This is a genomic window from Lujinxingia litoralis (assembly GCF_003260125.1).
Lineage (GTDB): Bacteria > Myxococcota_A > Bradymonadia > Bradymonadales > Bradymonadaceae > Lujinxingia > Lujinxingia litoralis.
This window is the reverse complement of sequence record NZ_QHKO01000005.1, coordinates 318,142-433,167: the sequence shown is the minus strand read 5'-3', so window position 1 is coordinate 433,167 and position 115,026 is coordinate 318,142. Positions and strand designations below refer to the sequence as shown.

Genomic DNA, 115,026 nt, shown 5'->3' with positions numbered 1-115,026 from the left:
AGCATCGCCGAGGACATCGGTCGGCGCGAGAGCTGAGCGGCCAGCTCCAGACGCTCGCGTCGGGCGTCTTCGCTGAGCTCCACCTCCGAGGCTTCCGCCAGGCCTCCTTCCTCCAGGATAGGCAGGTCGTGGGGGAGCAGAACTTCATCGGTCTCGGCGGGCTGCTCTTGGTCGGCGGCCTCAGTGGGTTCCCCCGCTCTGCGTTCCGGTTTCACGGACGTCCTCATGGTGGAGGTTTAGCGCGCTGGTCTCTGGCCGGGCGTTTATAGTCGGGGCGGTCCTCCGGGGCAACCACCGGGGGGCCCCGCGGGAGAGCGTGGCCAAGACGAGGCGGGAGGCGGGGGATCTTCCTAAGGCGTGGCCAGGGGCCTGGTGTGGCGAGGGGCCCTTTTGTTGCGCCCCTTCGCCGGGCTATGCTAATCCCGAAGGCACCCGATCGTGGCAGTGCGTTGTCGCTGCCGCATCCGAGACCTGAACTGCAGTGCCACCTGTGACGGTGGCCTGGAAACGACTCCAACCCTCGCGAAGCAGAGAGCGCTCCATGAGAACCACGTCCAGCCTGCTTGCCAGCGCGATCGTCGCGCTCGCTGTGGGCCTTACCCTGACCCCTTCGGCCGCGTTCGCCCAGGGCATGACCTTCGATGAAGAAGATGTTGAGCCCATCGACGAAGAGGGCATGACCTTTGATGTCGAAGACGTCCAGAACGATCCGGCGCCTTCCGGTGAAACGCGTCCGGCCGTGGGCGTGATCGCGGTTCCCCTGGCCGGGCTCAGCGCCGGGGATCGGCAGACGCTGCAGGATGCCCTGCGCGACGCGGTCAACACCATTGAGGGCATCGATGTCTACGGGGACGCCGATCTTCTGCCGGCGCTCGAAGATCGCGATCCGTCCTACTGCTCGGCGGAGTCGCTCTGCCTGGCCAACGTGGGCCGCAGCGCTCAGGTCGATCGCATCGTTCAGGCCCGGGTCAGCCGCGCCGGGGGCAGCTACACCCTGAACATCGACTACTTCGATGTGCGCGACCGCCTCTTCTTGAACTACCATACCATCAGCGACCTGAGCTCCTTCTCGGCCGTGCTCGACGCGGTGCAGGGAGGCGTTAACGAGGTCTTCGGCGTGCGCGAGCTGCGTCCCGAAGATCCCGGCTACGTGGAGCGCGACGTCAACGTGCGCCGGATCATGGCCTTTGCCACCGCCGGGTTGTCGGCGGTGAGCCTGGGTACGGGGATCTTCTTCGGGTTGAAGGTCGATGAGGGCATGGCCGAGACCGAGCAGTTCAGCCGCAACGACGATGGCACCTATGTGGAGTTGACGCAGCGTCAGGCTCAGGCGCTCCAGCGCGACATTGAGAGCGATGCGCTCACGGCCAACGTCTTCTACGCGCTCTCGGGTGGTCTGGCCGTGACCAGCGTGCTGCTCTTTGTGCTCGATAGCGATCCGGCCGAGGAGATCGCCCTGGGCGATCGCGATCAGCCCTGGTACCGCGCGCTGCGCCTGACGCCCAGCGTGAGTCCGGAGGCGGTGGGCATGGGCGCGAAGCTGCGCTTCTGAGGTTCTGCGACTTTTGCGACGTCACCCGGCCATGGGCCGGAGAGACTTGAGATTGAGGACGATCATGCGACTTCGCCTTATGATAAGCGCGCTGGCTCTGCTGGCGCTGACCCTCCAGGCGGCGGCCTGCTCGGTGGCCTTCGACGCGACCGAGGAGGGCGTATACTACTGCGAGAGCGATGAGGACTGCCTGGCTCCCCAGTTCATCTGCTCGGTCGAGAACACCTGCGTGCGCCGCGGGGATATCAACGATCAGTATCCCTGCATCGATGAGGATGAGGACGGCTACGGGGCCCCGGGCACCGACCGCCGTAACTGCCCGAACGCTCAGGAAGACTGCGACGATACCAACCCGGACATCAACCCGGGCAAGGCCGAGGTCTGTGACGGGATCGATAACAACTGCAGCGGTGACACCGATGTCGTGACCTGCTCTCGGGACTCCGATTGCCCGACCGGCGTCAGCGACCCGGAGGGGAACTCGGTGAACTACACGTGCAACACCGAGAGCGGCGTCTGCGAGGCGCGGCCGGCCATTAGCTTCTGCCCGGGCAACACCTGCCCGGAGTGCGCGGTGGTACTGCAGTGCACGAGTGGGGCGCTCGATATCACGCCCGAGACCTGCCGCTGAGGTCGTAGAGCTCGCCAGGCGATGAGCCTAAAAAAGCCGCGCCCCCGATAAGGGGCGCGGCTTTTTTGTTTCCGCGAGACGACGCGCGCTCAATCCGGCCGATCGTTCAGGGCCTGCTGAATGCGGCGCAGCCCCTCCTGGATGAGCGATTCCCCGGTGGCGTAGCTCAGTCGCAGCCCGCCCGGGTGCCCGAAGGCCGAGCCCGGCACGACAGCCACGCGCGCCTCCTCCAGCAAAAACTCGCTGAGCGCAACATCGCTCTTAAACTGCCCGGGGGCATCGCCGATGTAGGCCGAGAAGTCCGCAAAGGCGTAGAACGCCCCGGTGGGCTCGGGGCAGATCACCCCCGGGATCTCCCGCAGCAGTCCCACGATCAGATCGCGACGCTTCATAAAGGCCTGGCGCCGTTCGGCCAGCAGGGAGTCATCCAGCTCAAAGCAGGCCAGCGCGCCATACTGGGCAAAGGAGGTCGCGTTGGAGGTGGACTGGCTCTGCAGGGTGCCCAGGGCGGCGATGACTTCTGCCGGACCAATCGCATAGCCCAGGCGCCAGCCGGTCATCGCAAAGGTTTTGCTAAACCCGTTAAAGGTAATCACTCGCCCCTCCAGCTCCGGGGCCGACGCCACCAGGTCCGGGGCGAGCGCTCCCTGGTAGTAGAGCTCGTCGTACATGGCATCGTAGAAGACCACCACTTCGGGGAAGTCCCTCAGGACGGTGGCCAACGCGCGCAGCTCGTCGGCGGTGTAGGTGGCGCCGGTGGGATTGGATGGCGAGCAGAGGATCAGGCCGCGGGTCGGCGCCTGCTCCAGCGCCGCGCGCAGCGCGGCGGCGGTGAGTTTGAAATCCTCCTCGCTGCGGGTGCTCAAGATCACGGGCTCAGCGCCCGCCAGACGAAGTTGCGCCGGATAACTCACCCAGTAGGGCGCCGGGATGAGCACGCGATCACCCTCGTTGAAGATCGCCTGCGTGGCATTGTAGAGGGCCTGCTTGCCGCCGACGGTCACGATGACCTGATTGGCGGCAACCTCGCGGCCGCGGCTCTTGTAGCGCTGCGCGATCGCCTGGCGAAGCTCGGGCAATCCAGAGGCAGCCGTGTAGCGGGTCTTACCCTCTTTCAGCGCCCGGATCGCCGCATCGACCACCGGTTGTGGCGTATCAAAGTCCGGTTCGCCGGCACCAAAGCTAATGATGTCGATGCCCTGAGCCTTCAGCTCTTTAGCGCGCGCGGTGATCGCGAGGGTCGGCGAGGGTTCCACCTGTCCGATACGATGGCTGAGTTTGATCACGTTGCGACCTCGTTGGTGCGTGTCGGCCCTCAGGCCGAAAGCCAGGTTCAGGGAATTCGGAAGCACATCAGTTACTAAACAACAAGCAGGCCCTGGCGAGTTCAGTCGGTGTTGAACTTTGCCTTCAGGGCTTCATGCACATGCGGAGGTACCTGTTCATGCACCGAGCCGCCGAAACGTGCGACTTCTTTTACGAGCCCCGAACTCACATAGAAGTGGGACTCTTCGGTCATTAAGAAGACGGTCTCAATGGACGCGTTGAGCTTACGGTTCATGTTGGCCATTTGCAGCTCGTACTCAAAGTCGCTGACCGCGCGCAGGCCGCGCAAGATCACCTCGCACCCGCGCCGAGAGGCGTAATCGACCAGAAGCCCCTCGAAGGTCTCCACCTTGAGGCGATCTTCGCCGGGAAATGACTGCTCAATGAGCGCGATGCGCTCCTCGGTGGAGAAGAGCGGGGTCTTGCGAATGTTGATAGCGATGCCTACCACCACTTCGTCAAAGATCTTCAGCCCCCGTTCGATGATGCTGATATGTCCGTAGGTCAGCGGATCAAAACTACCGGGATAGATGGCGGTACGACGCATAGGGAAGATCCTTGTGATCGGTACTGGGGTCGCAGCTTAAGGCGACCATGGTAAAGGTTGATGATTAAGGGAAATGCCCCCGGCCAGCAACCCGAGGGAAGTGGGGCAGCGCGCCGAGAGGCAGGCGTATCGACGTAGGGGCTGCGTCGCAGGGAGAGCACGCCAGACTCCATCTGCGATCCGCGGAGCGCGGTCCGTGGAGTTGGCCTCAGTCGGCCGAGGCCCCCGAGAGCTCCTCTGCGCGATCCTCGCGACGCCTTAAGAACTGGATGCGCACACGCCCGTAAATGCGTTCGTCCTCCAGTTCAAAAGCGTCGATCTGTGGAACCGTCTCCTCCACGTCCGACTCCCAGATCACCAGTGCTCCCGGCGTGACCCGCGGCGAGGTGGCCATCTGCTGGAGAGCCTTATGGGCAAGCGTGGTGTGGTAGGGGGGATCGATGAACCAGAGATCGGGGGTCTCCTGACCCAGATGTTCCTCGAGTCCCTGACGGAAGGTGCAGCGCTCTATGATCGCTCGCCGCCCGGCCCGCACGCGTTGGGCGTTGTCCTTTATAAGAGAGGTGGCGCGGGAGGAGCGATCGAAGAAGTAAGCGCGTCGGGCTCCCCGGCTGATAGCCTCCAGGCCCAGAGCGCCACTGCCTGCGAAGCCGTCGACCACCACCAGATCGTGCACATCACCCAGGATCGAGAAGAGCGACTCGCGTACACGATCGCTGGTGGGACGAATGGCGTCGGTCGGGAGGCTGGCGAGCTTTCGGCCACGGGCGGAGCCGGCAATGATGCGCATGAGGTCCTCATAGAGTGCGCCGAGGCGCAGTAGGAAAGTTAGCCCCTATATATAAGGGGGCGGGTGAAGTGTGTAGGGCGATCACCGGTGATCCCGATGGATGATCGCGACCGATACCCGGAAGATCCCGCATAAACACGGGCCGAACAAGGAGAGGGGCGCTTACCCAGCCCTTCGATTGGGCGGGAATCGGCCGGGCGGCGATCCGCGTGGCGATGGTCATCAAGAAATGGTCGTCGTTCAATTACCGTAGTAAATACAATGGCTTGCGCGCTTATTGAGCGGTGGGGAAAATAAATCCCGTAAAAGTCCTTGACGCTTTCGTCGCCATCCCTCATAAAGCGCATCCCTTCGGGGAGCGGCCCTCACCGGTTGCAAACTGAAAGGGAGTTAAGGATGCAAAACATCCTTGACGAGGAGGCTGGCACTAAGTAGAAAGCGCCTCCGCTCAACGCGACGCCAAANGTTTGTTGCTGTCAAGATGTTTTTTCAAACTTTCTCAACGTTGCTCGCTGCGGCCCGTTTTGGCGTCGCGTTGAGCGGAGGCGGACATTAAGTCCGGACCTCGTTGGCGTCAAGCCCGATTTCGAAAAGGTTCGAAATTCGTCAGTGGCTTTCGGCCGTGTCGTCGCTGCTGCTCCGAAGAGGTGTGCCGCGTCGACGAGATGGAAGGTATGTGGAGAGGCCCGGGGTGTCAACGACTTTTTCCACCCATTTCACAAATAATGTAATTTCGTCGCTTCAACTGGCCCAAATGAGATAGTTTTATCGTAATGCGATGTTTAAATCTTAATAGGGGGGACTCTGAATGAGTGTTGCGTGCATTTTGGGAGCGAATTTACGGATCGTCCGGGCCTGAAGCCCCTCTTCTTTCGGGGTGCGCGCAGGGGCCGTGGCGAAGGTAGAGCGAGGTAAGAAGGGGTAGAGGGGGGGCGCGGAACACACGTTGCCGGCGTTTCCCTCCTTATTATGTACCCGTGTATGTGGGGTGCCGATTCCGCCACCTGGCAGTGGCAGCGCGTCGGCTTCCCCCACACACGTGGCGCATCAGGCAGCGCCAAAGGCCAGCGAGTACTCCCCTCCCCGCGCGATCGCCCGCTGGTAGGCCGGACGCTCCCGGAAGGCATCGACCAGGGCGCGCACCCGGGGGTAACGCGCAGCGTCGGCGCGTTCGATGGCCGCTTCCAGCGGGAAGCTCATCTGAATGTCGGCCGCCGTCAGCGTATCGCCGACCAGATAGGCACTCTTGCCCAGTTCGGCCTCCCAGTAGTCCATGTGGCTGCGAATCTGCGGGGCGATCAACGCCTTATTCACCGCGCCGGCCACTCCCTTGAGCAGCGGACGCAGCAGCAGGGGCCCCTGACGCCCCAGTTCATGGAACACCACCTTTAAGAGGAGCGGGCTCATCGCCGAACCCTCGGCATAGTGCATCCAGTAGGTGTAGCGCAGGTGCTCCGGCGTATTCGGAGCCGGGCGCAACCGGCCTTCCCCGTAGCGATCGACCAGGTACTCCAGAATCGCGCCCGACTCCGCCAGGACCTGATCGCCATCGCTGACCACGGGGGCCTTGCCCAGGGGATGGATCTCGCGCAGCTCGGGCGGGGCGAGTTGGGTGAGGGGATCGCGCTGGTATCGCTTGATCTGGTAGTCGACGCCGAGTTCTTCGAGCAGCCAGATGATGCGGTGGGAGCGCGAGTTATTGAGGTGGTGCACGGTCAGCATGAAGGACCTCGATGGGGGCATTGGGGGAGTCCACGAATTCACATGTCCGCTTTAAGCGCCGCGCCCCGGAGCACGCCGGCACGCTTAAGGCGCTGTGGATGGCCCTACAACACACCGGCCCACTACGTATGCCCGCCGCCCGCCGCCCCTGCCTGCGCCACCCTCCCCTCCTCTTAGGTAAGGCTTGCGCCGGTGCCGCGGGTCATCACGACCACGCGATCCTCAGAGGAGACTTTCCAGCTGCGCCCGGGCAGCGGGTTGAGCTCGACCGCCGCGCCCCCCCGCACGCTGACGCGATCCACGCCCAAAAAGACATCCCCGTGGCGCGCGGCCTCCTCGCGGAGTTCTTCCACGCTCATAAAAGCGGCCTCCAGGGCGTACTCATCCAGGGTGCGAAACCCGATCTCGGCGCCGCCCACCGTGAAGAGTTCATCGAGAATCGCGCGCAACTCCCGGCGCAGCGCCACCTGGGCCAACACATGACTTAAAAGCACCGGGCTGATCATGACCTCGCCGGCGCGGGCACCCATCAGGCGTTTATTATGCGAGTCGGCCAGCTCCAGGAGCTGCTGCACCGGGGGCCGACCGCGCCGGGGTCGGGTCAGGGCCTCTTCCAGCGAGAGGTAGCCCATGATGGTGCGGGCGTCGGCCTCTTCTCCCGAGATCAGGCGATCGCTGCTCATAAAGACCACGTGATCGGCGCGCTCCACGGCCGCGGCCCCGGCGGCGCCCCAGTGGGTGTAGTCGGTCTGGATATGCTCGCAGAACGCGGCGTCAAAACTCATCCCCTGCTCCTGGAGGCGGCGCACGCGCTCGCTCACCGGCAGCGACGAGACCACCGTGACCTCAAAGGCGCGCTCGCCATAGGAGCGCAGCTCGCTGAGCAGCGCGGGCACCTTCTCGCTCCAGCCCAGCACGAGCACCCGGCGACATGAACGGCGCCGGACCTCGGCCAGGGGCTCCGCCTTGCGCATCTTGAGGGGGCGCTTCGTCCCGCGGGGCTCATCGCAGGGCGCGGCGTCGCGGTAGCTGCGGGCGATCAGCACCAGGGCGTCGCCGCGGCGCACTTCAAACTCGCGCTCCGGGCACAAGTAAGGCACCAGGCGCTCCTGCTCCTGGCGCACCACGCCGCACAGAAGGGCGCGCTCAAAGAAGCGCGCGGCCTCGCCAAAGCTCTTGCCGACCAGCTGCGGGTGATGACGCACAAAGATCTCGCTGCCGAGCTCCGGGCTCAACAGCTCGTTATAGACCCGGGAGAGCCCCGGATGGCGCATGTTCTGCGCCATCAATCGACCGATGAGCAGCCCCCCGCTGACCACCTCCAGCGGGCCGCGATAGGCTCGGCGGGCTACCGCTTCGTGGCGCGGCTCCCGCAACTCGACGACGACATAAGGGTGCTCCTCGTTCAGGGCGTCGACCTGACCGTCGAGGGAGAGCAGGATTTTGATCACCTCCACATCCGCGCTGACCTCCCCGGGCACATTCTCCTGTGGCGAGGGCACGATCACGGCGGCGGCGTGAACGGCGGCCACTCGCCAGAGGTGGTCGGCGTTAATGGCCGAGCCCGAGCGCAGCACCACCTCATCATGGCGAGGCCCGACGACCGGGTCCTGGCGAAGCTCTTCGAGGATCTCGTCGTCGAGCTCCTCGACCAGGGTCACGATGCCGGCCCGACGGCTGCGCCCCAGGCTGGCAAGAAAGTGGCGCACCCGAAAGGTCGAGAGCAAAAGCTCCTGGAGCAGCGGCAGGGTGCGGCTGGTCCAGCCCAGCACCACAAAATGGTCCTCCATGATCACCGGAGTCAGCCCGCGCTCCAGGGTGCGCATCCAGCGCAGCAGGCCCCCGGTCATGATCGCGACCAGGGTGCCCATGAAGAGCACGTAGCCTCCCAGGGTCAGCCCGGTGGAGACGATCCGGCGCCAGGCGCCGGCGTCATCGCCCAGATACCCCGGGTCGGTCAGGCGCAGAAAGGCCCACCATACCGACTGCTCCAGCCCCTCCTCGGGCCCGGCGATGGGGAGGATGGCGAGCCCCCCGAGCAGAGCGATGAGCGCCACGAGCGCGATGACCAGCAGCAGCTGCACGTGGGCGCCCCGGATCAACGCGCGCTCCACCCAGAACCTGAACCGGGCCAGGAGCCCGACACCAAACTTCATGACCGCTCCTTCTACCCCGGCCCCCGGCGCCCCGGCTCAGGGCCGGGGGAGGGACGGGGGCGATGGCGAGTTGCCTAACGCTTCGGGGATGATTGATGAGCGGCGCGGGCCGGAGCGCAAGTTTTTGGCCCCGGGCTCCCTCCCCCGCTACGAGACTCTCCGCGCCCCCCAACCCGGCCTGCCCCCCCCGGGANCGCAGCATTTTGGCCTCGCGTAGCACCCGATAAAAGGTCGATTCGGAGGCCAGATACACACCGCGGTCCGCCAGCAGGGGCACGATTTGGTGAGGCGATTTATCGCGAAACTCCGGGCTGTTCGCGGCCTTGAGAACCTGCGCGCGCTCGACCGCACTCAACTTATTGGCCGGGGAGGTGCGCGGGCCCTGACGTCGGTCAGAGCCCCCACCCCGGGCGCGCCAGCGCTCAAGGGTGCGCTTGTTCAACCCCAGTACTTTGCAGATGGACGAGAGTCTGGCGCCGTCGCGCTGCGCCTCCTCCGCCCAGCTCAGCACCGTTAACCTTTCGTCTTCGTCGTGTCGTCGTCCTCGTCCTCCGAGAAATACGCCTTGAGCTTTCCCTGCAAAACCAGCAACGCCGCCGCCTCCGCCAGGGCCTTCTCCTTACGGGCGAGCTCTTTTTTGACCCGTTTGAGTTCTTTGTTTTCAGGCTCCGCGGCCTTTTGTTTCTGCGGCGAAAGCCCTTTTTCGGCAGCCTCCAAAACCTCCTGCCGAAGGCGCACCAAATCAGCCTCATGAAGCCCTTCCCGGCGCAGAAACGCGCCGAGCTCCTCCTCCGAGAGGCCGGCGGCTTCCATCACAATACGAATCTTCTCTTTGGGTGGTTTGCTGCGCCTTCTCCCGGACTTTCCGCTCACACTACCTCCGTTTACCGCTTCTCTGCGCCACCGGCCCAGCGTCGCTCGTGCCACACCCGTCTCTTCCATCAACTCGGCGACAGAGCTGCGCTCCGGCCCGAACATCTTCTGCACCACACGTTCTCTAAATCCCGCTGAATACGCCATGATAACCTCACGTTGCCGCCCCCAAATGGTTTGGAAAGTTCATGCGGCAACTACGCTGACACAGGGGGGACCTCGACCTCGACCTCGACCTCGACCTCGACCTCGTGCTCGTGCTGGTGCTCGGACTCGTGCTCGGGTTCGTGTCCGTGGTTCTTGTCGGGAGTGAAGAGGGGGACAGATCAAAGGGGAGGGGGACCGGAGCGCGCCGGATGCCCTCGCGGGCATCCGGCGTGTGCTGTGGCCGGGGGGGTGCGGGTTGCGCTTAATTCTGTTGGAAGCTCAGCGTGGCGTACTTCTCGTAGAGGACCTCGCTCTCGGCGTGGCATGCCGGCTCGGCAAGGTCGGCGCAGGGGATGCCCGGGGAGACGGTGACCTGGGCCAGGTCCTCGTGCCAGTCGATGTATCCGGCGTACCAGGGGGTCTGGATATCTTTTTCGCCAATCTCCTGGGAGGCTTCCCAGATGAGCTCGCCGGCAAGGTAGACGCGGGCGTGGGCGCGAATGGCGTCGGTGTGATTGTGGCCCATGGCGACGATGTGGGTGCGTCCGGAGGGGAGCGCGTCGTGCACGATGTAGTTGGGGGGATCGGTGTAGCCGGCGGTGTTGACCATGGTGACGGGCACCGCGTCGGCGCCATCGGGCTGGAGGGAGGCCGGGCTGTTGTCCCAGAAGACGCAGTCGTTTTCGTCAATCGCCTGGGAGAACGAGGTCTGTTCGGAGTTGCAGTAGTAGAGGTCCAGGGCGCCCTGGAAGTCCGATGCCTCGTCGCCGGGGGTGAGTTTTTCCCAGGCGAGTTCGATGACGACCTCGTCTTCGGGGAGCGGGGGGGCGTCTGAGGGGGGGCCGTCGCAGGGGGCGTCGGGGCAGTCGGCGGTGTCAACGCTCTCGGAGGTGCAGGCGTTGGTGAGCAGGAGTAGGGCGCAGAGGGCGCTGATGGGGAGGGTAGGGCGCATGATGAGTGTCCTGTGGATGTTAAGTGTCTGAAATCATGGTTGAATGGGGGATACGCTCTGAGCTGCTTTTGATGTCACGTCGGTTGTCTCGAGAGCATCGCGTACAGTGTGGCGTGCGATGTCTCTCCGGCGAGGGTGGGATGATGGGCTCAAGCTACCCAGAAGGAGGGGGGTGTTTCAAATGTTAGTAGTGTGGTTTGCGCAGCGGCGGCGTGGCCGCTTGATTGCCCCGAAAGCGGTCAGCAGGAGCGGGGCGGTGGTGCCGGGGCCGCCGCCGCTGGAGGCAGCGGCGGCGGGAGGCATTGGCCTTCGTTGGAGGGGGCGGCTCCCCGAAAAGGTCAATCCCGGGTGCAGAGTGCCATGGAGTCGGGAGCGTCCGGGTCGAGGCAGGTCGGTGGCGAGATGATGATCGATTCGGCCGGGTCCAGGGCCCAGTCGATGGTGGCGACGTACCAGTGGGGAGTCGGGGCCTCGGATTGCTCGAAGTCGTGGGTGAAGGTCTGGATGAGTTCGTTATCGTGGTAGATGCTCAGGTTTGCGCGCACCCGGGGATGATAGAGGGAGTAGGGGTTGACCATCAGATGGCTGCGATTTTGGGGCGGTCCGCTCAGGGTAATGACCTCCGGGTAGGCGGCGAGGTAGGAGTCATAAAGCAGATCGACGTGGACGTCGGTGGGATTGCCCTCGGCGTCTGTGGCCAGTCCGGGGGTGCCAAACTGTCGGGACAGAAAGCTGACGCAGCTGTCGCTACGACTGCCAAATTGCCCCGCGTTGTCATCGCAGAAGTGGAGGTCCAGGTCTGATTGATTCTGTTCATGGAGGGTCAGGTCATCGGCGCTGTACTCCAGAGCCTCCCATGTCAGCTCGATAACGATGCCGGTTGTCGGGCGCTCCGGTCCGGGGTCGGGCTCCCAGTCGGCGTCGGGTTCGGCGTCGGGTTCGGCGTCTTCGGCGGCGTCGAGGCCGGTGTCAGCGGGCGTCTCCTGGCAGGCGTCGGAGGGGCAGTCCTGGGGGCTTTCTTCGTGGCAGGCGGTGAGCAGCGCGGGGAAAAGGGCAACAAGTAGGGCAAGGCGTCTCAGGCTCATGGTGTGGTCTCCGGGGGGAGGGGGTTAGCGTCAGTCATCGGCGAGTGGGACCGGGCCGAGGTAGAGTTGGGTGTTGGCGCACTCGGCGTCGGGGAGGGCGGCGCAGGGGGGGGCGGCCCGCAGGGCCGGTGAGATTGTGATGGCGTTCCAGGAGGCGATGAGGGCGTACCAGGTCTGGCCGCGCTCGCTTAAGATCTGCTCCTTCTGTTGGTAGAGCTCGCCATCGACGTAGACGCTCAGGGTGGCGCGGGCCTCGTAGCCGCCGCTGGCGTAGAGGACGCCCACGTGGGTGTCGTGTTGTTGCAGGGAGGGGTGGCCGATTTGCTCGGGAATGCCGTCGCGGGTGGCGTCGGGGCCGGTGCGAATCAGGACGCTGTTGCCGCCCTCTTCCCAGGTGACCTCCGGGGTGCTCCAGGCCACGCAGTGCTCGGGCTCGAGGCGGGTGAAGGTGGTCGCCGGCGGGGTGCGGCAGTAGACCAGATCGAGATCCACGGACTTGCTCACCAGCGGGCGCTCGTCGGTGAGGTGTTCCCACTCCAGATGGAAGACGATGGCGTCGTCGAAGCGCTCGACCTCAAAGCCCTCGGGAAGGGGGGCCAGGTAGCGACCTTCGTTCTCGGGGAGCTCCGGGGGGGCGTCGGTGTCGACATCGGGAGTGTCCGGAGTTTCGGAGAGGCCGGGCTCCTCAAACTCCCACTCCGAGTTGAGCTGATCGTAGGGGGCGCCGCCCTCACCACAGGCCGAGGGAAGCGGGCTCAACAGTCCCAGGGCGAAGCAGATGGGGAGTGGGAAGGCGGTCTGGCGAGTAGGGGCGCGGGGAACTACAGGTGACATCGAAAACCTCTGGCAATTCTGGCCCCCTTTAGCGGTGGCGAAGGGGGCGCGCCCCCGGGGCGCGGCGATGAATCAGCAATGGACTGATGAGCTTACGCCAAACGAGGTAGTTGTTCAAAGGTTATGATGCGCTGCGTCAAGGCTCACGTCATGCTCTCAAGGTCCCGGCGTGCTACACGGGGTGGGTTGAGCCTATCAAAGTGCAGCGAAGGAGGATGCATGCGCAGGTGGAGGCAAAGGCTGGTGATGCTGGTGCTGTCCGGGGCGGTGGCGTGTAGCAGTGAGCCGAGCGGGTCGGCGCAGCGGTGGGATGCGGGAGGGGGCGACGATGTGGGTGAGGATGCCGATGTAGCCGCGCCGGAGGACGTGGGCGACGACGCAGATGACGTGGACAATGGGGGGGAGAGGGACGCTGGCGAGTCGGAAAGCGGGGACATCGGCGACGACGCGCCGCACTGGGAGAGTCGGCAGGGCTATGAGGTGAGCGGCGTGTCGGAGGTGGGGGGGCCGGTGGTGATCGGGGTGGGGAGCGCCGCCGTGCGCTTTGGGGAGAAGCCCGGTGGGGGGCCGGCGCTTTTGTGGGACTTCGGCGATGAGGTCTACGTGCGCGGTCAGGCCGAGGGGTTTAACGCCGCGCTGGCGCATGGTCAGGAGGTGGAAGGCTCGCCGCTTTACGGCAGGGAGTCGCCGCGGGCCAACCCGGTGTATCAGCGGGAGGGAGAGGGCTTGCGTTACCCCGGAGGTCCGGCGCACTACCTGGGGCCGGCCGGCGGCGGTCAGGGGGATCGCAAGAGCGGGGCGTACTTTATGGGGGTGGCGGCCACCGGTGGAAAGACCGGCGAGCCGACGCCGTTTCGCGACGGGCGATATTATTACGCCTCGCGTGTCCGTTACCCCGGGGGGCAGAACGATAACTCGTTGAAAACGATGCGGGGCTCCCAGCGCGACAGCCTGCAGGAGGGCTGGGGGGGCTCGGCGGCAGGCAATATTGGTAAAAATCAGTGGCAGTACAGCGAGGGGGGCACGCTGGTGTTTCCGCCACCGCTGGAGAATGGCTACCGCGTGCCGGTATGGTCGTCGCTGCCCGAGGGGGACCTCACGCGCTGGCATCTGGAGGAGATGTTCATCGATCCCACTGGCGACACCGAGCCGGGTATGATCTTTAATCAGTGGCAGTACTGGTTTGCGGATACCGGCCGCCAGCTCTGGTTGCCGGCGATGAACCTGGGGCCTGGCGACGAGGAGCTGGGACGTTACACGCCCACCACCTACTGGGATGCGACGCGTGGGTTTTACCATCAGGTGGGGCCGGAGCCGGCGGGCTATGAGCAGTCGGACTACACCTTTGGGGAGGTGTACATCGACGACAGTTGGCGGCGCGTGGTGCTGACGGATGGGGCCGAGTACCTGGCGAGCACGCAGGTGGAGTTGCAGCGCATCGTAAGCTGGAGTGACACGCGCATCGAGGTGGTGCTTAACCCGGGGGCGTTTCGGAAGCAGGAGGGACCGCTCTATCTGCACTGGATCGACCCCAGCAACGTGGCCCACCTTGCTGGTGTCTGGGTGCGTTGAGGGGCGCCGGTTGGTGCGCCGGCGGGCGCTATGTTATGAGAGGTCCTCAGCCCGCGCATTGGAATGGTTGGCGGGGCCTCTCTAAGGGCCCGGCTTGACGAGAGGTTTGTATGAAGAGCTGGAAGATGATGGTGATGGCGTGCCTTCTCGGTGGGACGCTGGGGTGTGAGGGCGGTGACAACCGCCGGGCGGACGACCCGGACGCGGGCGACTCGCCAGACGTGTGCGTGGACGCGTGCGCGGACGTCGAGGGGGACCCGCAGGAGGAGCCCGAAGACCTGGGAGAGCCCTGCAACCTGATCTGCAATCTGGCGAGCTGTGCTGAGGAGGATGAGGGCTGCGAGGGCGGAATCTGCGTGTCGCATCAGGAGGTGGGGGCCTCGTACTGCAGCCGTCCCTGTGTGAGCAGCTGCGCCGAGGGGTACACCTGCACCGAGTTGGAGGATGGCTCGGGGATGGCGTGTCTGAGCAACTCGCCGGAGTGCGGCAACGGGCAGGTGGAATTTGGCGAGGCCTGCGACGGGGAGGAAGGCTGCTCTGAGGATTGCCAGCGCTACACCGACCCTGATGAGGTGCCGGAGCTCTCGGGTGGCACGATCACGGTGGGCTTTCATGGCAATGAGCCCACCACGGTGGAGGGGGAGGAGCCCACGGTGGAGGCTCATCGCATGGGCAACATGCTCTTTTTCTCGGGCGCGGGCACCGCGTTGACCTACGGGCTGACCCTGCCGGAGTCCGGCGCCGAGACGCCATCGCAGCTGCTGCTGGAGGTGGGGCTTGTGGAGACGGCGACCGGGAACACCTGCTCGTTTGTAGCGACGACGATGGCCGCGATCTCGCACTACGATGAGGCGGCCCGGGAGGTCGCTGGCGAGGCAAACTTGACGCTGGTGTGCCAGGGCTTCTGCGATCCCTGCGCGAGTGAAGTTCCGGTGGAGCTGGCCTTTGACCTGCGCTGGGTAGAGCGCGAGCTCTGAGGTGGGGGGGACTCCCCGGGGGTGACTCCCGGTCAGTGCAGGTGTCGGAAATAACAGGGGAAAAGATGACCGGGGGTCCCGTCTCAGGGTGACTCCCGGTCGCTTTTCGGGGTGACTCCCGGTCGCTTTTCGAGGCGACTCCCGGTCGCTTTTCGGGGTGACTCCCGGTCGCTTTTCGGGGTGACTCCCGGTCGCTTTTCGAGGCGACTCCCGGTCGTTGCAGGTTGTTGAAATTAAAGGGGAAAAGGTGGTCGTGGGTTATTTTCCGCCGTGCAGTCCGCCGCCCCGGAAACTGCGGTTCCCCACGCTGCCCAGGCGCCCGGAGCGGTGGAGGCCCGGGCGTCCCACGCCGTAGTAGCCCGCGCGGCCGTAGTACACGATCCGCTGGTCGTTACGGGTGCGGACGAGGTCGTTTTCGTGGTCGACCGGCGGGCTGTTATCCGGGCTGAAGACAAAGGCCAGGGCGGTAAAGGCCCCGAAGACCAGCACGCAGAAGACGCCGAGTACGAGGAGGTGTTTGAGCATGGGGGGAGTCCTGTTGCCTCGCCGGGGGGGGGCGGGGAGTCAGTTCCAGCTTCGCCAGTCGTCCTGAAAGTAGTCGATGATCACCGGGCGCATCAAGGTGTTGACCTCCACCGGATGTTGCGCGGTGAGATCGGGGGGGAAGTGGAAGAGCTCGGCGTCGTGGGCCGTGTCGTAGAAGCGGCCTCGGTGCTCTTTGAGCGGCGCCGGCGCCGGGGTGCCGTCGGTGGCCAGGGCAAAGCCCCACTCGCCAAAGCTGGGGACGTTGGCGTGATAGGGGTGCACGCTCCAGCCGGCGCGCTCCAGGGTTTGGACGGCCGACCAGTAGGAGCGGTTGGCAAAGAAGGGGCTGCCGAGCTGGGCGACCATCACGCCGCCGGGGCTCAGCAGTTCGTGCAGGCTCACGTAGAAGGTCAGCGAGTAGAGCTTGGCCAGGGATTCGTGGTGGGGGTCGGGCAGATCGACCACGATCAGGTCGTAGGGAGCGGTGCGCTGCGGGTCGAAGTCTCGCACAAAGTTGAACGCGTCGAGGTTGAGCACCTCGACCGGCAGGTGCTCAAAGGCCTCTTCGTTGAGCTGGTGCAGGAGCTCGTGGGAGCGGCCCAGCCGGGTCATCGCCGGGTCGAGATCGACCAGGGTGATTTGCTCAATGTCCGGGTAGTGGCCCAGCTCGCGCAGCGCCAGGCCGTCGCCGCCGCCCAGCACCATCACACGGCGCAGCGTGCGGAGCCGGCTGGCCGCCGGGTGGATCAGCGCCTCGTGGTAGCGGTATTCGTCGCGGGAGGAGAATTGCAGCGAGCCATCCAGATAAAGGCGCAGGTCGTCGCCGCGCCGGGTCATCACGATTTTCTGGTAGGGGGTCTGCTCGACGTACACCAGGGGGTCTTCGTAGAGCTCGCGCTCCACCACCCGCTCCAGGGGCCGGGCGTAGATGAGGGCGCCTCCCAGCACCAGCAGGGCGATGAGCGAGAGGGCCACCATCGCCCGTCCGCGGCGAAGCATCGGCCAGAAGACCCGGACCATGACCAGAGCCACCACCACGTTGAAGAGTCCGATCAAGAGCGAGGAGCCCATCAGCCCCCACACCGGCAGCAGCACCAGGGGGAAGGCCACCCCGCCCAGGAGGGCACCCAGGTAGTCGACGCCCATCATCTGGCCCACGGTCATGCGCAGGTCACGGCGCAGCTCCTCGCTGATGCGAATCAAGAGCGGCATCTCCAGGCCCACCAGGGTGCCCAGGCCCAGGATCAGGGCGACCCGGCCCAGCTCAAAGAGCGCGCCGAAGGCGTAGAGGTAGAAGAGCACAAAGGCCGAGAGCCCGCCGATGACCCCGACCAGGATCTCGGTGAGCACGAAGATATCGACCAGGCGCGCGCGGATGCGGGTGGAGAGGAACGCGCCCAGACCGTAGGCCGACATAAAGAGGCCGATGGTCATGGAGTACTGGAAGGTGCTGTTGCCCAGCAGGTAGGTGCTCACCGTGCCGACGATCAGCTGGTAGACGATCCCGCAGATGGAGACCGCGCCTACGCTCAACGCCAGGATGCTCAGCAGGAGGCGTTCGCGGCGAGTTGGCGGGCGCGGAGGGGATTTGGGGGGGCTCATAGCGCGGGCGGGGTCGGGGAGCAGGGGCGGCGGTGAGGCGTCAGAGCACGCCGTGAATGATCACGGCGAAGGCGATGAAGTAGGAGCCCTCGATCAATCCGACGGCCAGGTTGTCTTCGATGTGGATCTGCTTGTTGAAGTCGTAGGAGGTCAAAGCCACCAGCATCAGGCGCCCGACCCAGAGCATCATCAGCCCCAGCAGGTAGAGCCCGCCCACCAGCACGATGTCCATCCACAGCGAGCTGGCCATGCGCTCGCCAGCGACGAGTCCGTGCAGGATGATGCCGGCGGCGATCAGAAACATGCCCTTGCTGGCGCCCACCGCGGAGTTGCGGTCGCCGACCAGCTCTTTTTCTACATCAAAGGGCGCGATGACTTTGTAGGCATAGCGCGCCAACACCAGCGCAATCATCCCGCCGATGCTCCATCCCAGGATCTGGGTGATCATCTCGCCGAGCTGTGCAACGTCCATGGTAGTCCTCTCACAGGGGATAACAGGCCATCACCCTCGGGCGGGAGGCCGGGGTTTGATGTCGACGAATTCAAGGTCTTGCCAGGCCAGAATCTCGACCAGATTCCACTCCGACTCGTCGCGCTCTTTGTAGGTGATGTGTTCCAGGAGGTAGGTGCCCCGGGCCGACTCCTGGGGGAGGGATTCGGGGGTGTACATCCGGGCGTGGTAGGCGCTGGTGTAGAGCTGCCCGTGCAGGGTGGTCTTGAGCGTGCCCTCCCCGCTGTTGTTGGGGTCGTAATAGAGGGTCTGGCCACGGAGGCGCAGCTGATTGGGGCGCGGGTTTTGGGCAATCATCGCCTGTTCCCCCTCGCTGAGGGAGGCATCCAGGAGCATGTAGCGGCGCTTGCGGGTGTGATCGTTGCCCTCGGAGTCGGTCCACTCCTCTTCGTAGGTCTCCACGGCCAGGTAGCGCTCCCCGCCGTAGGCATTTTTGAGGCGCAGCTCGTAGCCGGGTTCTTCGCCGGCCTCGCCATGCTCGCGGACATCGACCACGGTGAAGGCTTCGCCTTTGACGTTGAGTGTGGAGTCCGGGCCCAGGGTCTTTAGGACCTTTCGGGTTACCCGGGTGCGCCGCATCGCGACCACGCCGGCGATGACGAGGAAGACCAGAAAGCCGATGAAAAAGGGCGCTGAGCCCACTTTGCGCGGCTGGCTGGCCAGCAGGCGCGCGCGCATCGGTACGGGGGATCCGAGGTTGGATTCGTAGAGGTCGATGACGACCTGGTAGCGCGCGGGTTCGGCGACCCGGAAGTTAAAGGTGCTCCGGGTGTACTGCTCATTCCAGGTGCCGCTCTGGCCCTCTTCGTGCCAGGTGCCCTGCTGGTGCCAGTAGGCGTCTTCGAGCTCAAAGACCGGGTTGCCTTCGGAGGTGAGGAGCGACGCGCCGAGGGCCACGGAGCCGTTCAGGGGAAAGCGTCCGGGGAACTCCAGGTCCAGGGTGTACATCGGCCCCGTCTCCAGCGTGACCGGGGCCATCCCCCGGGTCGGCGTGGTCGCATCGAGGTGGAAGCCCTCCTGGTGAACCGGGGTCTTGGTGAGCCCCAGGCGCCCGTAAAGGGCTCCGCCCAGGCAGAGCAGCGCGAAGAAGAGGGGGAGCAGCGGCCGATAGCGAATCATCATCGTGTCAGTCCGGCTGGGCCATCAGGTCAAGGGAGCCCTCGGAGACGGCGTGTCCCACCATCACTTCGTATTCGCCTTCGCCCCAGCGCTGAATGCTCAGGCGAGCGTCTGACGAGGCGCGGTAGTCCCAGGAGTAGGCGGTGGTGCGGGTCTGGCTGCCGCTTTCCCGGCTGATCGTGGCGTCGCTTTTGCCCTTTTCCCGGAGTCGAAAGAGCTGTCCCTGGTACTCGATCTCGGTCGGCGGTTCCTGGTGGATCGGCCATTCAACCGGGCGGTAGAGCGCGATGCTGAGTTCGTCGTCATCTTCGACCGAGAGCCAGAGGCGCTCATCGCTGCCCCCGTAGAGGAGGTAGTCGTGCCAGAAGAAGCCGTTGGCGTGATTTACGATCCGCTGGCTGACGATGTAGGTCTCATCCAGGTGCACCACCACGTCGCCGATCTCCAGCGAGCTCAGCGATACGGTGCGCCCCGGGGGCAGGGCGAGGGGGCGGGGGGAGCGCCCCAGGAGCTTGAAAATCCAGCGTTTGATCCAGTTCAGCACGGTTCACACGACCCTTTTTCGGTATCTCTCAACGTGCCGGACATCTAGCACGGAGCCAGGGGGAGTGTAAACGTGGGGGGATGCGTAAGGGCGGCGATTGGGAGGGAGAGGGTGGACATTCGGGGAGAGCAAGGCGTGCGTAGGCGCCGGGGGATCAGCTTGCTCCGAAGAAGCTTTTGAGGCCGCTTAAGCCGATTTGTATGCCCATCGCGATGATGATCAGTCCCATGAAGCGGGTCATGATGTCGCGATAGAAGGACTGGGAGTGTTCGCGCTCGTCGGCGCCCTCTTCGGCGTCATGGGCCGAGGCCCTGCGTGCCGAGACGTAGAGCACCACCCAGAGCACAAGCGCGGTCACGCCCACGGCGATCAGCGCCTCCCAGGGCAGATCTTTTTGGCTCTGGGCCGAGAGGGTGATCACCCCGGTGATGGGGCCAGGGCCCCCGGCAAAGAGGATCAGCGGGCCCAGGGCGGCCTGGTGTGCTGAGGGCTCCGATTGAGGGTTGGCCGCGTCGGGGGCGCCCGGGGAGGGGCCGGCCGGCTGCTGGCTGCCCATGAGCATGGCCGCGCCGATGCCCACCAGCACCGCCCCTCCGGTCACCGAGAAGGCGTCGACCGAGACTCCGAAGACGCCCAGGATTTTTATGCCCAGGAGCGCGGAGGTTCCCAGGATGATCAGGGTGGCCAGCGTGACCTGTGTGGCGTCTTTGCGCTGCACCTGGCCGGGCTGGCCGGCCTCAATGCTGGTGAACATCGCCAGACACACCGCCGGGTTGACCAGCGAGAGTATGGTGACAATGGCCTGCAGAGTGCTCTCCATGGTGCTCCCCCCGGGAGGTGTGATGCGGTGTGGGTGATGCGCGTGGTTTCGGGCACTCTTAAAGGTGGTCCGGGCCCGGGGGCCGACAAGGCGTGCGCGCTGGCGGGTAGGAGGGGATGGAAGGGGAGGAGGTCAGGGCGTGGCGCGCAGCTCCAGGAGTGCGTGGGTGTCGCCGTGAGGGCCCTGGCAGAAGAGCTCGGTCAGGGTGGTGGACTCTACGCGGACCGGCTCACAGCCCTGCGGGTTCACCGGGCCGAAGTCGCCCTCGCCACTGGCGTGGAGGATGGAGAGGGTGCAGGTCTCTACCGCGGTGGCGCTCCAGCACAGGCGCAGTATGTCGCCGGCGCGAAAGCCCTGCGTCGGGGTGGCTCGGAGCTCGGAGGTGGGTGTGGGGGAGGAGGGCGCGGTGTCTGGGGGCGCCGCTGGCGAGCGCGTGGTCTCGGTGTCGGGCGTGGGGGGAGGGACTGGCCCGGGAGGCGCCGGGCGTTGGCAGGCGCCCAGGAGCGTGGCAGCGGTCAAGAGGAGCGCAAGGAGAAGGGGCATGGAAAAAGATGGGGAAAAGGCTGTGGAAAAGCTCGGGAGAGCCCGTGCGGCAAGGGGGGCGTTGAGCCGGGGCGCGGGGTGGGGCATCGTCAAGACTGCGACGGGGGGAGCACGCGACCGGGAGGTTGAGGGTGCCTTTGGAGGCGTCGGGTTGACAAGAGCTGCGGCGGCGACGCGGGTGATGGGAGCGAAGGCCAGACGTGATGGGAGTGTGGGATGAGAGAGTTTGAGCGGATCATCGGGATCGACTGGGCCGGGGCCGGCCGCGACGACCAGCGGGTGGGGCTTCGCATCGTCGAGGCGGCGGCCGGACAGCCCGCGCGCGAGGTGCGACCGCCGGGCACCCGGGCCAGAAACTGGAAGCGGGTGGAGGTTTTTGATTACCTGCGCGAGCTTTTGCGACCCGATGCACCGCGCACTCTGGTGGGGATCGACGCCTCGCTGGGCTACCCGGTGGGAGCGGCCTCGGAGGTCTTTGGCGTGGAGAGCTGGCGCGCGCTGGTGGCGCGGATCGCCGCGATGCGCCGGGACGCGCCTACGCTCGATGCGTTTCTCGATCGGGTCAATATGCCTTTTGCCGAAGAGGTGGGCGTGCCGCTGTATTCGCGCGACCGGGAGGGGCGGGCGTGGGATCGGCCTCACCACAGCCCTGGCGAGTTCTACAGCGCGCGGGGCGTGGCGTACTGGCGGATGGTGGAGCTCTTTTTGCCGCAGTCTTTGAGCGCGTTTTATATGGGTCCGGGGCCGATGGTCGCCGGCCACACCCTCACGTGTCTGGCGATGCTCGACGCGCTCCTGACGTTGCGCGACGCCGGTGAACTCGATGTGAGCGTGTGGCCGCAGGAGGGGGGCTTGTCGGGCACGCATCACGTGATCGCGGAGTGCTATCCGTCGATGCTACCGCGAGATACGACGATTCAGGATAAGGATCTGCGCGACGCGCAGGCCATCGCAGTCTGGCTTCTGGAGCAGTCGCAGCGTGGCACGCTCGACGGGTTTTTGAAGGAGGTGGAGCGTGTGCCGAAAAAGGTGGCGCAGGTGATCGCCGAGGAGGGGTGGGTGCTGGGTGTGCGGCTTCCGAAACAAGCGCCAGCGCTGCTGGGATGTTGGCCACACACCGAGGACGGGGAGGTGTCCTGAGTTAAATCATTAAATCACAGCGGCGCGTGCCTTGGCCGAGACCCACTCCGAGAGCACGACGGTGCCCAGAATGACCAGAAAAATAACGCTGACCCGGCTCCAGGCCAGGGTGTCGATGGCCCCCTGCAGCGCCATGCCGATGCCGCCAGCACCGACGAGCCCCAGCACGGTGGCCTCGCGGATATTGATGTCCCAGCGGTAGACCGAGATGCCGGCAAAGGCCGGGGCGATCTGCGGGATCACGCCAAAGGTGAGCACCTGCAGGCGGCTCGCGCCGGTGGAGGCCACGGCCTCCACGGTGTGGGCGTCGATCTCTTCGATCGCCTCGTAGAGGAGTTTGCCGCAAAAACCCACCGAGCGCAGCGCGATGGCGATGATGCCGCTGAGCATGCCCGGGCCGAAGATCACCACCAGCATCAGCGCCCAGATGATGGAGTTGACCGAGCGCGAGGTTACCAGCAGGGCCAGGGCCACCGGGCGTACCAGGGCCCGGGAGGGCGTGGTGTTGTTGGCCGCCAGAAAGGCCAGTGGCGAGGCAATCATCACGCCCAGGATGGTGCCCAGGGTGGCGATGTGGATGGTGTCGATGACCGGACCCCACAACTCGGTGAGGTAGCTCAGCCGCGGCGGCCACATGCGCATGGCCAGGTCGGCGCCCTGGAGGGGGGCCGAGCCCACAAACTCCCAGGTGGTCTGGTCGCTGATGATCTTGGCGCAGAAGACCACCAGCGCGGCCACGGCCAGCGTCGCGCCAAAATGGCGAGCGCTGGCGGCGCGGTCGCGTCGCCGCCAGATACGTGTGTCGCCCTGAATCTCGACAGGCATCAGAGAACCCTTCGGCGGATGGCGCCGGCGAGGTACTCGGCGACAAAGACGGTGGTGATGATGAGGATGAGGATGGCCGAGACGGCCTCGAATTCGTAGCGATCAAAGGCCGTGGTCAGGGTGGCGCCGATGCCCCCGGCGCCGACGATGCCGATGACTGCCGATTCGCGGAAGTTGATGTCCAGGCGGTAGAGCGAGAGGCCGATAAAGCGGGGCATGATCTGGGGGAGCACCGCGTAGACGACCTTTTGCAGCCAGGAGGCGCCCACCGAGTCGATGGCCTCGACCGAGTTCCATTGAATGGCTTCGATATCTTCGGCGATCAGCTTGCCGAGAAAGCCAATGGTGGAGACCACCAGGGTGACCACGCCGGCAAAGGGCCCGAAGCCAAACATGGCCACGAGCATGATGGCCAAAATGATCTCGTGGAAGGCGCGGGTCACCGCCAGGATCGCGCGGCAGACCAGGTAGACCGGGCGAGTGGCCAGGTTGCGGGCCGCTCCCAGCCCCAGGGGCACCGAGAGGGCGATGCCGGCGGCGGTGGCCACAACCGTCATGGTCAGGCTCTCCAGGATGCCGGCGCGAATGTCGCTCCAGCGGGTGAAAAAGTCCGGGGTGAGCGCGGCGGCAAAGAACTCGGTGGCGCGGCTCAAGCCTTCGAGCAGGCGCGGCAGGTCGATATCCACCGAGGAGAGGGCCCAGATAAGATAGAGGGTCGCGCCCAGGTAGAGGGTCCAGCGCGTGCGGGGGTTGGCGATGCGCGGGGGGCGTCGCCAGGTGCGGGGCGTCTGGGAGGGAAGCGTTGCGCTCACGCGGCCACCCCCTCGCCGGCGGTGTCGAGGTGGGTTTGGTCCGAATCCCAGTCTTCGCCGCCGTAGATCTCGGGGAGCACCGCGTCGGTGAGCTCGGCCGGGGCGCCGTCAAAGACGATGGAGCCGGCCTGCAGGCCGACGATGCGGTCGGTGTAGGCGCGGGCCAGGGGCACGTCGTGAATGTTGATGATCGCGGTGAGATCGCGCTCTTTGCACAGGTCGCTCAAAAGCTGCATGACCTGGCGAGCGGTGCGGGGATCGAGGCTGGCGGTGGGCTCGTCGACCAGCAGGAGTTCGGGCTGCTGCATCAGGGCGCGGGCGATGCCCACGCGCTGGCGCTGGCCGCCGGAGAGGGCGTCGGCGCGGCGGTCATGCAGCCCCTTGAGTCCCACGGTCTCCAGAAGATCGAAGGCGCGCTCAACATCGGCCGGGGGGAAGCGGCGCAGCAGGCTGTCGAGAAAGCTCACGTAGCCCAGGCGCCCGCTGAGCACGTTCTCCATCACCGTGAGGCGGTCGACCAGGGCGTAGTCCTGAAAAATCATCGCGATGCGCCGGCGTGCCTCTCGGAGCTCGGCGCGCGAGAGGTTGCTGAGTTCCTGGTCGCCGAGTTTGACCGAGCCGGCGGTGGGTTCGACCAGGCGATTGATGCAGCGGATCAGCGTGGATTTGCCGGCGCCCGAGGGGCCGATCAGCGCCACGAGCTGGCCGCGGGGCACCTGGAGATCGACCGAGGGCAGGGCGACAAATCCGTCGGGGTAGCGTTTGTGCAGACCTTGGAGGGTAAGCATGGTCGGGGCCTTGGCTCAAAAAGGTTATCGGCAGGCGTAGCCGGGGTTAAACACCTGGTCGATCTGGCGGATCACCGCCCAGTGTTCGGCGTAGGAAATGGGGATGAAGCCGTCTTCGTCGGGGAACTCCTCATCGAGCACCGAGCCCTCCCAGGGGAAGCTGAAGAAAGCCCGGCGAATCGCCTCTTCCAGCTCCGGATGCAGGTTGTAGGCTACGCCAAACCCGGTGGTGGGGAAGGTCTTGGAGGTGTAGAGCGTGCGGATCTGGTCGCGGGGGACTTTGCCCTGCTCAAAGAGGCGGTCGGTGACCACGTTGGCCACCGCGGCGGCGTCGTAGTCGCGGTTGAACACGCCGAGTAGTGAGTTGTCGTGGCGTCCGGAGTAGGCGACCTCGAAGTCGCGTTCGGCCTGGAGATCAAACTCCGATCCCAGCAGCGCCGAGGGGGCCTTAAAGCCGGAGTTGGAGGTCGGAGAGGTGAAGGCCAGGGTGTGGCCCCGCAGCTTTTCAACCGAGGTGATGGGGCTGTCGACGTGGGTGATCAGCTCCATCTCGTAGCCAAAAGAGCCATCGGCGGCGGCCATCATCGCCAGGGGCTTAAAACCCGCGCAGTTGACCGCCAGGGGGAGGCTCCCGGTGTTGAATCCGGCGATGTGCAGGCGTCCGGCGCGCATCGCCTCGATCTGGGCCGCGTTGGAGCCCACCGGGAAAAACTGCACTCGTCGGCCGGTCTCGGCCTCCAGGTGTTTTAAGAAGCCGTTCCACACATCGCGGTACTGCGCCGGATCTTCGACCGGGGTGTAGGCAAAGATCAGGGTCTCGGGGTTGAGCCAGCGCTGGCCCGTGGGGTCGCGGTCGGCGACCAGGTCGCCGTCGCGGTCGCAGAAGCGGGGGCGGTCGAGCTGGCCCTCCTGGCACTCGCCATCGACCCAGTCACCGACGCGCTCACAGCCCGCCAGCGTGGAGAGGACCAGCGCAGCAGCGAGCGCCAGGGGCCATCGGAAGGGCTGGCAGGCGACCTGGAACATACGACACATCGAGGGTTTAAGGGGGCTTGGGTGGGGCCTGTGATGGCCTTCCTTATAGCGCAGAGGTTCGCGCTCGCCAACGGGCGGGCCCAGATGTGAGGGGGCGGGAATGATTTTTGAGAGGGCGATCGTTGAAAATCCCGCCTGCCTCGACGCCACGTTTTGGGCGTCAGGGCGCATAAAAGCAGATGGAAAAGACGATGGAGACAGGAGAAAAGCTCATGCGAAAAGCTGGATCTGTGATCGCGTTGCTGGCGGCCACAAGCGTGGCCTGTTTTCAACCCGAGAGTGCCCCGGACCCCGAGGTCAGCGCGCCGGCGGTCGAAGAAGCCCCGGTGGACCTGAGCGCGCTCCAAAAGATTGAGCCCACCGGCGGGGCCGACCTGCGGGTGAATCAGGCCGAGATGGCCATGCGCCTGGAGCTGCCCGATATGGTCGCTCAGGTGATGCCCTCGGTGGTCGGCATTCATACCGAGCGGGCCGTGCGCCAGCGTAGCTCGCCATTTGGTCGTTCTCCCTTTGGCGGGCATCCCTTCTTTGGGCCCCGCGGGGGGCCGCAGCCCCAGGAGCGGGTGCAGGAGGGCATCGGCTCCGGGGTGATCGTGGATGCCGAGGGGGTGGTGATCACCAACAACCACGTGATCGAGGGCGCCGACACCATCACGCTCACCTTGCATGACGGGCGAGAGTTTGAGGCCGAGGTGGTGGGCACCGATCCGCAGAGTGACATCGCGGTGTTGCGCTTCAAAGAGGCGCCCGCCGACTTAAAGGCCATCGTGTTTGGCGACAGCGATTCCCTGCGCCTGGCCGAGTCGGTGGTGGCCATCGGCAACCCCTTCGGGCTCTCGAGTACGGTGACCCTGGGGATTGTCTCGGCCAAGGGGCGCGGCAATATGGGGATTGTCGATTACGAGGACTTCATTCAGACCGACGCGGCGATCAACCCGGGCAACTCCGGGGGGCCGTTGGTGAACCTGCGCGGGGAGCTGGTGGGGATCAACACGGCCATCCTCTCCAAGAGCGGCGGGTATCAGGGGGTGAGCCTGGCCATCCCCTCGACGATGGTGCAGGGGGTGATGCGGGGGCTGATCGAAGAGGGGCGCGTGAGTCGGGGGTGGCTGGGCGTGGCGATTCAGGAGCTGACGCCGCGGCTGGCCGAAGCGCTGGGGGAGAGCGGTCGCCGCCAGGGCGTGGTCGTCAGTGATGTGCAGCCGGAGAGCCCGGCGGAGCGCGCCGGGCTGCAGCGGGGCGACATCATCACCGCGATTGCCGGGCGCTCGGTAGATTCGCCGGCGGAGCTGCGCAACCGGGTGGGGATGAATCAGCCGGGCACCGAGGTGGAGATCACCTTTGTGCGCCAGGGCCAGGAGATGAAGGGGCGTCTGGCGCTGGGGTCGGTCGACGAGGCTCAGGGGGCGTCGGCTCCGGGGTCGGTCGGAGCGCCGGTGGAGGGGCTGAGCCTCCAGGCGCTGGATCAGGGATTGCGCGCCCAGCTGCGGATTCCGGCGGCGGTGCGCGAGGGCGTGGTCGTGACCGAGATCGAGCCGGGCAGCCCGGCGGCGCGCCTGCGTCTGCGCCCGGGCGACGTGATTCTGGAGGTGAACCGCCGTTCGGTGAGCTCGCCGCACGATGTGAGCAAGCACTGGGAGGCCTCCCGCGCGCAGGTGCTGGTGCTCCTCTATCGGCAGGGCGCCACGATCTTTATGACCTTGCCCGTCGACTAAGCGTTGCGGGAGGCTTTGTAAAGAGAGGCCTCCCGCAGCTCGTATGACGAACGAAAAAAGCCCGCTCCAGCGGGCTTTTTTTGTGGGCGCGGCCCGCCCCGGGGGCTTTGCCGGCGATGCGCGGTCAGCGATGCGAGTGGGCCGGCACGCGCTCCTCGGGAGCTTCGACGTGGCCATCCTGGCCCATCTCGCGCTCCAGACGCGCGAACTCGTCGGCCAACGGGTCGTCGAGGAGCCGGTCGAGCTCCTCTTCGGCCAGCGCTTCTTCGCTGCGGGGGGCTTGATGAGCGAGGGTGCGCTGGTCGGGCCGGGCGTGATGCGGCGGGTTTGTGATCTGGCGACGCCCCTGCTGCCCGTCCGGGGTGGGCGGCGCCAGGCGGTAGCCCTGAGCGTCGCGGAAGCGGCCCATCAGGATGGTCATCACGTCGATGGCCCACCAGAGTACGAAGCCGCCGCCGGTGAAAAACATCAGCAGGCCGCTCAGGATTTTGCCGGCGTAGAAGCGGTGCACGCCAAACATGCCCAGAAAGACCGCCAGGGTGAAGGCGACCACCTGGCTGCGGTGGCTAAAGGTCTCGGGGGGCCGAGAGTGCGGCGTTTCAATGGGGAGGTAGTCGGTCATGGTCGAGGGCTCCGATCGGTGTGCTTTTGGGGACGGGGCGGGCGCCGAGGGGCCCGCGCTCGTCCTTCTAACGCGCGGGAGCGCGAACCTATTTAGGTCTACGGGGGCTGACAAGGGTTTTGGGAGGCGTTTCCCGACGCGCTGCCCTCAGATGGCCGAGTGTTCGGGGAGGTGCCGGGCATAAAAAAAAATCGCCACCCGAAGGTGGCGAGTTTTGGAGAGAGGGGAGGCTGACCTCGTCAGCGCTCTCGCCGCTTCAGGGCTGGCGCGTGCCCTCAAACGAGGCTTCCATCTGGGTGGGCGGCCCGTTGTCGCGGCGAATCTCCCCGTGGAAGATCCCCTCGTCGATCAGGTCGACCTGACCATCGGAGTCGGTGTCATACATCAGGCCTTCGCCTTCGACGAAGAGGTTGATGGAGAAGTCCAGGTCGGCGAGGAATTGGTTGGCGTAGGTGCTGATCAGCGGCGCGACCAGGCTGCTGCAGACGCCGCCGATGGGCAGGTTAATGCCGGCCACGGTGACGGTGCCCAGGTTGTCGCAGATCCAGTAGTTGAGCGCGCCCGAGATGCTATTGGCGTTGCCGCCGGTCATCGCCGGGATCAGCGTGTTGTTGAGGATCTCCAGGATCACCAGGCCGTAGGGTACGGTGAGTTCGTGGGCATCGATCTCCAGGCGGTTGTAGTCGGCCAGTCGGCCGTCCCACTCCGACTCCAGGGCGCCGATGGTGCTGCCCGAGCCCAGGCCAAAGCGGATCTCGCCACAGTCGGCCGGGCTGGTGTCGGTGCAGTTGCGTCGCCAGTAAAAGTTCATCGCGCGCCAGGAGTCCACCCCGCGCAGCTCACCTTCGCCGACCTGCTTGTTGGAGATGGTCAGGATGCTCTCGACCTTCATCTGACTGATGGTGTCGTTGAGGTCCTGGCCGATGGCCATCAGGTCCTCGAAGAACTGCATGCGGCTGAGCTGTTCGTTGATGAATTCTTCGATGGTGTCACGGGCCTCTCCGCCAAAGGCCAGCGCGATAGCGCATTCTTCGAGGCTGCGATTGTCGCAGACCCAATCTTGAGCCCAGTCGACGGCCAGATCGGCGATGGCGCGACCCGGGTTCGAGATGGCCTCGATTGCGCCCACGATGGTCGAGCCAATCGCCCCGGTGCTTGAGATCGCCTCGCGGAAGTCCCAGTAGCTCTCCACGTTGTAGACGCCGGTGGACATCAGGTGGAGCAGGTCCAGGGTGACGACGACATCGGTAATCGCTTCGGGCTCGGCGCTGACGTCGTCCAGGCAACCAAAGGCCATGATCTGATCAAAGGCGCCGCGACCGTAGACCACCGCGGTGAAGCGGTGCGTGGGGTCGATCGCGTCAAAGGAGGCCATCTCGGTGATGTCGAGCAGGTCGGCCTGGTGCACCGGCGCATCGGCAGGCGGCAGGAAGGTGGGGATGGTTGAGCAGGGGTGGCGCACCGAGTCCCAGAGCCGGACCTGCACCATGCTCAGGGGGGCCAGGTCGCTCTGGCTGTAGTCCACACCCACGCGCAGATCGCCGGTGGGGGCGTCGGTGATGTTGATCACAAACTCCACCGGCGCGTTTGCGCCCGGGTGGGAGGCGCGCACGCGCAGGGTGCCAAAGAGGTCGCCCACCACCAGGAGGTTGCTGGCGAGCCCCTGCTCGTTGGTGATCACCGCGCGTGACTGCAGGCGGACGTCTGGCGAGCCGGTGTCGGCGAGGATCTCAAAGGTGATGGACTCGTCGGCGACGGGCTGGTCCTGATCGTCGACCAGGATCGTCTGCAGCCGGGCGGTCTGTCCCAGGTAGGTCTCCGAGGCGGCGTCTCCCACAACGCGCAGTGTGTAGCCCTGCGCATGCGGGTTGCCGGTGTCGGGGGGATCACGATCGGTGTTATCACCCACCCGGGTGACATCGTCGCCGCTGTTATAATGCACGCTGCTCTCGCCACAGCCGACGCCGGTTAAGAGCGCCAGCGCGAGCAGTGAGACAATGTAGGTAGAGGTGCGAGTCATCGGCAGATCCATGAGGTAAGTCGGCGACAGCTTGCCGGAGTGAGCCCGGTTAAGAACTCTCAAGGTTAGAGCAAGTCATATGCCACATGCAAAATGTGACGAAATCCATGCTTAAGTACGCGCAGCTGTAGCGAAATGCAGCGCAGATGACAAGTGGTGTGAGGGCATAAGTTGGCGAGGATGGGTGGGTTTTTACTCCAGGTGCCTCGTCGGGCGTGCCAGAATGGCACAGAATCCGGCGTTAGCGGTCCTTTGGCGGGGCGCCGGCTGCGTGGCGGGACGACGCATATAAGAGGGGGAAGGGGGGGCGCATTTAGCGTAGAGCTTCTAAGAGCTCGGCAAGCCCGGCGTCCGGTGGTGTGAAGCAGCCGCCAAAGCAGGGCGGGCCCGGAAACTCGTCGCGACGCTCGGGCTCAAAGAGCTCCCAGGTCTGGCGGTAGTCCACCAGTTTGCGGCCGGCCAGGCTCCGAAAGCGATCGAATTCATCCTGGCGCATGCGGGCGTGGTGGCCCGGGTGCCACTCAAAATGAAAGATATCGTCATAGCGCGCCCCCCAGATGATCCCGAGCCCTTCGGCCAGCTCGCCGATGCGTTCCCACCGGGCCTTGTCCTGGTCGTAGTGCCGGTTGGCCTCGCTCATGGTGGCGCGGTGGGTCAGGTTGAGATCGAAAGAGAGACCCACGTGATGCCAGCTCGCCAGGCGCCGGCCGCCCGGCGGACTCCAGCGCCGGTAGCCCGAGATAAAGATCACTTCGATGCCCTCGTGCTCGAGCAGCGCATATAGAAGGCGCGCGCGCAGGGCGATCTCGGGGTGGATGGTCTCCAGGTGGTGGCCCCCGCGAATCTCGGAGGTGGGGGGCAGGGAGATCGGGGGGAGCGTGGGGTTGAGGGCCGGCGGTACCGCGTCTGCGCCGGGAGCGCCGGGGGGCGAAGCGCCCGCCAGCGCGGGCGATTCGGGGTCGAGCGGGCATTGGGCCGAGGCGTCCACGCCCAGGACCTGGGCGCGTCCCTGGTAGCCACGTTCGCGCAGGCCCTGAAGCAGGCGCGTCACCTCGCAGGCGTCGACGCCCACCTCCACCAGATGCAATTCCCTGGCGAGCACTCGGAGGTTCTGGAGGCCCTGGAGGGTGGCCAAACCGGGGAGCCCCACCAGCATCAGGTCGCCACCCACGGCTTCCAGGTTGCGCAGGCCCTCCAGGTGGTTGAGCTGCGGGCTCTGGCGCACGATCAGGCTGCCCTCAATCCGGCGCAGGCTCCCCAGGTCGGGGAGCGCCGGGGCCTCGTAGCGCTCGATCACCAGATCGCCGGCAATCAGGGTGCAGCCCTGCAGGGATTCCAGCGGGCCGGGCGGGCAGATGCCGGCCTCGGAGGTCGTAGTGACCACGCGGCCCCCGGTGGATTGCTCGGCCCCCAAGGCCGGCTGCGTGTGTTGCGCGCTGGCGCAGCCGGCGAAGGTGAGCAGCGCGGTGGCGCTGAGCACCGCGATCTGTGCGAGTTTAGTCATCGAGCGACGAGAGGTGTGAGAGACCATGGCCCAACTCCAATCCAAAAAGACCGGGGGAGCATAGCACAGGTGGTGGCGGGATTCTGAGCGGGGAGGCGGGGATGTGCGGTGGGGCGGGAGTGAGGGGGGCAGCGTGTGCTCAGAGTGATGGTTTTGTCTCACTCGTCCTGTTTATAGCCCGGAGGGATTGGAGATTGATGCTGAGGTCGGGCGGTCGTGTAAAAAGGTCGCCTGAAGGTGGAGAGGTTTAAGGTTGTGATAACGAGAGCGATGTAGGTTTTGAGCGTGAGGATTGTGCACGTGCCACCTCCCCTTCCACCACCCGCGCCACAAGCGCGGGTGTTTCGTTGAGGGGGAGGTGGCCGGCGCCCTCGATGACGTGCAGCGGGGCGGCGGGGAAGAGCTCTTGCCACAGGGGGATGCCGCGGATCAGGGCACCGAAGGTGTGCTGGCCGTGCACCAGGGTCAAGGGGGTGGTGACCTCATGAAAGCGGCGAGCGTGGCCCATGCGGTCGAGTTCGCGCAGGTAGGAGAGGGTGGTGCGCATGGGGGTGTGGGCGACCGTGGTCAGGTCGGGCTGGTTGTCGCCTTGAGTGGCGAGGGAGCGGTTGGTGAGCCAGCGGCCCAGGGGATTGGCGAAGGTTGTGGCGTAGGCCAGGCGCCCGAAGCCCGGGATGAGAAAGAGCTTGAGGTACCAGGGATTGAAGGCGAAGGGTTCGACCATGATCAGGTGGTCGAGCTGGTCGGGGTGGCGGCGCAAGAGCTCGATGCCCAGGAGCGCACCGCTGCAGCTGCCCACGCCAATAAAGGGGCCCGAGTGACGGGTGCGCAGCGTGGCGAGCCAGTCGGCGACCGGTTCCACGATGGCGTCCAGGGAGTAGGTGGCCGGTGCCGGGGAGCGGCCGTAGCCGGGCCAGTCGCAGGCGGCAAAAGCGCGCTGTGGGGGGAGATGGGCGCGCAGGGGATCGAAGGTGTGGTAGCTGCCTCCCCAGCCGTGCAGGCCGATGATCAGGGGGCCTTTCTGGAGGGCTTCGAGGGTGTGAAGGTGGGGGAGGGGAGAAAGGGCGGTGGACATGCACAACTCTCATCTACGGCGGGTCGAGATGCCGGGGCATCGGGCTTCGGGGCGAAGCTCTCACCGAAGGAGGGGAAGGCAAGTCGGGATGTGAGCGTGGCGGGCGGTCGTCCCGGGCTCAGGAGGTGCCGGCGCCCAGGAGGCCCTGGAGCTCGGCGACCGCGGGGCGAAGGGCGCCGGGGTTATGGCGAGCGATGTCCAGGAGTTCGACGATGAACTTCATGGCCTGGCGTGGCGAGGTGACCAGGCCGTGGCGGTAGAGTCCGGCGATGATGCGGGGCAGGAGCTGGTCGAGGGCCGCCGGCAGCGCCTGGGTGTGGGCCTGGCGGTAGAGGCGGAGCACGCGGGCGGCCAGAAGCTCAAAATCGTCGGGGCCCAGGGGATTGAGGTCGACGAAGGCGTCGTCGGGGGCGGCCTCTCGCAGGGCGTTGACGCCCTGGTCGTCGGGGGTCATGGCGAAGAGGGCCAGCAGGCCCTGGCCAGGGGAGTAGCGGGCCGGCAGGGTCTGGAGCACCCCGAGGCCGCCGTGGCGGAGGTCGTCTTGTTCAAAGGGGGCGGCGTCGGCGCCCAGGCTGGCGGCGGCCATGGCTTTGAAGAGGTTGGTGGCGTGCTCGCGGTTCTCGCTGGAGAGCAGGGCGAAGCGTTCGGCCTCATCAAAGAGGAGCACCAGACCGGCGTAGCCGGCGTCGCGGGCCAGCACGTGGATGCCGCTCAGGAGGTAGGCGTAGATGCGGGCCCAGGGGCGGTAGTCTTTGAGGCTGTAGACGGTGCGGTGCTTGCCTTTGAGGCGGCGCAGGGCCTGATCCAGGTCGCGGTTTCGGCCCATGGGCTGGCCCTCGACCCAGCGCATCAGGCGGTCGAGAAGGGGTGGGTCCGGGGTGTGTTGCAGGCGCTCAAAGTGCGTCAGCGCGCAGCTCAGGTAGAGGTGTGCCTCGGGCGTGGGCAACTCGCCGCAATCTTGATCGGGCCCGGGCAGCGGGGGGAGAGCGAAGCGGGCGCGGGCTTGCGGGCTCTGGAGGGCGCGCTCAAAGAGGGGTGTGAGCCCCTGGCGAGCGGCCCCGGGGTGCTCGGGGTAGGTGAGCTGGTCGATGAGCCCGCGGTAGACGCGGCCGGGGTTCCCCGGGGAGCAGGCGCGGGCGTCGAGGACGACGCGGGCCACGAGAAAGTTCTGGGCCAGGGCCTGACGAGCGATCACCTCCAGGAGGTGGGTTTTGCCGGCGCCGTAGTCGGCCAGGAGCACGCGCAGGTTGCCGGCGCCGTGGGTCAGGGCCTGGAGATCGTCGTTGACCCGGGCGATCTCGTCGTGGCGGCCCACGGTGTAGGCGTCGACGGCTTCGTCGGGGACGACTCCCAGGCGCATGGCCTCGACGACGCGGGGGGGCAGCCCGGTGCCGGGCTGAGGGCGGCAATCCAGGAGGGTGACCGGGCCGGTGCCGGTGCCGATCAGCGCGGCGTTCTGGCCAAAACGTCGGGCCAGGTGAAGGGCGTCGTCGGGGGCCAGGGGATAGATCAGGAAGCCCTCTTCGGGGGGCCAGTCGCCTTGCGGGTCCAGCGCGCGGGTGGGCCGGTGGTGCAGGCCGCGCTCTTGAATGAGGTGGGTCAGCGCGGCGTGGCTGCGGGCGTTTTGTGCGGGGGAGCACAGCCGGGAGGCCGGGTTATGCGCGGTGATCAGGGCCCAGGGGGTCTCGGGGGTCAGCTCCGGGAGGGCGTCCAGGGCGCCGGCGGGCTCGTCGCAGCGAAGCTCCCGGGGCTCGGGAGTGAGGACCAGATAGCGGGCGGCGGTGTAGGCACGCCAGAGCATGTCGGGGTGGGGGGCAGATGAACTCATGGCGGCAGCCGTGTCAGATGAGGCCAGAGAGAGCGCGGTGCGGAGCCTCATCGAAAATGCGTCGGCTGACAAGGGGCGACGCGTGCGAGGGGGCCAGGGAGAGCATCTGAGCGGGCGATTTAGCGGGGTAAAATGGAAGGTCAGGGGTCTGAGTGGGCGATTTAGCGGGGTAAAATGGAAGGTCAGGGGTCTGAGTGGGCGATTTAGCGGGGTAAAATGGTAGGTCAGGGGGCTGCGTGGGTGATTTAGCGGGGTAAAATGGTAGGTCAGGGGGCTGCGTGGGTGATTTAGTCGGGAAAAAGGGGAGGTAAGAGGGCTGAGTGGTCGGGTTCGGTGGGGAGCCCGCGAGGTAAGTGCGGTGTCGATCAAGCTTTGCATATGGTGAAATTTTAGTAGGATTCTATCACACGATTTCGACACACGCGCGCGGGGGGCTGTCAGTGAGTCTGGCGTCCTGAATGTCGCTCGCTGAAACCGGCGCGTTATGTGCAAAAAAAGGGGCGAGGCTTATGGATAGCGACACGGACCTGGTGGCTCGGATGGATTGGGTGAGCACGGAACACGATGTCGACGCGTTGCTCAAGGTGATGGCCGGTTGGATGGAGCACGAGCGCCTGGAGGAGCTTGTGGAGCGTCTGCCGGGGTGTCTGGCCGGTCGGATTGGCGTGGCGAGCGTGGTGGTGATCCAGGAGACGTCGGGGGAGCGGGTTGTGAAGGCGGCCCACGTTCAGGGTGAGGTCTCCTCGCTTGAGGCCTGGGGGCAGCGGCTTAACGTGGGCGCGCTGGCGGCGCGTCCGGGGCCGGCAGAGCTTGCGCCCCCGGAGGATGAGCCCTGGGCCTCGGGGCTGACGCTGCCGCTGGATCTGGGGGAGGGGGTTGAGGCGGTGCTCGCGCTTCTCTCGTGGACGCGGCCCTTTGACAGGCGTTCGCGTCGTCTGGCGAGTCGGCTCGCGCAGGGGGCGGCGGCCACGCTCAAGCGTGCCCGTCAGGCAGCGCTGGCCGAGGAGGCGCGCGACCGGGCGCAGCAGCAAGCGCAGGCCTGGGAGGCGCGCGCCACGCAGGCGCTCGCCATGGTCCACGGCCTTGGTGAAGGGGTGGTCACGCTCAACGAGGCCGGGGAGGTGACCTTTGCCAACGCCAGCGTCGCGCGGCTGCTGGGGCAGCCGGTCGAGGTGTTGCAGGGGCGTGACTTTCATGGCCTGGTCCACCCGCAGGGGCGTTGTGGCGGGGATGGTGAGCCCTGTGCGCTGGAGTTGGCCATCTCACGGGGGGCCGAGGTGCGCTCGCATCAGGATACCTTTGAGCGCAGCGACGGGATGCGTTTTACGACGCTGACGACCATTGGCCCGCAGCCGGATGCCTCGGCGGGGAGGGGGTTGGTGGCGGCGATCCGTGACTTGAGCGACTATCAGAACATGAAGGCTCGCCAGCTGCTCAACGATCGCATGGTGGCGGCGGGCACGCTGGCGGCGGGGATGGCTCACGAGATCAACAACCCCCTGGCCTTTGTCGATGCCAACATGCGCTTTGCGCTCCAGGCGTTACAGGGGGGCAGTGAGGTTTCCCCCGCGTCGATGGAGGAGGCGCTGATCGAGGCGCTCGACGGGGTGCAGCGCATGCGGCGTATTGTGGAGGGGATGGGGGTCTTTGGGCGAGGGGCTGGCGAGTCGCGGGGCTGGATTAATCTGGAGCAGTGCCTGGCGGATGCGATGGTGGTCAGCGCCGGGGAGGTCAAGCGGGTGGCCACGCTGCGGCGCGTGGGTGAGCCGCTGGGACAGGTGCGGGCGAATGCGGCGCAGATGACCCTGGTGTTGGTGAACCTGCTGATGAACGTGGTTCACGCCTTTGACGCGTCCCATGCCTCACCGGAGGTAGTGGTGCGCACGGCGCGGACGCAGGAGGCGGAGTCGATTGAGGTTCGGGACAACGGCCGGGGGATGTCCGGGGCGTTGAGCGCTCAGATCTTCGATCCCTTCTTTACCACGCAGCCCGCCGGGCGAGGCACCGGGCTGGGGCTTTTTGTGGCGCGCAGCCTGATCCATGAGCTGGGCGGTGAGCTCGGCTGTGAGAGTCGTCCTGGCGAGGGCTCCTGTTTTCGGGTGGTGTTGCCGCTGGCCGAGGCGGCGGGCTGAGGCGGGCGCGCGTTGGGGGAGTCTGGCGAGGGAGGGGGGCGTCAGTCAAACGCGTAGACGGCTTCTTCGCCATGCTCGGCGACCAGGCGGTCGACGTACATCAGCAGCTTTTCGCGCTGCTGCCAGAAGACTTTGAGGCGCAGGCGGTCGCGGCTGTCCTGGGCGGGGAAGAGGATGGGGTCGACGACTTCGGGGCGCATCATGCGCACCGCGTCGATCATCGCGCGGCTAAAGCGGGTGACCCGGGGCAGGCGGCGTTCGACCACGGCCATGGGTTGGAACTGGAAGGCGGCGCCGTTGTCCAGGCTCAAAAAGGAGCCGGCCACGAAGTGGTTGTTCACCCCGTAGTAGTCTTCGACGGTGCTGTAGCGGTCGAAGTTGTTGGTCAGGTAATCGAAGACGGTGAGGTTGGAGAGCTGGCTGGCGAGCTGGCGGGTGGTGGTGTCGCCGAGCTGGTTGCGGAGGCGCTGGGCCTGGCCGGTGGTGTCGGCATCGATGACCTTTTCGACGACGTGGTGCGCGGGCTGCTCCAGAAGCTGCGGGTCGGCGTGGAGGTCGACCAGGGGCGTCCAGGTGTCGACGTACTCGATGGGCCACTGGTGGATCTCGGGCACCCAGTCTTTGATGACGCCGTGGAGGAACTCCTGGTCCTGGCCGGCGTCGTCGGCTTCGAGGACCCAGCGCAGGTCTTCAAAACGTTCGCGGGCGTAGTCGCGCTGGCGCGAGGTGTTGACGCGGGCGTAGAGCGCGTCGAAGTCGTCGCGGCTGATGCGGGCGTGTTTGTTTTCGGGGACGATAAAGCCGCAGGGCAAGATCTGGCAGAGGCGGTAGGCGGCGATCTCGGTCTTCCAGCCGTCTTCCCATTCGAGTTGGGCGGGCTTGAAGGCGTAGCGGGTCTGCCCCTCCTCGACCACGCGCAGGCTGACCGAGCGGCCGCCGCCCAGGGCGCGTAGCGCGGCGTTGTCGGCGGTGAGCAGCGTTTCGGTGGGGGTGTAGAGGGTCGGATCGTGTTCTAGCGCGCGGTCAAAGAGGCTCTGCAGGGCGCCGGGAGTGGGAGCCTGGCGGTAGGCCCGGGTCAGGATCTGGCGCGCCAGCAGGTGTTCGCCGCGCGCCAGGGCTTCGCTGGCGAGTTGGTCGGGGGCAGCGGCCTGAGCCAGGGCCTGGGAGGCCTCTTCGGCGGCCACGTCGATGGCCTCGGCCTGGCGGCGCTGGCGTTCACGGTCCAGGGCGAAGTCGTCGATGAAGAGGGGCTCCACGGCGAGCGCCGGCGCGTAGGTCGCGGCCTGCGAGGCGCTCGGGAGGGCGGAGGCGCCCGGGGCCAGGGAGGCGTAGGTCACCGCGGCGCTGGCCACGCCGGTGGCGATCAGGGCCAGGGTCCAGGGGAGCACGTGGCCGGTGCCCAGGCGGCTCCACAGCGAGCGCTCCAGCGGGAGCGGGGCGGTTTCGGCCAGCTCGGCGCGGATGGCCGGGGGGGAAATGTCGGCCGAGGCTTTGAGGGGATGGCGCGTGGCGTGAGCCAGGAGCATCGCGTGGAGTCCGCGGGCCAGCGAGGCCTGAATCCGCTCGTAGATCGGGTGCTCTTCGAGGGCGATGAAGGGGCCCTCGTCTTCGGCGATGGCGTCGGCCACCACCCAGATGCCCCGCTGGAAGAGGGCCAGCAGGGTTTGAAAGTCGATATTTCCGTAGACCGCGTCGCCGATTTTCAGGCGGTAGCGCGCGGCGGTCGGGGCGGCGCTTTGCAGGACCCGGGCGATGTTGAAGGGATCGGCCAGGGGGGCTGACGAGGCGTCTGGCGCGCGCTTTTCCGGGCGTTGCGAGGCGTGCGCCGGTTGGGGGGCCGGCGCCTGGGGCGCGGGCGCCGGCGGTACCTCGGTGGGAGGGGGCGGCGGTGGGGATGCCTGCGGCGCGGCGGCGGTTTCGAGCGCGGCGGCGGTTTCAAGCGCGGCGGCGGTTTCAAGCGTGTCGGCGGTTTCGAGCGCGGCGGCGGTTTCAAGCGTGTCGGCGTCGTCTGCGGCGGCGTTGTCGGCCGGCTCGGAGGCCGGCTGGCGGGCGTCGTCGGCGCCGGGGAGACGATCGAAGGGGCGGGGTGTGTCGTCGACGATAAAGATCTCGTCGGCCGCCTCGCTGACGACGTCGGAGATCCAGTCCTCGCCCCAGCCTTCGTCCAGCGCGCTGAGATCGTCGCGGGAGCCCGGTGTGCTGCGGATGGGGGAGGGCTTGGTGGCGGGAGGCTGCTCGGTGGCCAGCGCGGTGTTTTTGCCGCGGAGCTCCCGGAGGAGGGCTGCGGCCAGCGGGCGCATCGGGTCGCGGCGGTCGGCCTCGGGCGCGCGCGGCTGCGCCGCGCGTGATTCAAAAAGCCCCAGCCGGGGCCGGGGGATGTCCGGACTCGCCAGGGTGTCGCCGGCGGTGTCCGCCGTGACACCGCTGTGAACCGAGGCCTGGCGAGGCGCGTCTGGAGCGGGGGGAGGCGTCTGGTGGCCGAAGACGTTGGCGTGCTGGACCCGGGCCCAGCCAGCGCTCGCGCTTGTCGTGCGGGCCAGCGTGATCGGGGCGCCACAGAGCGGGCAGTCGACGGCCGGGGCCAGCGCCTGGCCGGCGGGGCCTCGCACACGAAAGCGGGCGGCGCAGCTCGTGCACTCAATGTCGCGCAGCAGGGGGGCGTCGTCGGACATGGCGTCAGCGGGGACTTCGGGCGACCAGGGACTCAAGGGGCAGTAAGGCGCGTCTCTACGCGCGCGCCCCTTGAGGGTTACCATGTGCGACGCAAAATGAAAGAATTTAGCGGCCTTCGCCCCCCGCTTCGTCGGGAGCGTTGTCGCCGGGAGCCCCGGGAGTGTCATCGCCGGTAGGAGCGGGAGCGGCGGTGGCCACGCCGCTGCGCAGCGCGCCCTCGGTGAGTTCGAGCACGTCCCAGCGGCTCATCTGCGGGTCGGTGGTTGAGCGCAGGGCGTGAATGCGCAGGCCTTCGGGGGTCTGGGAGGCGTCGACGCGGGTGATCACCGGGGTGGCCAGGCCCTGGTCGCTGACCTGGCGGCCGTAGACCACCAGGGTGACGCCCTGATCGTCGACGGAGAGGGGAGACGAGGGGGTGAGTTGGCCCAGGGCCTGGGGGCCGGCCAGGGAGACATGGTCAGCCAGGAGCGCGGAGATGGCGTCATCGCCGTGGGTCTCTCGGAGCGCGGGGGCGAAGAGGCGCAGAGCCCGCTCCCAGGAGTGTTCTTGCGCGGCCCGGGTGAAGTGTGACCAGGCGGCCACCATCAGGCTGCGATCGTCGACGGGTTGGGGCGCCGGGCGCATGGCCACCCCGTCGCAGGTTCCGGTCAGGCGCATGCTGCCGTGGGCCACCTGGTCGGGAGCGGCCGGGGTGACGAAGGCGCCGGCGATCACGTGACCGTGCTCCGAGAGCAGGTAGCGGCCCAGGAAGGCGCCGCGCTCGTCGACGCCGCGGGCCATGAGGACTCGGGCGCGTTCTTTGTCGGTGGCGACCTCCTCGGCCACCCGAACCTGGCGCACGGGGAGTGCGGGGCCCTCGGCCGAGGAGTGCAGCTCGGCGGTGATGCCGGCGCCGGCACCGGCGCTGGCGAGCACCGGCCAGAGTGCATCGTGCTCGATGGAGGGCAGCGGGGGAAAGAGCCCGGTGACGGAGAGCGCCGGGGATTTCAGCTGCCAGGGGGAGCGCAGCGGTGTCTCGGGCAGCAGCCCGCCGGGGGAGAAGGTCACCGCGACCGGCTCCAGCTGATCGTGCCACCACTCTCGGCCGGGGTAGCGGATCCCCTGATAGATCGGGTAGAGCCCGGCGGCGCGGTTGATGAGCTGGAAGCGCTCGGCATCGTCTGGAGACGCGCGCAGCTCCAGGCGTCCGGTGCTCTGGCGGCCCACGGTGGGGCTCAGGGGGGCATCGATCACGTAGTCATACACCAGCGGGCAGCCCTTATCGACGCGGTAGCTCCAGTCGATGTCCTCGGTCGATGCCTCCCCCGGGGAGAGCGCCAGATCGGCCATCAGCTCGGTCCAGTGCTGGTCGAGGGCCTGTTGTAGCGCGGCCTCGGAGAGGGCCGGGGTGTCGGCTTCTTCGGGTGGCGTGGCGGGCACGGCATGACAGCCGGTAAAGGCCCATGATACAAGCACCGGCGTAACGACGCGCCAGAACGAACACTGCCCAACGTGGTTGGTGGACATCTTCCCCCCCTGATGTAGAAGTCATGGATATGGCATCGCTCTGAATCGCCGCGACGACCCGGAGCGTTGGCGGCCATCGCACAACATGTGCACCTCGGTGACGGTGGCCATCTGGAACCCCGAGAGCAATCGCAGATCTTGCAAGGAGCTTGGATGACGAACACACAACAACGCGTGGTGGTGGTCACCGGCGCTGCCGGTGCCCTGGGTGAGCATGTGGTGCGCCACTTTGTGGAGCATGGCGAGCGGGTCGTGGGCTGGGATCTTCACGCTCCGGGGCAGGGCAAGCTCGTGGAAGACCCCGAGCAGCAGGGCGTATGGCGCGCCCAGGTCAACGTGACCGATGCGCAGGCCATCGCCGACGCAGCCGCCCGGGTGCGTCAGGAACTCGGGCCCATCGATGTTCTGGTGCACTGCGCCGGCGGTTTTCGGTGGTCGCCGATTGAGGCGATCGCTCCCGATGACATCGACTTTTTGGTCGACGTCAACCTGCGCTCCTCGCTCTACATGGTGCGCGAGGTGATGGGGGCGATGAAAGAGCGCGGCCACGGTCGGGTGGTCCTGATCAGCTCGCGCTCCACGCTCAAGCCCGGGGCTGGCGAGGGGGCCTACGCGGCGACCAAGGCCGGGCTCAATGCGCTGGTGAGTGCGGTGGCCGACGAGGTCCGGGCCAGCGATGTGACGATCAACGCGGTGCAGCCCTCGATCATCGATACCGAGGCCAACCGCCAGGATATGCCCGATGCCGACTTCGAAACCTGGGTCGACCCGGCCGAGCTGGCCGGCATCATTTACGGGCTGTGTCCGGCGGCAGAGAACCCGATCAACGGGGCGCTGCTGGTGGTGGCCGGACGCACCTGAGAGCCCGTGCTTGACCGGCTCCCGGCCAGCGATTACCTACCTGCGAGATGTTTAAAATGGCCGCGCCCCGAAGCCGGCCCTCAGTGGAGGTGGACCATGGAAGATGTCACCGTCATCGATCACCCGCTCATTCAGCATAAACTCTCGCTGATGCGCGAGAAAGACACCACCACCGCGGCTTTCCGCAGCCTGATGGGCGAGGTGGCGCTCTTGCTGGGCTACGAGGTGACCCGGGATTTGCCGATCGAGTACGCCGAGATCCAGACCCCGCTCACCACCATGAAGGCCCCTCATCTGGTGGGTAAAAAGCTGGTCATCGTGCCGATTCTTCGCGCCGGGGTGGGCTTTGTCGATCCGCTCCTGCAACTCCTGCCCTCGGCACGGGTGGGGCATATCGGCCTTTATCGCGATCCGGAGACGCTGCAGCCGGTGGAGTACTACCTGAAGTTGCCCGAGCAGATGGACGACCGCGACGTGATCGTCGTCGATCCGATGCTGGCCACCGGGCATTCGGCGGCGGCGGCGGTGGCGCGCATTAAGGCGTTTGAGCCCCGGTCGATCAAATTTATGTGCCTGCTGGCCGCCCCCGAGGGCGTGGCGCATATGCGGGAGCGGCATCCGGATGTGCCGATCTACACCGCGGCCATCGACGAAAAGCTCAACGAGAAGGGCTACATCGTCCCCGGGCTCGGTGACGCCGGAGACCGCCTCTACGGGACCAAATAACCTCTAACCTCAAGCTCGCCGCGGTGATGCGGGCGCGTGACGGGAGTGACGTGACCATGTCGCAGGAAGCTGGCCCGGTGGAGGTTCGTCGCCTCAGCGGCGAATCGGTTCATCGCTACATCGACGATCTGGCGCGTTTGCGGATCGAAATTTTTCGCACCTACCCCTACCTCTACGATGGCGACCTGGATTACGAGCGGCGCTACCTGGCCCGGTATCTGGAGAGCGCGGAGAGCGTGCTGGTCGCCGCGTTTGATGGGGAACGGGTGGTCGGGGTGTCGACGGGCATGCCGATGGCGGCCAGCGACGAAGACTTTCAGCGCCCCTTTAACGAGCTGGGCTATGATGTCGACGCGATCTTCTATCTGGCCGAATCGGTGCTCCTTCCCGAGTATCGCGGCCAGGGCGTGGGCGTGCGCTTCTTTGAGGAGCGCGAGGCCCACGTGCGGGACCTGGGGCGCTTTCGCTTCGCCTGCTTCGCCGCGGTGGTCCGCCCGCCCGACCATCCCGATCGCCCCGAGGGCTGGCAGCCGCTGGATGACTTCTGGCGGCGGCGAGGCTATGAACGCCAGCCGCAGATCCGCACGATGATGCGCTGGAAGGAGATCGCCACGGTGGAGGAAGTGCCCGAAGTCATGGAGATCTGGCTCAAAGACCTGGACGACGGATGAGTAAGGTGCGTGTGGCCACCGCGCAGTACCCGGTGGATTTTCTCAAGGGATGGGATCATTACGTCGATAAGATCACGTCCTGGGTCAAAGAGGCCGCCGGCCACGATGCGCAGCTCGCGGTGTTCCCGGAGTACGCTTCTATGGAGCTGGTCAGCCTCTTTGCCGAAGAGGTGCGCCAGGACCTGCCCTTTCAGATGTCGGAGATGCAGCGCCTGCTCGACGACTACCTGGCCCTGCATCGGGAGCTGGCCCGGCAGTACGGCATGTATGTGGTCGGCGGCTCTTTCCCGGTGCGTCTGCCCGATGGTTCGTACCGCAATCGGGCCTATGTGTTCAGTCCTCAGGGGCGGGTGGATTATCAGGAAAAGATCTTGATGACGCGCTTTGAGAGCGAGCTCTGGCTGATCTCGTATGGCGACCAGCTCAAGGTCTTTGAGACGCCCTTTGGCGCCTTTGGCATCAACATCTGTTACGACAGCGAATTTCCCCTGCTCGCCAGGCGGCAGGTGGAGGCCGGGGCCAATCTGATCGTCGCGCCCAGCTGCACCGACTCGGCTTACGGGTACCATCGGGTGCGGATCGGCTGTCAGGCCCGGGCGCTGGAGAACCAGTGTTACGTGGCCCACGCGGTGTTGGTGGGAGAGGCCTCCTGGTCGATCGCCATCGATGAGAACTGCGGGCGCGCCGCGGTGTACACGCCGGTCGACGTCGGGTTTTACGAGGATGGCATTGCGTCGATTGGCGAGTGGAACGCCGCGCAGTGGGTGTATGCCGATGTGGATCTGGCGCGCAGCGAGGAAGTGCGGGTGCGTGGCGAGGTCTTGAACTTCCGCGACTGGGACAACCAGTCGGTGGCGGCATCAGCGGAGATCGAGCGGGTGCACCTGGAGTAGCGGCGCACGATTTGTTTCGCGAAGTTGCAAGTTGTTGAAATAAAAGGGGTATCTCGGGGCGCTCTGTGGGGCTAACGTGGCCGGGTTGTGGGCTGCGTTCGTCTTTTCAGAGAGGTTCTACATGAAGTTACGCGTGATCGGAGCGGCGTTGCTGGCGATGTCGCTGATGGCCTGTGGCGAGGGCGACGACCTTCGCGTCGATCGTCCAGAGGAAGGATGTGAGGAGGGCTGTGAGGAGGTGGGCGAAGCGCCGGCCTTTGAGTGGACGGAAGGGGAGCATGGCACCGCGGTGTATCGACCGGACGAGCCGACTCCGGAGCCCGAACCGACTCCGGAGCCCGAACCGACTCCCGAGCCCGAGCCCGAACCCGAGCCGACTCCGGAGCCCGAGCCGACTCCCGAGCCCGAACCGACTCCCGAGCCCGAACCGACTCCGGAGCCCGAACCGACTCCGGAGCCCGAACCCGAACCGACTCCCGAACCCGAACCGACTCCGGAGCCCGAGCCCGAGCCCGAACCCGAACCGACTCCGGAGCCCGAACCGACTCCGGAGCCCGAGCCCGAAGACGAACTCTCCTGCGCTGAGGTCGAGGGCGTGTGCCGTTTCTGTGGGCCGCCGCAAAACGTGGTCACCAGCTGCCCGGGCAACAGCACCACCTTTGAGTGCGAGGTCCTGCGCCTGACCAATGCCGAGCGTCGCGCCGCCGGCCTCAACGAACTCACCTACAGCGGTGAACTCGCTGAGTCGGCCATGATGCACGCGATGGATCTGGACAGCTGCAACTACTTCGCCCACGACTCCCTCGACGGCACCAGCTTCTTTGAGCGCTGCGCCGACATGGGCTACCCGGGCACCTGCACCGGTGAAAACATCGGGGGCGGGCAGCGCACCCCGGAAGCGGTCGTGCAGGCCTGGATGGACTCCCCCGGGCACCGCCGCAACATCCTCTACACCGGGCATACCCAACTGGGCGTGGCCTACCACGAAGGTGGCGGTCGCTACGGACGCTACTGGGTTCAGCACTTCGGTCGCCGCCGCTGAGCGCTGGGCGGACCGGACTCGCAAAAAAAGAGCGCCCCCGAGATGGACTCGGGGGCGCTCTTTTAGGTGAGACCAGGCCGCAAACTCGGTGTGCGACGAGACATCAGGGCAACACGAGTTCGCCGCGGAAGTTCGCATCCACCATCAAAAAGCCCTGACGGGTGGAGAGGGGCTGACTCTGCTCAAGGGTGAGCTGCAGGTTGGACAACTCCGGCGAAAATTCGCCCAGGGAACTCAGGTCCGGGGCGGGCACGGCAAAGGAGAGCCCCTCACCAACGGCGCCTTCGATCTCGGGCCAGAGTTGCTCATACATCAGCGTCTCCAGCGCGTTGGCGTCGAATTGCGGCTCGCCAATCGAGGCGTCGATAAGCCACATGTGAATGCTGGGCTCGTCGGCCAGCTCCAGGCCGATCTCGCCAGCCTGCAGCCCCATGTTGGCGCCCACGCTGAGGCGCACGCCAAAACGGTCGACGCGATCCGGGTAGGTCAGCTCGATCTCCAGCTGACCCAGATGCACCATCAGGTCGTAGGGCTCGCCGGCCGTGGGCGGCGCGATCAGCGGCGGGAGCTTGCCCTCAACGCGCGCGGCCTGAACCAGATTATTGAAGGGCGCCGGGATCATCTCACTGATGTCCATGGTCAGCAGCCCCGCGTTCCAGACTTCGTGGAAGATGCCGTTGATCAGCGCCAGGTTCAGGCCGAGCTGCAGCCGGGAACTCAAGAAATAGGGCAGCTCGGGGGAGGGTTCGCTCATCAGCGCGACCCCCGGGCTCTGCTCAAAGATGGGCTCGGCGCTGGTGGAGAGTTCGGCGCGAATCACGCCTTCGAGCCCCTCGCGATGAACCGGTGTAAACTGCGAGATCTGGCCGGCAAAGTTCAAGGCGATCGGCTCACCAAGGCCCAGATCGAGATCGAAGCTCTGAGCGGCCATCGCGTCTTCGAGCGAGGTGAAGAGGTCGAGCAAGAGCTGGGGCAACGTGTCGATGAAGGAGAGGTTGACGCTCTCCAGAATCATCTCCTCCAGGCTGGTGCGCAGCGCGCTGTTGGCCAACTCAAAGACGGCGTTGACCTCCGGGCTCACAAAGTTGGGCGTGGCCCGCTCCAGCGCCAGGTCAAAGCGCTCCAGTTCGATCTCAAAGTCGTCTTCGGCGCTATTCTTGGCGATGCGGACTTCGGCGTAGATGGCCAGGCTGGCCGAGAGGTCGCCCTCCAGGCTCAGCGACTGGTCGTTGAGCTCCAGCCCCCCGGCGGTGGTCGCGACAAGGTTGGGGATCTGGGCAAAGAGCTGCAGGCCCTCGTCGGTCAGATCGAGTTCGACGCGGGGCTCGTTGACGTTGACGTCGAGCACCCGCAGCACCAGCGCGCTGGAGTCGACGACCGGATCGGGGAGCTGCGAGTTTAAGTCGAGGTGGCGCAGCACCAGGTAGAGGATGTCGGCCAGGTCATCGGTGAAGACCTGCGACTCGCTCAGAAACTCGGGATCCTGGCCGTCGTCGAAGAAGTTCTGGCCCAGGTTGAGGATCAGGCCGTCTTCCAGCGTCAGGGTGCCGTCTTCGCCGGTCGGGTGGTAGGCCGGCGCCCAGATAAAGTCGGACTGAGCGTAGCCCTCACGGTTTTGCACCCCGTCGTAGGCGGTCACGTACACCGAGTTGATGCCAAAATGGGGCTCGTAGGTCGCGCTGAAGCGGCCCTCGCCGTCGAGCTCCACGGCCTCTCCGTTGACGTGCACGCTGACGATGCTGTTGGGGTCGGTGACCGCGCCGCGCACCTCGACGCTGGGATGATCGGCGGCCAGGAGCTGGGCCCCGGGCGCCGGCGACTCGATGAGAATGTCCGGCGGGGTGTTGTCGACCAGGGCGTCGGTGCTACCGCAGACCGGCTCGCCAGCGTCGACGGCCACGCAGGCCTTAAAGGTCACGCGGCCTTCCTGGCGCACAAACCAGCGGGCCTCGTCATCCTGCTGCTCGACCGCCTCGGCCGGGCTGACCTCCCAGGTGATATCGGCACCGCTGATCGGGCGGTTGAGCCCGTCGAAGACGGTGGCCCGGGGGGTGATGCGCGTGCCGGTGGCGTAGGCCAGACGCGAGGGGTTGAGCTCCACGCGCACCAGCGCGGGCTGCTCCCAGGATGGATCGGCGTCGGGCTCCTCGCCAGCATCCACGTCCTCGTTGGGGGCGCCGGTGGGTTCGGTGTCGCTTCCGCAGGCGATGAGCGCCGGGCCACAGAGCGCCAGGGGAAGCAGGGCGAATAAGATCGTCTGAAGGGATCGTCGCATAGGTTCACCGGACTCCGAAGTTGCCGCGAAGGATGAGATGACGGTCGGTCTCGCTGAGCTCCGGATGGGTCAGCCCGAGCTCGCCGCCCACCGGCAGGTCGTAGACCCCCAGCGAGGGAGGCAGCACAAAGGAGGGCACCGGAAGCTCGGGCAGCGCCGCGTTGAGCGCGTCGTCGAGCATGGTCTGGAGGAAGCCGCGGAGGAAATCCTCCAGGACGTCGCGGGTGCTCTCCGGCAGCGAGATCTCGTCGGGAGAGAGGTGGAACTCATCGAGGATGATGTTGTCAAAGCTGAGTTGTCCGTCGATGAGGTTGACGGTGGTGGTCGCGGTGGCGCCCAGCGAGAGGGTCACCGGCTCGTCAAAGAGCCCCGGGTAGAGCATCTCCAGGCGCATCCCGCCCAGCATCAAGGTGGCCTGGCCGTTGCCGGTGAGAGTGGCCACCGGGGGCAGGGTAGTGCGCAGGGTCACCGCCGCGCCCTCGGCGTCTTCGCCAAAGAGCGCCCCGCCGATGTCGGCCTCCAGCAGGCCGCCGCGCCACAGGGCGTGCAGGGCCTGGTTGAGCAGGATCACGTGCACCGCCACCGCGGTGTTCTGGCCGCCGATGGGCTCATGCAACAGGGTTCCCGCCGGGTAGGGCACCCCCAGCGTGGGGTGGGCGATGGCCGTGGTGCCAGGGCGCACCCCGCTGTACATCCCCAGGAGCAGGCGCGCGCTGGTGATCGAGAGCGAAGAGAAGCCCAGGTCGTAGAGCAGCTCGATCGGGGCGCTGCCGTCGAGACGGGGCACCTCCATCCCCCCGCTGAGCGCGTCGGTGCCCAGGTTGCCCAGAAGGTCGCCGAGCAGGCTGTCGAAGTTGTCGACGATGGCATCGCGGACCGCGTCTTCGACCATGTCGCGGATGGTGCCCTGGATCAGGTCGGCGATGAGCCCGTAGATGAAGCTGGAGAAGCCGTTGGCTCCGCTGATGTCAATCTCTCCGGAGGTCACCGAAGGGGTGCCACGCAGGCTCGCGCTGAGGCTCTGACCGGTGAGGGCAATGTCGCTGGTGAGGTTGAGCGTGATGTCATTTACCCAGGCCTTCGGCTCCAGTGTTCCCGTCACCTTGCAGACATTAAAGCCCGATTGGGGGCGAGCTTTGATGTGAATGCGGATACCGCGCAGGATCGCCTCCATGTTGAGGCCCCCTCCCACCAGGTTGAGTGCGGTGAGGTGACGGTAGAGGTTCCCGTTTCCGAGATCGATGCCGAAATAGTCCACGCCGGTAATGTACACGTCGTAGCAGCTGGCTTCGGCCAGGCGATTGTTGGGATCGACCACCCCGTCGTGGATCTGCTGCAAGAGCCCCGGGCTATTGAGGACCTTGAGGAGCACGTCGTTGAGGCTGCGGATCTCGGTGGTGTGGCCCCTGTCATCAAGCGCGTCCTGGGCCAGGCGCAGGGCGACGGTGTCGTCGGTGTTAAGCAGGTGCGGGCCGTAGTCTTCGGAGGCCAGGAAGGAGCAGGTGCGCACGCTCTCCTCGCCAAAGGTGTCGCGGGCCACGACGTCGACGAAGTTGATGCCAAAGCGCGGCCGCACCGTGGCGCTAAAGCCGCCCTGATCGTCGAGGAGGGCGGCGTTACCGTTGACCAGGACTTCGGTCACTCCCAGGGTGTCGGCGACGGTGCCGGTGAAGGTGAGCGGGGTGTTGGGAGCGTGCTCGATCATGGTGCCGTCGGTGGGGCCGGTGCACACGATTTGCGGCCCTTCGCTGTTGACCACCACTTCGACCTGGCGGGTGAGCGGGGCGCCGGTGTCGGTGCCTTCGGCGACGGTGGCCACCAGCTGGTAGATGCCATCGGCGTAGAAGCGGAAGCGTCCCTGACCGTAGTTCTCGACGACTTGCTGGTCCTGGGGCGCGCCTTCGAGGGGCACGGCGTAGGTGATGCGGGCGTTGGGAACCAGGTTGCCGAAACGGTCCAGGGCCTCGGCGCTCAGGGTGATGATTTGCCCCACCGCGTAGACCTCTTGATCGGGCACCACGCTGACCAGGAGCTCCGCCGGCAGGTCGGGGACAACTTCCAGGAGGGCCGGAGCGGTGTGCTCAATGCCCTCGGTGTAGCAGCTCAGGTTGTAGATGCCGGTGGTGGTGATCGTGGCCACGCGCTCGTCCAGGGTGACCCCGGAGTTGGTCACGTCGGAGATCAGGCGCAGGTCGGTGCCGCTGAGATCGACCCGGTTGCCAAAGGCATCGTACCCCTGGCAGGTGGCTTCCACGCTCTGGCCGGCGGTGATCTGGTGGGTGTCCAACGCGGTGGTCAGCGTGGTCAGCGGACCGGCCACAATCTGAACCGAGGGGGGCGCGAGATCGCTGAGTCTTAGCTGTGGCGAGGTGCAGGCGACGATGGCCTCACCCACGCGCTGGGCTTCCAGCTGCCCGGAGCGCCGTGCCAGCAGGTCGGCCGGCGAGACGTTGACGCGCTGCGGGGGCGTCTCGTCTTCGGCAAAGGTGATGACCTCGCCGGCCTCATCGAGGAATTCGCAGCGGACATCAAAGCGCTCCCCGGCGGTCAGGGGCATGGGGTGATCGATGACCGTGCGAATCGCCGCGGGAAGCACGGGCAGCGCCTGAGCATCGGGAGCCTCGACAGCGGCGTCGGTGCCGCCGTCGGGTTCATCGGTGGACCACTGGCTGGAGTCAGCGACGTCGTCGCTGCCACAGGCGGTCCCTCCTAAAAGCAGGCCTAGTAGAAGGGTGGGCCACATCCATCTCAGGCTACGAGATGCAGGGGTGGGACGGCGTGAAGTGACCATAAGTCAGGCTCCCGTCAATGCGGTTATCGAATACAGCGCGTCAGTGTTCAAAAGTGTAACGGTGAGGATCTGGGGGCGCAAATCGCGCGAGCGCGCGCCCCCGTGCCGCGCGCCTTAGAGCTCGGGGAGGGCGTCGAGCGCGTCTTTGAGCTCGCCGCGTACGCAGGCGATGCAGTCTCGGCGGTTCAAAAAGCCGCAGCCACTGCGTGGCGAGTCGCTCATCGCCTGGAGGGCCGGGCGAGTGCGCGGATCGCCGAGTTTGACCAGGGCCTGGATCTTTTCTTTGTAGGCGTCGCAGTTCGAGGCCGCTCGCAGCTCCACTCCCAGGCGCTCCCAGCGCTCCAGGTCATCCAGCGCGTCGTTGTCTTCCAAGAGCGAGTAGGCCCGGCGCCGGATGCTCGAGCGTTCTCCCTGGCTTGCCAGCGCGGCGATGGCCGAGCGGGAGGTGGTGTTGAGGTGGGCGGTGAGCCAGGCGCTGGCGTCGTCGCTGCCGGCGGCCAGGGCGTTGACCATGGCGTCGATCAGGGCCGGGTCGTGTGCGTAGCGGGCGTCGGCCTCGACAATGGCGTTGGCTTCGGCCACCAGATCGACCTTGCGACCGACGTGCAGGTCGGCCATCAGCGCCAGGTGGCGCAGGTGGGGATCGTCGGGGCGCTGGAGCAAGAGGGCCTCCAGGGGGCTGCGGTCGCCGGTGCGGGCGGCGGCCACGGCCTGGAGCACCTCTTCTTCTTTCATCAGAGCTTCGCGGGAGGCTTCGGTCTGGCGCTGGGCCCGGGAGTCGGCGCCGACCACCAGCAGGGTCGCGCCCAGGAGCACCACCACCAGCAGCAGGGCGCCGGCGCTCACCCGTTTGAGCAGCAGCTGCTCGGCCGGAGCCAGCGCCTGCCAGCGGGGCAGCACTTCGGCCTGCCAGCGCTCGCGCAGGGGGATGGCGGCCTTTCGAGCCCGTTCGCGCAGGGTCTCCAGGGAGTCGCCGGCGGCGGTCGCCGCGGCCGTGGCGATCGGAGCCAGGGCCGAGGTCAGTGGCGCCTGGTGCAGGGTCTCCAGCTCCTCGATGAGCTCCCGGGCGCTCTGCGGGCGCGCGTCGGGGTCCTTGGCCAGGAGCCGGGCCACCAGGCGCTCGGCGGCCTGGGAGAAGGCCATCTCCGGGCAGCGCTCGCGCAGGGTGGGCACCGGGTGGGTGACGTGCTTGCCCATCAGACGGGCGATGTTGTCATCATCGTAGGGGGGCTGGCCGGTGAGCATCTCAAAGAGGACCACGCCCAGGGCGTAGAGATCGGCGCGGGCGTCGATGTCGGCCCCGGCGATCTGCTCGGGGGCCATGTAATGAGGCGTGCCGTAGACCATGCCCTTGCGGGTCAGGCGCGTCTGAGGCGCCTCGGTGCTCTCTTCGCCCGGGGAGATGCGGGCGATGCCGAAGTCCATGATTTTGACGAAGTCGGGATCGTCTTCGCGATCCACGAGCATGATGTTCTCGGGCTTCAGATCGCGATGGACGATGCCATGATCGTGGGCCTGGGCCAGGGCGGTGGCGATCTGGCGGGCGATATGGGCGGCGCGCACCAGGGGCAGGCGTCCCAGAGCCATGGCTTCGTGCAGGGTCTGACCTTCCAGGTACTCCATGACCAGAAAGAACTGGCCATCGTGGGTCTGGCCAAAATCGGTGGCCTGGCAGACGTGCGGGCTGTCGAGCGCGGCGGCGGCCTGAGCTTCGCGCTGAAAGCGTGCCACGACCTCTTTGTTTTCGGTGAGCTCGGCGTGGAGGACCTTCAGCGCCACGGTTTTGCGCATGAGCACGTGCTCGGCGCGGTAGACCTGTCCCATGCCTCCGTCGCCCAGGGGGCGTTCCAGGCGGTAGCGCTCGGCGATGAGCGTGCCCGGTTCCATCGAAATGGGGCCCTGGCCGCCTTCGGGGGCCGGGGCTTCGGGGGCCGGAGCTTCGGAGTGCTCGGAGGCTTCGGCCAGCGAGGCCGCGGCCTCGGGCTCAAGCGCCCGCGTGGCTCCGAGGGCGTCGGAAGGGGGCGCATCTTGCGCGGCAGCCGTGGGAATGACGGGGGTATCAGGCATCGGTGAGCGTATCCAGATGGCGTCAGAATCGAGTCGAGTGGGCCCGAGTGCGGCGGTCGGCCCCCCGGCGGCCCCACAGTCTCAGGGAGGCCATGGCGAGGAGCACGCCGAGGTGGGTCAGACCATAGCCGCCAGGGGCGTCGCTGGCGAGGGTCGCACACCCGGCGTCGGGGGAGGAGTGCAGGGTAGCTCCCGGCGTGGAGTCGTCCACCCCGGCGGCGTCGGGGAGTGCGGGGCGATCGGCCGGCTCCGCGGTGGTGTCGGGGGCCTCGGCGGTGTCGGCGTCCTCGTCGGGGCGGGCCGCGGGGGCGCTGGCGCGATCGACGCGGATCAGGGGCGCCGGCAGGCGCTCGCTGGTCAACCACAGCGCGTCGTCGCGGCGATCGTAGGTCAGCGCTTCGCCCTGGAGCGTGCCCGGGTTGACCATCACCCGTTGCGGCGCGGCCTCAAAGGCCTGCCGGAGCTCGCCGCCCGGTGCGCAGTAGGTCAGCAGGTGGGTGTAGGTGCGCAGGGTGAATTCGCCGCCGTCCGGGGAGACGTCGGCCGCGGTGATCATTTTGCCGAAGCTCAGCGAGCCGGGCAGCGTGAGCTCGGCGATGTGGCGAGCCTCCAGCAGCGAATCGGCTTCGGCAAAGGCCTCGCTCAGCTCAAAGACCCCGGCGTTGCCGCTGTCGTTTTTCTCGAGGATGAAGATCTCGGCGCTCCTCGGATCGACGAGGAGGGCTTCGGCGTCGCGAGGGCCGCCCTGGTAGGTAAAGCGTTGGGCTGCGATATCCTGAGTCAGCTCCAGCCGGGGCGGGGGAGGTTCGGCGAGCCGGGGTTCGGGCACGCGGTAGATCATCAGGTGGTCGCGGCGAGCCAGGTTATCGCCGATGTCGGCCAGGTAGAGGCAGGGTTGGGGGCTGCCGGGCTGGCAGGGGCCGATGGCCATATCCTCCCAGTCGACGTTCTGGGCCGGGGGCAGGCGCACCTCGGTGAGCACCTCGCCAGTGGTGCTCAGGGCGAAGAGACGCGCCTGGTCGCCGGAGTCGTTATGGGTCCAGAGGATGTCGGGGTTGAGCCAGCTGGCGGCCAGCCCCGAGGATTCCCCCAGGCGCTCATCGTGGATCTCGGCGACACGCTCACCAGGGGCCCAGCCCTCGCATGCCTCGTCCTGGGCCCGGGCGGCCGCCGGCGTCAGGAGTGTGGCGAGGGCCACAAGCGCGATCAGGGGGCAGGCGTTGAGCTGGCGAATCAGACCGGCGGCCGGCATGGGAGCGCTCCGTGATAAAGGGGGGAAAGACCTCGGGGCAAGGTATCAGCCGCAAAAGTCGGGAGGCAAGGAGTGGGGAGGGGCTGCGAGCGATACGCGATACTCCCCCAAGGCGCTGCACGCGGTGCCGGGGCATCAGGGATGCCCCGCGCTCGGCTAAAATCAGACAGAATGGAGATGATGCACTTGTGCCAGAGTGTCACGGTAAGGTGATGGACTGTTGCAAAATACCACGGTGGGGGTGGGGGTAAGGTGATGCACTGTGCCAAAATGTCGCATTTTTGGAGCGTCGGGGGGATCGAGGATGCCTCTCGCTCGGCGAATAGCGGATTCGGCGATCTCGGGGGGGCCCGAGTGGCAGAGTCGGGCGGGCGTGTCGGGAAGCTGGTGGGGGGGCCGTGCGTTGATGGTTGCCAGCCCGGCGCTGCCGAGTATGGTCGCACGCAATACGCCCTTGCCGCCCGTGAAACGAGGATGGCGTGGCAGGCGCGCTTGCGCGCCACAACCCCCGGAGAACGAAGTATGGAAGAGTCGACTCGCCAGAACGATGCCTATCCCGCGCCGCAGGGCTATCAGGTCTCCGCGTTGGTGGCCGAGCGCGACGAGCTGCAGGTGGTCGCGCTCACCGAGGAGTCCACCTCGGCCGAGCGGCTGGGGCTGGCGATCCACTACGATGAGGCCCGGCTGCAGGATGTCGCCTACGTGGCCACTCGCCGCGAGCAGCTCTCGCACCTGGCCGAGTACCTCGAGGAACTCGCCGCCGGGGGTGTGGTCGCGCGTAAGATCGCGCTGCTGGAGCTGGACCAGGGGCCGGGCGGGGCCGGTGAGCCGCTGCTGGTCGTGGAGGCCTGCAAGGGCACGTCGCTGCTCAAGGCGGTGGAGGAGCGCTGGCCCCAGGGCATGCCCGCCGAACTCGCGCTCCAGCTCATGGCCCGGCTGGGCGATCTGCTGGTGGCCACGCATCAGGCCGGGTACTACTGGCGCGATTTCGACCCGCGGCGCTTCGTGCTCACCGAGGACCTGGAGTTGCGCGCGCAGCTGCCGGGCGCGGTGGTCAGCAAGGGGGTCAAGCTCAAGCCCTGGCAGCTCTCGACCCACCCGGCCTACACCGCGCCGGAGGTGCGCGACGAGGCCTCGGGCACCATGCTGCGCAGCGCGGCCGATATCTACGGCGCCGGCGCCCTGATGAGCTTTTTGCTCAGTGGCGAGGAGCCGCGGGCCCGGGTGGAGAGCCCGCTGAGCTACACGGCCTACGAGCGCATCGAGGCGCTGGAGCTTCCCGGGCTCACGCTCCTGCTGGCGCGCACGCTGCAGCCGCTGGCCAAGAAACGCTTCGGGCGCGCCGAGGTGTTTCGCAAGTACCTGGCGCTCGACGCGTTGCCCACCCGCGAGATGAAAGGCTTTGGGATGGTGATGCTTCCGGCGCCCTGGCTGGGGCTGGAGATGGAGAACCCCGAGAAGAACCGGGCGCTGAAGAGCCACCTCTCCTCCGGGCCGCTGATCAGCGTGGCGGTCGAGCCGACGCCGGTGACCGAGGATGAAGCGCCCCCGGCGGGTTCAGCAGATTCGGCGGTGGAGCGCGCTCAGGAGCGCGCGGAAGCGACCCGCGGGGGAGGGTTAAGCGGGCCGCTGCTGGCGGTGGTCATCGTGTTGATCATCGCCACGTTGGCCTACCTCACCCTGGGCGCCGGCTAAGGGCCACCGGGCCCGGGGTGAGGGCGCCCGGGTCACTCCCCGGGCTGGCCTTTTTCAAAGCGGAGCGATTCGCCATCGTCGGCCGCTTTGACCACGATGTGGTCGCCCGGGCCGAACTTGCCTTCGAGCACTTCCACCGCCAGCGGGTCCTGGATGTAGGTGCCGATGGCGCGCTTCAGCGGGCGTGCGCCGTACTCCGGCTCAAAGCCCTCTTCGGCCAAAAAGTCCTTGGCCTCGTCGCTGACCTCGATGGTCATGCGCTGCTCGGCCAGCATTTTGCGCAGGCGCTTCTTCTGGATGTCGACGATCAGGCGGATGGCCTCTTTGTCGAGAGCCTGGAAGACGATGGGAGCATCCAGGCGGTTGAGAAACTCCGGCCGGAAGTGATCGCGAAGGATCTCTTGCACCGCGTCGGTCATCTCCTCACCCGAGGCCTTGCCGCTCAAATCCATGATCTCGCGGCTGCCCACGTTGGAGGTCAGGATCACCAGGGTATTGGTGAAGTCGACCCGGCGTCCCTGGCTGTCGGTCAGGCGCCCCTCATCCATCAGCTGCAAGAGCAGGTTGAAGACGTCGGGGTGGGCCTTTTCGGCCTCGTCGAAGAGGACCACGCTGTAGGGTTTCAGGCGCACGGCTTCGGTGAGCACGCCGCCCTGCTCGCTGCCCACGTAGCCGCGGGCCGAGCCGATGAGCGTGTTGACCTTGGACTGCTCCATGTACTCCGACATGTCGATGCGCACGATGGCGTCTTCGCTGTCGAAGAGGAACTCCGAGAGGGCCTTGGCCAGCTCGGTCTTGCCCACGCCGGTGGGGCCCACGAACATGAAGTTGCCGATGGGGCGGTTGCGGTCCTGCAGGCCCGCGCGCGAGCGCCAGATGGCGCTGCAGATGGTCTCAATCGCCGAGTCCTGGCCCACCACCCGCTGGCGGAGGCGATCGGGCATGTTGAGGAGCTTCTCGCGCTCCGACTCCAGCATCTTGCTCACCGGGATGCCGGTCCAGTCGGCGATCACCTCGCCAATGTCATTGGCATCAACAAAATCCTTGAGCAGGCGCTCCTCTTTGTGGAGCTCGCTCATCCGGGCCTGCGCCGCCTCGAGCTTCTGCTTGAGTTTGGGCATCACGCTGTAGCGGATCTCGGCGGCGCGACCGAGTTCGCCGGCGCGCTGGGCCTCTTGCGAGGTCTTTTCGGTGGCCTCGATCTCTTCTTTGATGGTGGTGATCTCGTCGAGCACGACCTTCTCGGTCTCCCAGCGCACGCGCAGGCGAGCGGCCTCTTCGCGCTGGCTCTCGATGGCGTTTTCCAGCTCGGTGCGCTCTTCGACGGTCTCGGGGTTGGTGGATTCGGCGATGGCCTGACGCTCCATCTCCAGGGCGTGCACCCGGCGCTCCACGGCATCGAGTTCGGTGGGCTTGCTGTCGATCTCCAGGCGCAGCCGGCTGGCGGCCTCGTCGATGGCGTCGATGGCCTTGTCGGGCAGGAAGCGGTCCTGGACGTAGCGCGCGGTCATCTGGGCGGCGGCCACCAGGGCGCTGTCGTCGATCTGCACGCCGTGGTGAATCTCAAAGCCCTGCTTGATGCCCCGCAGGATCGAGACGCAGCCATCGGTGGAGACCTCCTCCACGTGGATCGACTGGAAGCGGCGCTCCAGGGCGGCGTCGGCCTCCACATGCTGGCGGTACTCCTCCACGGTGCTGGTGCCGATGCAGCTCAGCTCCCCACGCGCCAGGGCGGGCTTGAGCATGTTGGAGGCGTTCATGGAGCTGTCTTTACCCCCGGCGCCTACCAGCTGATGGAGCTCGTCGATGAAGAGGATGATGCGGCCGCGGCTGTTGACCACTTCCTGGACCACGGTCTTGATGCGCTCTTCGAACTGCCCGCGCAGGCTGGTGCCGGCGACCAGGGCGCCCAGGTCCAGGCGCATCAGGCGTTTGCCGGCCAGGCCGGCGGGCACATCGCCGGCGACCAGGCGCTGGGCCAGGGCGTTGACGATCGAGGTTTTGCCCACGCCGGGGTGGCCCAGGAGCACCGGGTTGTTTTTGGTGCGGCGAGTGAGCACCTGCATCACGCGCCGGATCTCGGCGTCGCGCCCGATGACCGGGTCGAGCTCCCCGCGCTCGGCCATGGCGGTGATGTCCTGGGCGTATTTGCTCAAGATCTCGGAGGCCGGACCCTCGGCGCTGGTGATCTTCTGGCCGCCGCGGGCCTTTTTCACGGCTTCTTCGAGCTTCTCCGCGGTGGCGCCGGCGTCGCGCAGCGCGCGTCCGGCGTAGCTGGAGGAGCGGCGCGCAAAGGCGATGAGCAGGTGCTCGCTGCTGGTGAATTGATCGCCCAGGGTGTTGGCCAGCTCCCCGGCTTCCTGGAGCGCGCCCAGCAGATCTTTGCCCACAAAGGGCTGCTCCTGCTTGCGGTAGCTCTTGGGCAGCAGCTCCAGCTCGTCGATGAGCTTGCGCCCCAGGGCTTTGGGGTTGGCGCCCAGGTTCTCGAGCAGGCTCTGCGCCACCGAGTCATCCTGCTCCAGCATCGCCAGCAGCGTGTGCTCCAGATCGACGTGATCGTGGCGCAGGGTCTGGGCCAGACTTTGCGCGCGTTCCAGCGCTTTGCGAGCTTTCTGGGTAAAACGAGACAGGTCGAATTTCTGGGGCATGTTCACGCTCGGGGGCAGACAGAGACATTCCACAAAAAGGCTCGCCAGAGCCTGGCGAGTCACGCGAATACAGGAGCAGTAGCGGGGCTAATCTGGACCGCGGCCGCCGGGGGTGTCAACCGAGGTGGGGCGCTCAGGATTCCAGCAGATGAGCCCCCTGGCCGGGGCGAGCGACGATGAGGTCGTTGACCCCGTCGATCTGGCTGAGCACCGAGCGCAGCGCCGAGAGTTCGCGGGCCGGGCAGAAGACCTTGACGTGGGGGCCGGCGTCGATGGTGAAGAAGATCTGCAGGCCGTCGCGTCGGGCCCGGCGCACCCGGTGGATCACCTCGATGGTGGTCGGGTTCCAGTAGATCACGCCCGGGTCGGCGGCCATGGCGCTGGCGTGCATGCCCAGGCAGGAGCGTTCGGCCACGCGTCCGAGCAGCGCGAAGTCGCGGGTCTCGACGGCGTGGCGGGCCTGGGCGATGTCCGCGTCGACGGTGCGCGCCCAGGGCTCAAAGAGTGGCGAGGTCTCCTGGGTGCGGGTCATGCCCTCGGTGGAGCTGACGTCTTTTTCGCCCTGGGTGGTCACGGCCACCACGCAGCGCAGGTCCCAGTGTTCGGGGCCGGCCAGGGCCCGGGCGTGGGCGTCGCGGCCGTCGGCCCGGGTGCCCGCGCTCATCTCGGCAAACCCGCCAAAGATCGAGCGCGCCGCCGAGCCCGAACCGCGGCGGGCCAGCACCGAGAGTTGGGCGTCGGTGAGCTGTTGGCCGGCGGCGTGGGTCGCCGCCAGCGCCAGCGCCGCAAAGCCCGAGGCCGAGGAGGCCAGGCCGGCGGCGGTGGGGAAGTTGTTGGCGGTCTCGACCTCGGCGAAGGAGGTGATGCCGGCGTCGTTGCGCACCAGGTCCAGAAAGTCGGCGATGCGTCGATGGGCGACGCTGCCCGGGCGCAGCTCTCGGCCGTCGAGGCTGACGAGATCCGATTCCAGCTCCGGGCGAAAGTGCACGGTGGTGGTGGTGGCCAGGCCGCCCAGGGTAAGCGAGAGGCTTCCGGCCACCGGCAGGTTGAGCGCCCGGTCGCGTTTGCCCCAGTACTTCACGAGCGCGATGTTGGAGTGGGCGAGTGCGGTGGCGTGCATGCGTGAGTCCTGAATAGTCGAGGGAGAAGGGGAGGGCGCCGGTCGCCAGAGAGCGAGCGCGGGAGGCCGGCCGCAAAAGATGGCGAAAAAGGGCGGGCGCTTAAGGCTCCAGATAAAACTCGAAGCAGGGCCAGTCGCGGGCCTCCCAGGCCTGGCGAATCAACCGGGTATGTTCGGCATCGGGGCTGAGCGCGACGACGCAGCCGCCGCCTCCGGCGCCGGTGAGCTTGGCGCCCAGCGCGCCGGCCTGGCGTGCCAGATGGCAGGCCGCATCGATCGCGGCGATCGAGACCCCCAGCGCGCTGAGCAGGCCCTGGTTCACGTTCATCAGCTCGCCGGCCTCTTGCACATCTCCGGCTTCGAGGGCGGCGCGCCCGGCCCGGGCGACCTGACCGATGGCTTCAAAGGTGGGGGTGATGGCGGCCGGATAGCGCCGGGCCAGCGCGTGAACCCCGCGGACCATGGTGGCCGTGGAGGCCGAGGGCGCGACCTGGGCCACGACCAGGCGAAGCGCCGGGGCCTGCATCGGCTCGATCTGCGGCGGGGCGCCGGGGTGCGCCCCGCGCCGAAACGCAAACACGCCGCCGCGCAGGGCCGCGCTCTGATCGATGCCCGAGGCCTGGCCATGAAACACGGCTTCGGCCCGCGCCACCGCTTCTTCGACGCGGGCTTCGTCGCCCTGGCCCGAGAGCTCGCGGGCCGCCCGGGCCAGCGCCACGGCCAGCGCCGCCGAGCTCCCCATCCCCGCGCCCACCGGCACCGCCAGGTGCACCGAGCTCTCCAGCGCTTCGAGCTCCAGCCCGAAGCTCTCCACGATACCCCGGGCGGCCTTCAGAACCTGGCCGTCGGCCTCAAAGCGCCCCCCGGGATGTTCGATGATAAAGGTCGATGTCTTTCCGGGGCGCAGCCGTGCCACAGCCCCGAGCGGGAGCCCACAGGCTACCGCTTCAAAGCCATGCACCACGGCATGTTCCCCGTACAAGATGACCTTTCCGCGTCCGCGACCCTCGGCTGCATCGATCATCAGCCGAAGAGCCCTTTGGCAAAGCCCGTCTCGCTGATTTCCAGCTCGATGGCGGCCGGGAGCTCATCGGCGTGCTTCTCGGCGTAGGCGCTGCCGGCGTCGTACTCATCGCCGCTGAAGAGGCAGAGGTAGACCTGCTCCACGTGCTTGAGGCGCGGGAGCTCCTCGGAAGTGATGCGCCAGAAGATCTCCATGAACTCGTCGATGCTCAGACCGGTGGGCTGCAGGCCGATGGCCGGGAAGGCCAGCTGCTTGAGCTCCAGCTCGTCGGCCCGGTCGTAGGCGTTGAGGATGGCGTTGGAGACCAGGCGCGCGTTGACCTTTTTGGCGCCCACGATCGAGACGTGAATCAGGCGCTTGACCGGGAGCTGGCCGGCTTCGGTGTCGATGGCGCGGCCCGGCTCCAGGCGGTTGTTGCGCAGCCCGCTGCGGGCCATGTGCAGGGTCTGCTGCATGAAGGGGCCCCCGCGACGCGCGATGGCGCTGCTCACACCGCTGTTGAGGATCAGACCGGTGTTGGAGGGGTTGACCAGCGCCCCTTCGGGCATCGAGATCAAGGTGATGTCACCCTGGGTGACGACGAGATGGCGTTTGGCATCTTCCATAAAAGGTTTCCTACATGGGTTCGGTGAACAGGCAGATAGGTAGCGTCAGAGTTGGGTTTGTCCCAACGCGAAAGGGCGCTGGCAGTCTGACTTTCCCGGGCGGGATCGTCGGGGCTGCAGCATACGACGAAAAGTAGGTGCGCTGAGTCCGGGCAATCTAATCGCAAAAGCCCCGGGGCAGGCAAGTGTGAAGGTGGGTTCAGATAAAGGAGCAGTCTCTCTGGACCGCGCGGGCCAGGCGCGCTTCGTAGGCCTGGCGGCTGATCTCGATGACGCCCAGGCGCCGGAGATGGTCGGTGGTGAACTGCACGTCGAGCAGGCAAAACCCCCGCTGGTTGAGGCGTTCTACCAGGTGGGCCAGACAGATTTTGGAGGCGTCAGTGGCCCGGTGAAACATGGACTCTCCGGCAAATAGTCCACCCAGGGCCACGCCGTAAAGCCCCCCGACCAGGGTGTCGTCTTGCCAGGCCTCCACCGAGTGGGCGAAGCCCAGATGGTGCAATTCGGTGTAGACCTCGGCGATCCCCTCCGAGATCCAGGTTTCCGGTTGGTCGGGCCGGGGGGCCGCGCAGGCCTGAATCACCGCCTCAAACGCGCTGTTAAAGCGGATGTCGAAGGGTTGCTGGCGCAGGCGCTGGCGAAAGCGGCGAGAGATACGCATGCCGTCGAGGGGCAGAATCGCGCGGGGGTCGGGCGCATACCAGTAGATGCGCCCCTCCTCCTCGGTGTGGGCCATGGGGAAGACCCCCTGGTAATAGGCCGAGAGGACAAGTTCTGCGGAGGGGCGCTTCACCGGTTAGCCCCGGGGCTTGGGATGCGTCATCGCCAGGGGGTTCATCGCCTTATCGAACTCCTCGCCGCTCAAATACCCCAGCTCGGTGATGGCCTGGCGCAGCGTGGTGTTCTCTTTGTGGGCCTTCTTGGCGACTTCGGCGGCCTTGTCGTAGCCGATCACCGGGTTGAGCGCGGTCACCAGCATCAGGCAGCGCTCCAGATCTTCGGCGATCTGCTCGCGGTTGGGCTCAATGCCCACCACGCAGTTGTCGGTGAAGGAGTGCATCGCGTCGGTGAGCAGGCGCGTCGATTCGAGCACGTTATGCACGAGCATCGGCTTGTAGACGTTGAGCTCAAAGTTGCCGTTGGCCGCCGCAAAGCCCACCGCCGCGTCGTTGCCGAAGACGTGCGCGCAGACCATCGTCATCGCCTCGGACTGGGTGGGGTTGACCTTGCCGGGCATGATCGAGGAGCCGGGCTCGTTGCTCGGCAGCGTCAGCTCGCCAAACCCGCAGCGGGGGCCGCTGCCCATCCAGCGGATGTCGTTGGCGATCTTGTTGAGCGAGGTCGCCAGCGTCTTGAGCGCGCCGTGGGCCTCGACGATGGCCTCTTTGCCGGCCAGGAGCGCAAATTTATTGGGGGCGGGCTTAAAGCCGTAGCCGCTGAACTCGCTGAGGGCCTCGCAGACCAGCGCGTCGTAGCCCTCGATGGTGTTGAGACCGCTGCCCACGGCGGTGCCGCCGATGGCCAGCTCCACCAAAAGCTCCAGCGACTGGCGCACGGCGCGCTCGGCGTAGGTCAGCTGCGCGGAGTAGCCCGAGAATTCCTGACCCAGGGTCAGCGGCGTGGCGTCCATCAGGTGGGTGCGTCCCACCTTGACGATGTCGGCAAACGCATCGGCTTTGGCGTCGATCGCCTGGCGCAGGTGGGCGATCGCCGGCAGCAGCGCGCTCTCCAGCTGGTCGACGATCGCCACGGCGCTGGCCGTGGGGAAGCTGTCGTTGGTCGACTGGCTCTTGTTCACATCGTCGTTGGGGTGGATCGGGCTCTTGGAGCCGAGCTCTCCGCCGAGCATCTCGATGGCGCGGTTGGCGATGACCTCGTTGGTATTCATGTTGGTCTGCGTGCCGCTGCCCGTCTGCCAGACGACCAGGGGGAAGTGGTCGTCGAGCTTGCCCTCGATCACCTCTTTGGCGGCGGCCTGGATGGCGTCTTTTTTGTCGGCGGCCAGAATCCCCAGGCGGTGATTGGCCTCGGCGGTGGCGTACTTCACCATGCCCAACGCTTTGATCATCGGGCGCGGCATGCGGTGGCCGCCGATCTTAAAGTTCTGAACGGAGCGCTGGGTCTGGGCGCCCCAGTAAGCGTCGGCGGGGACTTCTACCGGGCCCATCGAATCGTATTCGGTGCGGGTCGACATCATCTATCCTTGGAAGGCTGTCTCAACGAGGGGGTCAATCGAATCGCCATCGGGCGGTGCATCAGCGGCTGTATTATGTGGCTCAGCGCTTCAAACTCAAGGCCCCAGAGCATTGGAGAGGTGCGGGCTGTGGTGGAAGCGCCCGGGGCGGTGGCCATAATGAGCAAAGACGCCAGCGAGGAGGCCCCCCATGAGCGATGATGCTGTCCACGAGGAGCGACGCCCCGCGGCTCGGTGCCGGGCGCGTCGTCAGGTGATAACTTCCCGGATCGACGAGGCGCCGGGCGAGCCGCCCACCGTGCCGGGGGCGCTGCCCGGCGCGCCGCCCTCCTCCTTGCCGGCGCGCCGGTGCCCGGAGGAGGCGTTGGGCCAGGGCCCGCGGCGCTTTCTCTACTTCGATCGCGAAAAAGGCGCGGGCCTGGCCGTGCTCAGCTACTGCTCGGTGCTCTTTGGGGTGCCCTTTTTCATCGTCCCGCTGGTGCTGCGCGACAATCCCTTCACCCTGCACCACGCCAAAGCCGCCGGCGCCGTCTACCTGGTGTGCTACTCGCTCTTGCTGCTGGCCACGGTTCACAGCGCGCTCTTCTTGCCCCTGGCGCTGGTGGCCTATATCCCTGCGTGGATAGGTATGTACCGCGCCGCCGCCGGCCGCGAGGCCGGTCAGGCCGCGCTCGGCAGGCCTGGCGAGCGTATCTTTAAGTGGATTCAGCCGCGGTGAGCGCGAGTTAAGGGCAGGCCTGCTTCCATGCCCCGGGCTTCGCGCCGCCGCTCCCAGAGGTCAAAGAGTGACAAAGACGTTGCGCACCAAAAAAGCCCGTAGCGCCCGCGCCGACGCCATCGGCGCCCTCCTCGATGAGTACTATCCCACCACGCCGGTGCCCCTGGACCATAGCGACGCCTACACGCTGCTGGTGGCGGTGCTCCTCTCGGCTCAGTGCACCGATAAGCGCGTGAACATGGTCACGCCCGATCTCTTCGCGATGGCCGACAACCCCTTTGATATGGCGCGCCTGCAGGTCGACCAGATCCAGCACGCGATTCGCTCCTGCGGACTGGCGCCCACCAAAGCCAAAAACATCCACGCGCTCTCCCATCTGCTGATCGAGGAGTTCGATGGCGAGGTGCCCGGCACGCTCAAAGAGCTCACCAAACTCCCGGGCGTGGGGCGCAAGACCGCCCAGGTGGTGCTCTCGCAGTGGTTCGACGTGCCCTCCTTTCCCGTCGACACCCACATCCACCGCCTGGCCGAGCGCTGGGGCTTAAGCAAGGCCAAAAACGTCCGCCAGACCGAAGAGGACCTGCGCGCGCTCTTCCCGGAGTCGACCTGGAACGCTCGCCACCTGCAGATCATCTTCTACGGTCGGGAGTACTGCCCGGCCCGGGGCCACGACCTGGCCAGCTGCCCGATCTGCAAGGCCATTGAGGCCGGCGAGCTCTGAGGCGGGGGCGGAGAAAAGGTGATCTAAGGGGGGGGACGACGCCCTGAAGGCTCGTCGACGGCGGTGATCGACCCATGTTGCCGGGACTCACCGTGACAGGATGGCACACAGAGACCGCTTCCGGGGGGAGGTGAGTGTGACAGGATGGCACATTAGGACCGATTTCGGGGGAGGTGAGTGTGACAGGATGGCACACAGGGGCCGGTTTCGGGGGAGGTGAGTGTGACAGGATGGCACACAGAGACCGGTTTGGGGGGGAGGTCGAAGCGATTTCCGGGGGTGGGAGACCGGTTTGGATGGGGGGGACCCTGCTCGGAGAAGGGGGAAAGACCGATTCCGGAGGAGGTGAGGGCGGTTTTTGGGGGGGAGGCCCTTATCACCGGGGAGTCATGCGCCGGGCAAAAGCGGCAGTCGGAGCGTTTTGTTCATGAACAAAAAACCTCGCCAGGCACAGGCCTGGCGAGGTTTTTTTGTAGCGAGGAGCGCGGCGCGCGCTTGTTCGCCTGGGTTAGTCGCCGGGGTTAGTCGACGGGCACCAGCTGGTAGCCTTCCAGGCGGCTGGCCGCCCGGTCGCTCGGGCAGGACGAGACAAAGATGCGGTCATCAACGCGCAAGGGCCAGGTGTAGCGCTGGCCACGGCCGGCCAGGTCGGCGTCGAAGAGGGCTTCGCCGGTGAGCGGGTCCAGCGCGATCAAACGCCCCGTCGACCCGGGATCGCCGACCTCCACCAGCCAGGCCACCGGCTCGCCGCCTTCCTCAAGCGGCGCGGCGACCACGCGGCCCGGGTGCTCGCGAAAGCGGGTGATGGCCTCGGCGTTGTCGAATGTCGGGAACTCCCAGCGCCGCTCAAAGCGCGGGCCTTCCTCGGTGTCCACGATGGCCAGTGCTACCACGCCGGCGGCGTGCGTGCTGTCGGGCATGAAGGTGGGGATCAGCGCGAGCGGCCCCTCCTCGGTGGTCATGATCAGGGGCTGGGTGACGGCCATTCCCGCCCAGGTCTTGCGGCAGGCGTCGTCGGCGGTGCCGCAGAGCTCCACGAGCTTATGGCGATCGTGCATCGTGCCCATATGCTCGGCGTCGACCAGGTAGGCGTGGCCATCCTTGGTGGGGTAGACCAGCACCGCCTCCTCGCCAAGTTCGACCCGGGCGGGTGAGCTGCCGCCGATGTAGTCCATCTCCTGCCAGCACTCAAAGAGCGTCATCTCGTCGGTGCAGCGCCCGTCGGCGGGGCGCGGCGGTGCCTGGCCTTCGAGCAGGCGCGGGATGAAGAGATCCTGGCAGCTCTCGACACAGGCCGCCGCGGGCGCGTCGGGGTTGAAGTCGGCGCAGGCCTCGGCGTCGCACATCGGCTCAAAGCTGAGTCCGGGGCCCAGGCGAAGGAGGGTGTTGGCGTAGTCCTGGCGGTCCAGGTTGAGCTGGCCGTTGCCGGCGCCCACGATCAGGTGGTAGCCGCCGCCTTCTTCCTCGACCAGGAGGGGGCCGGTGGGTGCCCACAGGCCGCCACCGCAGCGGCGTTCGCGCGAGCCGGAGGTGCCCTCCGGGCCGCAGTTCTCGTCGGGTTCGGGCGTGGTGTTGAACACCGCGTGGATCGCCTCGCCAGCGCCCTGGTCGGCCCAGGCGTCCAGGTCGATTTCAAAGGCCCAGCCGTGCCAGGGCTGAATGTCGCGGGTATTGCCCAGGGTGATGTAGGCGCGCCCCAGGGTGGCGCCGGCCGGGCGGCCAATCACCACGTCGCCACGGCTGAGGGCCCGCTCCGGCCTGAAGCTCAGGGTGGCGTCATCGTTGGCCGGGAGCGTGGCCTCCAGGGTCAGCGGTTCAAACTCCGAAGAGATCGCGCGCTGGGCCAGGTCCACCACCACCACCCGGTGGCTTAAGCGCTGCACGTTGGCGTCGTAGGGCGCTTCATGATCGGCGGGCACCGTGTGGTAGGCCACCACCAGGCGCGAATCGTCGAGCCAGGCTGGCTGCGCCAGCGCAAACACCCCTTCACCCTCCGGTGCGGGCAGCTCCACCGACCAGGCCACCTCGCCAGTGGCCACATCGTGGGCGGCGAGCTGACCTTCACCGGTCATCGCCAGCACCCAGTCCTGCTCACCGTCGTGGTAGTGCATTGGCGAGGCAAAGACACAGGACTCAAACTCCTGGCCGGGGTGGGTGTCCGTGGGAAAGACGCGCTCCAGGCGCAGCTCTCCGTGTTCCACAATGGGATCGGGGGCGGGCTCCTCGCCCTCACAACCGGTGGTGATCATCAAGGCGCCGAGCGCCGCCAATGCCCAAATGTTGAACTTCCTAAAAGCCTCGTTCCAAAGAGGGAGTCATTGTCTGGAATGAACGGGCGTTCTGCTAGCAAGGGAGCGAGGCCTGTGCAAGCGATCGTTCACGGGCTCGCCAGCGCTGCAAGAGGAGAGGCAGGGAGGGGGAGTTTTGCCGGTGGCGAGCGCGGCGCGCCGGAGTGCGCCCGAGCGCCCCGGCGTCAGCGCACGATCGGCAGGGTGAAGAGCGTGGCGCGCCTATCGTCGGTGAGGGGCACGTCGCCCGAGAGTTCCAGGCGCCCGTGGTCTGGGTGGTAGATGCCCAGACGCAGGTGGAAGTCCCCGGGGCGCCAGTCCCGGGGGATGTGGAAGGTGTGTTCATCCACAATGAACTCGCCAGGCTGCCAGCGGTGCAGCGGGTAGAGCCCGCGCACCGGTACGTGGTCCAGGTTGCGGGTCTTATGCGGCCCGTTGCCGTGCACAAAGAGGAGCCAGCCCTCGGGGATGGGCTTGAGCGCTTCAAAGACGTAGGTCACCGTCACCGAGTGCCCCGGGCGCAGTTCGTCTTCGGAGATCGAGTAGCCCCGCAGCCGCGCGACGTCTCCAAAGCGCAGATCGACCGGGTGATCGAGCGGCGGCATCGCGTCGAGGATCTTGCCCTCCATCAGGCTCAGGCTGTGCTCCTCGTGCCAGCGGTTGACCGAGGCGCGCCAGCTGCGCAGCTCCCGGACCCGCAGGTCGTTATCCGTCGATTGCCTCAGCGTGGACTGGCGCTCCAGCGGGTCGGTGCCCAGGTCGAAACGCTCGTCGGGCTGGCTGCCGAAATGGTGGACGTACTTGTCGTCGCCCCGGATGCTGGCCATGCAGCGGCGCTCGTACCAGCAATGGGCGAAGAGGGTGCGCTCGGTCGGCGCCTCCCGCAGATCAAAGCCCGGGTAGTCCCCGTGGAGCTCAAAGCCCAGGAGCGCGGCGATCGTGGGCAAAAGGTCCACCTGGCTCACCGGGGTGTCCAGGCGCCGGGCCAGCTCGGGTTGGCCCGGGGCAAAGAGCATCATGGGGATGTGGAGGCCCTCCTCGTAGATCACGTTGTCGTGCTGGCGACGGCCGTGTTCTCCAAAGCCTTCCCCGTGGTCGCCGACGATCACAAAGAGGGTGTCCTCATAGAGGCCCAGCTCCTTGTACTGCGCCATGACGTTGGCCACGAAGTGGTCCACGTAGCGGATGGTGTTGTGGTAGTCGTTGAGCTCCTCATCCGGGTCAAAATCGTGATGCCCGTAGCGCTCCGGCGCCAGGTAGTCGTGGTGGGGGGTGAGCGTCAAAAAGGTCGTGAAGGTGCGCGCGCCCCGGCGGCCCTTAAGCCAGGAGCGGCCGGGCTCGAGCATGATGTCGTCCTCGTAGCCAAAATAATTGGCCTTCTCAAAGCCGCGGGTGCGCATCTCGTTGACCGGCTTAAAGTGCTGATACCCCATGTTGGCAACGAGCTGACGGCGGCCCTCAAAGTGCTCGGTGGCCGCCTGAAAGAAGGCGCTCTCAAAGCCCTGCTCGTTTAAGAGGTCGGCGAGGCAGCGCGCGGGGATGGCTCCCGGCAGCGCTTCGGTGATCGGCATGGTGAGGCGAGGCTCAATGCCGCAGAGGGTGGCCACGAGAGCCTTGGAGGTATGGGGGACCACGGCGTAGGCGCGCTCGGCGACCAGGCTCTCTTCGGCCAGCTGCGACAGGAAGGGGGTGGTGTCGAGCTCCGGGTTGTAGACCGAGAGCGAGCGGGCGCGGGTCGACTCCAGCACGATCAGCGCGACGTGTCGGGGCGCGTCGGCCCCGGTGGGTTTCAGCGAGGCCTGGTGAAGCGGGGCGCGGGCGACGATGTCGATGTCGCTCTCGTCGGCCAGATCCAGGGCGCTGGTCGTCAGGTGCAGGATGGAGGCGCGCGCAAAGGGGGCGTAGGGCTCAGCCATCGGCGGGGTCAGCGCCAGGGCGCCCAGCGCCATGGCGAGCACCAGGGTGGCGCCGGCCGAAAGCGTGCGCACCCGGGGCGCGTCGGCCGGGGCCGCGGGGACTCGCCGCAGCACGCGGGCCAAAAGCGCGTGGCCCCCGCCAAAATACAGGAGCGCCACACTCAGGAGGCCCAGCGTCTGCAGGGGCACCTCGCTGGAGACGACCGTCCAGGTTTCGCCAAAATGCTGGAGCGAGAAGCGCACCAGGGAGGCGTCGAGCGCCGAGCCCGTCGTCATGTAGAAGTGGTGCGCCACCACCTCCACGCCGGCGATGAGCGCCCCGGTCAGCGAGAGCCCGACCCACGCCAGGCGACGCGCCGCCGGACCGAGGGAGGGGCGCAAAAGCCCGAACCCCAGCGCCACAAAGGCCGCGCCCAAAAAGACTTCGGATTTAAAGAGGTCGAGCGCTCCCAGAATCCCGGCGACCTCGGCGCGTTCGCTCACGCGCAGCGCTTTGAGGACAACCATGAAGAGGAAGAGCGGCAGGCCCAGCGTGTGCAGAAAGCGTTGCTGGACGGCAGAGAGGCGATCCCGATAGTGCAGGAGCATAGGGCTTGAGTCTGGAGGGAGTCAGATGCGAAAGCCCCGGGGCTCAGGAGCGTGCGGGACGTTTGAACCGAGGGTCAGGGCGCGCGACGTGGGCGAGCTACTCGGTCGTGTCGTGTGGGGACATAAGGCCGTCTTCGACAAGGAGACAGGCGCCCCACGCGGATGCCTTGCGCAGGCATCCGGCTATCATTAGGGTGCCGCGCTTTGAGTGCCAATACCCCGAGGAGATGATGTGAATCACCCGCAAGCCCCGCAGACCACGCATGCCATGGTGGAAGTAAAACGCCGCTGGGGGTTGATGGCACTGGTGCTCTTTTGCCTGGGCTTCTCCTGGCTCTTTCTCGACGTCAGCGCGCCCAACGAGCGCACGCGCATCTACCTGACCTGGGCCATGCTGCATGAAGGCACCCTGGCCATCGACGTGCCCATGGAGCGCTTTGGGCGGGTCTTTGATCTGGCGGCGTTTGAGGGGCACTACTACACCGACAAGGCTCCCGGGCTGAGTTTTCTGGCGTTGCCGGTGTACGCGATCGCGATGCTCTTCGGGGCGGGGGAGTGGGAGTTCGAGTCGCTTTTGATGCTCTTTCGCCTGGGCGTGATGCTGCCCCTGGCGGCGCTGGGGATGGTGGCGTTGCGGGGCATCTTAAAGCGTTTGCAGGTCTCCGAAGGGAGCATTGAGCTGGCCACGGTGGCGTGGATGCTGGGGAGCGCGGCGTTTCACTACTCGGGGGCGTTTTTTGGCCACCACGCGGTGGCAGTGGCGCTGCTGGTGGCGCTCTGGCAGCTGGAGCGTGCGCGAGAGCGGGTCGCCGGCGGTGTATCGGAGCTCCGAGGTGGGGTGCTGGCCGCCTTCGGTGCGGGGCTTGCCGCCGGGGTGGCGGGGCTCATCGAGTTTCAGGCGGGCGTGGCCTGCGTGCTGCTGGCCGCCTACGTGGTGTTGGAGCCTGGCTTAAGACGCTGGCCGGTGTGGGTGGGGTTTGGATTGGGGGCGCTCGGCCCGCTTCTGCTCCTGCTCGCCTACAATAACGCGGCCTTCGGGGGCCCCCTGGAACTCTCGTACCACCACCTGGTCAACGACCATCTCAGCGATTTGCACACGCAGGGTGTGGGCGGGGTGACGCTGCCGAAGTGGGAGTATTTTCGGGGTATCGTGCTGAGCATGCATCGGGGGCTTTTGCCCTCGTCGCCCTGGGTGCTGCTGGCGATCCCCGGGGCATACCTGCTCTATCAGCGTCGACCGGCACTCAGCCTGCTGCTCAGCGCGGTGGTGCTGGCCTATCTGGCGGTCGTCTCCAGCGCCAATATGTGGTTTGCGGGCTGGGGCTTTGGTCCGCGCCTGCTGGTGCCCTCGCTGGGGGCCTGGGCGGTGCTGGCCGCCGTGGGCCTGGAGGGCTTCCGGCGCCATTTCGGGGCCGAGCTGCTGGCGCTGGGCCTCATCGTCTGGGGCGTGGTGTACACCCAGCTCGGGGCGGCGACGATGCCCGAGCTGCCGCCCTATTTTACGAACCCCTTGCCCGACATCGTGCTTCCCCTGCTGGGCGCGGGCTACGTCAGCGAAAACGCGCTCTCGCTCGGGCTGGGGTCCGCCTCCCCGTGGACCCTGCTCCCGCTGGTGGTCGGGGTACTGGCGCTCCTGGCGTGGGCCACCACGCGCTGGCTTGTGCCGCGCGGGCTTACGCAGGCGCTCGGAGGGCTCGGACTCGTGCTGATGCTGGTGCTGGGCGGGGTGTGGGGACTGGGGCAGGTCGAGCCCGGGGTGAGTGTGGCCAAACAGGAGAGCTTCATCCGTCTGGTCGAGGGCTGGCGCGATGCAGGGATGGACTCCCGACGCTGAAGCCTCAATCGCCACCCGGTGTTGCCCCGCAAACAGAACATTTGCGTTTGCTCTCCACCCCTTTTTAGGGTCCTCCCATCGCAACGCACCGGTGACTCCGAGCGGGTGGGGTCACGCACCGCGTCGGTCGTGGGGACCGAGGGTTTGAATCTTTGATGTTCACTGAATTCTTTTTGGAGGAGCACCACCATGAGCGAAAAACTCACCCTTCTGGCCACCTGCCCCTCGTGCATGTCGCACGTGCGCGTGGAGCGCGAGGCGCCCGAGGCCGAGTGTCCTTTTTGTGCGACCAAGTTTGGTCCGCAGGCGTCGCGTCAGTCGCGCGGCACAGTTGCACGTCTGGCGCAACGTTCTACCGGGATTGCTGCGGCCTCTGCGCTTAGCCTCACTCTGTTCGGGGCCTGTGGCGGCGAGGACATCGATGATCCTTCGCCGGACGTGGAACAAGAAGACGCTGGTGACGCTGGCGACACCTGGGACGCGCCAGACGATAGCATCATGCAGGATGTGTATGGTGCCCCGGCTGATGTCGACGCCGATTTTGATCAGGATGCCGACGAGAGCGCCGATGCCGACTGAGCCGAAGGCAAGACGCCCGGCGCGGGCGGTACGCCCGGAGGATCTGGAGCGCGGCACGCCGCTGTATTGCGTCTGGGAAATCACCCTGGCCTGCGACCTGGGGTGCCGCCACTGCGGCTCGCGCGCCGGCAAAGCGCGCCCTGATGAGCTGAGCACGAAGGAGTGCCTGGAGGTCGTCGACCAGCTCGCCAAACTCGGCATTCGCGAGGTGACGCTGATCGGCGGGGAGGCCTATCTGCGGGAGGACTGGCCCCAGATCGCCGCCGAGATCACGCGTCAGGGGATGGTCTGCAGCATGACCACCGGCGGGCGTGATTTGAGCGCAAAGCGGGTGGAGCAGGCCGTGGAGTCGGGCATCCGGATCATCTCGGTGTCGCTCGACGGGCTGCAGCAGACCCACGACGCCCTGCGCGGTCGCAAGGGCGCCTTTGAGAGCGCGCTGGCCTCGGCGCGCCGTATCGCCGACTCGCCCATTCGCCTCGGGGTCAACACCCAGATCAACCGCCTCTCGTTGCCGGAGCTCCCGGCCCTGGTCGATGTGCTGGTGGAGCTGGGCATCAACGCCTGGCAGCTGCAGCTGACCGTGCCGATGGGGCGCGCCGCTGATCGCCCCGAGCTCCTCTTGCAGCCCTATGACCTGCTCGAAGTCTTCCCCCTCCTGGCCTACCTCAAGGCCACCAAACTCTCGCCCAGGGGCATCGGGCTCTACCCGGGGAACAACATCGGGTACTTCGGGCCCTACGAGCAGATGCTGCGCTTTCGCGGCGAGGAGGGCGTGCATTGGAGCGGGTGCTCGGCGGGCAAGTGGTCGATTGGGTTGGAGGCGGATGGCAAGATCAAGGGCTGCCCCTCGCTGCCCACCCAGCACTACACCGGTGCCAACGTACGCGACTTGAGCATCGCCGAGACGGTCGCGACCACCCCGGAGCTTAAGTACCTGCGGGAGCGTACCGTCGAAGACCTCTGGGGCTACTGCCGCACCTGTTACTACGCCGCCGAATGCAAAGCGGGCTGCTCCTGGACTTCGCACAGCCTGCTGGGCAAGACCGGCAACAACCCCTACTGCATCCACCGCGCGATGGATTTTGAGCGCCGGGGCCAGCGTGAGCGCGTTGTGAAGGTGGAGGGCGCCAGCGGAAAACCCTTTGATACCGGTCGCTTCGAGATCGTGGTCGAGGAGATGGAGGAGCGCGCTCCCCTGGAGCTGCGCACCATTCTGGGGCGCAGCCAGGAGGAGGTCGCCTCGCTGAGCGGGGACGCGCCGAGCATCTGGAGTCTGGAGCATATTCGCCAGGCCTTAAAAAGGAGCTGAGTCGGGCCGGCGAGCCCGCAGTCGGCTGCTGCTCACAGCGTTATAGAGCGGGGGCAAAAGCCGGTGGGCTCCCGCGTTCTGCTCTTTGTTGGCAAAGCCCGTGGTGCCCTACCTTGCACCGGGCTTCGACCTGCGTTTAGGGTCGGGGCATTCCCACCAATGGCCGCCCTTCACCCCCGGGGGGCAGGCTTGCTTTCGAAAAACATGCGAAGCGCCCGGCGACCCGAGAGCCGAACGACCTGTGGAGCACATGATGACAGACCAGAAAACCTTGCTCGTACCTTGCCCCGGGTGTCAGGCCCATGTGCGGGTTTTTGAGGACATCCCGCGGGGGGGCTGCCCCTTTTGCGGGGTCGAATTTGATCCGGCGCAGGCGCGTCAGGCCCGCGCGCGCGTGGGAGAACTCGCCAGGGGGAGGGCCGCCGGGCTGGCCGCGGCCTCGGCGATGGGCTTGACCTTGTTGACGGCCTGTGAGCATGGCGAGGGCCCCACGACAGAGCCGGACGAAGCGCCTGCGCAGATGCAGGTCCAGGAGCCCTTAGACGCCTCGCCGGCGTCGGCAAACTCGCCGAACGACGCAGCCCCCTCGGGCGATGATGCCTCGGAGGGCGAGTCCACGGACCCGACTCCTGAAGAGGACGACGTGTGGGATGCCCCGCGGGTGGTGGTGGACGAACAACTCTACGGGGCCCCGCCCTTCGACGAAGAAGACCTGGAACTCATGACGGCCCCGGCGCCAGAGGATGGCGAGGCGCGGGAGTCGGAGGGCGACTAAGCCAGGGGATGAAGCGGCCCGCTCATCCGCGACGACAAGCGCGCCAGCGGGCTGCCCATCCCGGCCGGCCCGGCCCCGTTTGCCGCGGGGCACTCCCTACCGCAGGTGCTGCCGATTTCGGCGCGCGCGCGAGCCTTCGAGAGGGCTGTGGCGCGCGTAGGACCGGGGCCTGTGCCAACCCTTGCATCGCCTCTGCGCTCTCTCTAGGCTCCCGCGACTCTGATAGAAGTACTTCTAAGGGGTGAGGGACACAAAGCTTGACCGCGCACTCGCCAGCCCCGGTTTCAGGGGGCTTGCGAGTGGGATGCTTGCCGGCGCGTCGCGGTGGAAGGCCAGAGGTCATGACATGAAACGCGTCGCTCCCTCTCCTACCCGGCAACACAACAATCGACGGCAATGGCTTACTACGCCGTGAGCCAACGTTGACGCCATGTCTGCTGCATTGAGAGCACCCTGAACTGCGTTGCAAACGAAAGCATCGCCTGTGGTTTGCGCCTGGCTCAGGTCACTCTCAATATCGCATCCAAAGGCGTCAACATGGCCTCACGGCGTTATAACGTGAGATGTTGAAGTGAACGATAGCCCGGAAGCGCTGGAGCGTAATTGGCGAAGAAGTCTGCCCTGGCTCGTGGCGATGGCTGCCCCGCTGGTGGTGCTGGGCGTGATGATCTGGCAGCGGCGCTGGACGAGCGACGACGGGTTTATCAACCTGCGCGTGATCGAGAACCTGCTGGCCGGCGCCGGGCCGGTGTTCAACGCTGGCGAGCGCATTGAGGCCTATACCAGCACGCTGTGGGTGGGGATTGTGGCGGTGCTCGGGGGGCTGGGCGTGCGCCTGGAGATCGCGGCGATGGTCGCGGGGTGGGCGCTCTCGGTGGTGGGTCTGGGCTTTGCCCAGTGGGGAGCCCTGGTGCTGGCCGGACGTGCCCGGGAGGGCTTCGGGGGCATCTGGCGCGCGGCGCCCTTGCCGCTGGGGGCGTTGATGTATGCGGTGCTGCCCCCGGCCTGGGATTTTGGGACGTCCGGGCTGGAGACGGGGCTGGCGATCGGCTGGCTGGGGTTCTCTTTTTATCGGGTGGCCCGGGTGGTGGATCACCCCCGGGAGCGCCCGGCCCGGGTGCCCTATGGGACGATGGCGCTGCTGGGCCTGGGGCCCCTGGTGCGGCCGGAGCTCGCGCTCTTTAGCCTGGGGATGATGCTGCCGGTGATCGGCGCCACGCTGCGCGCCCGTGGCTGGCCGAGCGTCAAGGCATCGACGCTCCTCGTGGTGAAGATGGGGGCGGCGATGGGGGCGATTCCCGTGGCCTACCAGATCTTCCGCATGGGGTATTTTGCAGCGATTGTGCCCAATACGGCGATCGCCAAATCGGCCTTTGGCTCGCGCTGGGAGCAGGGGTTTCGCTACGCCGAGAACTTTTTTGGGACCTACGAGCTGGTGCTGCCCCTGGCGGTGGCGCTGGGGTTCTGGCTGCGTCTGGTGATCCAGACGGCTCGAAAGGGCGATGTTCTGCGGCTGTTGGCGCTGGTGATCCCGACCTTCGTGGGGCTCTTCCATTGTGTGTACGTCATGAAGGTAGGCGGGGGCTTTATGCACGGGCGGCTCTTTTTGCCGGCGCTCTTCGGGCTCTTGCTGCCGGTGGCGGCGGTACCCCTGCGTGGGGCAGACCTGCGCGGTCCGGGCCGGAATTCGGGGGCTGGCGTGTGGGTGGGCGCGGTGGGGATGGCACTGGTGGTGGGGTGGGCGGCCTACTGCGGCACCTCGTTGCGCGTTGCGGTCGAAAATGTGCATGGCATCGGCGATGAGCGGGGCTGGTATGCGCGCCTGGCCAGTCACGAGAACCCGGTGCTCCTGGAAGAGTACGAGGCGATGTACTTTATCAAGGAGTCCAAACAGGCCTTGAGCTTTGCCGAGCGGCGCTGCCCCTCGGGTCAGTGGCATGAGGAGGGCGCGCCTCGGGGATGCTCGCCATTTCTCTACGTGAGGAACAAGCACGGGGAGCTGTGGCCCCGTCTGCCGGTCTATACGCTGCGCGAGGACGTGGCGGCCCGGGGGTTCAAAATGGCCCAGATGCGCATCAGCATCGGGATGACCAGTCTCTGGCTGGGGCGAGATGTGTACATGGTCGATCGGGTGGGCCTGGCGAACCCGATTTCGGCGCGCTTGAAGCTGAGGAAGCGCGGTCGGCCGGGCCACGAAAAAATGCTCTCCAACAGCTGGTATGTCGCCCGCTTTGCCGCCCCCACCCCGGGGGAGGACGCCAGCGTGGCGGCGGCTCGCCGCGCCCTGAGCTGCGGAGAGCTCGCGGAGCTGGAGGAGGCGGTGCGGGGAGAGCTGAGCGTGGAGCGCTTCTTCAGCAACATGGCGGCCGCCGCGCGTCTGCATCGGTTGAAGATCGACCCGGATTCCTGGCGGGCTGCGCAGGATTTCTGTGGGGAGCCCGCGCTCTTTGAGGCGCTGGCCGGGGGCCGGGGCGGAGATCCGGCGCGCTGGCAGTGCCCGCAGGGCTACCACCTGAGCGGGTACGCGGTGCGCAGGTCGGAGGATGGCGCGTCGATCGCCGCGATTCGGCCGCGCTGTGAGGGCAGCTCGAAGGGGCTCGCCGGCCGGGTTGAGGGGCCGGAGCTCGGCGGGGCGGGTGGGGCCTGGAAGCGCGTTTCCTGCGAGCCCGGAGAGCGCCTGGTGGGGGTGCACGCTGGCGAGGATCGCTGGCTGCGCAGCGTGGGCGTGGTGTGCGAGGCCGGTGGTACCCGGCGGCAGGCTCCGCGGGTCGGGGAAGGTGGCGAGCCGGTGGAGGCGCGATGCCCGGCTGGCCAGCGCGCGGTGGGGATGGTGGCGCGCACGGGGGCTCTCGTGGATGCGGTGGGTGTGGTGTGCCGAGCGCCCCAGGACGACGCTGACGGCGTCGCTTCGTCGTCGCGGTAGCGGCTGCTACACGCTCCTCCTTGCTCCTTGTCAGGCGCCCCAGGACGAAGCCAGCGGCGTCGTCAGGGATTCGCGGTGGCGCTGCCACAGCTTCATCCCTGCCTCCTTGCTGGGGACTTCGCCCTGGATACGCTCGGGTGTGCCGAGCGCCCCAGGACGACGCTGACGGCGTCGCTTCGTCGTCGCGGTAGCGGCTGCTACACGCTCCTCCTTGCTCCTTGTCAGGCGCCGCCCTGGATGCGCTCGGGTTGGGGGGGCATTTGGGGGAGTTCATTCAAACTCGAGCCCGAGCCCGAGTACGAGCTCGAGTACGAGCCCGAGTACGAGCTCGAGTCCGAGCCCGAGCCCGAGTCCGAGCCCGAGCCCGAGCCCGAGCCCGAGCCCGAGCCCGAGCCCGAGCCCGAGCCCGAGCCCGAGTACGAGCCCGAGTACGAGTACGAGTACGAATACGAGTACGAGCCCGAGCCCGAGCCCGGCTACTCGTTCGCCTTTTCGGCGTCCTTTGCAAAAGGTGTGAGCGCCTGCTCGCGCTCGCGCAGCCACTGCAGGCGCTGGCCGGTGATGTAGCGCAGGATCTCGGCGGTCTCGGGCTCCGCTGGCGCGACGTCGTGCGCGTCAAGGGGGTCGTCTCGCCAGCGGACCAGGCGTCGGACGCCGTTTTTGCGGTCATCAAAATAATAAAAATCATCGGTGCGGGTGCCGATCATCTGAAAGGTCTCCTCGCCGCGTTTGGCCGCCTCGGGGATGTAGAAGAGCGAGTGCAGCACGTCTTTTTGCGGGGGTGTGCCTTCGACCAGGGAGGGGACCAGGGTCTCCCCGAGCCAGTCTTCGTGGGGCGGCAGGTCGAGGAGGTTGGCCAGGGTGGGGAGCAGGTCGATGTGGGCGGCGAGCCCGTCGACGCGCTGGCCGCGACCAAAGGGGGCCTGGATGATCAGGGGGACGTGCAGCGGTCGGGTCAAAACGTTGTAGCCGTGATGGTGGCGCTGGTGGTTGGCGTCGAAGGCCTCGCCATGGTCGGAGGTAAAGACCATCACGTAATCCTCGGGCTCCCAGCGGGCTTCGACCGTCTCGATGAGGCGCTTCCAGCTCTGATCGGCAAACCAGAGCTCGCTCTCAAAGCGTTCCATGTTGCTTTTGCCCTTACCAAAGGTTTTGGCGCCTTCGGGGATCGTGTAGGGGCCGTGGTGGTCGAAGTAATGCACCCAGAGCGCCAGGGGGCGCTCGTCGTCGTGCTCCTCGATGATTTCGATGGCGCGGTCGGTGAGCGCCGGGGAGTTATGGCCCTGCTCGTCGGTGGTTTTGTAGGTCCGGGTATCAAACTCCTCAAAGCCCAGCGCATGGGTGCGCCAGCGCACAAAGTAGCGATCGCCGGGGATGTGCACGGTGCGGTAGCCCGCGTCGCGCAGTAGGGTGCCCAGCGTGACCTCGTCGGCGGGGTAGGGGTAGGGGTGGACGCGGCGGTCGCGCATGCGCATCTGGCTGTTCATCTTACTGGCGATGATCCCGGGCATGGAGAGGCGCGTGGAGGTGCTGGTGGAGAAGGCCGTCTCAAACACGGTGGCGCGCTCGGCCCATGCGGCCAGGTGTGGGGTGGTGTCGCGCTCATAGCCGCCGACGCTGGTGTGCGAAAAGGAGAGGGCGTCGGTGGTCACCAGGATGATGTGGGGGCGGCGGGCGATGCCTTCAGGAGGCGCCACGCGGGAGGGGCCGGGTCCGAAGTCGGCGACGTCGTAGGTGAGGTCGGCGCCGGAGCAGTTCTGGTCGATGCCGTCGTTAGGCGTCTCCAGCTGGTGGGGGCCACGCGAGGGGTCGAAGGGGGCGCAGTCACCGCCGGCGTAGAGCGAGAGGGCGCCGTCGTCGTCGAAGTCCAGCGGTCCGGAGAGCGCGGTGTAGAGGTGGCTGGCCAGCGCGGGCTGGTCGCCAAAGGAGCTGCGCGCGCGCTCCAGCGCGCGGGGCATCAGGAGGGAAAAGAGACTCAGCGCCACGAGCGCGGCGGGCAATGCGCGCAGCAGCGGGGTGTGCAGCCCCGGGCGCGCGCGCAGGAGGACCCAGGAGAGGGGCAGCGCGGCGGCGCCCGCGCACCCGGTGGCGACGTAGCTCCAGGGGAGCACCTTGAGGGCGCCCGGGGCCACCAGGGGCATCAGCATGGCCAAAAGCGCCCCGCCGGCCAGGGCGGCCGGCACCCAGAGGTCGATGCGCAGGAGGAAGCGGCCCCACGCGTACCCCGTCACCATGCGGAGCAGGCGGCGCACCATCAGCACCAGCGGCGCCCCCATCGCCACGATGAAGAGCGCGGCCAGCGCCGAGAGGAGCGCGCTTAGGAGCGCGCTCATCCAGGGCGTGGCAATCCGGCCTTCCAGGCCCAGCGTGACCAGCGTGCTCGCCAGGACCCAGGCGCCCAGGAGCAGGGGCGCACTCAGGAGCCAGGCCACCAGGTTGAGCGGCGCGGGAAGGCGGCCCTCCCACAGGCGCGCCCAGCTTGTGGCGGCCGCCGTGCCCAACGCCGCCGCCAGGAGCACCAGAGGCCCGCCCACCCCCACATGAATCGGGAGCATCCACAGGGCGACCGTCGGCTCGCTCAGGGTGAGTGAGAGCGCCTCCGCGCTCAGCGCACACACGCCGGTCAGGAGCATCGAGAGGAAGGCAACGCGGGAGGTGTTCGAAGGCATAGAGCGACTTAAGGACGGTGGAAAGGTCGTGGCATGAGGCCCTGCGATCTGGGGCGCCTGACATAGCGCAGGAGGGGGGCGCAGGGAAAGCGCGCCCGGTTGCCCCGTTGCCGTCGGGGGGCTCGCGGGTGGCGAGGTGGGAAAGCGCCTTTACCGCCGCGAGGCGTCCCCCGTAGGCTCCAACGTCCGCGATCCACATGAATCATTCCCCCTCGCCAGTGCCTGGCGACCGAAAACACGAGGTACGCGATGAGACGAGCGCTTGCAGTTCAGATGGTGTCGGTGGTGGTTGGTGTGCTCCTGCTGGCGATGAGCGCGCCGGCCGCAGCCCAGCAGGCGCGCTCGGGGCGTCGAGGGTGGACGGCGCCGAAGCGGGCGGAGATCCCGGTGCAGATCGGGGTGGGGCCGGCCGGGGTGATGGTGGGCGCGCCCTCGGTGGCCAGCGGCTACAGCGGGGCGGTGTTCGAGGACCAGCCCCTGCATCTGGGGCTGCGCATCGACCTGGCGGCGGTGATCACCGCTGACCTGGTGCGGGAGCATCCGAAGCTGGTGCCGCGGCAGTACCGCAGCCGGCTAGCTGGCCGCCGGGGAGGTGCGCTACCGCCCCGGGGCCGCAGCTCTTTTGCCTACGGCGGTGTACTTCTCGCCGAAGCTCCAAAACACCGGGATGTACGGGGCGACCTGGTCTTTGCTGGGGGCCGGTCTGGCGCTGAGCCCCAGCCCCTTTCGGGTGAGCCTGGGTGGATCTGTGATCGCCACGGCCTTCTACATGCACTCCGATACGCTCGGCTCACCGACGGTGTTTGTGCGGCCGGGGCTCGATCTCAACCTGGATGTGGAGGTGCAGATCACGCGTGACTTCGGATTAAGCTTTGGGTGGTCGTCGATGATCCACATCCCCCAGGCGGTGGGCGGGCCGGTATGGGCGCTGGCGGGGGATGAGGGGTCGATCTGGCATATCGGGCAATTCTATGTGCAGGGCAACGTGCGCTTCCCCTACACCCGGTACTACCGCTGAGGGGGAAATGTCTTAATATTCGCTAAGTTGAGAAGCTGATGGGCAGTGCGTATGTTCCGTATTTTGGAAATAGTGTGAAAAATTAGTTGAGGATTCGTCTCCCGCTCCTCTACTCTGTCGACTGAATCAACAGACGAAACACGTAAATGGACGATTCAGTGGGACGACGTCGGCGACTATGACGCCGACGTCGTTTGATGTTTGGGTGTCTGGCCGGGAGGACCTGATGTGGCAGAAGTCAGTGGGTTGTTGTGTTGGAATGATGGTGGTTTGCGGGACGAGTCTCGCGTGGGCACAGGAGGGAGGGTTTGACGTTGAGACCTTCGAGCCGATGGCCGGGGCGACGAGCACGACGCTGAACTTGAGTTCGTCGGAAGTGCTCGGGCATCAGCAGTTTGCGGTGGGGATGATGCTGCATATGGCCGATGGGGCGTTAAGGGTCTACGACCAGCAGGCCGGCGAGTTTATTGAAGGGGTGGACTACCAGTTTAAGGGGGAGCTTTTGGCCGGGGTTGGCCTCTGGGATCGCGCCGAGGTGGGGTTGGCGCTGCCGGTGGCGCTGGTGCAGTCGGGCGAAGGGATCAGCGCCGGGACAAACTTCTCGGGCGCCTCGCTGGCGGATCTGCGGTTGATGGCCAAGTACGCGCTCTTGCGCCAGGGCGAAAACAGCCCGGTGGGTCTGGCCTTGCAGGGGCAGGTGTGGGTGCCGGTGGGCGATGAGGCGACGTACAACTCCGATGGAAAGGTGCGCGTGGAGCCCCGGGTGGCCATGGACTGGAGCCATGGCGGCTGGCGAGTGGGCGCGAACCTGGCGTACCGCTATCGCCCCACCCGGGAGGTGTATAACTACGTGGGCACCAGCGCGGTGCGCTGGGGCGTGGGTGGCGAGGCGCCGCTGTGGAAGGACCGCCTGGCGTTTATCACCTCGATTTTTGGAGATGTGGCCACGCAGCAGGTGGAGTTGTCGCGGAACAACCCGGCCGAAGCCCTGGTGGGTCTGCGCTACTACCTGACCCCGGACTTTACGACCGAGGTCGGCGGGGGCGGGGGACTGACGCCGAGCGTGGGTTCTCCGAATTTCCGCGTTTTTGCGAGCGTGATTTTCCGCCCGTCGCAGCCTGTCTCGGAGCTTGAGGAGGGGCCGGTGCTGACCTCGTGTGAGGATGATCCGGAGGGATGTCGTCCCACGGCGGTGGAGATTGTGGAGAAGGAGGAGGTCGTCACCGCTCCTGAGCCCGAACCCGAACCCGAGCCCGAGCCCGAGCCCGAACCGGTGGTGGAGCCCGAGCCGGTGGTGGAGCCCGAGCCTGAGCCCGAACCCGAGGTGGTGGTCGTCCGAGAGCGGACGATCGAGGTCAATGAGAACATCTTCTTCGATACCAATGAAGCGACGATCAAGGCCGAATCGCGGTGGTTGGTCGCCAGGATTGCCGGCGTTTTGCAGGACAATCCCCAGCTTACGCGTATTCGCGTGGAGGGGCATACCGACTCCCGTGCGTCGGAGGCCTACAATCTGCGCCTCTCCGAGCGTCGCGCGGCGGCGGTTGTGAAAGAGCTGATCGGCTTTGGTGTGTCGCCCCAGCGTCTGGTGTCGTTGGGGCTGGGACAAAGCCGTCCGATTGCCAGCAACGAAACGATCGAAGGCATGGCGCGAAACCGACGTGTGGAATTTCACATCGTCTCGGTCGATGGGGAGCCCATTCCCGCCGAGCGCAGCGTGACGATCGAAGAGGACGTCACGCAGGCCGAGTAGTACCCCGTCGTAGGTAAATGCCGCGGTACGAAGTTGAGAATGTTCTAGTGATGCAAGTGTGTAGATGGAGGATGTGATGAGCACGAAACTGGGACGATGGAGTGGATGTCTTGTGACCCTGGTGGCGTTGGTGGCCGGGGTGATGGGGTGTCAGGACGAAACGGGAATGCAAGATCACTGCGATGATCGTTACGTCGTTCAGGGGGGACGCGGGCAGGCTGTGGGGGTGCCGGAGTGCCCGCCCCGGGACGGGCAATGCCTCACGGTGCTGGAGGCCTGCACCGAGGGTGTCTGCGGCGGGGTCGATGATCGCTGCGGCGGGATGGTCAATTGCGGGTCGTGTGAGGGGAGCTGCAATGACGTGGAGCTGGAGTGCGGCGAGCATGGCCAGTGCCAAGATGACGCAGAAGGATTGGCCCAATGTGTGTGTGAGGAGGGGTACGTCGGGCCCTACTGCCTCCCGGAGGATAGCTGCTTGAGCGAGGCTCAGGCCTGCACCGAGGGTGTCTGCGGCGGGGTCGATGACCTCTGCGGCGGGGTTGTGGACTGCGGCGTCTGTGAGGGGAGCTGCGAGGAGGTTGAACTCGACTGTGGCGAGCAGGGCCAGTGCGAAACCAACGACGAGGGGATCGCGGAGTGCGTGTGCGAGGAGGGCTATGAGGGCCTTCGTTGCGGCGAGCCCATCGAGGTCTGTTTGACCCCGGAGCAGGCTTGCACCGAGGGCGTCTGCGGCGGGGTGGATAACGGCTGCGGCGGGGTTGTGGACTGCGGCGTCTGTGAGGGGAGCTGCGAGGAGGTTGAGCTCGACTGTGGCGAGCAGGGCCAGTGCGAAACCAACGACGAGGGGATCGCCGAGTGCGTGTGCGAGCAGGGCTATGAAGGCCTTCGTTGCGACGAGCCCACCGGGACCTGTTTGACCCCGGAGCAGGCTTGCACCGAGGGCGTCTGCGGTGGGGTGGATAACCTCTGCGGCGCGTTCATCGACTGCGGCGTCTGTGAGGGAAGCTGCGAGGAGGTTGAACTCGAGTGTGGCGAGCAGGGCCGGTGCGTGGACGATGAGGAAGGCAACGCGCAGTGCGTCTGTGAGGAAGGACTCGCCGGGCCTGGCTGTGGCGAGTGTGCCGAGGGCTACTTTGATGTCGACGGGACCTGCCGCGCCGACTGCACGGTCTTTGACGCGACGTGCTCCGGTCAGGGCAGCTGCGAGGTGCCCGAGGGCGGCGAGCAGGGCCTGTGCGTCTGTGAGGGCGATCGCATTGGTGATCTCTGCGAGGGGTGCCCCGAAGGTACCCAGGATAACGATGGCGACGGCGTCTGTGAGGTGAGCTGTGAGGAGGCTGCGCTGGCATGTGGTGTCGGCGGGAGCTGCGACGACAGCAGCGGCCAGGCCCAGTGTGCCTGCCGACCGGGCTTTGCCGGTGAGCAATGCGAGAGCTGCGCGGAGGGCTACCAGGATAATAACGATGACGGTGAGTGCCGACTGGGCTGCGATCATCCCACCCAGGCCGCCTGCCCTGAGACTCAGGTCTGCGAGGATAGCTCGGGAATCGCCCAATGCCTGTGCACCGAGGGTGCCCAGTGCGAGACCTGCGATGAGGGCTACGCCCTTCTGAACGGCGCGTGTGTGTTTGCGCCGCAGAACTGCCGCGCGATCCTGGAGCAGAGCCCCGGTGCCGAAGATGGGACCTACGAGCTCTTCTATGAGGGCGACCCGCTTAAGCCCTGGGTTGGCTACTGCGCGGGTATGGAAACGGGAACCCCCGTGGAGTACCTGCCCTTTGTGCGCACCGGACGGTCGCGTAACTTCGCCTCGTACACCAGCCGCCTGCTCTTCTTGCTCGGGGAGTCGGTCCGCACGGTCTTCTCGGCGGTGCGCATCGACCCGGAGACGTTGGTCATCGACATCAACGACTTCACCTTCGCGACGACCACGTCGGTGGGCACGCCGGAGTACATGTCGGTGCCGGTGAGTCAGATGCCCTTCGGTACGGCGGCTACCTGCGGGATTCTCGACGGGACCTCCGGGAACATCGACCTGCGCGGCACGCCCTTCCGGGTGCAGAGTAACTTCTGCTCTTCGAGCCTGCTTCAGGCCAATTTCAGCCGGGATCGTCAGGTCGTGAACCTGAACATCGGTCTGCTGGGCTGCTACTGGATGGCACCGAACCCCTGCCCCTCGGAAGTGCCGATTAACGACTTCGGTGACTCCGATGTGGTGTTGGAGTACCGGGGCTTCTAAGCGGCGGTGAGTTGAGGTCGGTGCGGCGTTTGCGGCATCGACCTCGCCACATCACATCGTAGCTCGAAGCAAACGCGCGCGGCCTCCGGGAGGGGGCGCGCGCGAAAAAGGCAGCACGCTGAGGCGTGCTGCCTTTATTTTTTGGGGGGGAGGGGCGCAGCCCTCAGGTGGCGTTCTTATGGTAGGGGTTTGGCGAGGGGCCCTCGGGCTGGGCGGCCTTGCGGCGAGCCTCGGCATCGGGGTCGAGGCCGGGGGGCCGAGGGATGACCTCGTTGTCGCCGGGCTGGTAGAAGCGCTGGCCCTGCAGGTCTTCGGGCAGGTAGGACTCCCCGGCGACGTAGTTCCCCGAAAAGTTATGGGGGTATTTGTAGCCGCGCCCGTGGCCCAGGTTGGCCATGAGTTTGGTGGGGGCGTTGAGCAGGTGTTTGGGCAGCGGCAGGTTGCCGGAGTGCTGCAGGGCCTTGCGGGCCGCGGCGTAGGTGGTCAGCGCGCTGTTCGATTTGGGAGCGCAGGCTAAATAGATGACGGCCTGAGTCATCGGGAGCACGCCCTCGGGCATGCCCATGAATCGAAAGGCCTCGGCGGCATCCAGGGCCACGCGCAGAGCACCGGGGTCGGCGTTGCCGATGTCTTCGCTGGCGAAGATGACCATGCGCCGCAGGACAAAGAGGGGATCTTCGCCGCCCTCGAGCATGCGGACCATGTAGTAGACGGCGGCATCGGGATCGGAGCCCCGCATGCTTTTGATGAACGCGCTCACCGTGTTGTAGTGGGCGTCGCCGGCCTTGTCGTAGCGGATGACGCGCTGTTGGGCGGCCTCCTCCACATCGGGGTGCTCGATGGTGTGGCTGCCCCTGGCCGCGGCGAAGGTGGCGGCCAGCTCCAGGGTGTTGAGCGCGGCGCGGGCGTCGCCTTCGGCCACGTTGAGGAGGGCACCCAGGGCGTCGTCGCTCAGGGCGTCGTCGGGGAGCCCCAGGCCGCGGGAGGGAGCGACCAGGGCCTGGCGTAAGAGGCTGGTGATGGCCTGATCGTCTAGGGCCTCCAGCACCAGGGTGCGGCAGCGCGAGAGCAGCGCGGCGTTGACCTCGAAGCTGGGGTTCTCGGTGGTGGCGCCGATCAGCGTGACGGTGCCCTGTTCCACGTGGGGTAGAAGGGCGTCTTGCTGGGCCTTGTTGAAGCGGTGGATCTCATCGACGAAGAGCACCGTGGTCTGGCCGAGCATCCGGCGCAGGTCGCCGGCCTGCTCCACGGCCTGGCGGATGTCTTTGACACCGCCGGAGACCGCGGAGAGGGGCGCGAGCTGCGCGCCGACCTCATCGCTTAAGATTCTGGCCAGGGTGGTTTTCCCGCAGCCGGGGGGGCCCCACAAGATCAGGCTGGGGAGGCGTCCCCGGGAGAGCGCGCTGGAGAGGAGTTTGCCCTGGGCCAGCAGGTGGCGCTGGCCGACAAACTCCTCCAGGGAGCTCGGGCGCATGCGCTCGGCCAGGGGTTGCCGGGCGTGGGTGCTACTCATGAGGATGGGGTCGGGGGCAAAAGGAGGGGGGCCGGCGACTCAGAAGCTCTTGGCCGGGGAGATGTTGCCACCGGAGACGGTGGGGAGCTGGCGACCGGCGACGCGGTAGCTCTTGAGCACGCCGTGCTCTTCCATCAGCTTCTTGCGGGTGGCCCGGCAATCGGCGTGGTTAAAGGGAAGCTCCGGGTGCGCCTCGCGCACCTGGGCTTCCAGGTGCTGGGGCAGGTCGATGAACGAGGTCTTATAAGACTCGCACATCGGGCAGTTTTGCTTGGGCTGGCCACCTTCGTAGACGAAGGCACAGTTTTTACAGGTCCAGATCAGGGCCTGCATAAAGGGTTTGTAAGTCGTCACGGCGTCACCTTTAAACGTCAAAAGCGGGTCAATCACAGCGGGGGGACGATGGCGGGGGGCTTTCAGTCCCGGGAAGAGTCGGGTGAGTCTAACCTTGAACGCAGGAAATCGGAAAGGGCCTGCTGCATGGAGTCGGGCATCCGGGCGATGAGGACCTTTTTGCAGGCGGGGCCGGTGTTTTTGTAGCGCTGCAAAAAGTCGACGCAGGGCGGACAGTACGCCAGGTGCTCTTCGAGGTGGGCGCGCTCTTCTTCTTCGAGGTCGCCTTCGAGGTAGTCGGTCAAAAGATCGACGAGCTTCTGACATTTCATAAGTCGACTCCAGGTCCAGGTTCCGGTGGCATCGCCGGGGCGGGCGCGACCGGGGGGCGCTGATGTCGGGGCATCCCGGTCGCGCCCCCCGTTTTGATGGGGCGATGTTAGCTTTCCAGGTACTTGTCGAGGAAGATGCCGAGTTTTTCGCGGGCCTCTTCGGGGATGGCCTCTTTCGGGGTCATGATGCCGTATTGCAGGGCGCGGCTGGCGTCGCATTCCTCTTCGCGCTCCAGGGGAATGGCCGGGATGACGCGTTGGAGGATGCGGCGCACGTTGGCGATGTTCTGCTTGAGGATGGCCATCACGTTGGTAACGTCGACCTCGTCCTCATCCTTCCAGCAGTCGTAATCGGTGGCCAGAGCGATGGTGGCGTAGCAGAGTTCGGCCTCGCGTGCCAGGCGCGCCTCCGGCATGGCGGTCATGCCGATGAGGGAGGCGCCCCAGGAGCGGTGGAGTTCGCTTTCGGCGCGGGTGCTAAAGGCGGGGCCTTCCATGCAGACGTAGGTGCCGTCTTCATGAAGGGGGAGATCTTCCTGGCGCACCGCGTCGATGAGGACCTGGCGCAGCATCGGGTCGAAGGGGTGGGTCAGGTTGATGTGCACCGCGAGTTCCTCGAAGAGGGTGTTGGCGCGGCGGTAGGTCTTGTCGATGATGTTGTCGGGGATGACGACATGCCCCGGGACGATGTCTTCCTGAAGCGAGCCCACGGCGCTGACGGTCACGACCCAGAAGACGCCCAGGCTTTTGAGCGCCCAGATGTTGGCGCGGTAGGGCACGGTGGAGGGGTTGAACTGGTGGTGCTTGCCATGGCGAGGCAAGAAGGCCACGCGGCGATCGCCGAGCTGCCCGATGAGGATCGGGGCGCTGGGCATGCCGAAGGGAGTCTCGATGGTGCGCTCTTCGAGGATCTCGAGGCCGTCGAGGTCGTAGAGGCCGCTGCCGCCGATGATGGCGATGGGGACGCGAGGGTCGGAGGTGCCCATAGCTAAACGCTCCTTGAAGTCGGTGGTGGTCGCGCTCCGCGGGGCTCCAAAAGAGCGTCTGGGGGCTGCGCGCACCGTCAGTCAGATGCAAGGCGCCGGGGGCGCGTTTCAAGAAAAGGTTGCGGGAGGCCTGGGCAAAGGCCAGACGCACCACGGCGACCGGTCTGCGCTCGGGAGGGAGGCAGGCGGTCGCCGTGGAGTCATAACAGAAAAGTCGCGCTTTGCCAGCGTTGCCGGGGGGGCGGATGTCAGCGGGCGTAGCGCTCGGAGCTGTTCACGAACTGGCAGATCGAGGCGACGATGGCGCCGGTGCGGATGACCTCGTCGATCTGTTCGCGGGTGATGTCCAGGCTGACGGCCTCCTGGATATGGCCGGAGACGCAGCTGGGGCAGCCGTTGGCGGTGCTGATCATCAGGTTGACCAGCTCGGCGAAGGCTTTGCCCATGGTCGGGCGCATGAAGAGGGAGGCGCGCAGCCCGGGGTTGAGGCCTTCAAAGGCGTCGGTCGCGGCCAGGGAGCGGAACTTGTAGTAGAGGTTAAACGAGGTGGAGGTGGCGGCGATGCCCAGGGCCTCGTGGATCTGCTCATCGGTGAAGCCCAGGCCGCGGGCGCGCTCGGCGAAGAAAGTGGCCACGTCGCGGTTGCCGTGGTGGGCGGCGGCCACCGCCGCCAGGAGCACGCGGGTCTTGGCCTGGAGTGCGCCCTCGGAGAAGACGCCCTTGTCCAGGTTCATGAAGACGTCTTTGAGGAAGAGGGGGGCATTGGCGAGCACGCGCAGCCAGTCGGGGGCGTCGCCCTCAATGTTGAGTTTGGTGAGGGCGCGCGCGAAGACCTTTTTCTGGTCATCGTTCATCTGATCGTCGGTGAGGACGGGAAGCCAGCTCATGGTTCCTCCGGGAGGGTCTTGGGGGGGCTCGGGATGGCGAGGGGGGCTCGGCGTCGGGGCAGGTCAGGGCGCGCCCCATCGTAATGGCGAGGGGGCCGAAGGCAAGTCCGCCCGAGGGGGAGGCGTCGGGCCCAACTAAAAAGCGGGGCGGCCTGTGAAGGCCGCCCCGCTTTAGCGCGGCTCAATGGCACGCGGACAGGGATCAGAGCTGGATGGTGTCCTGGCCCTTCTCCCAGCCGCAGGCGCAGAGCTCATCGGTCTGCAGGGCGTCGAGCACGCGCAGGGTCTCGGTGACGCTGCGGCCGACGCTGCGGTCGTTGATGTTGAGGAAGCGCACGTTGCCCTCGGGATCGATGATGAAGGTGCCACGCTCGGCCACGCCGTCGCCCTCGTGAAGCACGCCGTAATCGGCGGCCATCTTCTTGGTGACGTCGGCGAAGAGCGGGTACTTCAGGTCGCCCAGGTCGTCGTGGCTCTTGACCCAGCCCAGGTGGCTGTAGGCGGTGTCGGTGGAGCCGCCCAGCACCACGGTGTCGCGGTCTTCGAATTCGTCGATGGCGTTGTTGAATTCCACCAGTTCGGTGGGGCAGACGAAGGTGAAGTCCATCGGGTAGAAGAAGAGCACGACCCACTGGCCGGCGTAGTCCGAGAGGCTGATCTCTTTGATCTCACGGCCCACGAGGGCGGCGGTGGTGAATTCGGGGGCCTTTTGTCCGAGCTTAAGCATGATGCGACTCCGGTGCGTCAAGACGTGAGTAATGCGGGCTTCTGAGCCCCGGCCCATCGGGGCGGGGGCGCCAATGAGGCCCTACAGTAGGGGCGGCGCCGGGAGTGTCAACCCTCCGTATGGGGAAGGTCGGGGGCGGTGGCAAGCGCGGGGAAGAAGGGGCGCAAAAGTGGGGCCGGGTTCTGCAGGAGAGGCTTGCACCGGGCCGGCACCGGGGCTAAGGCTGTGGGCTGCCAATTGACGTGTGTAATCCACGTACTCTGACCCAGGACGAGGCCTTTTTATGACGCATCTGCCGCTGACCCATCTCTCTGAGGATGAAACGATCTTTCGCGACGCCGTGGCGTCCTTTGCCCGCAGCGCCATCGCTCCCAAAGTGCATGCGATGGACAAGGCTCAGCAGCTCGATCAGGCGTTGATCAAGCAGTGCTTTGAGATGGGGCTGATGGGCATCGAGGTGCCCGAGGAGTACGGCGGGGCGGGAAGCTCGATCATGACCGCGATCCTGGCGATCGAGGCGCTGGCGTCGGTGGACCCCAGCGTGTCGGTGTTTGTCGATGTGCAGAACACGCTGGTCAATAACGCGATTCTGCGCTGGGCCAGCGATGAGCTCAAGGCGAAGTACTTCCCGAAGATGACCTCGGAGTGGGTGGGGAGCTACGCGCTGAGCGAGTCGGGCAGCGGCTCGGATGCGTTTGCCCTGCAGACCCGGGCTGTCGATAAGGGCGATCACTGGGAGCTCAACGGCTCCAAGCTCTGGATCACCAACGGGGCCGAGGCCAACCTCTACATCGTGTTTGCCAACGTGGCGCCGGAAGAGGGCTACCGGGGCATCACGGCGTTTCTGGTGGAGCGGGAGTTTGAGGGCTTTGCCGTCGGCAAGAAGGAAGACAAGCTGGGGATTCGCGCGTCGTCGACCGTGGAGCTGCTCTTTGAGAAGTGCAAGGTGCCCAAGGAGAACGTGCTCGGTGAGGTGGGCAAGGGCTACAAGGTGGCCATTGAGACGCTCAACGAGGGGCGCATCGGCATCGGCGCGCAGATGGTGGGGCTGGCCCAGGGAGCGTTGGACGCGGCGCTGGCCTACGTTCAGGAACGCGAGCAGTTCGGCACCGCGATTGCGAGCTTCCAGGGCGTACAGTTCCAGCTGGCGCAGATGGCCACCGAGGTCGAGGCGGCTCGACTGATGGTGTACAACGCCGCTCGCCTCAAAGATGCCGGGCTGCCCTTTGTAAAGGAGAGCGCGATGGCCAAACTCTACAGCAGCCAGGTCGCCGAGCGGGTCTCCTCGAAGTCGCTGGAGCTCTTCGGGGGCGTGGGCTTTACCACCGAATACCCGGCCGAGAAGTTCTTCCGCGATGCGAAGATCGGGGCGATTTACGAGGGAACCTCCAACATGCAGCTGCAGACGATCGCGAAGATGTTGCTGCGCTGAGGCGATGTGGGGGGGAGTGAGAAGGTAGGAAAGTAGAAGCGCCCCGGGAGTTGTCCCGGGGCGCTTTTTTGTGGTGCGAGGTGGGGGGGCGGATTAGCGGGCGAAGCCGCGGACGGCCTGGCTCTCGGCGTCGTGCATGGGAGAGAGCCAGCTGTATTCGAAGAGGTAGCCGAAGGTTTCGATGTGGCGGCGCGCCTCCTCGGGGGTTTTGCCCCAGGCGTAGACGCCGTGGTTGCGCAGGTTGATGCCGGGGATCTTCGGGGAGAAGTCATCGCTGTCGAGGAAGTCGGCCACGGTCTGCGCCAGCTCCTTGAGATCGTGGTGGTTTTCGACGATGGGGATGCGGGCCGAGGCGTCGGGCTCCCAGAGCCCCAGGCCTTTGATCATCTCGACATCGGCGATGTAGGTGTAGCCCTGTTTGAAGTCGCGTTTGCCGCAGAGGGCGGCGTGGAGGTGGTGCACGTGGTAGATCGCGCCGACTTCGGGCAGGGCGCGGTAGATGGCCATGTGGACGCCGGTTTCGGCCGAGGGTCTGGGGGCGTCTTTGTGGGTGGGCTGGCCGTCGGGATCGACGGTCAAAAAATCGTCGGGGGTGAGCGAGCCTTTGGAGCGGCCGCTGGCGGTGATCAGCGCCTCCTGGGAGGAGAGACGCGCGCTGAGGTTGCCGCTGGTGCCGTGGAGCCAGCCAAAGCGGTAGAAGTCACGGGCGGCGGCGAGCATGGCCTGGGCGGCGGCGTCGCGAGAGGGCAGGGGGGAGTCGGACATAGAGGCCTCGGCGTCAGGGGCAAGGGGGCGAAGTCAGCGAGTGCAAGGCGAAGGTGATCCCGGGGAGGGCCCGGGGCAACCTCGGGTGGGACGGAGCCGCCGGGTGGGGGCTCGGCACCCGGGAGTATCGGAGCGGGGGAGGGGCAAGACAATCGAAAACACCCCTGGGGCGCAGGCGGGTGCCGCCGTGGCGAGTGGGGCGGCGAGGGCGGTCGCCATGTCCTTGTCAGGGCTAGAGCTTTACGGTAGGAAAAACGGGCCGGAATGGTCCGGTTTCATTGCTTTAAGGGAGCCGTCGCGATGTCCGATAACCAGCGAACGAACCCGTTTGACCGCGATTCCAAGACCGACACTCGTCTCGACGACCTGTCGACCAAGGGCTACCTGGTGGTAGTGACCCGCGCGTTTGGTCCGACCGGAGAAGATATCATCGCCCATGATGGCCCGCGCTTCAGTGGCGAGCCCGGGGTGCGTATTCGGGTCAAGCAGGGAGAGCTTGAAGAAGATGTGGTGCTCAGCCCTTTTCATGGGGACTCGAGCAAGAGCTACAGTGAGCCCTTTGAGAGCGGAAAGCCCTGCGAGCTCTTCTGCCCGGTGTCGGGCGCCCCGCTGGATCGCATCCCCGGGATGTCGACGGAGGAAGGCGGCGACTTTTACGCGGTCTACCTCACCGAAAAGCTGGGCCGTGGCGAGTTGGTCGCGGTGAACAACATCTGGGGCAACGCCAGCTCGCAGATGATGAGCGAAGATGACATGTTGATGCGCCTGGCCGACGTGGAAGACGACGCCAGAGATTGACACGTTTGCCGGTGCGATGCCGGCATTTGAACAAGGCGCGCTCGCTCTGGCGAGCGCGCCGGCTGTACTGCTTGTCCTACCTTTTTATCGCTTGACACTGCGCTTAAATACCTGTTGGCGCAGGCCCTGGTTGAGCGAGCGCAACGATTTCTAGGTCGTTGCTTTGTAAGGCAAAACTCTCTAGCCTTGCTGCCGCCCACCCTCCCGTCCTCCCCCCTGACGGGCGAAGTTCATTCACGAACGAGGAAGTCCCATGCAAAGGTTTAGCTCACTGAGGCTACTGGCATTCGCCGTGGTTGCGATGCTGATTTCGGCCTGCGGTTCTGATGATGGCAATGAGGTTAAGGTCTGTACCTCGTTGGCGGATTGCGCCGAAGGGCAACGCTGCAATGATGAGGGCGTGTGCACCGCTCAGGGACTGACCTGCGGGTCCGACTTTGACTGTGCCTTTGATGAGTTTTGCCAGGCAGGGCAATGCGCGCCGGCGGCCTGCGAGGATCATGAGGCCTGCGGCGGCGGGGCTGTCTGTGATCAGGGGCTTTGCCGTGCCGGTTGTGTGCCCGGTGGCGACGACTGTGGCGAGGGGCAGGTCTGCAACGAGCGCACGATGGTCTGTGAGGAGGCCGGGTGTACGCCGACCTCGTGCCAGCCGACGATCCAGCGCTGCGATGAGTCGCAGCAGCCTTCGCGCTGCGTGTTCACCGGCAGCTGCACCAACGATGTGCAGTGCCGGGCCTATGGTCAGCAGCAGGGCGACGGCAAGGATTATATCTGCAACACCGTGCTCAGCGAGTGTGTGGAGCGCCCGCCCTGTCAGGGCGACGGCGACTGCCGCAGTGGCGAGATCTGCGATGCGCCGGAGGATGGCGAGCCCGGTGTTTGCCGCGATGGCTGCCGGAGCAACGACGACTGCCGCGATAGCGAAGTCTGCTCGCTGGAGCAGGGCTCGATCTGTGTGGCGGGTTGCCGCACGAATAACGACTGCGCGATCCCGGGCAGTGACCGGGAGTTTCTGTGCGAAGACCTGGTCTGCGTGCCGGTCTGTGAGTCGGTCGACCAGTGCAATGTGGCCGGGCAGGTTTGTGCCGGACAGCCGCAGACCTGTCGCGGTTGCGTAAGCGATAGCGAGTGTGCGGCGTCTCAGCTCTGTGACTTCACTCAAGGCACGACCACCGAGGAAGCCGCCGATCCCACCGTGGGGCTCTGCGTGAATCGCCCGCCGAGCTGCCCGGAGGACGGGCTGGGTGATAACCACAGCCAGGATCAGGCCCACGCTCTGGGTGCCGAGGCGCTTCCCTTTGAGCGCACCGACGATCTCTTCTTCTGTCGGGAAAACACCGCCGGCGAGTGGTTTGAGGTGCAGGCGGCAAGCGGTCAGGTGATCCGTGCGGTGCTCGAGTACGAAGAGGGCATCGGTAACCTCGACCTGGCGCTGGTGCAGAGCAACGGCGAGCTGGTCGTGCTCTCGGGCGATCCGCCGGATGTGGATGGTGGCCAGGAGCGCATTGAGTTCGGTGTGGCTCAGGGCGCGCCTTACTTTGTGCAGGTGCGCGGCGCGATTCTCGATGCGAATGCCCCCTACAGCCTTTCGATCGATGTCGGTGAGCCCGAAGCCTGTGAGAGCGATGAGCTTGACCCGGCGACCGAGGCCGAGCCTCGGGAGCTGGCGGCGGAGACCGCTTACTCGGACTTGAAGGTGTGCGGGGAGTCGGCGGACTTCTATACGCTGGATCTCCAGGCCAACCAGGTGGTGCGCATTGCGGCCAGCGCCGAGCGGCGTCTGGGCGGAGTGGCGCTGGACCTCTACGACGCCGAGGGTGTCGTGGTGGCCAGCTCGCGGGAGCGAAGCGATGGTCAGGCCATTGAGATCGTCACCCGGGAGCCGCAGGTGATGACCCTGCGCGTGAGCGTGATGACCGGCGTAGGCAACGCCACCTACTCTCTGGAATGGCGTCAGCGGCCCAACCAGTGTTCCGATGGTTACTCGCCCAACCAGTCGTGCGGCGCGGCCGCGGCGATTGAGCCGGGCACCTATGAGAACCTGGTGGTGTGTGCCGACCCGGACTACTACGCGGTAGAGCTGCTCCCGGAGCAGACCCTCTCGGTGACTGCCACGTACAACGCGGCGGAGGCGGCCGGCGAACTCGATATCTTCCTCTTCGGCCCCCGGGACTGCCTGGTGCTGGCCAGCGCGGGGCTGGAGCAGGTGCCCCAGGGCGACGGTATGCTGCGTGAGACGCTGACCTACACGGCGACCCAGGGCGGTACCTATTATCTGTCGGCGGCGCTTTTCCAGGGGCTCAACGTGCCCTACCAGCTCGATATTGAGGTGGAAGATGGCCCGGTATGTGCGCCGGATTGGGTTGGGGATAACAGCGATCTGGCCAGCGCGTACGCGCTGACCGAGGAGGGGCTCAGCTCCGGCATTCAGACCGGTCTGGTGGGCTTGCAGGCCTGTGAGCTGGAGAGCGACTTCTACAGCATTGAGCTTGCCGAGGGCGATGCCCTTACCTGGGAGATTGTGTTTGATGCGCGCCAGGGCGAGCTCGATCTGCGGGTGTTCGGCGCCGATGGCACGACGGTGATCACCGAGGATACGGGCCCTGGCGAGTCGAAGTCGGTGAGCTTTAGCGCCAGCAGCGCGGGGACCTACTACCTGGAGGTGCTGGAGAAGTTCCCCTCCCGTGTGGAGTACCGCCTGCTGACGACGCTCAACGGGGTGGGCAACGGCAACCCCTTCTGCCCGGATCGCTTTGGCAAAAATATCACGCAGGAGAGCGCGGCCGAGATCGTGGAGGGGGTCTACGACCCGCTCCTGGTGTGTGGTCAGCTTCCCAGCGGCCCGACTGGCGAGTTGGAGTATCATGACCAGTGGTACAAGGTCTGGGTCGAGGCCGGAGAAACCCTCGATGTGAGTCTGGCCTTTGACGCCAGTCAGGGGCGCATCGATCTGGAGCTTCGGGATGAGGCGGGCACGCGCCTGGCGACCTCGTTCTCTTCGGGCGATAGCCAGCAGGCGGCCTACACCGCCACCCAGTCGCGGGAGGTGTACATCTACGTGCGCACGCGCCGGGAAGTGAAAGGCAACGTCTTCGCGATGGACGTGGAACTTCTGGCGCCGGGAGCCTGTGTGGACGACCGCTTCTCGGGCAACCACGACGCCTTGAGCGCGACCCTGGTGGAGATCCCCGGGGTGACCAACCGATTGCGTCTCTGCGATGCGTCGGAGGACTGGTTTGAGGTGGAGCTGGAGGCCGGAGTGGCGATGGAGGCGTTTATTCGCTTTGTGCACAGCCAGGCCGACCTCAACCTCTACCTGTGGGGCCCGGCGGCGGGAGCGCCGGCGTCGAACCCGCCGGTGGTGCTGGCCAGCGCCGAGAGCACGACGGATAACGAGTCGGTGTTCTACACGCCGGAGGTCAGCGGGACGTATGTGGTGCAGGTGAAGCCGGCCACGGCGGCGCGGGTGGACTACGATCTGCTGCTCTTTACCGATGTGGACGACGATGGTCAGTACGAAGGTCCCGGCGACCGCCTGTGCCCCGATGCGTTTGAGAATAATGATAACGCCGGTGAGGCGGCGTCGCTGGCGGTGGGCATCTACGAGAACCTGCTGATCTGCAACGACGAGCCCGAAGATAAGGACTACTACTCGGTATTTGTCCCGAGTGGGGCCACGCTGGATGTGGAAGTGCTCTACACCCAGGCTCTGGGCAACCTGAAGATGGATGTGTTCCGCGGGGACGCCGAGAGTGGCGTGCCGGTGGGCTCCTCCAACACTCAGGATGATAACGAGTTTGTCTCGGTGACCAACAGCGGCGCGGGGGCCAACTACCTGATCCGAATCGATGGCGATGGCGCCGTCGGGGGTACGCAGCAGTGGCGTAGCTACTACACGCTGGATCTGGAGATGGAGTTTGCCGACAGCTGTGATTCGCCGGTGGGCGTGGGGCTGACCCGCGCGGATGCGTCCACGCTGATGGCGCAGGCCTATAGCGCGATGAACCTGTGCGAGGGCACCGAGCACTGGCTGCAGACGGACCTGAGCGCCGGTGAAGAGCTGCGCCTGGAGCTGGAGGTCAATGCGCGCTTCGGTCAGGTGGATCTGGAACTCAGCGACGCCTCGGGCACCGTGCTGGAGACGGTGCGGGGCGACACGAACCTGAAGTCGCTGAACTATCAGGCCACCCAGAGCGAGACGCTCTTTGTGCGGGTGCACCCGCGCGACGGTGCCTTTGTGCGGACGGTCTACGACCTGTGGGCCGCGGTGGCCGGGGCTGAGCCGGCGCTGCCCTTCTGTGCGGATCCTTATGAGCGCAACGACGGAGCGGAGCTCGCCGCCACGCTGGTGCTCGATGGTGAGAGTGGCGGGGCGATCGTGGACCCCATCGCCTGTGCCGCAGACGAAGACTGGTACCGGGTGTCGCTGGTGGGCGGTCGCACGCACGAGATCGCCGCGTTCTTTGAAGCGTCGGAAGATGTGGAGATGGCGCTGGAGTTGCGAAGCCTCAACGGCGCGCTCTTGAAGTCCGGCACCGCCGGAGCCGGGGGCAACGATCTGGTGTTGGCGCATGCGGTCAGCAGCGCGACCGACTTCCTGGTGGTGGTGCGTTCGCAGGGGCAGGTGGCGATGCCCTACCTGCTGCATATCTATGAGGTGAACGCCTACACCGAGGCCGGGCGCTGCCCCGACGATGGTGTTAACAACACGACCCCGGCGCTGGCTGCCGAACTCGACTCGGTGTTGCCGCTGGTGGAGGCGCATGGGCAGTGCAACGACCGCGCCTACTTTAACTGGGTGGCGCCGGAGAGCGGGCCGGTTCAGGCTCAGCTGAAGTTCAACCGCGATCGTCATGCGCTGGGCTGGGAGATCCGCGAGTACGATGCGCAGGGTGCCTCGGTGGGGATCGTGGTGGAAGCCGTCGGCCCCAACAGCACCAACCGCCGCAGCGTGGTCTTTGATGCGGTGGCCGGTCATCGCTACCGCCTGGACATCCAGTCGCAGCTTGCCGAGGGGGGCCAGGTCGCCCGAGGCCCCTACTTCTTGACGATCGAAGAAGCGGCGGCGCCTTGATGCCAGCCCCTCTTTGATCTAACACCGCATCACCGTCGCCGGCGCAGGAAGGTTCCTCGCCGGCGACCTGTTTCAGCTGCCGAGCGTTGCCCTTTTTCGATCCACGACGGGAGTGATGATGGCTCAGAAGATTCCAATGCCGCTGGCCAACCGCCAGCCCGAAGCGCCCCAGTCCGAGCGCAACTCTGGCCCGGCCCGACCTAACCTGAAGTTTCGCCCCGATGAGGCCGGTCCGCGTCCGAAGTGGATTCGCAAGCGTCTCACGCTCAAGAAGGAGTTTTTTGAGACGCAGGAGCTGGTCAAGAAGGCCGGTCTCAACACCATCTGCGAGTCGGGGCAGTGCCCGAATATTACCGAGTGCTGGTCGCGCAAATCGCTGACCTTTATGATCCTGGGCAACATTTGCACGCGTAGCTGCGGGTTCTGCGATGTGATGACCGGGCGCCCGGGACTGGTCGACGAAGATGAGCCGCGGCGGGTGGCTGAGACCCTGGCCGGGCTCAACCTCAATTACGTGGTGATCACCAGCGTTGACCGCGATGATCTTCCCGACGGGGGCGCGCTGGCCTGGGCCAACACCATCCGGGCGATCAAGGAGTCGTGCCCCGGGCTGGGGCTGGAAGTACTCACGCCCGACTTCAAGGGCGATCTGGAGAACGTGGACGTGGTGATGGACGCCGGTCCCGACTGCTTCTCACACAACATTGAGACGGTTGGCGCGCTGCACCGCGAGGTGCGTCCCCAGGCGCGTTACGAGCGCAGCCTGGCAGTGCTGAAGCACGCCCGCGAGCACGGCACGGCGCTCATCAAGTCCGGCATGATGCTCGGGCTGGGAGAGACCAACGCGCAGATCCTGGAGACGATGGAAGACCTGGTCGCTCACGGGGTGGAGGTGCTCAACCTGGGTCAGTACCTGCGTCCGAGCGCGCGCCACCTCCCGGTGCAGCGCTGGGTCAAGCCCGAGGAGTTTGAGATGTTCAAAGAGGAGGGCGAGAAGATGGGCTACAAGCACATCGAATCGGGCCCGCTGGTACGCTCAAGCTACCGGGCCGATCTGCAGGCCGAAGAGATCGCTCAGAAGGATACGAGCGCGTTCGGCGGCTGCGGATCGCGCTTCTCCAATGGTCCGACCCAGGAGTCTGGCGAGTGAACGCGCGAGTGGATGGCATCGACTGGCGCGTGTACGCGATTGTGGATCCGGCGTTTGTCACCGGGGATGTGCTGGAGCGCGCGCGCGCGCTGATGGCGGCCGGGGTGGGGGTGTTGCAGCTTCGCGATAAGCGTGGCCAGGCGCGCCAGACCTGGGAGTTGGGCCGGGCGCTGGTCGAGGCGGCCGAGGCTTTTGCGACCAAGATCGTGATCAACGATCGGCTGGACGTGGCGCTGGCCTGCGGGGCTCACGGTGTGCATGTGGGGCCCCATGACCTCTCGGTTGCCGCGGTGCGCCAGGTGGTGGGAGAGCGGCTGCTGGTGGGCGGCTCGGCCGGCGATCCGCAACGGGCGGCGCGCCTGGTGGCTCAGGGCGCCGATTATCTGGGAGTGGGGGCGCTTTTTGAGGCGCGCGCGGTCAAGTCCGATGCCTCGGCGCCCCAGGGGCCGGCGTTGATCGCGGCGGTGCGTGCCGAGATCGGCGACGAGGTGCCGGTGGTGGGCATCGGCGGAATCTCGGCGGCGAACGCCGGGGCGGTGGCGGCAGCGGGTGCCAGCGGTGTGGCGGTGATTCGCGCGCTCTGCGGGGCAGAAGACACCGGGGCCGCCACCCGGGAGCTTCGAGAGGCCTTTGACAGCGGCCGCTCGCCCGGGCGCGCTGGCTGAGCCCGGGCCGGCCGGGGCATTTTTTTTCGAGCGTCACACCCCGAAGGGGCGCCTTCCAGTGAGAGGGCGCACCTTCGAGTGTTTGGCGCACGGGAGCGGGGTCAGGCGTCGAGTTCGGTGGGGTCTTGGCCGAGCTCAGGCGTCCCGGCAAAGAAGGGCGCCGTGGTCTGGCGATGTTCCTCACAGCCGAGGATGTCCATCAGATCGCCGGGGGCCTCAAAGGGACGGGGCCAGTGGCCGAGAAGGTCGCGCTTGAGCGTGCGTACGCGGGCGGCGCTGGCGGCGATCTTCTCGCGCACCTCCGCGCTCTCTTTGCCCCGGGCCACCAGGCGCTCAAAGGCCGCTCGCCATTTGGCCTCGGTGTGGGAAATCAAAAAGATGTCGAGGCCGGCGTCCAGGCCCAGATCCACCATCTCCTCGATGGTGTAGCGCTCCGAGACGGCCTTCATCTCCAGGCAATCGGTGATGATCACGCCCTCAAAGCCGAGCTCCTCGCGCAGCAGGCCCTGAAGGATCCGGGGGCTGAAGGTCGCCGGATGAAACGCGTCGAGCACCGGAAGCTCGATATGCGCCGTCATGATCATGGGGATGCCCGCCCCGACGGCCCGCTTGAAGGGAAAGAGCTCCACGGCCCGCAGGCGCTCCTCGTCATGCATCAGGCGAGGCAGGGTCAGGTGGCTGTCCTGGAGGGTGTCGCCGTGGCCGGGGAAGTGCTTGCCACAGGGGACCACGCCGGCGGTGTGATGGCCGACCATAAAGCCGGCCGCCGCGCGTGCCACACGCTCCGGATCGCTGGAGAAGGCCCGGTCGCCGATGACCGGATTGTCCGGGTTGGTGTCGACATCGAGCACCGGTGCGAAGTTGAGGTTGAAGCCGAGCACCGAGATTTCGGTGGCCAGCACCTCCGAGACCCGGGCGACGGCGCGCTGATCAGCGGCCTGCCCCAGCGCGCGCATGGGGGGGATGGGGGTCAAGGGCTCGCGGACGCGGATGACCCGGCCGCCCTCCTGATCGACGGCCACCCAGGGAGGCAGGTCGCCCTGGGCCTGGCGGTGGAGGTCGGTGGTCAGCGAGACGAGCTGCGCAATCGTGTCGACGTTGCGGCGAAAGAGGATGACTCCGCCGACTTCGCCGCGGTTCAGGGCCTGTTGGATGGGGGCAGGGGCCTGAGTGGGGGCGCCGTCGAACCCGACGATAAGCATCTGGCCCACGTCGGCGCGCAGCTGCGCTTCTTCGCTCATAAGTGCTCCAAAAGAATAAGAAATGTTCGGGTTTTGAGTCTCAATGGTCGCTGAGTTTGCGCGGATCGAGCACGTCGCGCAGGCCGTCGCCCACGAAGTTGACGGCCAGCACCGTGAACATGATGGCCAGTCCGGGCACCACGGCCAGGTGGGGAGTGAGCAAAAAGTAGCTCGCGCCCTGGTCGAGGAGTCCGCCCCAGCTGGGCAAATCCTGGGGACCAAGGCCCAGAAAGCTCAGTGAGGCCTCGGCTAAGATGGCGCCGGCCACCCCGAAGGTGGCCTGGATGATCACCGGTGCGAAGGTGTTGGGCACGACGTGGCGCTGGAGAATGCGCCAGGTGGGCAGGCCGGTGGCGCGGGCGGCTTCCACGTAGTCCTGATCGCGCACCGCCAGCACCTGCCCGCGGACCAGACGCGCGTAGCTCGACCAGCCCGAGACGGAGAGCGCGCCGATCACCGCCACCAGGCTGGGCTCCTGCGTGATGAAGATCAGCAGAATCGCCAACAGGATGCCGGGAAAAGCCATCAGGATCTCGGTCAGGCGCATGAGTACCTCGTCGATCCAGCCGCCGAAGTAGCCGGAGACGGCCCCCAGAATCACCCCGACCGTGGCGCAGATGGAGACTGTGGCGATGCCTACCACGGCGGCGACCCGGGTGCCGTAGATCAGCAACGTGAGCACATCGGCGCCGTTCTCGTCGGTGCCCAGCCAGTGGCTGGAGGAGGGGCCCTCAAGCTGGCGGGTGACGTCCATATGAGAGAGCTCATAGGGGGCGAACCACGGGGAGAAGATCGCAACCAGGGCGACCGCCGCCAGAATGAACATGCCGGCGATGGCCAGAGGCCCAAAGGCGTTTCCGCCCCCGCGGGGGAGCCTGAGCTGTGGCAGGCGCATAAGGTTCATCGGGCCGGGCCTCAGTCGTAGCGAATGCGTGGGTCGACAAGTCCGTAGACCAGGTCGGTGACCAGGTTGACGACCACGTAAGTGAAGGAGATGAAGAGCACGCAGCCCTGCACAATCAGGTAGTTTCGGGCCTCGATGGCGTCGAGGAGGAGCATGCCCACGCCGGGGCGCGCAAAGACCTTCTCGACGATGATGGCGCCGGTTAACAGGGCGCCAAATTGCAGGCCGACAATGGTCACCACCGGCAAAAGCGCGTTGCGCAGGGCGTGCTTAAGGACCACGGTGCGTCGGGGCAGTCCTTTGGCCCGGGCAGTACGCACATAGTCGAGGTTGAGCACCTCCAGCATGCCCGAGCGGGTCATGCGCATCAGTTTGGCGCTCAAGCCCGTGCCCAGGGTAATTGCGGGCAAGAGCAGGGCGGTCAGGCCGGCGACCTCGCTGCCCGGGTTGGGCAGGATCTGCAGGGTGAGGCTGAACGCGATCAGGAGCATCGGCCCCAGCCAGAAGTTGGGGATGGAGATGCCCAGGAGCGCGATGACGGCCGAGGAGTTGTCGACCCAGGAGTAGGGGCGCAGCGAGGCCGCGATCCCTAAGGGCAGCGAGAAGATCAGGGCAAAGAACATCGCGGCCAACGCCAGCTCAAAGGTCGCCGGGATGTTGGCCACCAGGCGGTCCATCACCGTCACGCCGCGCTCGTCGCAGAGCTCTCCCAGCGTGCCCGAGGCTACGTCTGACCAGAACAGCAGGTACTGCTCGCCCAGGGGTTTATCCAGGTTCAAGCACTCGCGAAGCGCTTCTTTATCGACCTCCAGCGATTGTTCGCCGAGGATCGATTCGACCGGATCTCCGGGCACTGCCCGCAGGATCAAAAAGACCAGCGTGACCACGCCGAGAACGACGAAGATCGACGCGACGAGTCTTCGGATGAGAAAGGTGATCATGAAGCCCTGGCTGGTAGGGGAGCGTGGCTCGGCCCACCCGTACGACATGCCGGCTCACCGGTGGGGCCTGGCAGGCGCCGAGCCCGGCCAAAATAAAGGGTTTTGCGGGGGGCCGCAATCGCCCTCTGGAGAGGCTGGACAAGGTGGGGGGGAATCTGAAAGTTTGGCGCCGAAGTCAACCTCCGGGCGCGACCGGCTCTACGGCGCGCCCCGCATGCAGCAGGAGCCCGCCATGCTACTGGTCATTGATGTCGGCAACACCAACACGGTCCTGGGGGTCTATAAGGGCGATGAGCTCGTGCGCCACTGGCGCCTGCAGACACACCACGGACGGACCAGCGATGAGCACGGCATCTTTCTACGCCAGCTCTTTGAGCTGAGCGGGCTGGGCGTTGGCGAGGTGAAAGCAGCGATCATCAGCTGTGTGGTGCCTCCCATGGAGCGGATGCTGGTCAAGATGGTGCGCGATTATTTCGCCTGCGTCCCCACGGTGGTGGGCGACGACATTGAAGCCAACATGCCCATTGAGTACGACAATCCCCAGGAGGTCGGGGCCGACCGGGTGGTCAACGCCGTGGCGGCCTATCACCGCCTGCAGAAGGCGTTGATCGTGGTAGACTTCGGTACGGCCACCACCTTCGATGCCATCAGCGCCGAGGGCGCGTATCTGGGCGGGGCGATCTGCCCGGGAATCACCATCTCCAGCGAGGCGCTTTTTCACGCGGCTAGCAAGTTGCCGCGGGTGGAGCTGGCCAAGCCCCCCTCGGTGATCGGGCGGACCACGGTGCATTCGATTCAGGCCGGGATGCTCTACGGCTACATCGGGCTGGTGCGTGAGATCGTGACACGCATGAAGACCGAGCTCGGCGGCGACGCCCACGTGGTGGGCACCGGCGGGCTGGCGGGTTTCTTTGCCAGTGAGACCGATATCATCGATGACGTGGACGAATTTCTGACGCTCAAGGGGTTGCGCCTTATCTTTAATGAAGCGCAGGCCTGAAGGGCCTGCTCAGACCAGGATCATGGACGGGAGAAGGGGGGCGGCAGAGGTCGTAAAGAGCTTGAACTTTTCGCGTCATCTGCGAAAATGAATGAGTATTCATTCACGGGCCGGCCCTCGCCGGTGCCACTTCTCCCCCGCAGCACAAGGAACAACGACGATGAGCGAGTACCTTTTTGATCGACGCGACGTGGAGTTTAACCTCTTTGACGTCCTGGGCGTTGAAGAACTGACCAAACTTTCGCGTTATCAGGACTACAGCCGCGAGCTCTTTGAGATGGTGCTCGGCGAGGCCGAGAAGTTCGCCGTGGGCAAACTCGCGCCGGCCAATGCCGAGGCCGATGAGGTGGGGAGCCGGCTTATCGACGGCAACGTGGTGCTGCCCGACAACTACACCCAGCTCTTCAAAGACTTCCGCGATGGCGGCTGGTTTGCGCCGGTGCACAACCCGGAGTACGGCGGCCAGGGGCTTCCGCAGTCGGTGGGGATGGCAGCGATTGAGGCCTTCGTGGGCTCGCACCCCTCCTTCATGTTCATTTCCGGGCTGACGGTCTCGGCCGGCCACCTGATCGAGGTGCACGGCACCGAGCGCGACGTCGAACTCTACCTGGAGAAGATGTACACCGGTCAGTGGGGCGGGACGATGTGCCTGACCGAGCCGCAGGCCGGTTCGGCGCTGGGCGATCTGACCACCACGGCCACGCCGGTGGATGGCGAGGATTACTACGACATTGTCGGCAACAAGATCTTCATCTCGGCCGGCGATCAGAACCTCACCGAGAACATCGTCCACCTGGTGCTGGCGCGGGTGCCCGGCGATCCGGAAGGGTCTCGGGGCATCAGCCTGTTCATCGTGCCGAAGATTCGCGTCAACGCTGACGGCTCGCTGGCCGAGCCCAACGACGTGGCCATCACCGGCATCGAAGAGAAGATGGGCATTCACGCCTCGCCGACCTGCTCGATCTCCTTTGGCGATCATGGCGAGTGCCGCGGTTGGCTGGTGGGTGAGCGCTGCCGCGGGCTGCAGTACATGTTCCTGATGATGAACGAAGCCCGTCTGGTGACCGGCCTTCAGGGCGTGGCCATCGGAAACGCCGCCTACCAGAGCGCGCTGGTCTACGCCAAGGAGCGCAGCCAGGGTCCCAAGGTCACCGATCGCAGCGAAGCTCCCAAGAGCGTGGCGATCATCGAGCACCCCGATGTGCGCCGCAACCTCATGACCATGAAGGCGTATGGCGAGGCGCTGCGCGCGCTCCTGCTGAACACCGCGTTCATGAGCGACTTCGCCCTCTACAGCGAAGATGAAGCCGAGAAGACCAAAGCGCAGGACATGCTCGACCTGCTCACGCCGATCTGCAAAGCCTTCTGCTCGGATATGGGCTTTAAGATGACCGAGCTCGCCATGCAGGTCTTCGGCGGCTACGGCTACATCAAGGAGTACGGCGTCGAGCAGAAGATGCGCGACGTGAAGATCGCCTCGATTTACGAGGGGACCAACGGCATTCAGGCGCTCGACCTCCTGGGTCGTAAGATGCGCATGAAGAGCGGTGGGCTCTTTTTGACCTGGCTGCAGGACACCAATGAGTTCCTGGGCAGCCTGAGCGAGGATGAGACCTTTGGTGAGATGGCCAAGCAGGTCGACGCGGCCAAGAACGCGCTTGGCGAAGCGGCGTTTGGCTTTACCGCCAGCGGCAAGAAGGATCCGGAGTACCCGCTGCTGCACGCCACGCCTTACCTGCGCATGTTCGGGCTGGTGGAGTCGGCGCGTCTGCTGCTGAAGCAGGCCACGGTGGCGCAGAGCAAGCTCAGCGCGATCTGGGACGAGAAGGGCGTGAGCGCCGATGATGCCGAAGCCCGCCAGGCGCTTATCGAGCAGAATGACGACGCGCGCTTCTATGAGAACAAGGTCAAGACCGCGCAGTTCTTCATCTACCAGATTCTTCCGGAGGCCCGTGCCATCCTGAAGAGCATCCAGTCTGGCGATCGCAGCGCGCTTGAGGTGGCGTTCTGATCGCGCCCACCGAGCCCTGAGCTCCGGGCGTAGCCTGTGTGCCCGCGACCTCGCCGGAGGTCGCGGGCATTTTTGTTTCGGAAGTCCGCGAAGTTAGCGTCACGCAAAGTCTGCGGATTGACAGGGGCCGAGCGCCGCTCGACAATTGCCGCAGCCTTTGGGATAGGGCCAGGCGCGTTTGCAGATTTTCTGGTCTGCACGCCAGGTCTTTTGAGGAGTTTTTTATGTCTGCACGCAACACCTTCGCTGCCACCCGCCGCTCGCATACCATCCTTGGTTGGCTTAAAAACGGTCAGAAAGTCACCATCAATCGGGTCAGCGATGAATTTGGAGTGCAGTATCCGCAGGCGCGCGAGGATCTGAAGCTTCTCGAAGAGATCTACGGGCTGGAGACCGGTCGCGATGGCCGCACCAAGTACTGGCAGATGCCCCATATCTCGACTCAGACGGCGATGATCGGGACGGTGGCGGCGCTGGAGCTCGGCGGGGTGGCGCTGGATCTTTTTAAAGAGACGCCTTTTGGTGAGTTCATCGATCAGATGGCGCACAACCAACGCATGGCGCTGGCCGAGAGCCAGCGGGAGCGGATGGAGCGTCTCGCAAGCGGGTTGAGCCTGCGCAGAACGTGGCTCCCGGTGGAACGCGAGCGGATGCTCGAGATGATCGAGGCGCTGCTGGAGGCGATTCAGAATCGCCGGGGCGTGAGCTTTACGTATGAGCGCTCCTCGGATGGCGAGCAAAAGACCTACCTGGCGGTGCCCCGGCGACTGATCTGGTATCAGGGCCGGTTATGGTTGCAGGCCACCGAACACCAGAAGCGCAAGCTCTTCGATGTGGCCGGCGTCTTGAGCATGGAGCAGCTCAATCTGGAGCGTTTTGTGGAGCGCCTGGCCCGGGAGCGGCGCGAGGAGTTGGAGAGCTTTGTCTACCAGGGAGAGCCCTCGGCGATGATCACCGCCGCGGGCGGCAGCGGTGCGGTGGGCGATGAAGGCGCAGCGCTCCTCGAGCCGACTCCTGCCCGCGCTGTGGAGCGGGCTCGGGAGCGAGCCTGGCAGGCGATGCTTCGTCAGCAGGTTGAAGAAGAGATGGCGATCGGTCCGGCCGAGGACGAAGAGGACTACTTCAAAAACGCGTTTGGGATCTATGCCTACAGTGGCCAGGCGGAGCAGGTGCAGCTTGTGGTGCGTGGCAGCTGGGCGACTTACCTCAAGCGCTACCGGCTGCACCCCTCCCAGCAAAACGAAGACACCGAAGAAGGGCTTCGGGTGAGTTTTGAACTGGCGATCTGTCCGGAGTTTCGCTCGTTTGTGCTCGGAATGCTTCCGGAGGTGGAGGTGCTCCAGCCGGTGGCATTGCGCGAAGCCCTCGAAGACCGGGTACGTCAGTGGCTGGAGGGCTAGGCGCGCGCGCGGTAGCGGGGCATTCGCTCAGACGAGTTCTTCCAGGGACAGGGTAAAGGGGGTGAGGGCGTCGATCTGGTGCTCCAGAGTGAGTTGCCAGCTGGCCGCTCGATCGAGAAAGGTGGCCTGTAGAGCGGTGCCGCGGATGCCTCGGGAATGGAGTTGGGGGGCGCCGATCTGGGGATGTCCGATGCGTGCACGAGCGCGCTCGGCAACTTCCTGGTTCTCGACCAGGCGCCAGCCGGGGCGGAAGAGGCGTTGCAGCCAGGGGAGAACTGTGGCGAGGCTGGCTTCGGTGAGCGAAAAACCGGAAACCTCCAGCAAGCGGGCGAAGTGGCGGGCGCTGGAAAGGAGCAGAAACTCGCCGGTCTGGCGCACGTAGGCCAGCGCCACGCGTTGGTCGCTACCCAGTGCCCCGGGGCCGACCTGGGTCAGGAAGTTCTCGGAGATATACTCGCGGCTCAGACTCATCACGATGAACGCAGGGTGGGTGGAGAGCACCCGGAGAGAGTCCGCGATCTCGTTGATCTGAATCACCGGCAGGACGAAGCGATACGCCGCCCAGAGTTCGGCGAGTTTCATCGACAGCGCCTCGCCATCAAGTCCGGGGGTGGGGTCGACGTAGAAGTGGCGGGCGACCATGGCGGTGCCGGTGCCCACGCCGGCCTCGGCCTGGCGGATCAGGTGGGCGAAGCCGACTTCATCGAAGTGCTCGGCGGCCAGAATGCTCGTGGCCACGCCCAGAGGGTCGAGCTTTTGTTGCCCCACGCTCATGGTGGAGGCCTCGGGAGGTTGCTTGTAATGCCACACGCCGCCGAAGGCTTGGGCGATGCAGTCGCCTAAAAACTTACCTACGGCCAGGGGGCGCTGGTCGTTGACCGCGGTTTCATCGCGGTAGAGCGCGCTTAAGGAGGGCATGCGGGCAAAGATATCGTCGAGCAGGTTGAGCTCTAGCTGGCGCAGGGCCTGGAGATTAAAGGGTACGGTCACGTCACCAATGCTTTGAATGCTGGCGAGCATGTTGTGCATGCAGCGCTCCAGGGTGATCTCGACCCCGATGTCGCCCTCGGTGAGTTTGAAGGCCTGGGTGCGAATGGAATCGCTGCCGCCGAAGATCGAGCCCCGGGGGATCTCGACCGCGGGGATCGTATCGATGGGCTCTTCGAGCTCCGAGGGCCAGGCCGGGGGGATCGCCGTGGGGACATTCTCCTGGAGTGCTTCATTGGCGTGGCGCTCTTCTCGCATCACGCGTCCCATGTCGGTGAGATTGGCGGCGATGATCGGTTCGGGACGCTGCGGACGACGGGTACGGCGGGCGCGTTTCTGGGCCGGAGTGGTGTCGGTGGTCTCCTGGGGGACAGGTCGGGGACCTGATGCGCGGGACTTGAGGTTGTGCTGAGCGGTGCGGACCGGGCGATCTCGGTCGGGGGGACGCGGCGAGGGGCTCTCGGCGCGCGGGGAAGCCTCCGCTTGGTGAGCGACCTCCGAGGCGTTTTGGCTCCAGGGCTCAGGGAGTTCCACGGGCTCCATGCGTTGATGGTTGTTGATGGCACGGCGCGCGGCAGCGAAGAAGCGATTGAGTTCTGCGACTTTCTTGGGGACGCTGTAGTCGATGCGATTCACAAAGCGCAGCGCCGCCTCCTGAGGGATGCGGCGGGCGGCCACGGCGTCGACCAGATCGCGAATCACCCGTTGCACGTGCAGGGTGGCGCGCAGGTCCGAGGTGGCCAGAGCGTCGATGAAGTTCTGGGTCCCTTCATCCCATCGCCCCTGACGGATGCGTTGCTCTCCGAGCAGGCTGAGTCCCAGGACCTGGTCCGGGTAGTTCTGGATGAGGCGCTGGAGGATGCGCTCCGCCCCGGAGCGATCGCCGGTACGTCCGGTGAGATCGCCGAGCAGCACTTGAAATTCGGGGGAGGGAAACTGTTGAGCGCTCTGCTCAACCAACAACAGCGCGTCAGTGCCCTGGCCCAACGCCAGTACCGAGAGTGCCAGGCCGGCGATCGACTCCGGCGAGGTAGGAGCATCTCCGAAGTGTGAGAAGGCCTCGCGGTAGTCTCCGCTTGAGTAGGCTCTCCAGCCGGCGAGTGTCTGCGACATATCTGGACCTCCCAGGTGTATTGCGCGTGGATCGGAGCCGCCATCCGGGGAGCATCCGAAAAGGGTAGAGGCCCCGGAGCCAGCGTGGAATGTGAAGACTTCTCTGCTTAGCAAGGGGGGCACGCTGGCGCAATGTTCGCCGGTTTAGCGTCCCAGGGGAAGCAGGACTCGTACCTCGGTCGGGGAGCCCACAGAGGTGTCGATCTCGATGGTGCCGCCATGTTCTTCGACGATCTGGCGGGTGATGTAGAGCCCCAGACCCATGCTTTTGGCAGATCGCGAACTGGCCCCCGAGTAGAAGCGCTCGAAGATGTGTTCGAGATCTTCTTTGGCCATCCCTTCCCCCTGATCGCGCACGCTCACAATGACATGGGAGCCGCGGGTGCAGAGCGAGACGGTGACCTTGCCCTCGGCGCGGCCGTGTTTAAGCGCGTTATCGATCAGGTTGCTGATCACCTGTTCGATGCGGTCGGGGTCCACGACGGCGAAGATCGGCTCTGCGGCGTTGTGAACGCGGATGCGATGGCTCTCGTGCCCGGTGAGCCAGGGCTCGGCGATGCGAGTGAGCAATGCGGTCATTAAGGTGGGCTTGCGCATCAGTTTGAGTCGGCCCGTCTCAATACGCGACATGTCCAGGAGCGCGTCGACGAGTCGGCGCAGGCGCATGACCTGAGCCTCGGCTCGGCGCAGCACCTCCGGGTCGACGCTCTGAGAGGTTTCGGCCTGCTGGCGTGCCAGATGCACGAAGCCGGACAGCGGGGTCAGCGGGCTGCGCAGCTCATGGCTGGCAACCGAGAGGAACTCGTCTTTGCGCCGTTCCAGCGCGCTGCGTTCGGTGACATCGGTCGCCGAGGTCAGAAAGAGGCGGGGCGTGCCCTGCTCGTCGACGACCGGCACCACGCTGAGCATGACGTTGCGCCGGACGTCTCCGAAGTCGAGGATGTATTCCTCGTTGGTGCAGCCGACCCCCTGGCGCAGCGCGCGGACCAGGGGCCACTGCGCTTCGGGCAGAGGGCGGGCGTCGGTATCACAGACGACAAAGGGATGATCGCCCGGCCCGAGCCTCTCCCAGCGGTCGTGTCCGATCAAGGCCTGGGCCCGGGAGTTATACATGACAACCCGGCCCTCGGTGTCGAAGAGGAGCACGGCCGAGGGCACGTGCTCAAGCACCGCCCGCAGGCGCATGCGCTCCTCGCTATGAGACTCCCGGATGTAGACCGTCGACAGCAGAAGATCGAGGGCGGTGGCGATCAACGAGAGGGTCATGGGTCGGGCCTGCGGGAGGCGCTCGGCATGCCAGGCGAGCACGCCATGGGCCGGGGGGCCGCCCAGGCGCAGGGCACAGAGATCGGGGGGAGCCTCGGGGCCCGGGCGCAGATGATGGATCTGCCCCGGAGGCAGGGTGGTGTCCACCAGGCGATCGTGCAGCGTCTGGCAGAGGTGCGGATCGCCGCTATGCCAGCGGGGCACAAAGCCCTGTTCGCCGGCGGCCAGCAGCGCCAGCGCCGGCGTGTCAAGCGCCTGGCGGAGGCGCTCGGCCACCGCGATGCCCAGCGCGTGGAGGTCGGCGCGTTGGTGGTGCAGGCGGCTCAACTCGGTGACGACTTCCTGGAGCGCCTGATCCTGATCCCCGCGGAAGGTGTAGAGCTGGCAAATCCAGGGAGATTGAAGCGCGTCGAATGCTGGAAGGGGCGCAAAGTGTGCACGGTAGAGCTCACGCTCATCCGGAGGTAGCGCGAAGGGAGCTGCCGGAAGATCGGGGTACTTCAGGGCGCGTTCAAAGAGCGACTCCAGGGTCTGACGAACCGGGTTCGCCGGCGCGTCCAGAAGCCCGCGGGTGCGCTGAGGGCCAACGAGTTGTTTCGCGGCCTGGTTGAGCGCGAGGAGCTCTCCCTTGTCGGCATCAAAGAGGAGCGTCGCCTGGGGGAGCTTCTCGTAGAGAGATGCCCACACCTGATTGGCCCGGGCGGGGGCTTCGCCCGACGGAACGACGGCCCCTGGTGCATCAACGTTGCCCGGGCTCACGACCTACTCCTTGCTTCATGCCATCTACTGCGGGGTGCTGACCTGCATGGTACATCATGATGATACTGCGCAGGCGCTCAAAAACAAAGGAGCCCGGTGATGAGATCACCGGGCTCCTTTGTCAGTGGTTTTTACGAATCAGGGCAGGTCGAGAGGTTGTGGGGCCCCCAGGGCAGCGTGGTCCTCGTCAAGTTTTGCTGCTGTGGGGAGTTCCACAACCTCGACGGTGAGGTTGGGCGCATCCAGACGAGGCGGGCGACTGCCATCCAAGGCGAGTGCATTTTCGGGTGCGCTTCCCCAGATGACTTCAGACAGGCTGATCGGGTGTTCGGAGGACAGGTAGCATCCGTAGCGCTCATTGCGGCGGATTTCGCTGGCCGCGAGGCGGCCCGTGGAGTCAAGAAGCTGGAGTCCGTCGGCGGAGGCGTCCTCGTTGTCGAGGTTTGGCAAAGGCTGAGTGAGCATGAACTCCGAGGAGGTAATCCGGAACTGTTGGTTCTTCAGCTGCACACCCACGCCGCCATTGCGAATGAAGCTCGAACGGGTCAGGAAGACGGCGCCATGGGTGTCCGCGTTGGCAGCCCGCAGTCCGCCGGCGAGGTTACTTACGACGAGGGTATCATCGACGAGCAGGCGTAGACCGGAGCCGGGCTCCACGTGCGCTGGTTCCGCGGGGATCTCGGTGGCCCAGAGCCCGACTCCGGCGTTGTCGACCAGGGTCACCTGGCTTAAGTGCGCGAAGCTCGGGTCGTGAAGCACCACGCCGTGTGCCGGGCCAGTGGTCATTGCCCAGGGAGCCAGGCTGATCGGGCGAGTGTTGGCCACCAGTGTGCGGTGGAGCAGGAGCCCCGAGCCGGCCACATCGACACCGGCTTCGAGATTGCCGCTGACGCTTACCTCGCCGGTGAGCGCGAGCATCGACCACGCATCTTCGGGCGCCAGATGCCCCGCAGCCGGGGAGTAGGGCCCGGCGGTGCCGCCGGGGAAGAACATATCACCGGGGAAGAACATATCACCGGGGAAGAACATATCGCCGGGGAAGAACATATCGCCGGGGAAGAACATATCACCGGGGAAGAGCGTGTCTTGAGCGACGATATCTTCGGTGGGGAAGAACATATCGCCGGGGAAGAACATATCGCCGGGGAAGAACATATCACCGGGGAAGAACATATCGCCGGGGAAGAACATATCACCGGGGAAGAGCGTGTCGCTGAGGTCCGGGTTGGCGGCAAAGGCCAGCGTCGGTACGAAGAGCGGGCTCTCCGGGGTCGGGAGGCTCAGCTCAGGTTCAAGGTAGGCGGCCAGGCCATCTTCGGTGCGGCGGGCCAGGATGCCTCGGCGGTTGTTGTGAATGCGGGTGGCGCCGGCGACCCAGGTGCGACTGTCGATGGCAAGCAGGCCGGGGCCCTGGTTGGCGCTGAGCTCGGAGTTGCCCCGCACCTTGAGGTAGGACGCGCGCACATCGATGCCGAACCCAAGCTCGGTGAGCGAGGCGGCGTGGTGGGAGCGAACCGCCGAGTCGACCATGCCGACCAGCGCGCCTTCGGCGCGCAGGCCACTACGCCCGGGAAGCGCTTGCGCGGCCGCCCGGCCATCAATGATCACGCGTTCCAGCAGGGCCTGGGCCGCAAAGCCTTCGGTGGCCGGGCCCTGCGAACTGGAGAGCTTAATACCGTGCAGCGCGTTGCCCTCAAAGAGGCTCTGGCGGACCAGGACCTGACCGCCGTCGACGTTGAGGCCAATCTCGGCGCCACGGATCACCGAGTGCCCGATCACACCGTAGTCGACGTCTCGCAGCTCAATGGCGTTGATGTTGGCTCCCCCGGCCTCGATCCGGGAGGACGTGATCACTGCGACATCGACCTGATCGAAGGTCAACACGGGCGAAATCGCAGTGCCAAGAGGGGTCAGGCTAACGCCCGCAACGATGGCCAGGGGGCTGTTGTGAAAGCGCAGGGAGCCGGTTGGCGAGAGTTTCACAGAAACCGAAGCCGCACAGGGGCTGGAAAACAACACCGGGCCGCTAAAGTCGAGCGCGGTGTCGATGACATGCTCGCCGGGCAGAAGCGAGAGAATTGTAGGCCCATCAAACGACGTGGAGAACAGATCCTGGAAGGTCGTCGGGCGCTGCGGCGAGCTGCCGTCGCCGTACGAGATATCGCGAGGGTTAGGCAGATGGTTCGGAGCGTCGCTCTCGGTGGTCTGAGAAGGTGCGGCAATGTAAATGGTTCGGGTGGTCTCATCGAAGAGTGCGCTCTCCAGAGCGCCGGCTTCGGGCCACACGAAGTGTTCGTTGATGGCGCAGCCCGGTAGGCCCACGTGCTCGCCAGCGTAGAACTCACCCACGGGGGCACTCTGCGGGAGGCTCTCGTCGAGGGCGCCACTTCCATCGATCTCGCAACCCAGCTCCGCCCCGTACACGCAGATTCCCAGGCCTTCGGCGGCTGGTGAGCCGGTTTCCGGGCCGCTATCGTCGGCGCCACCGACGTCGCGTTCTTCAAAGCCGGAAAAGTTCTCGTTGCAGCCAAGGGTGGTTGCGGCAAGCAGGGGCAGCACACACGTCAAGAGCGCTGCGGGGAGAGTGAGGTGTCGCGAGCGCGGCGAAGACGTCGTTGTTTTGAGCATGATTGTTCCGAAGGCAAGAGCGACGCCCCGTGAGCATCGAAGCATTGAGAAATCTTTATGTATCCGAACAGGCGCAAGGTACGAGAAGCTCGACGGGCATTCAACAGGCCTCGGACCACCGCATGGGCTGGCGTGCAGCCTGTGATGTCGGTGGAGAACGATCAGCCCGGAAGGTCAAGAGCCATCCGAAATCCGTAGTGTACATGGCGATAGCCTTGCGGACTGGTTTGATGCCAGTCGACACGGCACATGAGCGGAAAGGAGTTAAAGGAGCCGCCACGCAACACGAAGGTGCCTTCCGATGCCGAAGCCGGAGTGGAGGTCCATTCCGCGATGTTGCCCGCCATATCAAGGACCCCGTAGGGAGAGCGATCGGTAGGAGTGGTGCCCACCGGCCGCGGCATGGGTTTGCCCGGAGCACTCTCGCGCATGTGGCAGAATGAGGCGTCGAAGTGATGTCCCCAGGGGTAGATTCGACCGTCGACCCCCCGTGCCGCTTTTTCCCATTCCCTGGAGTTGGGTAATCGGTAGGCGCGACCATCTTGTGCGCTGCGCCAGGCGATGTAGGCCAGGGCGTCAAGTCGATTGACGATGCAGATCGGCCACTGGGGATCCCAGGCATCGCCGTCGCTATCCTCCTGAGGAACGACATAGCGGCCGTCGATCATAGGGAAGTACGAGGGCATATCATCGCGCACGCGGGGCGCGTGTTGACGGGCGTGTTCCGGATCTTGACTCGCCAGCGCGTTGAGAAACTCCACATATTGTCCGCAGGTCACCGGAGTACGCTGGATGGCAAAGGCCGGGAGGTCGGTGAATTCCTGTTCCAGTGAGACGCCATCGAAGGCTCCGGTTCGGTAGGCACCGCCGGAAACGACGACAAAATCGTGGGGTACGGCGTCTTCTGGCCACAGCGGGACAGTGAGCTCAACATCGGCCAGGCGCTCCAGGAGCAGAGGGAACTCCAGTGACGCGTAGCCCGCTGCTTCCACGTAAAGGGTGTAGGTGCCGTGGGGGAGATGCTCGAACTGTTCGGGACCCACGGTCGGCGAGCCGAAAGGATGGGCATGGAGTCGGCGATGCTCTTCCTCTACTCGCCACAGCTGTAGCGTGGCTGTGGATGGCACGGTCGTCACATGAAGACGAGCTTCTCCGTGAAGGCGTTGATCGAAGGCTCCGCTGTTGTGCTGACGGACCAGTGACTCGAAGTAGGTGGCGGTGGCGTGGTCCCCGACGGCCTCGGCCTGCAGGAATCGCTCCCAGTAGAGTTCGGCCAGGGCGTCGCGTGCCTCATCAAGCACCGCATGTCCCAGGCTCTGGCTGAGCAGGCGGGTGACCTCGCCGAAGTGCTTTTCGGTCTCAACGCCGAGTCGGTCGACCTCGGCTTCAAGCTCCCAGAGACGAGCCTTCTCGCGGGCCGGGGCCCAGCTTGGCAACTCTCGGCGGGAGAGGTCGCGGTCGCGGATAACTTGCGCAAGTTGGTGGCGTACCCGCTGGTAGTGTGTCCTGGCGAGGCCCGCTCGTTCCACGAGTTGGCGGGCCTGCTCTTCGTGACGTTCGCGTTCTTTGACGCCGTCCAAATAGAGGTTGAGTTCATCGGCCAGTGTTTGTGCGCTCGGATAGCGCGCCTCGGGTTCCTTGGCCAGCGCCTTGAGGGTGATCTCCTCAATCGTCCGCGGAATGTCGCGACCGGGAGCGCGGCTGGACGGCGGAAGGGGAGCGTCCTGAACGATACTGATCAAGAGGCTCAGTACCGAACGTGCCTCGAAGACGGGCTTCAACGTCAGGACTTCGTAAAGAATCGCGCCCAGCGCGTAGACATCGGTACGCGCATCCACCTGGTCATTGAGACCATGAGCTTGCTCGGGAGCCATATACTGAGGGGTTCCCACCAGGGCGCCCCGAGGCAGAGAGACAAAATTCGGGTCCTGATCATCAAGAATCTTTGCGATTCCCCAGTCGATGACAAAAACCTCCCCGTAGCCACCGATAAGGATGTTTTCCGGCTTAAGGTCGCGATGCACCACTCCGGCATCATGGGCGTACTGGATGGCAAGGCAGACTTGCCTCACGATCCCAACCAGCTGGCTAAGCGTATAACCGTGGTCCTCGCCAGCACGTACTTCGTCGAGAATCGACGCCAGGCTACGCTCCCGAACGACCCGCATCGTATAATAAGGCTCGCCGTGGCTAAGCCATCCCAGGTCATAGACCGGCACGATGCTGGGGTGCTCCAGCCGACCGGTTAGCCGAGCTTCGGCCTGCAGCCGCCGAGGTGCATTGTCCGCATCGGAAGAGGGCAGCAGTGTCTTTAGGGCAATCTCGCGATCAAGTAATAGATCGCGCGCGCGAAGAATCTGCCCCATCCCCCCGCGCCCCAGTTCATCAATAAACTCGTAGCGCTCCTCCGCCGT

Annotated in this window: 88 protein-coding genes and 1 pseudogene (2 of these 89 cut by a window edge); 32 read left to right on the top strand and 57 right to left on the bottom strand. The window is 66.1% G+C overall.

The features are described 5' to 3' along the window. Positions 1-215, bottom strand: partial view of a 1-acyl-sn-glycerol-3-phosphate acyltransferase gene (locus DL240_RS13245; protein ID WP_158542558.1) — the beginning only. 2,716 nt of this gene lie to the left of the window's left edge; 215 of the gene's 2,931 nt are visible here — the first part of the coding sequence; it begins with the start codon at positions 213-215; the stop codon falls past the left edge of the window. Between the two features lie 326 nt (positions 216-541). On the opposite strand from DL240_RS13245, the gene DL240_RS13240 reads away from it, so the two are divergent. Together DL240_RS13240 and DL240_RS13235 are read left to right on the top strand one after the other, a co-directional pair. After that, positions 542-1,552, top strand: coding sequence for a hypothetical protein (locus tag DL240_RS13240; RefSeq protein ID WP_111730375.1), 1,011 nt, complete (start codon positions 542-544; stop codon positions 1,550-1,552). A gap of 64 nt (positions 1,553-1,616) precedes the next feature. Then, positions 1,617-2,183 (top strand): putative metal-binding motif-containing protein, encoded by a 567-nt coding sequence (locus DL240_RS13235; RefSeq protein ID WP_199589811.1) that lies wholly within the window; start codon positions 1,617-1,619, stop codon positions 2,181-2,183. 89 nt (positions 2,184-2,272) lie between these two features. Here DL240_RS13235 and DL240_RS13230 read toward each other — a convergent pair whose 3' ends face one another. The 10 genes and pseudogenes from DL240_RS13230 to DL240_RS13185 form a co-directional block, all read right to left on the bottom strand. Next, positions 2,273-3,469 (bottom strand): pyridoxal phosphate-dependent aminotransferase, encoded by a 1,197-nt coding sequence (locus tag DL240_RS13230; RefSeq protein ID WP_199589810.1) that lies wholly within the window; start codon positions 3,467-3,469, stop codon positions 2,273-2,275. Positions 3,470-3,570: 101 nt separating this feature from the next. Continuing rightward, positions 3,571-4,056 carry a pantetheine-phosphate adenylyltransferase gene (coaD, locus tag DL240_RS13225; RefSeq protein ID WP_111730373.1) on the bottom strand — a complete coding sequence of 162 codons (486 nt, stop codon included), beginning with the start codon at positions 4,054-4,056 and terminating at the stop codon, positions 3,571-3,573. 208 nt (positions 4,057-4,264) lie between these two features. Continuing rightward, positions 4,265-4,846, bottom strand: a complete 582-nt coding sequence (gene rsmD, locus DL240_RS13220) for a 16S rRNA (guanine(966)-N(2))-methyltransferase RsmD (protein ID WP_111730372.1) — start codon at positions 4,844-4,846, stop codon at positions 4,265-4,267. Between the two features lie 1,047 nt (positions 4,847-5,893). Beyond that, positions 5,894-6,568 carry a glutathione S-transferase family protein gene (locus tag DL240_RS13215; protein ID WP_111730371.1) on the bottom strand — a complete coding sequence of 225 codons (675 nt, stop codon included), beginning with the start codon at positions 6,566-6,568 and terminating at the stop codon, positions 5,894-5,896. A 173-nt stretch (positions 6,569-6,741) separates the two neighbouring features. Next, entirely contained in the window at positions 6,742-8,724 is a 1,983-nt protein-coding gene (locus DL240_RS13210) for a CASTOR/POLLUX-related putative ion channel (protein ID WP_111730370.1), read from the bottom strand. 226 nt (positions 8,725-8,950) lie between these two features. Next, positions 8,951-9,235, bottom strand: a pseudogene (locus DL240_RS20955) (IS3-like element ISGur5 family transposase); the annotation flags it as partial. Between the two features lie 2 nt (positions 9,236-9,237). Next, positions 9,238-9,744 carry a helix-turn-helix domain-containing protein gene (locus tag DL240_RS19665; RefSeq protein ID WP_146618290.1) on the bottom strand — a complete coding sequence of 169 codons (507 nt, stop codon included), beginning with the start codon at positions 9,742-9,744 and terminating at the stop codon, positions 9,238-9,240. A 262-nt stretch (positions 9,745-10,006) separates the two neighbouring features. After that, positions 10,007-10,696, bottom strand: a complete 690-nt coding sequence (locus DL240_RS13195; RefSeq protein WP_111730367.1) for a hypothetical protein — start codon at positions 10,694-10,696, stop codon at positions 10,007-10,009. Between the two features lie 338 nt (positions 10,697-11,034). Further along, the gene (locus DL240_RS13190; RefSeq protein WP_111730366.1) at positions 11,035-11,781 is read right to left on the bottom strand and encodes a hypothetical protein; all 747 of its coding nucleotides are present in this window, start codon (positions 11,779-11,781) and stop codon (positions 11,035-11,037) included. A gap of 30 nt (positions 11,782-11,811) precedes the next feature. Beyond that, the gene (locus DL240_RS13185; protein ID WP_146618289.1) at positions 11,812-12,615 is read right to left on the bottom strand and encodes a hypothetical protein; all 804 of its coding nucleotides are present in this window, start codon (positions 12,613-12,615) and stop codon (positions 11,812-11,814) included. A 219-nt stretch (positions 12,616-12,834) separates the two neighbouring features. Between DL240_RS13185 and DL240_RS13180 the strand changes: the two genes are divergently transcribed. Both DL240_RS13180 and DL240_RS13175 read left to right on the top strand, forming a co-directional pair. Further along, positions 12,835-14,187, top strand: a complete 1,353-nt coding sequence (locus tag DL240_RS13180; RefSeq protein WP_146618288.1) for a hypothetical protein — start codon at positions 12,835-12,837, stop codon at positions 14,185-14,187. 110 nt (positions 14,188-14,297) lie between these two features. Continuing rightward, on the top strand, positions 14,298-15,164 hold the full coding sequence (locus DL240_RS13175; RefSeq protein ID WP_111730363.1) for a hypothetical protein: 867 nt from the start codon (positions 14,298-14,300) through the stop codon (positions 15,162-15,164). Positions 15,165-15,422: 258 nt separating this feature from the next. Here the strand turns inward: DL240_RS13175 and DL240_RS13170 are convergent, their stop codons facing one another. The 7 genes from DL240_RS13170 to DL240_RS13140 all read right to left on the bottom strand — a co-directional run bounded on the left by DL240_RS13170 (position 15,423) and on the right by DL240_RS13140 (position 20,828). Continuing rightward, positions 15,423-15,689 (bottom strand): hypothetical protein, encoded by a 267-nt coding sequence (locus DL240_RS13170; RefSeq protein WP_111730362.1) that lies wholly within the window; start codon positions 15,687-15,689, stop codon positions 15,423-15,425. A gap of 39 nt (positions 15,690-15,728) precedes the next feature. Further along, positions 15,729-17,291, bottom strand: coding sequence for a polyamine aminopropyltransferase (locus DL240_RS13165; RefSeq protein ID WP_111730361.1), 1,563 nt, complete (start codon positions 17,289-17,291; stop codon positions 15,729-15,731). Between the two features lie 40 nt (positions 17,292-17,331). Then, on the bottom strand, positions 17,332-17,763 hold the full coding sequence (locus DL240_RS13160) for a DUF350 domain-containing protein (RefSeq protein WP_111730360.1): 432 nt from the start codon (positions 17,761-17,763) through the stop codon (positions 17,332-17,334). A gap of 30 nt (positions 17,764-17,793) precedes the next feature. Continuing rightward, the gene (locus DL240_RS13155) at positions 17,794-18,924 is read right to left on the bottom strand and encodes a hypothetical protein (protein ID WP_111730359.1); all 1,131 of its coding nucleotides are present in this window, start codon (positions 18,922-18,924) and stop codon (positions 17,794-17,796) included. 4 nt (positions 18,925-18,928) lie between these two features. Then, complete coding sequence (locus tag DL240_RS13150) at positions 18,929-19,465, bottom strand: DUF4178 domain-containing protein (RefSeq protein ID WP_111730358.1); 537 nt, start codon at positions 19,463-19,465, stop codon at positions 18,929-18,931. A gap of 154 nt (positions 19,466-19,619) precedes the next feature. Beyond that, entirely contained in the window at positions 19,620-20,285 is a 666-nt protein-coding gene (locus DL240_RS13145; RefSeq protein ID WP_111730357.1) for a MarC family protein, read from the bottom strand. Positions 20,286-20,417: 132 nt separating this feature from the next. Continuing rightward, entirely contained in the window at positions 20,418-20,828 is a 411-nt protein-coding gene (locus DL240_RS13140) for a hypothetical protein (RefSeq protein ID WP_111730356.1), read from the bottom strand. 216 nt (positions 20,829-21,044) lie between these two features. On the opposite strand from DL240_RS13140, the gene DL240_RS13130 reads away from it, so the two are divergent. Then, positions 21,045-21,968, top strand: a complete 924-nt coding sequence (locus DL240_RS13130; protein WP_111730354.1) for a hypothetical protein — start codon at positions 21,045-21,047, stop codon at positions 21,966-21,968. A gap of 9 nt (positions 21,969-21,977) precedes the next feature. Here DL240_RS13130 and phnE (DL240_RS13125) read toward each other — a convergent pair whose 3' ends face one another. From phnE (DL240_RS13125) to phnD, 4 genes are read right to left on the bottom strand one after another with little or no spacing between them, the layout of a single operon-like run. Then, a complete protein-coding gene (gene phnE, locus DL240_RS13125) occupies positions 21,978-22,793 on the bottom strand; it encodes a phosphonate ABC transporter, permease protein PhnE (RefSeq protein ID WP_111730353.1) in 816 nt (271 codons plus the stop codon). Continuing rightward, on the bottom strand, positions 22,793-23,605 hold the full coding sequence (gene phnE, locus DL240_RS13120) for a phosphonate ABC transporter, permease protein PhnE (protein WP_111730352.1): 813 nt from the start codon (positions 23,603-23,605) through the stop codon (positions 22,793-22,795). Before phnE (DL240_RS13120) ends, phnE (DL240_RS13125) begins: the two co-directional genes overlap by 1 nt. Continuing rightward, entirely contained in the window at positions 23,602-24,393 is a 792-nt protein-coding gene (phnC, locus tag DL240_RS13115) for a phosphonate ABC transporter ATP-binding protein (RefSeq protein WP_111730351.1), read from the bottom strand. The genes phnE (DL240_RS13120) and phnC overlap by 4 nt, the downstream gene beginning before the upstream one ends. Positions 24,394-24,417: 24 nt before the next feature. Next, positions 24,418-25,419 (bottom strand): phosphate/phosphite/phosphonate ABC transporter substrate-binding protein, encoded by a 1,002-nt coding sequence (gene phnD, locus DL240_RS13110; protein WP_111730350.1) that lies wholly within the window; start codon positions 25,417-25,419, stop codon positions 24,418-24,420. Between the two features lie 221 nt (positions 25,420-25,640). Between phnD and DL240_RS13105 the strand changes: the two genes are divergently transcribed. Beyond that, positions 25,641-27,143, top strand: coding sequence for a DegQ family serine endoprotease (locus DL240_RS13105; RefSeq protein WP_158542557.1), 1,503 nt, complete (start codon positions 25,641-25,643; stop codon positions 27,141-27,143). A gap of 124 nt (positions 27,144-27,267) precedes the next feature. Here the strand turns inward: DL240_RS13105 and DL240_RS13100 are convergent, their stop codons facing one another. The 5 genes from DL240_RS13100 to DL240_RS13080 form a co-directional block, all read right to left on the bottom strand. Further along, on the bottom strand, positions 27,268-27,765 hold the full coding sequence (locus DL240_RS13100; RefSeq protein WP_111730348.1) for a TM2 domain-containing protein: 498 nt from the start codon (positions 27,763-27,765) through the stop codon (positions 27,268-27,270). Positions 27,766-28,021: 256 nt separating this feature from the next. Then, positions 28,022-29,785, bottom strand: coding sequence for a hypothetical protein (locus DL240_RS13095; RefSeq protein ID WP_111730347.1), 1,764 nt, complete (start codon positions 29,783-29,785; stop codon positions 28,022-28,024). Between the two features lie 313 nt (positions 29,786-30,098). After that, on the bottom strand, positions 30,099-31,316 hold the full coding sequence (locus DL240_RS13090) for a M15 family metallopeptidase (RefSeq protein WP_111730346.1): 1,218 nt from the start codon (positions 31,314-31,316) through the stop codon (positions 30,099-30,101). A gap of 220 nt (positions 31,317-31,536) precedes the next feature. Continuing rightward, a complete protein-coding gene (locus DL240_RS13085; protein WP_111730345.1) occupies positions 31,537-32,364 on the bottom strand; it encodes an alpha/beta fold hydrolase in 828 nt (275 codons plus the stop codon). Between the two features lie 118 nt (positions 32,365-32,482). Then, on the bottom strand, positions 32,483-34,192 hold the full coding sequence (locus DL240_RS13080) for a BREX system ATP-binding domain-containing protein (protein ID WP_158542556.1): 1,710 nt from the start codon (positions 34,190-34,192) through the stop codon (positions 32,483-32,485). A 509-nt stretch (positions 34,193-34,701) separates the two neighbouring features. On the opposite strand from DL240_RS13080, the gene DL240_RS13075 reads away from it, so the two are divergent. Beyond that, complete coding sequence (locus DL240_RS13075; RefSeq protein ID WP_111730343.1) at positions 34,702-36,324, top strand: two-component system sensor histidine kinase NtrB; 1,623 nt, start codon at positions 34,702-34,704, stop codon at positions 36,322-36,324. A 41-nt stretch (positions 36,325-36,365) separates the two neighbouring features. Here DL240_RS13075 and DL240_RS13070 read toward each other — a convergent pair whose 3' ends face one another. Further along, entirely contained in the window at positions 36,366-39,080 is a 2,715-nt protein-coding gene (locus tag DL240_RS13070; protein WP_146618287.1) for a hypothetical protein, read from the bottom strand. A gap of 22 nt (positions 39,081-39,102) precedes the next feature. Beyond that, a complete protein-coding gene (locus DL240_RS13065; protein WP_111730341.1) occupies positions 39,103-40,503 on the bottom strand; it encodes a hypothetical protein in 1,401 nt (466 codons plus the stop codon). Between the two features lie 153 nt (positions 40,504-40,656). On the opposite strand from DL240_RS13065, the gene DL240_RS13060 reads away from it, so the two are divergent. The 4 genes from DL240_RS13060 to DL240_RS13045 all read left to right on the top strand — a co-directional run bounded on the left by DL240_RS13060 (position 40,657) and on the right by DL240_RS13045 (position 43,654). Beyond that, on the top strand, positions 40,657-41,364 hold the full coding sequence (locus DL240_RS13060; RefSeq protein ID WP_111730340.1) for an SDR family NAD(P)-dependent oxidoreductase: 708 nt from the start codon (positions 40,657-40,659) through the stop codon (positions 41,362-41,364). Between the two features lie 96 nt (positions 41,365-41,460). After that, on the top strand, positions 41,461-42,090 hold the full coding sequence (gene upp, locus DL240_RS13055) for a uracil phosphoribosyltransferase (RefSeq protein ID WP_111730339.1): 630 nt from the start codon (positions 41,461-41,463) through the stop codon (positions 42,088-42,090). A gap of 56 nt (positions 42,091-42,146) precedes the next feature. After that, positions 42,147-42,761 (top strand): GNAT family N-acetyltransferase, encoded by a 615-nt coding sequence (locus DL240_RS13050; RefSeq protein WP_111730338.1) that lies wholly within the window; start codon positions 42,147-42,149, stop codon positions 42,759-42,761. Further along, on the top strand, positions 42,758-43,654 hold the full coding sequence (locus DL240_RS13045) for a carbon-nitrogen hydrolase family protein (RefSeq protein WP_111730337.1): 897 nt from the start codon (positions 42,758-42,760) through the stop codon (positions 43,652-43,654). Before DL240_RS13050 ends, DL240_RS13045 begins: the two co-directional genes overlap by 4 nt. A gap of 117 nt (positions 43,655-43,771) precedes the next feature. On the opposite strand, the gene DL240_RS21060 is transcribed toward DL240_RS13045, so the two are convergent. Beyond that, positions 43,772-44,287 carry a hypothetical protein gene (locus DL240_RS21060; protein ID WP_488253868.1) on the bottom strand — a complete coding sequence of 172 codons (516 nt, stop codon included), beginning with the start codon at positions 44,285-44,287 and terminating at the stop codon, positions 43,772-43,774. Between DL240_RS21060 and DL240_RS21055 the strand changes: the two genes are divergently transcribed. Continuing rightward, positions 44,250-44,696: a CAP domain-containing protein gene (locus DL240_RS21055; RefSeq protein ID WP_488253867.1), complete on the top strand. Its 447-nt coding sequence runs from the start codon at positions 44,250-44,252 to the stop codon at positions 44,694-44,696. The two genes, DL240_RS21060 and DL240_RS21055, sit on opposite strands and share 38 nt — an antisense overlap. Positions 44,697-44,799: 103 nt before the next feature. Here DL240_RS21055 and DL240_RS13035 read toward each other — a convergent pair whose 3' ends face one another. The 4 genes from DL240_RS13035 to DL240_RS13020 form a co-directional block, all read right to left on the bottom strand. After that, positions 44,800-46,971 (bottom strand): Ig-like domain-containing protein, encoded by a 2,172-nt coding sequence (locus DL240_RS13035; protein WP_111730335.1) that lies wholly within the window; start codon positions 46,969-46,971, stop codon positions 44,800-44,802. 4 nt (positions 46,972-46,975) lie between these two features. Beyond that, on the bottom strand, positions 46,976-49,714 hold the full coding sequence (locus DL240_RS13030; protein ID WP_111730334.1) for a hypothetical protein: 2,739 nt from the start codon (positions 49,712-49,714) through the stop codon (positions 46,976-46,978). Positions 49,715-49,876: 162 nt separating this feature from the next. After that, a complete protein-coding gene (locus DL240_RS13025; RefSeq protein WP_111730333.1) occupies positions 49,877-51,829 on the bottom strand; it encodes a serine/threonine-protein kinase in 1,953 nt (650 codons plus the stop codon). Positions 51,830-51,851: 22 nt separating this feature from the next. Continuing rightward, the gene (locus DL240_RS13020) at positions 51,852-53,081 is read right to left on the bottom strand and encodes a hypothetical protein (RefSeq protein WP_111730332.1); all 1,230 of its coding nucleotides are present in this window, start codon (positions 53,079-53,081) and stop codon (positions 51,852-51,854) included. A gap of 522 nt (positions 53,082-53,603) precedes the next feature. Here DL240_RS13020 and DL240_RS13015 point away from each other — a divergent pair. Further along, a complete protein-coding gene (locus DL240_RS13015; RefSeq protein WP_111730331.1) occupies positions 53,604-54,776 on the top strand; it encodes a serine/threonine-protein kinase in 1,173 nt (390 codons plus the stop codon). A gap of 32 nt (positions 54,777-54,808) precedes the next feature. Here DL240_RS13015 and DL240_RS13010 read toward each other — a convergent pair whose 3' ends face one another. The 6 genes from DL240_RS13010 to fumC form a co-directional block, all read right to left on the bottom strand. Further along, a complete protein-coding gene (locus DL240_RS13010; protein ID WP_111730330.1) occupies positions 54,809-57,424 on the bottom strand; it encodes an ATP-dependent Clp protease ATP-binding subunit in 2,616 nt (871 codons plus the stop codon). A gap of 133 nt (positions 57,425-57,557) precedes the next feature. Beyond that, positions 57,558-58,544: a diphosphomevalonate decarboxylase gene (gene mvaD, locus DL240_RS13005; protein ID WP_111730329.1), complete on the bottom strand. Its 987-nt coding sequence runs from the start codon at positions 58,542-58,544 to the stop codon at positions 57,558-57,560. 100 nt (positions 58,545-58,644) lie between these two features. Beyond that, positions 58,645-59,526 (bottom strand): mevalonate kinase, encoded by an 882-nt coding sequence (mvk, locus tag DL240_RS13000; protein ID WP_158542555.1) that lies wholly within the window; start codon positions 59,524-59,526, stop codon positions 58,645-58,647. A gap of 41 nt (positions 59,527-59,567) precedes the next feature. After that, the gene (locus DL240_RS12995) at positions 59,568-60,173 is read right to left on the bottom strand and encodes a macro domain-containing protein (protein ID WP_111730327.1); all 606 of its coding nucleotides are present in this window, start codon (positions 60,171-60,173) and stop codon (positions 59,568-59,570) included. Positions 60,174-60,372: 199 nt separating this feature from the next. Beyond that, positions 60,373-60,966, bottom strand: a complete 594-nt coding sequence (aat, locus tag DL240_RS12990) for a leucyl/phenylalanyl-tRNA--protein transferase (protein WP_111730326.1) — start codon at positions 60,964-60,966, stop codon at positions 60,373-60,375. 3 nt (positions 60,967-60,969) lie between these two features. Further along, positions 60,970-62,370: a class II fumarate hydratase gene (fumC, locus tag DL240_RS12985; protein WP_347342264.1), complete on the bottom strand. Its 1,401-nt coding sequence runs from the start codon at positions 62,368-62,370 to the stop codon at positions 60,970-60,972. A 187-nt stretch (positions 62,371-62,557) separates the two neighbouring features. Between fumC and DL240_RS12980 the strand changes: the two genes are divergently transcribed. Further along, on the top strand, positions 62,558-63,085 hold the full coding sequence (locus DL240_RS12980; protein ID WP_111730324.1) for a hypothetical protein: 528 nt from the start codon (positions 62,558-62,560) through the stop codon (positions 63,083-63,085). A gap of 67 nt (positions 63,086-63,152) precedes the next feature. Next, a complete protein-coding gene (nth, locus tag DL240_RS12975; protein ID WP_111730323.1) occupies positions 63,153-63,806 on the top strand; it encodes an endonuclease III in 654 nt (217 codons plus the stop codon). A 521-nt stretch (positions 63,807-64,327) separates the two neighbouring features. Here the strand turns inward: nth and DL240_RS12970 are convergent. Together DL240_RS12970 and DL240_RS12965 are read right to left on the bottom strand one after the other, a co-directional pair. Further along, complete coding sequence (locus tag DL240_RS12970; RefSeq protein WP_146618286.1) at positions 64,328-66,055, bottom strand: hypothetical protein; 1,728 nt, start codon at positions 66,053-66,055, stop codon at positions 64,328-64,330. Positions 66,056-66,279: 224 nt separating this feature from the next. Then, entirely contained in the window at positions 66,280-68,598 is a 2,319-nt protein-coding gene (locus tag DL240_RS12965; protein ID WP_111730321.1) for an LTA synthase family protein, read from the bottom strand. Between the two features lie 232 nt (positions 68,599-68,830). Between DL240_RS12965 and DL240_RS12960 the strand changes: the two genes are divergently transcribed. The 6 genes from DL240_RS12960 to DL240_RS20005 all read left to right on the top strand — a co-directional run bounded on the left by DL240_RS12960 (position 68,831) and on the right by DL240_RS20005 (position 76,588). Beyond that, a complete protein-coding gene (locus DL240_RS12960; RefSeq protein WP_111730320.1) occupies positions 68,831-70,432 on the top strand; it encodes a hypothetical protein in 1,602 nt (533 codons plus the stop codon). 189 nt (positions 70,433-70,621) lie between these two features. Then, complete coding sequence (locus DL240_RS20010) at positions 70,622-71,011, top strand: hypothetical protein (RefSeq protein WP_158542554.1); 390 nt, start codon at positions 70,622-70,624, stop codon at positions 71,009-71,011. Further along, positions 71,001-72,323: a radical SAM/SPASM domain-containing protein gene (locus DL240_RS12955; protein ID WP_158542553.1), complete on the top strand. Its 1,323-nt coding sequence runs from the start codon at positions 71,001-71,003 to the stop codon at positions 72,321-72,323. Before DL240_RS20010 ends, DL240_RS12955 begins: the two co-directional genes overlap by 11 nt. Before the next feature lie 253 nt (positions 72,324-72,576). Then, entirely contained in the window at positions 72,577-73,098 is a 522-nt protein-coding gene (locus tag DL240_RS12950) for a hypothetical protein (protein WP_111730318.1), read from the top strand. Positions 73,099-73,669: 571 nt separating this feature from the next. Further along, on the top strand, positions 73,670-76,021 hold the full coding sequence (locus DL240_RS12945) for an arabinofuranosyltransferase AftB family protein (RefSeq protein ID WP_146618284.1): 2,352 nt from the start codon (positions 73,670-73,672) through the stop codon (positions 76,019-76,021). 75 nt (positions 76,022-76,096) lie between these two features. Then, positions 76,097-76,588, top strand: a complete 492-nt coding sequence (locus DL240_RS20005; RefSeq protein WP_158542552.1) for a hypothetical protein — start codon at positions 76,097-76,099, stop codon at positions 76,586-76,588. On the opposite strand, the gene DL240_RS12935 is transcribed toward DL240_RS20005, so the two are convergent. Continuing rightward, positions 76,498-78,690, bottom strand: a complete 2,193-nt coding sequence (locus DL240_RS12935; RefSeq protein ID WP_111730315.1) for a sulfatase-like hydrolase/transferase — start codon at positions 78,688-78,690, stop codon at positions 76,498-76,500. The genes DL240_RS20005 and DL240_RS12935 overlap by 91 nt on opposite strands. 622 nt (positions 78,691-79,312) lie before the next feature. On the opposite strand from DL240_RS12935, the gene DL240_RS12930 reads away from it, so the two are divergent. The 3 genes from DL240_RS12930 (at position 79,313) to DL240_RS12920 (ending at position 83,700) form a co-directional block, all read left to right on the top strand. Then, positions 79,313-79,708, top strand: coding sequence for a hypothetical protein (locus tag DL240_RS12930; RefSeq protein ID WP_158542551.1), 396 nt, complete (start codon positions 79,313-79,315; stop codon positions 79,706-79,708). 226 nt (positions 79,709-79,934) lie between these two features. Continuing rightward, positions 79,935-81,461: an OmpA family protein gene (locus tag DL240_RS12925; protein WP_146618282.1), complete on the top strand. Its 1,527-nt coding sequence runs from the start codon at positions 79,935-79,937 to the stop codon at positions 81,459-81,461. A 76-nt stretch (positions 81,462-81,537) separates the two neighbouring features. Further along, positions 81,538-83,700, top strand: coding sequence for a hypothetical protein (locus DL240_RS12920; protein ID WP_146618281.1), 2,163 nt, complete (start codon positions 81,538-81,540; stop codon positions 83,698-83,700). A gap of 163 nt (positions 83,701-83,863) precedes the next feature. Here the strand turns inward: DL240_RS12920 and DL240_RS12915 are convergent, their stop codons facing one another. The 6 genes from DL240_RS12915 to DL240_RS12890 all read right to left on the bottom strand — a co-directional run bounded on the left by DL240_RS12915 (position 83,864) and on the right by DL240_RS12890 (position 88,478). Then, the gene (locus DL240_RS12915) at positions 83,864-85,213 is read right to left on the bottom strand and encodes a replication-associated recombination protein A (protein ID WP_111730311.1); all 1,350 of its coding nucleotides are present in this window, start codon (positions 85,211-85,213) and stop codon (positions 83,864-83,866) included. Positions 85,214-85,252: 39 nt separating this feature from the next. Further along, the gene (locus DL240_RS12910) at positions 85,253-85,567 is read right to left on the bottom strand and encodes a rubredoxin-like domain-containing protein (RefSeq protein ID WP_146618280.1); all 315 of its coding nucleotides are present in this window, start codon (positions 85,565-85,567) and stop codon (positions 85,253-85,255) included. Between the two features lie 62 nt (positions 85,568-85,629). Continuing rightward, positions 85,630-85,878 carry a zf-HC2 domain-containing protein gene (locus DL240_RS20000; RefSeq protein ID WP_158542550.1) on the bottom strand — a complete coding sequence of 83 codons (249 nt, stop codon included), beginning with the start codon at positions 85,876-85,878 and terminating at the stop codon, positions 85,630-85,632. A 107-nt stretch (positions 85,879-85,985) separates the two neighbouring features. After that, positions 85,986-86,864 (bottom strand): S-methyl-5'-thioadenosine phosphorylase, encoded by an 879-nt coding sequence (gene mtnP / locus DL240_RS12900; protein WP_111730308.1) that lies wholly within the window; start codon positions 86,862-86,864, stop codon positions 85,986-85,988. A 248-nt stretch (positions 86,865-87,112) separates the two neighbouring features. Next, on the bottom strand, positions 87,113-87,751 hold the full coding sequence (locus DL240_RS12895; protein ID WP_111730307.1) for a carboxymuconolactone decarboxylase family protein: 639 nt from the start codon (positions 87,749-87,751) through the stop codon (positions 87,113-87,115). 202 nt (positions 87,752-87,953) lie between these two features. After that, on the bottom strand, positions 87,954-88,478 hold the full coding sequence (locus DL240_RS12890) for a peroxiredoxin (protein WP_111730306.1): 525 nt from the start codon (positions 88,476-88,478) through the stop codon (positions 87,954-87,956). Between the two features lie 283 nt (positions 88,479-88,761). Here DL240_RS12890 and DL240_RS12885 point away from each other — a divergent pair, with 283 nt between their 5' ends. After that, positions 88,762-89,910: an acyl-CoA dehydrogenase gene (locus DL240_RS12885; RefSeq protein WP_111730305.1), complete on the top strand. Its 1,149-nt coding sequence runs from the start codon at positions 88,762-88,764 to the stop codon at positions 89,908-89,910. Positions 89,911-90,003: 93 nt separating this feature from the next. Here DL240_RS12885 and mtnB read toward each other — a convergent pair whose 3' ends face one another. Beyond that, positions 90,004-90,675: a methylthioribulose 1-phosphate dehydratase gene (gene mtnB, locus DL240_RS12880; protein WP_111730304.1), complete on the bottom strand. Its 672-nt coding sequence runs from the start codon at positions 90,673-90,675 to the stop codon at positions 90,004-90,006. 300 nt (positions 90,676-90,975) lie between these two features. On the opposite strand from mtnB, the gene DL240_RS12875 reads away from it, so the two are divergent. The 4 genes from DL240_RS12875 to thiE all read left to right on the top strand — a co-directional run bounded on the left by DL240_RS12875 (position 90,976) and on the right by thiE (position 98,362). After that, positions 90,976-91,473 carry a hypothetical protein gene (locus DL240_RS12875; RefSeq protein ID WP_111730303.1) on the top strand — a complete coding sequence of 166 codons (498 nt, stop codon included), beginning with the start codon at positions 90,976-90,978 and terminating at the stop codon, positions 91,471-91,473. 253 nt (positions 91,474-91,726) lie between these two features. Beyond that, positions 91,727-96,547 carry a PPC domain-containing protein gene (locus DL240_RS12870; protein WP_111730302.1) on the top strand — a complete coding sequence of 1,607 codons (4,821 nt, stop codon included), beginning with the start codon at positions 91,727-91,729 and terminating at the stop codon, positions 96,545-96,547. A gap of 118 nt (positions 96,548-96,665) precedes the next feature. Then, positions 96,666-97,697, top strand: coding sequence for a lipoyl synthase (gene lipA / locus DL240_RS12865; protein ID WP_199589809.1), 1,032 nt, complete (start codon positions 96,666-96,668; stop codon positions 97,695-97,697). Continuing rightward, positions 97,694-98,362 (top strand): thiamine phosphate synthase, encoded by a 669-nt coding sequence (gene thiE, locus DL240_RS12860; RefSeq protein WP_158542549.1) that lies wholly within the window; start codon positions 97,694-97,696, stop codon positions 98,360-98,362. The genes lipA and thiE overlap by 4 nt, the downstream gene beginning before the upstream one ends. Before the next feature lie 101 nt (positions 98,363-98,463). On the opposite strand, the gene nagZ is transcribed toward thiE, so the two are convergent. Genes nagZ through DL240_RS12845 form a run of 3 tightly spaced genes read right to left on the bottom strand, consistent with a single transcriptional unit; the run spans position 98,464 to position 101,496 of the window. Continuing rightward, positions 98,464-99,603 (bottom strand): beta-N-acetylhexosaminidase, encoded by a 1,140-nt coding sequence (gene nagZ / locus DL240_RS12855; protein ID WP_111730300.1) that lies wholly within the window; start codon positions 99,601-99,603, stop codon positions 98,464-98,466. Between the two features lie 40 nt (positions 99,604-99,643). After that, a complete protein-coding gene (locus DL240_RS12850; RefSeq protein WP_199589808.1) occupies positions 99,644-100,507 on the bottom strand; it encodes an ABC transporter permease in 864 nt (287 codons plus the stop codon). An 11-nt stretch (positions 100,508-100,518) separates the two neighbouring features. Further along, the gene (locus DL240_RS12845) at positions 100,519-101,496 is read right to left on the bottom strand and encodes an ABC transporter permease (protein WP_199589807.1); all 978 of its coding nucleotides are present in this window, start codon (positions 101,494-101,496) and stop codon (positions 100,519-100,521) included. Between the two features lie 184 nt (positions 101,497-101,680). On the opposite strand from DL240_RS12845, the gene DL240_RS12840 reads away from it, so the two are divergent. The 3 genes from DL240_RS12840 (at position 101,681) to DL240_RS12830 (ending at position 105,859) form a co-directional block, all read left to right on the top strand. Beyond that, positions 101,681-102,448 (top strand): type III pantothenate kinase, encoded by a 768-nt coding sequence (locus DL240_RS12840; RefSeq protein WP_111730299.1) that lies wholly within the window; start codon positions 101,681-101,683, stop codon positions 102,446-102,448. A 160-nt stretch (positions 102,449-102,608) separates the two neighbouring features. Beyond that, a complete protein-coding gene (locus DL240_RS12835) occupies positions 102,609-104,459 on the top strand; it encodes an acyl-CoA dehydrogenase (RefSeq protein ID WP_158542548.1) in 1,851 nt (616 codons plus the stop codon). Between the two features lie 224 nt (positions 104,460-104,683). Next, a complete protein-coding gene (locus DL240_RS12830; protein WP_111730297.1) occupies positions 104,684-105,859 on the top strand; it encodes a helix-turn-helix transcriptional regulator in 1,176 nt (391 codons plus the stop codon). A 27-nt stretch (positions 105,860-105,886) separates the two neighbouring features. Here DL240_RS12830 and DL240_RS12825 read toward each other — a convergent pair whose 3' ends face one another. The 4 genes from DL240_RS12825 to DL240_RS12810 all read right to left on the bottom strand — a co-directional run. After that, on the bottom strand, positions 105,887-107,959 hold the full coding sequence (locus tag DL240_RS12825) for a tetratricopeptide repeat protein (protein ID WP_111730296.1): 2,073 nt from the start codon (positions 107,957-107,959) through the stop codon (positions 105,887-105,889). 144 nt (positions 107,960-108,103) lie between these two features. Continuing rightward, on the bottom strand, positions 108,104-109,984 hold the full coding sequence (locus DL240_RS12820; RefSeq protein WP_111730295.1) for a sensor histidine kinase: 1,881 nt from the start codon (positions 109,982-109,984) through the stop codon (positions 108,104-108,106). 138 nt (positions 109,985-110,122) lie between these two features. Beyond that, positions 110,123-112,612 (bottom strand): hypothetical protein, encoded by a 2,490-nt coding sequence (locus tag DL240_RS12815; protein WP_146618279.1) that lies wholly within the window; start codon positions 112,610-112,612, stop codon positions 110,123-110,125. A gap of 161 nt (positions 112,613-112,773) precedes the next feature. After that, positions 112,774-115,026 carry the 3' portion of a bifunctional serine/threonine-protein kinase/formylglycine-generating enzyme family protein gene (locus DL240_RS12810; RefSeq protein WP_111730293.1) on the bottom strand. Its footprint extends 375 nt past the window's final position, so only the last 2,253 of its 2,628 coding nucleotides appear in the window; its start codon lies off the right edge, out of view; its stop codon occupies positions 112,774-112,776.

What these genes read in the sequence shown, in the direction of transcription:
- DL240_RS12850 (WP_199589808.1), bottom strand. Translation starts at nt 100,507, where the DNA reads ATGAACCTTATGCGCCTGCCACAGCTCAGGCTCCCCCGCGGGGGCGGA.
- mtnB (WP_111730304.1), bottom strand. Translation starts at nt 90,675, where the DNA reads ATGTCCGACTCCCCCCTGCCCTCTCGCGACGCCGCCGCCCAGGCCATG.
- DL240_RS13020 (WP_111730332.1), bottom strand. Translation starts at nt 53,081, where the DNA reads ATGCCGGCCGCCGGTCTGATTCGCCAGCTCAACGCCTGCCCCCTGATC.
- DL240_RS12925 (WP_146618282.1), top strand. Translation starts at nt 79,935, where the DNA reads ATGTGGCAGAAGTCAGTGGGTTGTTGTGTTGGAATGATGGTGGTTTGC.
- DL240_RS13015 (WP_111730331.1), top strand. Translation starts at nt 53,604, where the DNA reads ATGGAAGAGTCGACTCGCCAGAACGATGCCTATCCCGCGCCGCAGGGC.
- DL240_RS13095 (WP_111730347.1), bottom strand. Translation starts at nt 29,785, where the DNA reads ATGACTCGCACCTCTACCTACATTGTCTCACTGCTCGCGCTGGCGCTC.
- DL240_RS13240 (WP_111730375.1), top strand. Translation starts at nt 542, where the DNA reads ATGAGAACCACGTCCAGCCTGCTTGCCAGCGCGATCGTCGCGCTCGCT.
- DL240_RS13175 (WP_111730363.1), top strand. Translation starts at nt 14,298, where the DNA reads ATGAAGAGCTGGAAGATGATGGTGATGGCGTGCCTTCTCGGTGGGACG.
- DL240_RS20000 (WP_158542550.1), bottom strand. Translation starts at nt 85,878, where the DNA reads ATGAAATGTCAGAAGCTCGTCGATCTTTTGACCGACTACCTCGAAGGC.
- phnD (WP_111730350.1), bottom strand. Translation starts at nt 25,419, where the DNA reads ATGTTCCAGGTCGCCTGCCAGCCCTTCCGATGGCCCCTGGCGCTCGCT.
- DL240_RS13105 (WP_158542557.1), top strand. Translation starts at nt 25,641, where the DNA reads ATGCGAAAAGCTGGATCTGTGATCGCGTTGCTGGCGGCCACAAGCGTG.
- fumC (WP_347342264.1), bottom strand. Translation starts at nt 62,370, where the DNA reads ATGATGTCGACCCGCACCGAATACGATTCGATGGGCCCGGTAGAAGTC.
- rsmD (WP_111730372.1), bottom strand. Translation starts at nt 4,846, where the DNA reads ATGCGCATCATTGCCGGCTCCGCCCGTGGCCGAAAGCTCGCCAGCCTC.
- lipA (WP_199589809.1), top strand. Translation starts at nt 96,666, where the DNA reads ATGGCTCAGAAGATTCCAATGCCGCTGGCCAACCGCCAGCCCGAAGCG.
- mtnP (WP_111730308.1), bottom strand. Translation starts at nt 86,864, where the DNA reads ATGGGCACCTCCGACCCTCGCGTCCCCATCGCCATCATCGGCGGCAGC.
- DL240_RS13155 (WP_111730359.1), bottom strand. Translation starts at nt 18,924, where the DNA reads ATGATGATTCGCTATCGGCCGCTGCTCCCCCTCTTCTTCGCGCTGCTC.
- DL240_RS12980 (WP_111730324.1), top strand. Translation starts at nt 62,558, where the DNA reads ATGAGCGATGATGCTGTCCACGAGGAGCGACGCCCCGCGGCTCGGTGC.
- DL240_RS13070 (WP_146618287.1), bottom strand. Translation starts at nt 39,080, where the DNA reads ATGGTAACCCTCAAGGGGCGCGCGCGTAGAGACGCGCCTTACTGCCCC.
- DL240_RS13065 (WP_111730341.1), bottom strand. Translation starts at nt 40,503, where the DNA reads ATGTCCACCAACCACGTTGGGCAGTGTTCGTTCTGGCGCGTCGTTACG.
- DL240_RS19665 (WP_146618290.1), bottom strand. Translation starts at nt 9,744, where the DNA reads ATGGCGTATTCAGCGGGATTTAGAGAACGTGTGGTGCAGAAGATGTTC.
- DL240_RS20010 (WP_158542554.1), top strand. Translation starts at nt 70,622, where the DNA reads ATGAGCGAAAAACTCACCCTTCTGGCCACCTGCCCCTCGTGCATGTCG.
- DL240_RS13235 (WP_199589811.1), top strand. Translation starts at nt 1,617, where the DNA reads ATGCGACTTCGCCTTATGATAAGCGCGCTGGCTCTGCTGGCGCTGACC.
- upp (WP_111730339.1), top strand. Translation starts at nt 41,461, where the DNA reads ATGGAAGATGTCACCGTCATCGATCACCCGCTCATTCAGCATAAACTC.
- DL240_RS13100 (WP_111730348.1), bottom strand. Translation starts at nt 27,765, where the DNA reads ATGACCGACTACCTCCCCATTGAAACGCCGCACTCTCGGCCCCCCGAG.
- DL240_RS13165 (WP_111730361.1), bottom strand. Translation starts at nt 17,291, where the DNA reads ATGAGCCCCCCCAAATCCCCTCCGCGCCCGCCAACTCGCCGCGAACGC.
- DL240_RS12915 (WP_111730311.1), bottom strand. Translation starts at nt 85,213, where the DNA reads ATGAGTAGCACCCACGCCCGGCAACCCCTGGCCGAGCGCATGCGCCCG.
- DL240_RS12950 (WP_111730318.1), top strand. Translation starts at nt 72,577, where the DNA reads ATGACAGACCAGAAAACCTTGCTCGTACCTTGCCCCGGGTGTCAGGCC.
- DL240_RS12885 (WP_111730305.1), top strand. Translation starts at nt 88,762, where the DNA reads ATGACGCATCTGCCGCTGACCCATCTCTCTGAGGATGAAACGATCTTT.
- mvaD (WP_111730329.1), bottom strand. Translation starts at nt 58,544, where the DNA reads ATGCACGCCACCGCACTCGCCCACTCCAACATCGCGCTCGTGAAGTAC.
- DL240_RS12825 (WP_111730296.1), bottom strand. Translation starts at nt 107,959, where the DNA reads ATGTCGCAGACACTCGCCGGCTGGAGAGCCTACTCAAGCGGAGACTAC.
- DL240_RS12835 (WP_158542548.1), top strand. Translation starts at nt 102,609, where the DNA reads ATGAGCGAGTACCTTTTTGATCGACGCGACGTGGAGTTTAACCTCTTT.
- DL240_RS13025 (WP_111730333.1), bottom strand. Translation starts at nt 51,829, where the DNA reads ATGCCTGATACCCCCGTCATTCCCACGGCTGCCGCGCAAGATGCGCCC.
- DL240_RS13045 (WP_111730337.1), top strand. Translation starts at nt 42,758, where the DNA reads ATGAGTAAGGTGCGTGTGGCCACCGCGCAGTACCCGGTGGATTTTCTC.
- DL240_RS13075 (WP_111730343.1), top strand. Translation starts at nt 34,702, where the DNA reads ATGGATAGCGACACGGACCTGGTGGCTCGGATGGATTGGGTGAGCACG.
- DL240_RS12895 (WP_111730307.1), bottom strand. Translation starts at nt 87,751, where the DNA reads ATGAGCTGGCTTCCCGTCCTCACCGACGATCAGATGAACGATGACCAG.
- DL240_RS13170 (WP_111730362.1), bottom strand. Translation starts at nt 15,689, where the DNA reads ATGCTCAAACACCTCCTCGTACTCGGCGTCTTCTGCGTGCTGGTCTTC.
- DL240_RS13080 (WP_158542556.1), bottom strand. Translation starts at nt 34,192, where the DNA reads ATGAGTTCATCTGCCCCCCACCCCGACATGCTCTGGCGTGCCTACACC.
- phnC (WP_111730351.1), bottom strand. Translation starts at nt 24,393, where the DNA reads ATGCTTACCCTCCAAGGTCTGCACAAACGCTACCCCGACGGATTTGTC.
- DL240_RS12875 (WP_111730303.1), top strand. Translation starts at nt 90,976, where the DNA reads ATGTCCGATAACCAGCGAACGAACCCGTTTGACCGCGATTCCAAGACC.
- DL240_RS12955 (WP_158542553.1), top strand. Translation starts at nt 71,001, where the DNA reads ATGCCGACTGAGCCGAAGGCAAGACGCCCGGCGCGGGCGGTACGCCCG.
- DL240_RS12815 (WP_146618279.1), bottom strand. Translation starts at nt 112,612, where the DNA reads ATGCTCAAAACAACGACGTCTTCGCCGCGCTCGCGACACCTCACTCTC.
- DL240_RS12965 (WP_111730321.1), bottom strand. Translation starts at nt 68,598, where the DNA reads ATGCTCCTGCACTATCGGGATCGCCTCTCTGCCGTCCAGCAACGCTTT.
- DL240_RS13130 (WP_111730354.1), top strand. Translation starts at nt 21,045, where the DNA reads ATGAGAGAGTTTGAGCGGATCATCGGGATCGACTGGGCCGGGGCCGGC.
- nagZ (WP_111730300.1), bottom strand. Translation starts at nt 99,603, where the DNA reads ATGAGCGAAGAAGCGCAGCTGCGCGCCGACGTGGGCCAGATGCTTATC.
- DL240_RS12830 (WP_111730297.1), top strand. Translation starts at nt 104,684, where the DNA reads ATGTCTGCACGCAACACCTTCGCTGCCACCCGCCGCTCGCATACCATC.
- DL240_RS13185 (WP_146618289.1), bottom strand. Translation starts at nt 12,615, where the DNA reads ATGTCACCTGTAGTTCCCCGCGCCCCTACTCGCCAGACCGCCTTCCCA.
- DL240_RS13140 (WP_111730356.1), bottom strand. Translation starts at nt 20,828, where the DNA reads ATGCCCCTTCTCCTTGCGCTCCTCTTGACCGCTGCCACGCTCCTGGGC.
- DL240_RS13215 (WP_111730371.1), bottom strand. Translation starts at nt 6,568, where the DNA reads ATGCTGACCGTGCACCACCTCAATAACTCGCGCTCCCACCGCATCATC.
- DL240_RS13195 (WP_111730367.1), bottom strand. Translation starts at nt 10,696, where the DNA reads ATGCGCCCTACCCTCCCCATCAGCGCCCTCTGCGCCCTACTCCTGCTC.
- DL240_RS13145 (WP_111730357.1), bottom strand. Translation starts at nt 20,285, where the DNA reads ATGGAGAGCACTCTGCAGGCCATTGTCACCATACTCTCGCTGGTCAAC.
- DL240_RS13010 (WP_111730330.1), bottom strand. Translation starts at nt 57,424, where the DNA reads ATGCCCCAGAAATTCGACCTGTCTCGTTTTACCCAGAAAGCTCGCAAA.
- DL240_RS12840 (WP_111730299.1), top strand. Translation starts at nt 101,681, where the DNA reads ATGCTACTGGTCATTGATGTCGGCAACACCAACACGGTCCTGGGGGTC.
- DL240_RS13090 (WP_111730346.1), bottom strand. Translation starts at nt 31,316, where the DNA reads ATGGTCTCTCACACCTCTCGTCGCTCGATGACTAAACTCGCACAGATC.
- DL240_RS13160 (WP_111730360.1), bottom strand. Translation starts at nt 17,763, where the DNA reads ATGGACGTTGCACAGCTCGGCGAGATGATCACCCAGATCCTGGGATGG.
- coaD (WP_111730373.1), bottom strand. Translation starts at nt 4,056, where the DNA reads ATGCGTCGTACCGCCATCTATCCCGGTAGTTTTGATCCGCTGACCTAC.
- DL240_RS12920 (WP_146618281.1), top strand. Translation starts at nt 81,538, where the DNA reads ATGAGCACGAAACTGGGACGATGGAGTGGATGTCTTGTGACCCTGGTG.
- DL240_RS13060 (WP_111730340.1), top strand. Translation starts at nt 40,657, where the DNA reads ATGACGAACACACAACAACGCGTGGTGGTGGTCACCGGCGCTGCCGGT.
- phnE (WP_111730353.1), bottom strand. Translation starts at nt 22,793, where the DNA reads ATGCCTGTCGAGATTCAGGGCGACACACGTATCTGGCGGCGACGCGAC.
- DL240_RS13030 (WP_111730334.1), bottom strand. Translation starts at nt 49,714, where the DNA reads ATGTGGCCCACCCTTCTACTAGGCCTGCTTTTAGGAGGGACCGCCTGT.
- DL240_RS13180 (WP_146618288.1), top strand. Translation starts at nt 12,835, where the DNA reads ATGCGCAGGTGGAGGCAAAGGCTGGTGATGCTGGTGCTGTCCGGGGCG.
- DL240_RS13190 (WP_111730366.1), bottom strand. Translation starts at nt 11,781, where the DNA reads ATGAGCCTGAGACGCCTTGCCCTACTTGTTGCCCTTTTCCCCGCGCTG.
- DL240_RS12995 (WP_111730327.1), bottom strand. Translation starts at nt 60,173, where the DNA reads ATGGAAGATGCCAAACGCCATCTCGTCGTCACCCAGGGTGACATCACC.
- DL240_RS12890 (WP_111730306.1), bottom strand. Translation starts at nt 88,478, where the DNA reads ATGCTTAAGCTCGGACAAAAGGCCCCCGAATTCACCACCGCCGCCCTC.
- DL240_RS12970 (WP_146618286.1), bottom strand. Translation starts at nt 66,055, where the DNA reads ATGATCACCACCGGTTGTGAGGGCGAGGAGCCCGCCCCCGATCCCATT.
- DL240_RS12935 (WP_111730315.1), bottom strand. Translation starts at nt 78,690, where the DNA reads ATGCCTTCGAACACCTCCCGCGTTGCCTTCCTCTCGATGCTCCTGACC.
- DL240_RS12870 (WP_111730302.1), top strand. Translation starts at nt 91,727, where the DNA reads ATGCAAAGGTTTAGCTCACTGAGGCTACTGGCATTCGCCGTGGTTGCG.
- DL240_RS13050 (WP_111730338.1), top strand. Translation starts at nt 42,147, where the DNA reads ATGTCGCAGGAAGCTGGCCCGGTGGAGGTTCGTCGCCTCAGCGGCGAA.
- DL240_RS13035 (WP_111730335.1), bottom strand. Translation starts at nt 46,971, where the DNA reads ATGCGACGATCCCTTCAGACGATCTTATTCGCCCTGCTTCCCCTGGCG.
- DL240_RS13085 (WP_111730345.1), bottom strand. Translation starts at nt 32,364, where the DNA reads ATGTCCACCGCCCTTTCTCCCCTCCCCCACCTTCACACCCTCGAAGCC.
- DL240_RS12845 (WP_199589807.1), bottom strand. Translation starts at nt 101,496, where the DNA reads ATGTCGTACGGGTGGGCCGAGCCACGCTCCCCTACCAGCCAGGGCTTC.
- DL240_RS13210 (WP_111730370.1), bottom strand. Translation starts at nt 8,724, where the DNA reads ATGAAGTTTGGTGTCGGGCTCCTGGCCCGGTTCAGGTTCTGGGTGGAG.